The organism is Clostridium lapidicellarium (genome assembly GCF_041224415.1).
Classification (GTDB): domain Bacteria; phylum Bacillota; class Clostridia; order Clostridiales; family Clostridiaceae; genus Clostridium_B; species Clostridium_B lapidicellarium.
Window position 1 is genome coordinate 1 of the sequence record NZ_JBGFFE010000006.1, and the last position, 115343, is coordinate 115343.

At 33.1% G+C, this 115343-nt stretch carries 116 protein-coding genes, 15 tRNA genes and 1 other annotated feature (1 of these 132 running past the window's edge); of the genes, 27 read left to right on the forward strand and 104 right to left on the reverse strand.

The features are described from left to right. Positions 1-54 precede the first annotated feature (54 nt). The 38 genes from murD to purR form a co-directional block, all read right to left on the reverse strand. Positions 55-1431: a UDP-N-acetylmuramoyl-L-alanine--D-glutamate ligase gene (murD, locus tag AB8S09_RS05820; RefSeq protein WP_369868673.1), complete on the reverse strand. Its 1377-nt coding sequence runs from the start codon at positions 1429-1431 to the stop codon at positions 55-57. A gap of 466 nt (positions 1432-1897) precedes the next feature. Next, the gene (locus tag AB8S09_RS05825) at positions 1898-3289 is read right to left on the reverse strand and encodes a glycine--tRNA ligase (protein ID WP_369868674.1); all 1392 of its coding nucleotides are present in this window, start codon (positions 3287-3289) and stop codon (positions 1898-1900) included. A gap of 312 nt (positions 3290-3601) precedes the next feature. Further along, positions 3602-3676: transfer RNA gene (locus AB8S09_RS05830), tRNA-Asn, on the reverse strand. 88 nt (positions 3677-3764) lie between these two features. After that, complete coding sequence (gene lysS, locus AB8S09_RS05835) at positions 3765-5273, reverse strand: lysine--tRNA ligase (RefSeq protein WP_369868675.1); 1509 nt, start codon at positions 5271-5273, stop codon at positions 3765-3767. Positions 5274-5289: 16 nt separating this feature from the next. Next, complete coding sequence (greA, locus tag AB8S09_RS05840) at positions 5290-5769, reverse strand: transcription elongation factor GreA (protein ID WP_294182933.1); 480 nt, start codon at positions 5767-5769, stop codon at positions 5290-5292. A gap of 129 nt (positions 5770-5898) precedes the next feature. Then, positions 5899-6690, reverse strand: coding sequence for a hypothetical protein (locus AB8S09_RS05845; protein ID WP_369868676.1), 792 nt, complete (start codon positions 6688-6690; stop codon positions 5899-5901). Positions 6691-6783: 93 nt separating this feature from the next. Next, a complete protein-coding gene (dusB, locus tag AB8S09_RS05850) occupies positions 6784-7746 on the reverse strand; it encodes a tRNA dihydrouridine synthase DusB (protein ID WP_294182929.1) in 963 nt (320 codons plus the stop codon). Then, a complete protein-coding gene (locus AB8S09_RS05855) occupies positions 7746-8534 on the reverse strand; it encodes a type III pantothenate kinase (RefSeq protein ID WP_294182928.1) in 789 nt (262 codons plus the stop codon). Before AB8S09_RS05855 ends, dusB begins: the two co-directional genes overlap by 1 nt. Before the next feature lie 171 nt (positions 8535-8705). Further along, entirely contained in the window at positions 8706-9089 is a 384-nt protein-coding gene (locus tag AB8S09_RS05860) for a thioesterase family protein (RefSeq protein WP_294182926.1), read from the reverse strand. Positions 9090-9230: 141 nt separating this feature from the next. Continuing rightward, complete coding sequence (ftsH, locus tag AB8S09_RS05865; RefSeq protein WP_369868677.1) at positions 9231-11033, reverse strand: ATP-dependent zinc metalloprotease FtsH; 1803 nt, start codon at positions 11031-11033, stop codon at positions 9231-9233. Between the two features lie 82 nt (positions 11034-11115). Next, positions 11116-11661 (reverse strand): hypoxanthine phosphoribosyltransferase, encoded by a 546-nt coding sequence (hpt, locus tag AB8S09_RS05870; RefSeq protein WP_294182922.1) that lies wholly within the window; start codon positions 11659-11661, stop codon positions 11116-11118. Positions 11662-11665: 4 nt separating this feature from the next. Continuing rightward, on the reverse strand, positions 11666-13054 hold the full coding sequence (tilS, locus tag AB8S09_RS05875; protein ID WP_294182920.1) for a tRNA lysidine(34) synthetase TilS: 1389 nt from the start codon (positions 13052-13054) through the stop codon (positions 11666-11668). 178 nt (positions 13055-13232) lie between these two features. Then, positions 13233-15620, reverse strand: a complete 2388-nt coding sequence (gene spoIIE, locus AB8S09_RS05880; RefSeq protein WP_294182918.1) for a stage II sporulation protein E — start codon at positions 15618-15620, stop codon at positions 13233-13235. 304 nt (positions 15621-15924) lie between these two features. Then, positions 15925-16001 (reverse strand) — tRNA-Met (locus tag AB8S09_RS05885). 14 nt (positions 16002-16015) lie between these two features. Continuing rightward, positions 16016-16091: transfer RNA gene (locus tag AB8S09_RS05890), tRNA-Met, on the reverse strand. Positions 16092-16148: 57 nt separating this feature from the next. Then, positions 16149-16224: transfer RNA gene (locus AB8S09_RS05895), tRNA-Met, on the reverse strand. A gap of 57 nt (positions 16225-16281) precedes the next feature. Beyond that, positions 16282-16357 (reverse strand) — tRNA-Met (locus AB8S09_RS05900). Positions 16358-16414: 57 nt separating this feature from the next. Then, positions 16415-16490 (reverse strand) — tRNA-Met (locus tag AB8S09_RS05905). A 9-nt stretch (positions 16491-16499) separates the two neighbouring features. Then, a tRNA-Leu gene (locus AB8S09_RS05910) sits at positions 16500-16588 on the reverse strand. 132 nt (positions 16589-16720) lie between these two features. Further along, the gene (locus AB8S09_RS05915; protein WP_294182916.1) at positions 16721-17131 is read right to left on the reverse strand and encodes a S1 domain-containing RNA-binding protein; all 411 of its coding nucleotides are present in this window, start codon (positions 17129-17131) and stop codon (positions 16721-16723) included. 165 nt (positions 17132-17296) lie between these two features. Continuing rightward, positions 17297-17569 carry an FtsB family cell division protein gene (locus AB8S09_RS05920; RefSeq protein WP_294182914.1) on the reverse strand — a complete coding sequence of 91 codons (273 nt, stop codon included), beginning with the start codon at positions 17567-17569 and terminating at the stop codon, positions 17297-17299. Between the two features lie 104 nt (positions 17570-17673). After that, positions 17674-18078 (reverse strand): spore cortex biosynthesis protein YabQ, encoded by a 405-nt coding sequence (yabQ, locus tag AB8S09_RS05925; RefSeq protein WP_369868678.1) that lies wholly within the window; start codon positions 18076-18078, stop codon positions 17674-17676. A gap of 22 nt (positions 18079-18100) precedes the next feature. Continuing rightward, complete coding sequence (gene yabP / locus AB8S09_RS05930; RefSeq protein WP_294182910.1) at positions 18101-18391, reverse strand: sporulation protein YabP; 291 nt, start codon at positions 18389-18391, stop codon at positions 18101-18103. Between the two features lie 57 nt (positions 18392-18448). After that, entirely contained in the window at positions 18449-18709 is a 261-nt protein-coding gene (locus AB8S09_RS05935) for an RNA-binding S4 domain-containing protein (RefSeq protein ID WP_294182909.1), read from the reverse strand. Positions 18710-18772: 63 nt separating this feature from the next. After that, on the reverse strand, positions 18773-19048 hold the full coding sequence (gene hbs / locus AB8S09_RS05940) for a non-specific DNA-binding protein Hbs (protein WP_294182907.1): 276 nt from the start codon (positions 19046-19048) through the stop codon (positions 18773-18775). 263 nt (positions 19049-19311) lie between these two features. Continuing rightward, positions 19312-20757 (reverse strand): bifunctional methyltransferase/pyrophosphohydrolase YabN, encoded by a 1446-nt coding sequence (gene yabN, locus AB8S09_RS05945; protein ID WP_369868679.1) that lies wholly within the window; start codon positions 20755-20757, stop codon positions 19312-19314. 13 nt (positions 20758-20770) lie between these two features. Further along, positions 20771-22303 (reverse strand): putative polysaccharide biosynthesis protein, encoded by a 1533-nt coding sequence (locus AB8S09_RS05950; protein WP_294182905.1) that lies wholly within the window; start codon positions 22301-22303, stop codon positions 20771-20773. 158 nt (positions 22304-22461) lie between these two features. Next, complete coding sequence (gene spoVT / locus AB8S09_RS05955; RefSeq protein ID WP_294182901.1) at positions 22462-23010, reverse strand: stage V sporulation protein T; 549 nt, start codon at positions 23008-23010, stop codon at positions 22462-22464. Positions 23011-23173: 163 nt separating this feature from the next. After that, the gene (locus tag AB8S09_RS05960; RefSeq protein ID WP_369868680.1) at positions 23174-24199 is read right to left on the reverse strand and encodes a peptidylprolyl isomerase; all 1026 of its coding nucleotides are present in this window, start codon (positions 24197-24199) and stop codon (positions 23174-23176) included. Positions 24200-24280: 81 nt separating this feature from the next. Further along, a complete protein-coding gene (mfd, locus tag AB8S09_RS05965; RefSeq protein WP_369868681.1) occupies positions 24281-27802 on the reverse strand; it encodes a transcription-repair coupling factor in 3522 nt (1173 codons plus the stop codon). A 138-nt stretch (positions 27803-27940) separates the two neighbouring features. Beyond that, a complete protein-coding gene (gene pth / locus AB8S09_RS05970) occupies positions 27941-28504 on the reverse strand; it encodes an aminoacyl-tRNA hydrolase (RefSeq protein ID WP_294182894.1) in 564 nt (187 codons plus the stop codon). Between the two features lie 34 nt (positions 28505-28538). Next, positions 28539-29714, reverse strand: a complete 1176-nt coding sequence (locus AB8S09_RS05975) for a S1C family serine protease (RefSeq protein ID WP_294182892.1) — start codon at positions 29712-29714, stop codon at positions 28539-28541. A gap of 84 nt (positions 29715-29798) precedes the next feature. Beyond that, the gene (locus tag AB8S09_RS05980) at positions 29799-31214 is read right to left on the reverse strand and encodes a sensor histidine kinase (RefSeq protein WP_294182891.1); all 1416 of its coding nucleotides are present in this window, start codon (positions 31212-31214) and stop codon (positions 29799-29801) included. A 1-nt stretch (position 31215) separates the two neighbouring features. Further along, the gene (locus AB8S09_RS05985; protein WP_294182946.1) at positions 31216-31902 is read right to left on the reverse strand and encodes a response regulator transcription factor; all 687 of its coding nucleotides are present in this window, start codon (positions 31900-31902) and stop codon (positions 31216-31218) included. Positions 31903-32054: 152 nt separating this feature from the next. Further along, on the reverse strand, positions 32055-33014 hold the full coding sequence (locus tag AB8S09_RS05990) for a ribose-phosphate diphosphokinase (protein ID WP_294182890.1): 960 nt from the start codon (positions 33012-33014) through the stop codon (positions 32055-32057). Between the two features lie 21 nt (positions 33015-33035). Beyond that, complete coding sequence (glmU, locus tag AB8S09_RS05995) at positions 33036-34406, reverse strand: bifunctional UDP-N-acetylglucosamine diphosphorylase/glucosamine-1-phosphate N-acetyltransferase GlmU (protein ID WP_369868682.1); 1371 nt, start codon at positions 34404-34406, stop codon at positions 33036-33038. 207 nt (positions 34407-34613) lie between these two features. Continuing rightward, entirely contained in the window at positions 34614-34904 is a 291-nt protein-coding gene (spoVG, locus tag AB8S09_RS06000; protein ID WP_294182885.1) for a septation regulator SpoVG, read from the reverse strand. Positions 34905-35005: 101 nt separating this feature from the next. Next, the gene (gene purR, locus AB8S09_RS06005; protein ID WP_294182883.1) at positions 35006-35821 is read right to left on the reverse strand and encodes a pur operon repressor; all 816 of its coding nucleotides are present in this window, start codon (positions 35819-35821) and stop codon (positions 35006-35008) included. 207 nt (positions 35822-36028) lie between these two features. Between purR and murC the strand changes: the two genes are divergently transcribed. The 6 genes from murC (at position 36029) to AB8S09_RS06035 (ending at position 40553) form a co-directional block, all read left to right on the forward strand. Continuing rightward, positions 36029-37399: a UDP-N-acetylmuramate--L-alanine ligase gene (murC, locus tag AB8S09_RS06010; protein WP_294182881.1), complete on the forward strand. Its 1371-nt coding sequence runs from the start codon at positions 36029-36031 to the stop codon at positions 37397-37399. 61 nt (positions 37400-37460) lie between these two features. Continuing rightward, positions 37461-37793, forward strand: coding sequence for a hypothetical protein (locus tag AB8S09_RS06015; RefSeq protein WP_294182879.1), 333 nt, complete (start codon positions 37461-37463; stop codon positions 37791-37793). Positions 37794-37853: 60 nt separating this feature from the next. Next, a tRNA-Pro gene (locus tag AB8S09_RS06020) sits at positions 37854-37929 on the forward strand. A gap of 128 nt (positions 37930-38057) precedes the next feature. Beyond that, positions 38058-39404 carry a [Fe-Fe] hydrogenase large subunit C-terminal domain-containing protein gene (locus AB8S09_RS06025; protein WP_369868683.1) on the forward strand — a complete coding sequence of 449 codons (1347 nt, stop codon included), beginning with the start codon at positions 38058-38060 and terminating at the stop codon, positions 39402-39404. Positions 39405-39437: 33 nt separating this feature from the next. Next, positions 39438-40091, forward strand: coding sequence for an HAD family hydrolase (locus AB8S09_RS06030; RefSeq protein WP_294182874.1), 654 nt, complete (start codon positions 39438-39440; stop codon positions 40089-40091). A gap of 60 nt (positions 40092-40151) precedes the next feature. Then, a complete protein-coding gene (locus AB8S09_RS06035; protein ID WP_294182871.1) occupies positions 40152-40553 on the forward strand; it encodes a hypothetical protein in 402 nt (133 codons plus the stop codon). 87 nt (positions 40554-40640) lie between these two features. On the opposite strand, the gene mnmL is transcribed toward AB8S09_RS06035, so the two are convergent. After that, positions 40641-41558 carry a tRNA modification radical SAM protein MnmL/YtqA gene (gene mnmL / locus AB8S09_RS06040; RefSeq protein WP_369868708.1) on the reverse strand — a complete coding sequence of 306 codons (918 nt, stop codon included), beginning with the start codon at positions 41556-41558 and terminating at the stop codon, positions 40641-40643. A 59-nt stretch (positions 41559-41617) separates the two neighbouring features. Next, entirely contained in the window at positions 41618-42778 is a 1161-nt protein-coding gene (locus tag AB8S09_RS06045; protein ID WP_369868709.1) for a hypothetical protein, read from the reverse strand. Between the two features lie 109 nt (positions 42779-42887). On the opposite strand from AB8S09_RS06045, the gene AB8S09_RS06050 reads away from it, so the two are divergent. Continuing rightward, positions 42888-43964, forward strand: a complete 1077-nt coding sequence (locus AB8S09_RS06050; RefSeq protein ID WP_369868684.1) for a YkvI family membrane protein — start codon at positions 42888-42890, stop codon at positions 43962-43964. A 75-nt stretch (positions 43965-44039) separates the two neighbouring features. Then, positions 44040-44939, forward strand: a complete 900-nt coding sequence (locus tag AB8S09_RS06055) for a radical SAM protein (RefSeq protein WP_369868685.1) — start codon at positions 44040-44042, stop codon at positions 44937-44939. Here the strand turns inward: AB8S09_RS06055 and AB8S09_RS06060 are convergent. From AB8S09_RS06060 to murI, 4 genes are all read right to left on the reverse strand, one after another. After that, entirely contained in the window at positions 44936-46735 is a 1800-nt protein-coding gene (locus AB8S09_RS06060) for a heme NO-binding domain-containing protein (RefSeq protein WP_369868686.1), read from the reverse strand. The genes AB8S09_RS06055 and AB8S09_RS06060 overlap by 4 nt on opposite strands. A gap of 46 nt (positions 46736-46781) precedes the next feature. Beyond that, positions 46782-47450: a S24 family peptidase gene (locus tag AB8S09_RS06065; RefSeq protein WP_369868687.1), complete on the reverse strand. Its 669-nt coding sequence runs from the start codon at positions 47448-47450 to the stop codon at positions 46782-46784. A gap of 73 nt (positions 47451-47523) precedes the next feature. Further along, a complete protein-coding gene (locus AB8S09_RS06070) occupies positions 47524-47925 on the reverse strand; it encodes a DUF3783 domain-containing protein (RefSeq protein ID WP_369868688.1) in 402 nt (133 codons plus the stop codon). Between the two features lie 40 nt (positions 47926-47965). Beyond that, on the reverse strand, positions 47966-48754 hold the full coding sequence (murI, locus tag AB8S09_RS06075; protein ID WP_294182858.1) for a glutamate racemase: 789 nt from the start codon (positions 48752-48754) through the stop codon (positions 47966-47968). A gap of 251 nt (positions 48755-49005) precedes the next feature. Between murI and AB8S09_RS06080 the strand changes: the two genes are divergently transcribed. After that, on the forward strand, positions 49006-50904 hold the full coding sequence (locus AB8S09_RS06080) for a glutamine synthetase (RefSeq protein WP_369868689.1): 1899 nt from the start codon (positions 49006-49008) through the stop codon (positions 50902-50904). Between the two features lie 79 nt (positions 50905-50983). Here the strand turns inward: AB8S09_RS06080 and AB8S09_RS06085 are convergent, their stop codons facing one another. Further along, entirely contained in the window at positions 50984-51532 is a 549-nt protein-coding gene (locus AB8S09_RS06085; protein WP_294182854.1) for a 2'-5' RNA ligase family protein, read from the reverse strand. A 175-nt stretch (positions 51533-51707) separates the two neighbouring features. On the opposite strand from AB8S09_RS06085, the gene AB8S09_RS06090 reads away from it, so the two are divergent. The 12 genes from AB8S09_RS06090 to AB8S09_RS06145 all read left to right on the forward strand — a co-directional run bounded on the left by AB8S09_RS06090 (position 51708) and on the right by AB8S09_RS06145 (position 63329). Continuing rightward, on the forward strand, positions 51708-51872 hold the full coding sequence (locus tag AB8S09_RS06090; RefSeq protein WP_294182851.1) for a DUF1540 domain-containing protein: 165 nt from the start codon (positions 51708-51710) through the stop codon (positions 51870-51872). 267 nt (positions 51873-52139) lie between these two features. Next, complete coding sequence (gene murA / locus AB8S09_RS06095) at positions 52140-53402, forward strand: UDP-N-acetylglucosamine 1-carboxyvinyltransferase (protein ID WP_369868690.1); 1263 nt, start codon at positions 52140-52142, stop codon at positions 53400-53402. Positions 53403-53424: 22 nt separating this feature from the next. Beyond that, the gene (locus AB8S09_RS06100) at positions 53425-54213 is read left to right on the forward strand and encodes an MBL fold metallo-hydrolase (protein ID WP_369868691.1); all 789 of its coding nucleotides are present in this window, start codon (positions 53425-53427) and stop codon (positions 54211-54213) included. Positions 54214-54232: 19 nt separating this feature from the next. Continuing rightward, positions 54233-54799: a GerMN domain-containing protein gene (locus tag AB8S09_RS06105; protein WP_294182845.1), complete on the forward strand. Its 567-nt coding sequence runs from the start codon at positions 54233-54235 to the stop codon at positions 54797-54799. A 60-nt stretch (positions 54800-54859) separates the two neighbouring features. Then, entirely contained in the window at positions 54860-55363 is a 504-nt protein-coding gene (locus tag AB8S09_RS06110; RefSeq protein ID WP_294182843.1) for an SEC-C metal-binding domain-containing protein, read from the forward strand. Positions 55364-55506: 143 nt separating this feature from the next. After that, positions 55507-57336, forward strand: coding sequence for a DUF4434 domain-containing protein (locus tag AB8S09_RS06115; RefSeq protein ID WP_369868692.1), 1830 nt, complete (start codon positions 55507-55509; stop codon positions 57334-57336). A 68-nt stretch (positions 57337-57404) separates the two neighbouring features. Next, positions 57405-57650, forward strand: a binding site (T-box leader). Between the two features lie 66 nt (positions 57651-57716). Beyond that, positions 57717-59108, forward strand: a complete 1392-nt coding sequence (gene asnS / locus AB8S09_RS06120) for an asparagine--tRNA ligase (protein WP_294182839.1) — start codon at positions 57717-57719, stop codon at positions 59106-59108. A 292-nt stretch (positions 59109-59400) separates the two neighbouring features. Next, positions 59401-59883, forward strand: a complete 483-nt coding sequence (locus AB8S09_RS06125) for a dUTP diphosphatase (protein WP_294182837.1) — start codon at positions 59401-59403, stop codon at positions 59881-59883. Between the two features lie 123 nt (positions 59884-60006). After that, positions 60007-60438 (forward strand): DMT family transporter, encoded by a 432-nt coding sequence (locus AB8S09_RS06130; RefSeq protein WP_369868693.1) that lies wholly within the window; start codon positions 60007-60009, stop codon positions 60436-60438. Between the two features lie 107 nt (positions 60439-60545). Beyond that, positions 60546-61445: a selenium metabolism-associated LysR family transcriptional regulator gene (locus AB8S09_RS06135; protein ID WP_369868694.1), complete on the forward strand. Its 900-nt coding sequence runs from the start codon at positions 60546-60548 to the stop codon at positions 61443-61445. 65 nt (positions 61446-61510) lie between these two features. Next, entirely contained in the window at positions 61511-62710 is a 1200-nt protein-coding gene (locus AB8S09_RS06140; RefSeq protein WP_294182831.1) for a S8 family serine peptidase, read from the forward strand. Positions 62711-62798: 88 nt separating this feature from the next. After that, a complete protein-coding gene (locus AB8S09_RS06145) occupies positions 62799-63329 on the forward strand; it encodes a ferritin (protein WP_294182830.1) in 531 nt (176 codons plus the stop codon). A gap of 82 nt (positions 63330-63411) precedes the next feature. Here AB8S09_RS06145 and AB8S09_RS06150 read toward each other — a convergent pair whose 3' ends face one another. The 14 genes from AB8S09_RS06150 to AB8S09_RS06215 all read right to left on the reverse strand — a co-directional run bounded on the left by AB8S09_RS06150 (position 63412) and on the right by AB8S09_RS06215 (position 75271). Next, positions 63412-64359, reverse strand: coding sequence for a phosphoglycerate dehydrogenase (locus tag AB8S09_RS06150; protein WP_294182828.1), 948 nt, complete (start codon positions 64357-64359; stop codon positions 63412-63414). A gap of 31 nt (positions 64360-64390) precedes the next feature. Beyond that, a complete protein-coding gene (locus AB8S09_RS06155; protein ID WP_369868710.1) occupies positions 64391-65212 on the reverse strand; it encodes an acetyl-CoA carboxylase carboxyltransferase subunit alpha in 822 nt (273 codons plus the stop codon). Between the two features lie 81 nt (positions 65213-65293). Beyond that, a complete protein-coding gene (gene accD, locus AB8S09_RS06160) occupies positions 65294-66169 on the reverse strand; it encodes an acetyl-CoA carboxylase, carboxyltransferase subunit beta (RefSeq protein ID WP_294182824.1) in 876 nt (291 codons plus the stop codon). A gap of 32 nt (positions 66170-66201) precedes the next feature. Continuing rightward, complete coding sequence (locus AB8S09_RS06165) at positions 66202-67551, reverse strand: acetyl-CoA carboxylase biotin carboxylase subunit (protein ID WP_294182822.1); 1350 nt, start codon at positions 67549-67551, stop codon at positions 66202-66204. A gap of 24 nt (positions 67552-67575) precedes the next feature. Continuing rightward, complete coding sequence (gene fabZ, locus AB8S09_RS06170) at positions 67576-68031, reverse strand: 3-hydroxyacyl-ACP dehydratase FabZ (RefSeq protein WP_294182820.1); 456 nt, start codon at positions 68029-68031, stop codon at positions 67576-67578. Between the two features lie 48 nt (positions 68032-68079). Then, positions 68080-68547 carry an acetyl-CoA carboxylase biotin carboxyl carrier protein gene (accB, locus tag AB8S09_RS06175; RefSeq protein ID WP_294182818.1) on the reverse strand — a complete coding sequence of 156 codons (468 nt, stop codon included), beginning with the start codon at positions 68545-68547 and terminating at the stop codon, positions 68080-68082. Between the two features lie 2 nt (positions 68548-68549). Next, positions 68550-69788 (reverse strand): beta-ketoacyl-ACP synthase II, encoded by a 1239-nt coding sequence (gene fabF, locus AB8S09_RS06180; protein ID WP_294182816.1) that lies wholly within the window; start codon positions 69786-69788, stop codon positions 68550-68552. A gap of 24 nt (positions 69789-69812) precedes the next feature. After that, positions 69813-70553: a 3-oxoacyl-[acyl-carrier-protein] reductase gene (gene fabG / locus AB8S09_RS06185; protein WP_294182941.1), complete on the reverse strand. Its 741-nt coding sequence runs from the start codon at positions 70551-70553 to the stop codon at positions 69813-69815. A 16-nt stretch (positions 70554-70569) separates the two neighbouring features. Then, on the reverse strand, positions 70570-71508 hold the full coding sequence (gene fabD / locus AB8S09_RS06190) for an ACP S-malonyltransferase (RefSeq protein WP_294182814.1): 939 nt from the start codon (positions 71506-71508) through the stop codon (positions 70570-70572). A gap of 7 nt (positions 71509-71515) precedes the next feature. Further along, the gene (gene fabK / locus AB8S09_RS06195; protein WP_294182812.1) at positions 71516-72457 is read right to left on the reverse strand and encodes an enoyl-[acyl-carrier-protein] reductase FabK; all 942 of its coding nucleotides are present in this window, start codon (positions 72455-72457) and stop codon (positions 71516-71518) included. A gap of 5 nt (positions 72458-72462) precedes the next feature. Beyond that, on the reverse strand, positions 72463-72696 hold the full coding sequence (locus tag AB8S09_RS06200) for an acyl carrier protein (RefSeq protein WP_294182810.1): 234 nt from the start codon (positions 72694-72696) through the stop codon (positions 72463-72465). 26 nt (positions 72697-72722) lie between these two features. Beyond that, positions 72723-73700: a beta-ketoacyl-ACP synthase III gene (locus tag AB8S09_RS06205; RefSeq protein WP_294182808.1), complete on the reverse strand. Its 978-nt coding sequence runs from the start codon at positions 73698-73700 to the stop codon at positions 72723-72725. Next, entirely contained in the window at positions 73693-74169 is a 477-nt protein-coding gene (locus tag AB8S09_RS06210; protein WP_294182806.1) for a MarR family winged helix-turn-helix transcriptional regulator, read from the reverse strand. The genes AB8S09_RS06205 and AB8S09_RS06210 overlap by 8 nt, the downstream gene beginning before the upstream one ends. A 4-nt stretch (positions 74170-74173) precedes the next feature. After that, complete coding sequence (locus tag AB8S09_RS06215; RefSeq protein ID WP_369868695.1) at positions 74174-75271, reverse strand: NAD(P)H-dependent flavin oxidoreductase; 1098 nt, start codon at positions 75269-75271, stop codon at positions 74174-74176. A 328-nt stretch (positions 75272-75599) separates the two neighbouring features. Here AB8S09_RS06215 and AB8S09_RS06220 point away from each other — a divergent pair, with 328 nt between their 5' ends. Both AB8S09_RS06220 and AB8S09_RS06225 read left to right on the forward strand, forming a co-directional pair. Continuing rightward, positions 75600-76598 (forward strand): DnaD domain protein, encoded by a 999-nt coding sequence (locus AB8S09_RS06220; RefSeq protein WP_294182802.1) that lies wholly within the window; start codon positions 75600-75602, stop codon positions 76596-76598. Then, positions 76591-77577 carry an ATP-binding protein gene (locus AB8S09_RS06225; RefSeq protein ID WP_294182798.1) on the forward strand — a complete coding sequence of 329 codons (987 nt, stop codon included), beginning with the start codon at positions 76591-76593 and terminating at the stop codon, positions 77575-77577. Before AB8S09_RS06220 ends, AB8S09_RS06225 begins: the two co-directional genes overlap by 8 nt. Before the next feature lie 35 nt (positions 77578-77612). Here the strand turns inward: AB8S09_RS06225 and AB8S09_RS06230 are convergent. From AB8S09_RS06230 to AB8S09_RS06265, 8 genes are all read right to left on the reverse strand, one after another. Beyond that, positions 77613-77688, reverse strand: a tRNA-Thr gene (locus AB8S09_RS06230). A gap of 5 nt (positions 77689-77693) precedes the next feature. After that, a tRNA-Asp gene (locus AB8S09_RS06235) sits at positions 77694-77770 on the reverse strand. 37 nt (positions 77771-77807) lie between these two features. After that, positions 77808-77883, reverse strand: a tRNA-Val gene (locus AB8S09_RS06240). A gap of 27 nt (positions 77884-77910) precedes the next feature. Beyond that, positions 77911-77985, reverse strand: a tRNA-Glu gene (locus tag AB8S09_RS06245). A 105-nt stretch (positions 77986-78090) separates the two neighbouring features. Continuing rightward, positions 78091-78167: transfer RNA gene (locus AB8S09_RS06250), tRNA-Asp, on the reverse strand. A gap of 16 nt (positions 78168-78183) precedes the next feature. Next, the gene (locus AB8S09_RS06255) at positions 78184-78309 is read right to left on the reverse strand and encodes a hypothetical protein (protein ID WP_294182796.1); all 126 of its coding nucleotides are present in this window, start codon (positions 78307-78309) and stop codon (positions 78184-78186) included. Positions 78310-78311: 2 nt separating this feature from the next. Beyond that, positions 78312-78386, reverse strand: a tRNA-Glu gene (locus tag AB8S09_RS06260). A gap of 226 nt (positions 78387-78612) precedes the next feature. Beyond that, the gene (locus AB8S09_RS06265; RefSeq protein WP_294182791.1) at positions 78613-79005 is read right to left on the reverse strand and encodes a CoA-binding protein; all 393 of its coding nucleotides are present in this window, start codon (positions 79003-79005) and stop codon (positions 78613-78615) included. Positions 79006-79181: 176 nt separating this feature from the next. On the opposite strand from AB8S09_RS06265, the gene AB8S09_RS06270 reads away from it, so the two are divergent. Then, a complete protein-coding gene (locus tag AB8S09_RS06270) occupies positions 79182-80411 on the forward strand; it encodes a BaiN/RdsA family NAD(P)/FAD-dependent oxidoreductase (RefSeq protein ID WP_294184464.1) in 1230 nt (409 codons plus the stop codon). A 23-nt stretch (positions 80412-80434) separates the two neighbouring features. Here AB8S09_RS06270 and AB8S09_RS06275 read toward each other — a convergent pair whose 3' ends face one another. From AB8S09_RS06275 to AB8S09_RS06285, 3 genes are all read right to left on the reverse strand, one after another. Next, positions 80435-81193: an acyl-[acyl-carrier-protein] thioesterase gene (locus AB8S09_RS06275; RefSeq protein WP_294184462.1), complete on the reverse strand. Its 759-nt coding sequence runs from the start codon at positions 81191-81193 to the stop codon at positions 80435-80437. Positions 81194-81330: 137 nt separating this feature from the next. After that, the gene (locus AB8S09_RS06280; RefSeq protein WP_294184460.1) at positions 81331-82617 is read right to left on the reverse strand and encodes an adenylosuccinate synthase; all 1287 of its coding nucleotides are present in this window, start codon (positions 82615-82617) and stop codon (positions 81331-81333) included. A 37-nt stretch (positions 82618-82654) separates the two neighbouring features. Further along, complete coding sequence (locus tag AB8S09_RS06285) at positions 82655-84061, reverse strand: NAD(P)/FAD-dependent oxidoreductase (RefSeq protein WP_294184458.1); 1407 nt, start codon at positions 84059-84061, stop codon at positions 82655-82657. 172 nt (positions 84062-84233) lie between these two features. Between AB8S09_RS06285 and AB8S09_RS06290 the strand changes: the two genes are divergently transcribed. After that, complete coding sequence (locus AB8S09_RS06290) at positions 84234-84524, forward strand: hypothetical protein (protein WP_294184456.1); 291 nt, start codon at positions 84234-84236, stop codon at positions 84522-84524. An 89-nt stretch (positions 84525-84613) separates the two neighbouring features. On the opposite strand, the gene AB8S09_RS06295 is transcribed toward AB8S09_RS06290, so the two are convergent. The 22 genes from AB8S09_RS06295 to AB8S09_RS06400 all read right to left on the reverse strand — a co-directional run bounded on the left by AB8S09_RS06295 (position 84614) and on the right by AB8S09_RS06400 (position 104056). Further along, positions 84614-85594 carry a 2-hydroxyacid dehydrogenase gene (locus AB8S09_RS06295; RefSeq protein WP_294184454.1) on the reverse strand — a complete coding sequence of 327 codons (981 nt, stop codon included), beginning with the start codon at positions 85592-85594 and terminating at the stop codon, positions 84614-84616. A gap of 154 nt (positions 85595-85748) precedes the next feature. After that, positions 85749-86852 (reverse strand): ABC transporter ATP-binding protein, encoded by a 1104-nt coding sequence (locus AB8S09_RS06300; RefSeq protein ID WP_294184453.1) that lies wholly within the window; start codon positions 86850-86852, stop codon positions 85749-85751. A 27-nt stretch (positions 86853-86879) separates the two neighbouring features. Further along, on the reverse strand, positions 86880-87602 hold the full coding sequence (locus AB8S09_RS06305) for a glycerophosphodiester phosphodiesterase (RefSeq protein WP_294184451.1): 723 nt from the start codon (positions 87600-87602) through the stop codon (positions 86880-86882). A 32-nt stretch (positions 87603-87634) separates the two neighbouring features. Then, positions 87635-88987 carry an ABC transporter substrate-binding protein gene (locus tag AB8S09_RS06310; protein ID WP_294184482.1) on the reverse strand — a complete coding sequence of 451 codons (1353 nt, stop codon included), beginning with the start codon at positions 88985-88987 and terminating at the stop codon, positions 87635-87637. A gap of 50 nt (positions 88988-89037) precedes the next feature. Further along, the gene (locus tag AB8S09_RS06315) at positions 89038-89859 is read right to left on the reverse strand and encodes a carbohydrate ABC transporter permease (protein WP_294184447.1); all 822 of its coding nucleotides are present in this window, start codon (positions 89857-89859) and stop codon (positions 89038-89040) included. Between the two features lie 17 nt (positions 89860-89876). Further along, a complete protein-coding gene (locus AB8S09_RS06320; RefSeq protein ID WP_294184446.1) occupies positions 89877-90791 on the reverse strand; it encodes a carbohydrate ABC transporter permease in 915 nt (304 codons plus the stop codon). Positions 90792-90842: 51 nt separating this feature from the next. Next, positions 90843-91418, reverse strand: a complete 576-nt coding sequence (locus AB8S09_RS06325) for a phosphatase PAP2 family protein (protein WP_294184444.1) — start codon at positions 91416-91418, stop codon at positions 90843-90845. Between the two features lie 391 nt (positions 91419-91809). After that, positions 91810-92445, reverse strand: coding sequence for a ribonuclease H1 domain-containing protein (locus AB8S09_RS06330; RefSeq protein ID WP_294184443.1), 636 nt, complete (start codon positions 92443-92445; stop codon positions 91810-91812). Positions 92446-92805: 360 nt separating this feature from the next. Continuing rightward, positions 92806-93696: a cell wall-binding repeat-containing protein gene (locus AB8S09_RS06335; RefSeq protein WP_369868697.1), complete on the reverse strand. Its 891-nt coding sequence runs from the start codon at positions 93694-93696 to the stop codon at positions 92806-92808. Between the two features lie 346 nt (positions 93697-94042). After that, positions 94043-94118 (reverse strand) — tRNA-Thr (locus AB8S09_RS06340). 148 nt (positions 94119-94266) lie between these two features. Further along, complete coding sequence (locus AB8S09_RS06345) at positions 94267-95601, reverse strand: replicative DNA helicase (protein WP_294184440.1); 1335 nt, start codon at positions 95599-95601, stop codon at positions 94267-94269. Between the two features lie 58 nt (positions 95602-95659). Next, complete coding sequence (gene lonC, locus AB8S09_RS06350) at positions 95660-97558, reverse strand: Lon family ATP-dependent protease (protein ID WP_294184439.1); 1899 nt, start codon at positions 97556-97558, stop codon at positions 95660-95662. Between the two features lie 12 nt (positions 97559-97570). After that, positions 97571-98014 carry a 50S ribosomal protein L9 gene (gene rplI, locus AB8S09_RS06355; protein ID WP_294184437.1) on the reverse strand — a complete coding sequence of 148 codons (444 nt, stop codon included), beginning with the start codon at positions 98012-98014 and terminating at the stop codon, positions 97571-97573. Continuing rightward, positions 98015-100003, reverse strand: a complete 1989-nt coding sequence (locus AB8S09_RS06360) for a DHH family phosphoesterase (protein ID WP_369868698.1) — start codon at positions 100001-100003, stop codon at positions 98015-98017. Between the two features lie 16 nt (positions 100004-100019). After that, entirely contained in the window at positions 100020-101009 is a 990-nt protein-coding gene (locus tag AB8S09_RS06365; RefSeq protein WP_294184433.1) for a YybS family protein, read from the reverse strand. An 11-nt stretch (positions 101010-101020) separates the two neighbouring features. After that, a complete protein-coding gene (locus AB8S09_RS06370; protein ID WP_294184431.1) occupies positions 101021-101338 on the reverse strand; it encodes a MazG-like family protein in 318 nt (105 codons plus the stop codon). Positions 101339-101542: 204 nt separating this feature from the next. After that, on the reverse strand, positions 101543-101797 hold the full coding sequence (gene rpsR, locus AB8S09_RS06375; protein WP_294184429.1) for a 30S ribosomal protein S18: 255 nt from the start codon (positions 101795-101797) through the stop codon (positions 101543-101545). A gap of 21 nt (positions 101798-101818) precedes the next feature. After that, complete coding sequence (locus tag AB8S09_RS06380) at positions 101819-102271, reverse strand: single-stranded DNA-binding protein (RefSeq protein WP_294184427.1); 453 nt, start codon at positions 102269-102271, stop codon at positions 101819-101821. Between the two features lie 12 nt (positions 102272-102283). Further along, the gene (rpsF, locus tag AB8S09_RS06385; RefSeq protein ID WP_294184425.1) at positions 102284-102571 is read right to left on the reverse strand and encodes a 30S ribosomal protein S6; all 288 of its coding nucleotides are present in this window, start codon (positions 102569-102571) and stop codon (positions 102284-102286) included. Between the two features lie 99 nt (positions 102572-102670). After that, the gene (locus AB8S09_RS06390; protein WP_369868699.1) at positions 102671-102901 is read right to left on the reverse strand and encodes a DUF951 domain-containing protein; all 231 of its coding nucleotides are present in this window, start codon (positions 102899-102901) and stop codon (positions 102671-102673) included. 3 nt (positions 102902-102904) lie between these two features. After that, positions 102905-103795 (reverse strand): mechanosensitive ion channel family protein, encoded by an 891-nt coding sequence (locus AB8S09_RS06395; RefSeq protein WP_369868700.1) that lies wholly within the window; start codon positions 103793-103795, stop codon positions 102905-102907. A gap of 3 nt (positions 103796-103798) precedes the next feature. Further along, positions 103799-104056, reverse strand: coding sequence for a putative Se/S carrier protein (locus AB8S09_RS06400; protein ID WP_294184936.1), 258 nt, complete (start codon positions 104054-104056; stop codon positions 103799-103801). A gap of 234 nt (positions 104057-104290) precedes the next feature. On the opposite strand from AB8S09_RS06400, the gene ytvI reads away from it, so the two are divergent. Beyond that, positions 104291-105346 carry a sporulation integral membrane protein YtvI gene (gene ytvI, locus AB8S09_RS06405; RefSeq protein ID WP_369868701.1) on the forward strand — a complete coding sequence of 352 codons (1056 nt, stop codon included), beginning with the start codon at positions 104291-104293 and terminating at the stop codon, positions 105344-105346. Positions 105347-105423: 77 nt separating this feature from the next. Then, complete coding sequence (yyaC, locus tag AB8S09_RS06410) at positions 105424-106011, forward strand: spore protease YyaC (RefSeq protein ID WP_294184940.1); 588 nt, start codon at positions 105424-105426, stop codon at positions 106009-106011. A gap of 4 nt (positions 106012-106015) precedes the next feature. Here the strand turns inward: yyaC and AB8S09_RS06415 are convergent, their stop codons facing one another. The 12 genes from AB8S09_RS06415 to rnpA all read right to left on the reverse strand — a co-directional run. Beyond that, a complete protein-coding gene (locus AB8S09_RS06415) occupies positions 106016-106246 on the reverse strand; it encodes a YkuS family protein (RefSeq protein WP_294184942.1) in 231 nt (76 codons plus the stop codon). A gap of 59 nt (positions 106247-106305) precedes the next feature. Next, entirely contained in the window at positions 106306-106809 is a 504-nt protein-coding gene (locus tag AB8S09_RS06420) for a DUF4446 family protein (RefSeq protein WP_294184944.1), read from the reverse strand. A 53-nt stretch (positions 106810-106862) separates the two neighbouring features. Beyond that, the gene (locus AB8S09_RS06425) at positions 106863-107723 is read right to left on the reverse strand and encodes a ParB/RepB/Spo0J family partition protein (protein WP_369868702.1); all 861 of its coding nucleotides are present in this window, start codon (positions 107721-107723) and stop codon (positions 106863-106865) included. Between the two features lie 7 nt (positions 107724-107730). Then, positions 107731-108498: a ParA family protein gene (locus AB8S09_RS06430; protein WP_294184975.1), complete on the reverse strand. Its 768-nt coding sequence runs from the start codon at positions 108496-108498 to the stop codon at positions 107731-107733. A gap of 166 nt (positions 108499-108664) precedes the next feature. Next, positions 108665-109459 (reverse strand): nucleoid occlusion protein, encoded by a 795-nt coding sequence (gene noc / locus AB8S09_RS06435; protein ID WP_294184947.1) that lies wholly within the window; start codon positions 109457-109459, stop codon positions 108665-108667. A gap of 99 nt (positions 109460-109558) precedes the next feature. Then, positions 109559-110272, reverse strand: a complete 714-nt coding sequence (rsmG, locus tag AB8S09_RS06440; protein WP_369868703.1) for a 16S rRNA (guanine(527)-N(7))-methyltransferase RsmG — start codon at positions 110270-110272, stop codon at positions 109559-109561. Positions 110273-110308: 36 nt separating this feature from the next. After that, positions 110309-112195, reverse strand: a complete 1887-nt coding sequence (gene mnmG, locus AB8S09_RS06445) for a tRNA uridine-5-carboxymethylaminomethyl(34) synthesis enzyme MnmG (RefSeq protein ID WP_369868704.1) — start codon at positions 112193-112195, stop codon at positions 110309-110311. Between the two features lie 10 nt (positions 112196-112205). Continuing rightward, on the reverse strand, positions 112206-113585 hold the full coding sequence (gene mnmE, locus AB8S09_RS06450; protein ID WP_294184977.1) for a tRNA uridine-5-carboxymethylaminomethyl(34) synthesis GTPase MnmE: 1380 nt from the start codon (positions 113583-113585) through the stop codon (positions 112206-112208). Between the two features lie 84 nt (positions 113586-113669). Further along, entirely contained in the window at positions 113670-114296 is a 627-nt protein-coding gene (gene jag / locus AB8S09_RS06455; RefSeq protein ID WP_369868705.1) for an RNA-binding cell elongation regulator Jag/EloR, read from the reverse strand. 16 nt (positions 114297-114312) lie between these two features. After that, positions 114313-114975, reverse strand: coding sequence for a membrane protein insertase YidC (gene yidC / locus AB8S09_RS06460; protein WP_294184955.1), 663 nt, complete (start codon positions 114973-114975; stop codon positions 114313-114315). A gap of 20 nt (positions 114976-114995) precedes the next feature. Further along, positions 114996-115205, reverse strand: a complete 210-nt coding sequence (gene yidD, locus AB8S09_RS06465; RefSeq protein WP_294184956.1) for a membrane protein insertion efficiency factor YidD — start codon at positions 115203-115205, stop codon at positions 114996-114998. Then, on the reverse strand, positions 115202-115343 hold the 3' portion of the coding sequence (rnpA, locus tag AB8S09_RS06470; protein ID WP_294184958.1) for a ribonuclease P protein component. It continues 191 nt past the right edge of the window; 142 of the gene's 333 nt are visible here — the last part of the coding sequence; its start codon lies beyond the right edge, outside the window; its stop codon occupies positions 115202-115204. The genes yidD and rnpA overlap by 4 nt, the downstream gene beginning before the upstream one ends.

A 115343-nucleotide genomic window follows, 5' to 3' on the forward strand; every position in this document is an offset into this window, starting at 1 on the left:
TCTTGCATCACGATACCCCAGGCAAAGTTGCACTATAAAACTATATCTGTTCACTTAAAGTTCACTCACTATTTTTTTAAAGTTTCTACCTCTGACTTCGAAGTTTGGAAACATATCAAAGCTAGCACAAGCCGGAGAAAGAGTAATAATATCTCCTTTGTCCGCCAATTGTCTTGCCCTTTCAACCGCCTCGCGTAAAGAATCAACCATTGTTATTGGTACCTCTACTCCTTTTTCATCTTTCAACTTGTCAAAAGCCCCTTTTATTTTATACTTTGTGTCTCCCATAAGTATCAAAGCTTTTATCTTCTTATACCCTTCTTCCGCCAAAACATCAAATGGTATCTTTTTATCATATCCACCTGCTATCAATATGACAGGTTTTTCAAAGGCCCTGAGTCCAGCTAACGTTCTTGTAGGGCTTGAAGCAATGGAATCATTGTAATATTTTACTCCGTCTACAGTTTTGACAAATTCACATCTATGTTCCACACCCTGAAAATCAAGAGCTACTTTTCTCATATCTTCAACATCTACGTAGTCTTCCACTGCACAAAAAGCCGCTAAAAAATTTTCGACATTATGCATGCCCCTGATTCTAACTTCCCCTATTTTGCATACCTCATCATCATCTATATATAAATTATTATTCTTCAAATATCCACCTTTATTCAAAATCCTTTTGCTGCTAAACTGCCTAACACTCCCTGGAGCTTCTGATACCATGGAATTCACTATATCATTCTCCCTATTTAATACGAGCAAGGAATTTTTATCCTGGTACCTAAATATATTTTTCTTTGCATTTATATACTCCTTCATATCCTTATGAATGTCCAGATGATTTGGGCTAATATTTGTGATAACTGCAATTTCAGGTGATACATCCATGGTCATCAACTGAAAACTTGAAAGTTCCAACACAACTTTATCCTCATTTTTCATTTTATCTATTTGTGGAAACAGAGGGGTACCTATATTGCCTCCAACCCATGTTTTATATCCATGATTTCTTAAAATATTATAGATAATAGTTGTAGTTGTAGTCTTGCCGTCGCTCCCGGTTACACCATACACCTCGGCAGGACAGTATTTAATAAATTCCTCCATCTCAGAGGTTATATATGCACCCTCCTGTTTAGCTTTTGCAAGATACGGATTATCTATTCTCATAGAAGGAGTTTTGAATATTACTTGAAAATCATTTAAATTATGAAGGTAATCTTCACCCAATACAAGTTTTACATTCTTTTTCCTGAATTCTTCTGCTATCTCCCCTAATTGACTTTCATTTTTCTTATCAAAAGCAGTGACTTTAGCACCCAAACTCAATAAAAAATCAATCAAAGGTCTGTTGCTCACACCTATACCTACTACAGCTGTCTTTTTATCCTTTATAAATCTTCTAAACTCTTCAAAGTTCTTTTTCATAAAATTACCTCCACATCAAGACTGTTACAACAATTTAATTTATATTTTGATTATATAATAACATAACATATTATAAAATAATATACCTTAATTTAAACAAGCCTAGAACAGTGTCATAGATTATAAAATGGCTATCATATCAGCAGTATCAACTGCTTAGAAGAAATTTGTCGATTATAGTCTAAATTGTGAGAAAATATTTAATTTAACAACTTTATTGTTGACTATTGAAAATTATCATATCACTATGTTATACTATGATTGTGCCGTAAGGAAACATTAATATAATTCCCCAAGTTTTAATTAAACATATAACATATCCCCATGATTAAACCCTAATTTGCCGAATAACTTTTGTTATTCGGTAAATTTTTTATTCAAATTTATCCACGGCTACCTGCCCCAATACTGCCGGCTTCTACAAGTGGCAGATAAGGGCAGCTGCGCCCCTGGATACGGTATACAATCAAAATTTTATTTTTTCCTCAATAAATCCCTTTAGCTCTTCTATCTTGACTCTAATTTGTTTCATTGTATCTCTATCTCTTATAGTAACCGTATTATCCTTTATAGTGTCAAAATCTATGGTTATACAATAGGGAGTCCCAATTTCATCTTCTCTTCTATATCTTTTACCTATACTTCCTGTTTCATCATAATCCACATTAAAATCTTTCTTTAGCATATTATAAACTTCAAGAGATTTTTCTGATAACTTTTTGCTGAGACAAAGTACTGCTGCTTTATATGGTGCTATTGCAGGGTGAAAATGTAATACTGTTCTTACATCTCCCCCTTCCAGCTCTTCTTCATCATAGGCATCAGTTAAAAAAGCAAGTACTGCCCTGTCTGCCCCTACGGAAGGTTCTATACAGTAAGGCACATATCTTTCTTTAGTTATAGGATCCATATAAGTCATGTCTTTTCCCGAATGATTCTGATGCTGTGTCAGATCATAGTCCGTTCTATCCGCTATTCCCCAAAGTTCTCCCCATCCAAAAGGAAATAAATATTCAATATCTGAAGTAGCACTGCTGTAATGGGAAAGCTCTTCCTTACCATGGTCTCTAAATCTTATATTTTCCTCTTTTATACCAAGATTCAGTAAAAATTTCCAGCAATAATCCTTCCAATAACGGTGCCATTTTAAATCACTTCCAGGTTTACAGAAAAATTCAAGTTCCATCTGTTCAAATTCTCTAGTTCTAAAAATAAAATTACCCGGAGTTATTTCATTCCTAAAAGCTTTGCCTATCTGGGCTATACCAAAGGGAATTTTTTTTCTGGATGTTCTCTGAACATTTCTGAAATTTACGAATATGCCCTGGGCCGTCTCGGGTCTCAAATATATTTCCGATTTTGAGCCTTCCGTAACTCCCTGAAATGTTTTAAACATAAGATTAAATTGCCTTATATCAGTAAAATTCTTTTTCCCGCAATTAGGACAAACCACATCATTGTCTTCTATATATTTTTCCAGTTTTTCATTGCTCCATCCATCTGCACTGGCTTTTTCTACTCCCTTTGAAGTCATATCCTGTTCTACCAATTTATCTGCTCTAAATCTAGATTTACATTCTTTACAATCCATAAGAGGATCAGTAAAATTTCCCACATGTCCTGAAGCTACCCAAACTTCACTGTTCATAAGTATTGCACAATCTAAACCCACATTGTGTTCATCCTCATAGACAAATTTTTCCCACCATGCCTTTTTCACATTATTTTTGAGCTCAACTCCAATAGGGCCGTAATCCCAAGTATTTGCAAGTCCTCCATATATATCTGATCCAGGATAAACAAATCCTCTATTCTTAGCCAAAGCCACTATTTTATCCATAGTCTTTTCAAAAGCCATACTACAATTTCTCCTTTCCAAATTAAATTATTGTAATACAAATATATTTTAAGGTATAAAAAAAGAGCTCTTTACAAAGGGACGAATTAATTCCGCGGTTCCACCCTATTTAGCACAAGCTCATCTTTCACATCTCCAGCTCAAAAGCTCCCATGGTAAAAATTTCGTTGTTTGCACCTGCCACAACTTCTCTTTAGAAATTCACAATACCATTTTTCTTCATCATAGCTATCCTATTAAATTTTAAGTTACCCACATCTGCATATACATAGTAGGATTTATAAACACCAATCTGGTTAAAATTAAACAAAATGGCTCCGTGGAGAGGGCTCGAACCTCCAACCCTTCGGTTAACAGCCGAATGCTCAACCATTGAGCTACCACGGAACAATTTACATATATCATTATATCATGTAATTTCAAAAATGCAATAGGAGGATTTTCAGCTAATCCTCCTAAAATATAAATCTATTTATCACTGCTGATTTGGCTTCATAGTCGGGAAAAGTATCACATCTCTTATAGAATAGGAATCTGTCAGAATCATTATAAGTCTATCTATTCCCACTCCCAGTCCTCCAGTTGGAGGCATTCCTATTTCAAGTGCATTTATAAAATCCTCGTCCATCATATATGCTTCATCATCGCCCAATTCTCTTTCCTTTAATTGCTGCAAAAATCTCTCTTTCTGCACTATAGGATCATTCAGTTCTGAATAAGCGTTGCAGATCTCCCTTCCAAATACAAAGCCCTCAAACCTTTCAGTAAATTTATCATTTCCCCTCTTTTTTTTAGTCAAAGGAGATATTTCCACTGGATAATCCATGACAAAGGTAGGTTGAATAAATTTTTCCTCACAAAATTCTTCAAACAGGGCATTCAATATGTCTCCCTTTGTACAATTTTTTAATTCTTTTTTTAACTTAATATCCTTATCGCTGGCAATTTTCCTAGCTTCATCATCATCTTTTATTTCACTAAAATCTATTTTTGCAAACTTTTTAACTGCATCTACCATAGTAATTCTATTCCAAGGCGGCTTAAAATCTATTTCAGTACCCTGATACATAACCTTGGTACTTCCCAGTACCTTTTCACAAATATAAGCTACCATATTTTCAGTCAGCGACATCATATCATTGTAGTCCACAAAAGCCTCATATAATTCCATAGATGTATATTCCGGATTATGCCTTATATCCATGCCTTCGTTTCTAAAACATTTCCCTATTTCATATACTTTTTCAAACCCTCCAACTATCAATCTCTTTAAATATAGTTCAGTTGCAATTCTCAAATACATATCTATATCCAATGTATTGTGATGAGTTATAAAAGGCTTTGCAGCCGCTCCTCCAGCTATAGATGAAAGTATAGGGGTCTCAACTTCTATAAAATTTCTGTCATCCAAGAATTGCCTCATGGCCTTTATTATAGCTGTTCTCTTCAGGAAAGTGTCCCTAACTCCCTGATTTATTATCAAATCCACATATCTCTCTCTATATTTCAGATCCGGATCTTTCAGTCCATGCCATTTTTCTGGAAGAGGCTTAAGAGATTTAGATATAAGTTGAAAATTTATAATACGAATTGTTATTTCCTCAGTTCTGGTTTTAAATACCCTGCCTGTTATAGATAAGATATCTCCTATATCATAAGATTTATATTCTTTAAGTTTATCTTCTCCTACATCATCTATTTTTATATATAACTGAATTTTTCCATATCTGTCATATAAATCTGAAAACCCAGCTTTGCCGTGAACTCTCTTTGACATCAGCCTTCCCGCCACAGTTACACTTTTTCCTTCCAGAGTTTCATAGTTATCCCTTACATCTTTTGAAGTATGAGTCCTTTCCACTTTATAAACTTCAAAGGGATCCTTCCCCTGTTTTCTTAAGGATTCTAATTTTTCCAGCCTTTCCTTCATCAATTTGTTGGCATTTTTTTCCATATTATGTATATCTTTTTCCTCATTTGTCATGAATAATACCCTCCAATTATCTTCTCACGCTCAGTATTTTATATTTACTGATACCATCCGGTATTTGTATTTCAAGTATATCGCCTACTTTTTTACCAACTAATCCTTTACCTACGGGTGATTCATTCGATATTTTATTATTAGCAGGATCGGCTTCGGCAGATCCTACAATCAAATATTCAACTTCTTCATCAAATTCATAATCTTTTACCCTTACAATAGAACCTATACTGACTACATCCGGTGGTACTTCATCCTCATCTATTATAGTAGCATTTTTTAGCATATTTTCAAGTTGAACTATTCTTCCCTCTACAAATGCTTGTTCATTTTTAGCACTATCATATTCTGAATTTTCACTCAAATCCCCAAATGAAAGAGCTGTTTTAATTTTCTCAGTGATCTCCCTTCTCTTAACCGTCTTTAAATTCTCTAGTTCCTGCTCAAGTTTAATCACTCCCTCATAGGTCATTACATATTTTTTTGGCATGCTCATTCCGTTCTCCCCTTTAATAATTTATATAAAATTCTAACATATCCCAAATATTATTATCCATCCCAATTATCATTTAGGTAATTATAAAACAGCAGTATTGTCTTGTCAATAAATAAATTATACCTGTCTTTACAAAGTCAACTCATCTCTATCAAACTTTATTTTATTTAAAAATATGCCATTGGAACACAGTGCCTTCTCCACATTTTTTTCACCCAGTTGACAGAGTATAGACCCTAGGAGTTCAAAGGGCATATTATCATATTCAAAATCCCAGGGTATCTTATATTCAATATCATTAACCATAATATCACTTTTAAGGCAGGGTCTATAACTGTTGTCTAAGTACCATATATATGCTTTATTTCCTACATTGATTTTCTCAGAAGTTATAATAAAATCCGCATTTCCAAAAGAAAAATCTAAATCTGAAGTAACTATGGGCGTTACTCCATAATTTGCTGTAATGTACTGTCTTATTTTATTTATTTTTACAATATTTTTAGAAAGTAGAACTATGAATTTAGCCTCTTTAGCTAAAAAACATATAGTGTCAAACAAAATAGGTTCTGAAGCATCATAAACAACCATACAGCTGTGCCTTATACTTTTCTTTCTATTTCTAAGTATTATCTTTGAACTCATCACAATACTAAAAGCCATCAATTCTCTTTGAAATCTATTGTAAAGATTATAATCCAAATATCTATAAATTTTAGGCGCCAGCTGTATATCTTCTATTTTAGATATTTTCTGAGCTCTCAAAATATTATTTCTATAAGAATCGGCATTGATATTAAGTGGAAATTTTACAACTTCAATTTTAATTCCAAGCTCTTTTATGAAAAGTTTTTTCTTAATTCTTATTTTGAATCTATCTTTTATTTTTCCCAAAAAGCTATTGTCATTATAAAACATCATTTTATCAGATTTGGCATATAAAATGGATTTCAAACTTACCGCCTTTTTCTGAATTACTTATGATAATATTCTATTCTGCTGCCAAATCAAAAATTACAGCAGGCATTTATATTCATCCAAAATTTCAAATACTCTTTCACTACATTTTTCATAATTTATTTTATCTTTTATTTCCTTGCTGTTTTTCAACCCTTTTATATACCAAGCTACATGCTTCCTCATTTCCTTCACTGCTCTCTCTTCACCATTGAAATGGATTGATTTTTTATAGTGTCTTATACACATATTCACTTTATCTACAGGTGTAGGATATTCTACAGGACAGTTATTCTCATACTGAAATATCTGTTTAAATATCCACGGGTTTCCCATAGATCCTCTTCCGATCATTATCCCATCGCACTGCGTTTTGCTAAAAATTTCAACTGCATCTTCCACTGTAAATATATCCCCGTTACCTATAACTGGAATCTTAACTGCCTTCTTTACCCTTTCTATTATGTCCCAATTAGCCTTTCCGCTATACATCTGAACACTAGTTCTGCCATGGACAGTTATTCCGTCTGCTCCAGACTGTTCCATAAGTTTTGCAAAATCTACCGCGTTTACATTATTACTGTCAAATCCGATTCTCATTTTCACGGTAACAGGTTTTAAGGAAGCTTTTTTCACTTCCCTTACTATTTGTGACGCAAGTACTGGGTTTTTCATGAGGGCAGATCCGTCTCCATTTTTTACAATCTTAGGAGCCGGGCATCCCATATTTATATCAACAAGGAGAACTTTTTTATTGTTGTTAAAAAAATCACATGCTTTAGCCATTATAAGAGGATCACTGCCAAATATCTGAACTCCTACAGCCTTCTCTCTTGGAGAAGTCAAAAGCATATCCTGAGTTTTTTTACTTCCGTAGAACAAGGCTTTGGCACTTATCATTTCTGTATAGGCAAATCCACACTTCATCTCACTGCACAACTCTCTGAATGCCCTATCCGTAACGCCTGCCATTGGAGCCAAAAATACATTATTTCTAAATTCCAATCCTCCTATTTTCATCAGGACACCGGCTTCTTATTCTTATCATAAATTACTCTAAGACCTGTCAATGTAAGTATGGAATCAATTATATCTATAGATCCAGAACCTTCCTTTATAAGTTTGGCAAGACCACCAGTAGCTATTACAAATGGCTCTTCTTCCCCTAAATCCATCATTTCTTTTTTCATTCTTTTTACTATGTAATCCACTTGACCAATATATCCATAGACCAAACCTGCCTGTATACTGGATACAGTGTTTTTACATATAACTCCAGGCGGTTTTACAATTTCCACTCTTGGAAGTTTAGCTGCCTTTTCGAATAAAGCATCAGAAGATATTTTTATACCTGGACATATAGTTCCTCCCAGGTAATCCCCTCTAGCTGTAACCGCACAAAATGTCGTAGCTGTTCCAAAATCTATGATAATTACAGATCTTTTGTATATCTCATGAGCAGCAACTGCATTTACTATTCTATCTGCCCCCACTTCTCTTGGATTATCATATCTTATATTTATTCCAGTTTTTACTCCCGGACCAACTATAATAGGAATAACTTGAAAATATTTTATTACCATATGTTCTAATGAATACATTATATTGGGAACTACAGAAGATATAATAGAGCCTTTTATATCAGAAGGATTCAATTTGCTTTGTAAGAATAACTCCATTACCTGAATTCCATATTCATCAGCCGTCCTTTTATCATCTGTGGATAATCTCCATACTGAAATGAGATCGTCGGCATCATATATTCCCAATACAATATTAGTGTTACCCACATCCAAAACTAAAATCACTCGAAAACACCATCTTTCTAAATAAAATTAGTAGATCATTTTATTCATAATATACATAATTCTAGAGCAGCTTTAAAAACTGCTCTAGAATTACATCAATGCTTACCTAAAATTATAACTTAATTGTATCAATAAAATCATATTTGTCAAGATCAAACAGCATAAGGCATTTTATTGTACTTTTTTCATAAAATTCTCGCTGTTTACTATATATCTAACATGGGATCCCTCTCCAATCTTACCCTTGTCGTCCCAAGTCTCAACTTTAAAAGCTAACTTTTTTCTATCAATTTTTTGAAGAACTGCCTCACATTTTACCTTTGCACCTACTGGCGACGGTTTAAGGTGCTTTATGTTTATTTCTATTCCCACTGTAGTGTATCCTGAAGGCAAATGAAGATCCACACAGCTTTTACACGTATTTTCAATCAGGGCTATCATAGCTGGTGTAGCAAATACATTCAAATCGCCAGAACCCATTTTTTTTGCTGTATCGTTTTCGGTTACCTGTATTTTCTTAGTAGAGGTAACACCCTCTTTTAGATTAAATTCCACTATAATCATCCCATTTCATATAAAATATACAAATTTATTATATCACTGTTGTTCAAGTTTTAAAATACATCATTTTCAACTTGTAGCCAAAGAAAAGGACTATTACATAAATTTGTGTAGTAGCCCTTTCATATCACTAAATCAAGCCTGAGCAAAAACTTCTTCAAACTCATCAGCTTCAAGTTTCTCTTTTTCCAGAAGCTTCTCAGCCACAGCCCTCAGTCTATTCATATTTTGCGAAAGAAGCTTCTCAGCCTTATTATAACCTTCATCTATCAGTTTTCTTATTTCCTTATCTATCTCGAAAGCCACTTCTTCGCTATAATTTTTTCCCTTTCCTAAATCTCTTCCTAAAAACACTTCATCATGGCCTGAGCCAAAAGCAATAGGTCCAAGATCACTCATTCCATAATCCATTACCATTTTCCTAGCTATAGTCGTAGCCCTTTCAATGTCATTTTTAGCCCCAGTACTTATATCACCAATTACTAGCTTTTCAGCAACTCTTCCCCCCAGAAGGCCTATAATCTCATCTTCTAGTTTTGATTTTGACATATAGACACTGTCTTTTTCGGGAAGATGCATGGTATATCCACCAGCCATTCCTCTGGGTACTATACTTATTTGATGAACTGGATCCGAATTAGGTAAAAGCTTCATGACCACTGCATGACCTGCTTCATGATATGCAGTAAGTCTCCTGTCTTCTTCATCAATAACCCTACTTTTTTTCTCAGGTCCCGCTATTACTCTGGTCACTGCTTCTTCCAGATCATCCATCCCAATTATAGTCTTATTTTTTCTGACCGCTAAAAGGGCGGACTCATTCATGAGGTTTTCCAAATCAGCACCAGTAAACCCCGGTGTACGCTTTGCCAGGACATCCAATTTCACTTCATCGGACAAATGCTTGTTTCTGGAATGGACCTTCAATATTGCTTCTCTTCCCTTTACATCCGGTGCACCTACCAGTATTCGCCTATCAAATCTACCCGGTCTCAAAAGAGCAGGATCCAATATGTCAGGTCTATTTGTAGCGGCTATCATTATTATACCCTCATTAGCTCCAAATCCATCCATTTCAACAAGAAGCTGATTTAGGGTTTGCTCTCTTTCATCATGTCCGCCGCCAAGTCCAGCTCCCCTCTGTCTGCCAACTGCATCTATTTCGTCTATAAATACTATACAAGGTGAATTCTTCTTTGCCTGCTCAAACAAATCTCTTACTCGTGAAGCACCTACACCTACAAACATCTCTACAAAATCAGAACCAGATATACTGAAAAACGGTACTCCTGCCTCCCCAGATATAGCCTTAGCCAACAATGTTTTTCCTGTTCCTGGAGGGCCTACCAGCAGTACTCCTTTAGGTATTCTAGCTCCCATTTCTATATATTTCTTAGGCTGCTTAAGAAAATCCACTATCTCTGCCAATTCTTCTTTTTCTTCATCTGCTCCTGCCACATCTGCAAAAGTTACCTTCTGTTTGTCCGGCGATGCCATCTTAGCCCTGCTTTTCCCAAAATTCATAACACTCCGGTTCCCTCCACCTCCTTGCGATTGCTGCATGAACATGAACCAAAATGCTACAAGCATAAGTATCACAAGAACTGTAGGCAAATATTGAACCCACATGGGCATCGTAGATGGTTTAACATACATCTCCTGAACTTCACCGTCTCTAGGATGCTGTCCTATAAACTGGAACAATCTTTCAGATGGAACTACAGTCTCATAAGGTGTTCCATTTTTTAAGCTGCCCTGAACTGTCATTTTATCTTCTCTAAGCTGAAAACTTTTTATATCGTTGTTCAACCAATCTTTTTGAAAATCATTAAAAGTAATAGATACTGAATTATTATCGGTTCTCAATAACAATAATGCAGCAAGAATTACCAATATAAAAACTATAACCCAGGCCGTTGCGCTTGAAAATTTTTTCATTAAAGGCCCCCCTCTCTTTCCAGTTTAATACCGTAAAATTGTATCATAAGTAATATCTCTTTACAATAATTTTTAATTCTATCTATTTATAAACTTCCTCCTTTAATATACCAATATATGGAAAATTTCTATATTTTTCTGCATAGTCTAATCCATATCCCACTAAAAAGTAATCGGGGACTTCAAATCCTATATATTTGGCTTTGACATTGACTTTTCTTCTTACAGCCTTATTTAAGAGAGAAGCTATTTCTATACTTTTAGCCTTTCTACCCTTTAAATAATCAATTAAATATGATAAAGTCGTACCTGAATCTATGATGTCTTCAACTATCAACACATATTTATTTTCTATTTCATAATCCAAATCCTTTAAAATCCTAACAACACCTGAACTTTCAGTAGAACTTCCATAGCTAGAAACTGCCATAAAATCCATGGTGCATGGAATGGTTATTTCTCGCAGTAAGTCTGCCATAAACGGAACTGAACCTTTCAATATACCTACTAGCATTAGATCTTTGCCATCATAATCTCTGCTCACTTTTTTCCCTATTTCCCTGACTTTTTGTCTTATTGTCTTTTCATCAAGTAAAACCTCTTTGATATCATCACTTATATTGCTCATAATATTATAGTTCCCCACTTTCAAATTCTATAGCTAAAATAATTTTACTATTTCTATCGACTTTAAAAAGTTCACTTATTCTATAACCAACTACCCATCCAACTTTATCCCCGAAACATATCAGTGGGACATTATCTCTTTCTTCCCTAGGTATTTTTAAATCTATAAAAAGGTTTTTTAGTTTTTTATTTCCTGTCATCCCAAGTGGTATTATTCTATCCCCCTTTTTTCTATTCCTCAATATTATATCTCCCTGTATCTTATCATAGTCAAAATACTGAATAAATTTATTTTGGCCACTGTGTAAATAACTCCTTTTATTAGTTAAATTCAAATAAATCTTTGAGTTAACATCTGAAATACAATTACATCCAATTTTCAATTTATATTGTTTGAGACAGGACATACTTGTTTTTATACTGTTTTTCCTTATTATCATATTTCCATAGCTGTTAACTGCCAAAATATTATTGGGAAGCATTAGTTCCTTACCTGTATGATGTTTTTGAATTTTAATTACATTAAAAATATGAATTCTTTCAAAATCCTTTAAACTCCCAGCTACACTTCTTAATGAAAACCTAATTATCCTTGTCAATATAGCCTTTTGTTCTAAAAATGCCTCCTTAGATATTATAACCTTTTCGGGCTTTATATCACAATATTTTTTGAATTTTTCCCTTGAAATATATTCTAGATAATCATTATCAATCTTTATCGTATCCGAAAATCTATTTAATACCTCAATTATATTTTCATTAAAATTTTTACGTATATAGGGTATAAGTTCTAATCTTATTTTATTTCTGGAAAACACATTTTGAAAATTAGTCTTATCAATCCTAGGTTGGAGGCCATTTTTATCACAATATCTTTCAATTTCAGCTCTTGTAGTATGTATCAACGGCCTTACAAACACATCATCTCTTACAGGTCTTATTCCAGTAAGTCCATCCAGTCCAGTTCCTCTTATAACCCTCATTAAAATAGTTTCCGCCTGATCATTGGCATTATGGGCTATAGCTATTTTCTGGGCTCCAAGTTCGCTTTTAAGTTTTTTAAAAAACTTATATCTTTCTTCTCTTCCCGCACTTTCACAAGATATGTTCTTTTCTCTGGCCACATTATTTATATCTATTTTTAAGCTTCTAAAACCAATTCCCAAATTTCTACAAAAATTTCTTACATATGATTCATCTTCATCAGCTTCACTGCCTCTAAGACAATGATTTACATGAGCTGCAACCAGTGCTATATTTAATTTTTTGTGCAAGACATACAATATATGTAAAAGGCATATAGAATCTGGTCCCCCCGATACAGCTACTATCACTTTATCATTTTCATCAAACATTTTATTTTCCTTTATAGTCTTCAACACAGATTCTATCAAGACAAGCACTTCCTACATCTAAAAATCTAAATTATATAATATATTATTATATTATACCATAAATAAAATATCTTTTGTCTTTAAATAATTATACTACTTATTTAGGCTGTTGATTCACCATAGATCATCAACAGCCCAATTTCCTATTATTAGATTAGGAATTTTATTATGTTTTTTATCAATAAAGGCTATATACTTTCTCGACTACTACTGTCATGTCATCCTTCACTTTTCCCCCGGATATTTCTTTAGCTTTGTCAATTATAACCTGGCACATTTCCTTCGGATCCGTACAATCCAATTTTCTTAAGAATTCCACCATCCATTGAAAGTTGCCCGTAGAACCGCTATCGCAGTCAAGCACTCCATCACTTACCATAACTATAAAATCTCCGTTTATTATTCTTTTATCGGTTATGTCTATATCTGGTTTATCCAATATCCCAATGGGAAGAGTCTTGGATCTTATAACTATAATATCATCTCCTCTTTTTATAAAACTAGCTGCTGCACCCATTTTTATGAAATTTATTTCTCCCTCATACAGATCTATGCTGCTCAAGTCCAGAGTGGAAAACTTCTCGTCTTCATTAAATTTAATTCCCATGATAGAATTTATGGTATTGATTGCCGTCATCTTTTTAAATCCCGAACCGGTAAATTTTTTTATAAGCTCAACAGTAGCACTGCTTTCTTGATCTGCCTGGGGTCCAGATCCCATTCCATCACTTATTATTGTCATATATGTCCCATCTGACAATTCACCAAAGCTATAGTTGTCCCCATTATATTTTTCTCCATCCTTACAATTTCCGCTTACGCAGGCAGATATGTGATATTTGGGCATTTCTTTAAAAATTATACTGCAGGTACCTACAGAATAATCTATATTGCACTCACTGTTGCTCACACACATCAATTTACCTGAAACATTATTTATAAGCGGCAATACATCTTTCACACACTGCTGCTTTCCACCACAAGCTTCCATAGAGAGATTTACAATCAAGTGGTCCCTTTCGTCATTAAAACAAAATACATCCATGTAATGGATATTTCCCTTGTTTAAAATTCTGCGAATATCATTTTCAACTTTAGAATTAAACTTTATATTAGAATGAAAATCCTCCGCTATTTCTGACACTGTATCACCCATATTTTTTATTTGGGAGGCCAGAAGTTCCCTGCATTCCCCCAATCTTACCCTCCACATTTCATCTATAATGTAATTATTTACAATTTCCTCAGTATTTTTCATTAAAAAAGTCCTCTGAATGCATTTTCTCTGAATTTCTTCCGGTATATATTTTTTATTTTCCTGAAAGTTCTGTATCAATTCTGCAAATGCATTATAGGTATAAAAAGTCTCTCTTCTCCAGCACATGGACTTCATGTCACAGCTTGTACAAACTCTATCGGCTAAGTTTTCTATAAGAGCGCTGCTTTTATTTTTCATCGCCAATTTATCGTTTTCAGCCAATTTAGCTAAAACAGATGACATATTACCAAGTACACTGGAAAAATTATTTAATTTCTTGGTAAAAATAGCTTTGATCTTATCTGCATAATTTTCTTTTAAATGCCTTTGCTTTTCCTGGCAATCCAGTTCCAATTCCAATTTTTTATATATTTTTTTAGGTATGGATAGAAATACAATACAACTTATGATTACTTCTACAATTTTAAACTCGGCACCTATATTAGAATACATTTTTAATACAGCAAAAGTAACAATATAAGCTGAAGCGCTAAACAATTTACCCGTCTCCCTAAATACACCCGATATTAGGCCGCATAATCCATAAACTGCAATATAAATTATAACATTATTGGAAGTAACTCCTATAATAGCTCCCATTGCCACTCCTGCCGCAGCACCTGAAGTGCTTCCCTTTACATAACCTAATATGAGGATAAAACTTAAAGCTATTGTATTCCTAAGAGATATTCCGCCTATACTGCTTCCCCAAGTTCCGGCTATAATCAAAGATATGGTTATAGCCATACTAATTATTTCTTCGCTGCTGTACAGATGTCGAGTTTTTGATTTTTTAAAACATATTATAGAGTAATTGATAATATAATATAATGAGAAAACACACGTAACTTCAAAAACAGAATTAAGAGCAGCTACTCCAGCAGTTAACTTAACTACAAGAAACTTATAAAAAAGAAATTCTAAAAATGTAGCTGAAAACAGAAAAACAAGTTTTTTGTTTCTATCAACGCCCTTTAGAATATAATTTAAAAAGGCTAATGTAACAATTATCGTGCAATACATTGGTAAATATTTTACATTTCCATATATAGATATGTACCCGAGAAACGTGCCGGTGGCAGCCATCAGTGAAGGCACCTGTTTTTCACATACCGCTATGGATATGAAAAATGCTATCCCAAAAGGTGCCATAAGATTTACCATCATAACCCTTCCCACCAAGAAACCTGCTAAAAAGTAAAATGCCAATTCAATAATGGAATCCAAATTTTTAAATTTGCTTTTTTTCCTTTCACAACCTATCTTTTTTGTCCGTTGATAAGGAAAAACCTCCGCTCTATATTGCAAAAATATCACCTCACTATATAAAATCACTTTCTTTATTATAGCAGTCTCTTATGGAAATAAATGTCAGAAGGTGAGGTGTATTCATATTTTTTTTAAGACATTAATTTCTATGTTTTTTTTATAATCTTTATTTTAGACAATTACGTTAAAAAAATTCTATTTCACACTTTTTATCCACATATAATATTCAATATTTATCCACAGTGTTCATAATTTTACCTGCAGGCTAAAATACACAAAGTTCTATGTAGAACTCTGTGTACAAATCATAAGGGACCTGCTAAATTTAGCAAGTCCCCGGTTTTGGTAGCGGAAATAGGATTTGAACCTATGACACTTCGGGTATGAACCGAATGCTCTCGCCAACTGAGCTATTCCGCCATATTATATAATTTTGGTTGCGGGGAAAGGATTTGAACCTCCGACCTTCGGGTTATGAGCCCGACGAGCTACCAGCTGCTCCACCCCGCGACACTATGTACCACTTCTGCTTAACTTATAATAACTAACCGTATACTTCATTTAATTTGGTTGCGGGGAAAGGATTTGAACCTCTGACCTTCGGGTTATGAGCCCGACGAGCTACCAGCTGCTCCACCCCGCGACACTATGTACCACTTCTGCTTAACTTATAATAACTAACCGTATACTTCATTTAATTTGGTTGCGGGGAAAGGATTTGAACCTCTGACCTTCGGGTTATGAGCCCGACGAGCTACCAGCTGCTCCACCCCGCGACACTATGTACCACTTCTGCTTAACTTATAATAACTAACCGTATACTTCATTTAATTTGGTTGCGGGGAAAGGATTTGAACCTCTGACCTTCGGGTTATGAGCCCGACGAGCTACCAGCTGCTCCACCCCGCGACAATACACTGGTGCTGAAGACCGGAATCGAACCGGTACGGGTTTTAAAGCCCGCAGGATTTTAAGTCCTGTGCGTCTGCCTGTTCCGCCACTCCAGCAGTAATTAATGACCTATCGATTGACAACATAAGTTATTATATATGATAAATAGAATATTGTCAACAATTTTTAAAGCCTAACTTTTTTATTAAATAAAGGAGATCTTTTACAGACCTCCTTATATTATATGATCAATAATTAGACGATCTCTTATAACCTTTTCCCTTCGAATCCTGGTGCTTCTTTATATCTTGAAATCTCTCCTCACTATCCTTTAAAAACTTAGACAATCTATCTTCAAAAGTACCTTGATTCTGCTTGTTGCTTTCCTTTTGCCAATCTATTTCTAATGGTCTCAAGCTTTTCTTATTGTGTGACGCCTGTTTTATTGATAAACTCATTTTGCCATTGTCATCAATAGAAATTATCTTGACTTTCACTTTATCCTTTTCCTTTAAATAGTCCCTTATATTTTTAACATAATTATCTGATACTTCAGATATATGGACTAAACCAGTTTTACCCTCAACTTCTACAAAGGCTCCAAAGCTAGTAATATTAACTACTGTTCCCTCTAGTATGTTTCCTGCCTTCAAGGTCATATTAAAAAGACTCCTCCTTAAAAATAATACTTATATATATTAACATTTTATTCTTCTGACTTTACTCAATCAAAGTAGGATTTCCTGGATTTTCCCCTGAAAATTCTTCCTGCTACACAATTACTTATCCTCCATCATACTGCAGATACAATTTACAATCAATCATCATTTATTTACATTTATTACAGGAGTTTCACCTTCTTTAATAAGACCTAGTTTTTCTCTAGCCAATTTCTCTATATATACGTCAGATGCAGACATTTTAACTTCATCCTGTAATTTTTGATTTCTAACCTTTAATTTTTGCTCTTCAGATTTCGTTTCAGATATTTGTTTTTTTATATTCTGCATGGTAATTTGCTGACTTACAAATATATAACCTATGTATAAAACCAACAATAAAAGGAATATATTTTTCCATTTGATTTTTATTTTCAATAACAATCACCAGTTTCTTTAATTAAAAACTTTTCTTCAAAATCATTCTAAATAGTATTATAATTATATTGTAATTTGATTTTTAATTTTCTTCAAGTTAATTCTTATAATTTTTTTTTATTTTTTTTCTTAACAATATAATCGGCATATTGGAAAAAATATATAAGTACATTTAAAATCACTCTAAATACCCTCCCAATTATTTTAAATAATTTTCTATAAAAGCTAATAAGTACAGGACTAAAAATCTTTAAATATAAATATATCCCAACTATCAGCAAAATGTAAACATACATTCTCAGATAAGCATAATTGGTATACATTAAAAATATAAATACAACTATAGCCGTAAACAGCCAAAATAAAGTATCTTCTATAAACACTATTATTTTATTTAAACCGGTCAATCCCCTTATCAATCTATAAAAATCAAATAACACTCCTGTTATTATTCCTGCCATAATACTGCACAATATAATTCTGAGCTGATCACTTATTGATATAATCATAATAGCCCTTTCCAGTTAAAAACTACTTAAACATTTTTGACAACAAATGATGCTTTTTTTTCTTAGGCTCATTGTTTATATAAATGCAGGAGTTTATAGTACCTATTATACTAACATCACCATTTTGTACATCTAATTTATTCATCTTTAAATTCTTACCCTTGATATTGAGAATTCCAAGATTAGTATTTAAAGATATCTGATCTTCATTAAAACTTATAACTTCAATAATACCGGTCAGTATTAATTTTTTTCTATTTTCAAGACTCAGCAGGCTTTTTTTGTCTTCCAGCTTTATTTCTTTTTTCTCCATAAAACATCCCCTCCACCTATAATAAATATATGTGATGGGAATAATTTATATTACTTTCTATTTTACATCTTTTGTATCCGTAATTATCTCATACATTTTCTGGGCATCTTCTTTTTTGGTATGATTTTTAATATCTAAAATTTTTGCTTTAAGAGAACTATTGGCATATTTAATCTGTATTATATCTCCGCCTTTAACCTCGGTACTCGGTTTTGCTGTTTTACCATTTATGATAACCCTTCCGCCCTCACATGCTTCCTTCGCTGCAGTTCTTCTCTTTATTATTCTGGACACCTTAAGATATTTATCTAATCTCATGTAAATTCTCCTTCTTAAAACAGAAAACCCAGATTTTCATCCAGGTTTACTGAAAAAATATGTTTATTTATTTACTCTATCCTTAAATTCTTTACCAGCTTTAAATACAGGAACCGTTGATTCTGGTATATTTATTTCTTCTTTGGTTCTAGGATTTCTTCCAATTCTAGCAGCTCTTTTCCTCACTTCAAATGTTCCAAATCCAACTAATTGAACCTTTTCTCCTTTTTCAAGTGTTTCTTCCACACTTTCTATAAATCCCTTTAAAGCTGCCTCTGCATCTTTTTTAGTTAACTTTGACTTTTCTGCTATACCAGTAATTAATTCTGATTTATTCACCTTTTTTACCTCCTCTTATTTTCATAGACATATGTGCAAGACTATGCAAATATCTTTATAAATTTAATCTCAATTAAATTTAATCAAGATCTTATAGAAAGCAATAAATACTCATATATTGTACAAAAACATTCAGCTATTGATTATGTTATGTATATTGCATTTTAAATTATTTATCACTTACTATATTTAATTATAGTACATATTAGCCATATTCTGCACTAATTTATAAACTCCTTCTTTTTGCATATAAAAACTAAAATTTATTTGCTTTTAGATTTTTCCCAAAGTCTATTCATTTCATCCAATGTCATATCCTTCATATCTAAACCTCGGTCAATAGCATTTTTTTCTATATATGCAAAACGCTTTATAAATTTCTCTATACTATAATTTAATGCAAACTCAGGGTCAATGTCAAGGAATCTAGCAACATTTACGCATGCAAATATTAAATCCCCCATTTCTTCTACTATTTTTACCTTTTCTTCACTTTTATATACATTTTTTACTTCATAATACTCTTCTAAAACTTTATCCAGAGCGCCTTCAACTTTCTCCCAGTTAAACCCCACATCTGAAGCTTTTTTCTGAACTTTTACCGCTCTCATAAGAGCCGGCAAAGCTTTGGCCACATGCCTAAGTTCATCTGTGTATGTACTCAAACCCTGCTCCTTCTTTTTTATTACATTCCACTCCGCAAGTACCTGCTCCTTATTGTCCAAGCTTTTACAGCCAAATACATGTGGATGCCTGTTTATCATTTTGCGGCACACACCATCGATAACGTCGCCTATATCAAAAAATCCCTCCTCCTCTCCTATCTGACAATGAAACACTACTTGAAATAACACATCACCAAGCTCTTCTACCAAGTTTTCATAGTCTTCCTTGTTTACAGCTTCCATCACTTCATAGCTTTCTTCTACAAGATATTTTTTCAGGCTGTCGTGGCTTTGTTCTCTATCCCATGGACACCCTGTACTGCTTCTCAATTTCTTCATTATATTTAGTAAATCCCTTAAATCATATTTAGTTTCAATATGCCCGGGAACATAAATTGATGTCAGGTGATCTATATCATTCTGTCTATCTAATTCATACAATTTTATCTTTCTTATAGATTCACTGTCCCTAATTCCTGCAGATCTTATAAAATATATTTCGGCATTATCTCCATAATACTTTAACAGAGTCAATTTAACCTGAGATGCAATCAGTCTATCATACACCTGGGTTATTATCATCCCTGTCCTTTTATCCAATACTTGATTCTCTATGTCAAAGGCATCCACTATTTTGAGTCCTTTGCTAGCGTCTACATTCAGTCTTTCTAAAATGACATCTATAAAACTAACCGCCGGTATTATTTCTATATTCAAAGATTCTTTCCTGCATGATTCTATCAATAATTCGACTGATTTTTCCGCTACTAAGGGATGACCTGGTACTCCATAGGCTATTTGTCTGAATTTTTTCCCCTTTTGCACCAGATCCCGGGCAATAGACTTATACACGTCTTCAAACTTTTCCTTATCTTCATACATATAATCATAAGTATGAAATTTTATACCCGATTCTTTTAAATATTTTACCGTAGGATGTTTTTCCGTTCTCAGATAAACCTCATCTGAATTTTTAAGTATGCTTACAGCACCCAAAGTAAGGGATTCCACAGACCCTGGACCTAGGCCAATTACTTTAATCATTTGTAAGCCCTCCTTATCTCTTGAATATCTTATTTTTTATATAACTGTATTTAAATATTTTAAATATAATTACAAGTGGAATATATATTATAAATCCCGAAATTATAGCTAAAAAACAAGCTATCCTACTGCTTACTGTATAATTATAGACACACATATAGATAATTACAACAGCTATTATCATAAAAATAGAGGCAAAAGCAGGTTTAATCACAATTTCAGAGTAATTTACAGTTATTTTTAATTTCTTAACAAGAAATACTATATTTAAAACACAGGTTACAAAATAGCCTGCTATACTCCCACAAACAGCCCCATAAATATTTACATATGGAATTGCTACCAAAAACAGAGTCAGAACCACTTTGACAATACAGCCTAAAGACAGGTTGAATACAGGTCTAATGTAATAGCCTACCCCCTGTAATATGGCGGTAGATGTCTGTACCAATATTATAAAAGGTACTGACAGTGCTGAATATTGAAGTATGCTGGAACCGGCGGACTGGCCTGGAAATATCAAATTCAAAATTGGATAAGCCAATGTATAAAGTCCAAGCATAGAAGGAAGGGCAATCACCATAGAAAGCTTAAAAGACAAATCCACTTTGTTAATAACATCTAGTCTTCTATTCAATACATGCGATTCTGCAATTATAGGCATTAGGGAAGCACATAATGCAGCTGATATGGTGAGAGGTATATTTATCAACACAAATGCCTTTCCCGTAAGTTGTCCATATAATATCGCTGCATCCTTATATGTAAAACCTGCCTCCAACAATTTTTGAGGTACCAGTGCCGAATCTATAAGACTCATTATACTGCTTACAGCAGCTCCCAGGGACACTGGAATCGCTATATACAGCAGTTTGCTCAATATATCCCTGTTATCTCTCACCTTAACATTTATTTCTCTTCTTACAGGTATATATTTTATTATTAAATATATACCTCCAAATAATCCTCCTGCAGCTGCCCCCAGAGCTGCCCCTCCCGCAGAATACTCTATACCTTTAGGTAATAGCAGATATGCAAGCCCTACTCCAACTATCACCCTTCCTATCTGTTCTACAATTTGGGATACAGCAGTGTAATTCATATTTTGAAGCCCCTGAAAAAAACCTCTAAATGCGCTCATTATAGATATGAACATAGGTGCAAAGGCTATAGCGACCAATGAATAATAGGATTTTCTATCCCATTTTAAAAAATGTATAATCGGATTTGAAAATATAAGAAGAACAGCCGTAAAACCCGTCCCCAAAATAAACATCAAAAGCAGAGACTTTCTCAGTACCTGGATAATACCCTCATAATCCCCAATGGCATTTCTTTCCGATACCATTTTGGAAACTGCTACAGGTATACCTGACGCAGCTGCAACAAAGAACATATAAAGGGGAAAAGACATTTGATAATACCCTACTCCCTCATCTCCTACTAACATCTGAAGCGGCCATCTAAAAAATAATCCTAAAAATTTAGATATTATACCTGCGGATCCTAATATAACTGTTCCTTTTATAAGTGACTGTTTTTTCATAAAAATACCTCCAAATTGCCATAGCTGCAAATAATTCTTTCCCATGTTTATAAGTATTTAAAATTTGAAAGTATTATTACTTGAAGTGAATATTTTTTATATTACAGTCAATAATGATTTAATGAATAAATAAAAATGGCAGCAATTGCTGCCATTTCCTACTGTTCCATTTGCTTCCCAAGGAATGAAGATGCCGTTTCAGCCAATTTGACTTCTACATTTCCAAATTTAGCCTCTTCTTTAGATGCTATTACCACAGCTCCAATGGCATCTCCACCCGATATTATCGGACATATCACTTGAGCGGAATATTTCCCCTCAATATCCTCATCATCATATATTGGTATGATTCCTTTTCCCTCAGAAGCTAAAACTGTCTTCCTGTCATCTATTGACTTTTCAAGTTCTGAACTTATCTTTTTATCCACATATTCTTTCTTGGAAGCTCCACTTATAGATACCACACTGTCCTTATCACATATCATAATTATATGTCCTATGGTCTGCTGCAGTGATTCAGTATATCCTTTAGAAACATCACTGAGTTCACCAATAGGTGAATATTTTTTTAGTATAACACCTCCCTCTCTATCCGTAAATATTTCTAGAGGATCGCCCTCCCTTATTCTAAGTGTTCTTCTTATCTCTTTAGGTATGACAACTCTTCCCAAGTCGTCTATACGCCTGACAATTCCTGTTGCTTTCATGTTTAGAATTCCTCCTCAAAAATAATAATATATAACTTGTATTAATATTATTTTTCTAAATATGAAATTTTATACACAATTGTTATTTAAATTATAAAATTAAAGAGAATTATGGTATCAATTATCATAATTCTCTCAATTACACCTGTACATAAAGACATCACTACATGATATTCTTATCTTTTTTAGTTATATTTGCAGCTTTCTTCCATTCTTGAACTTTCTGAGAAACCAATTTGGTTTTCTGATTATCCTCCAATTGTTTCTTTATCTGATCTTTGACTTTGCTAAGGGGTTTAACGGGATATTCCTGTTTATCTATGCATTTTATTATGTGATATCCAAAACTACTTTTTACAGGGCCTGATATTGCTCCTTTTTTCAATGCCTTTGCTCCTGCCATAAATTGAGCATCATACTGGGAATCATCATAACTTATAGTTCCCAAATCCCCTCCCTTACTTTTAGTATTTGTATCTTCCGAAACTTCTTTTGCAACTTTCGCAAAATCTTCTCCTTTATCCAATCTTGCTTTCACCTTTTCAGCTTCATCTTTAGTTTTTACAAGTATATGTGCCAAATGCATCTTATCAGTCTGTTCAGTAAATTTATCCTGATTTGCCTTATAATAATCCTCTATTTGTTTATCTGTTACTTTTACATTCTTTGTAAGGCTGTCGCTTACTTTTTGTTCTATTTGCTGTGCTTTGAGCTGTGATAAATACATATCTTTAAATGAACTTTCAGTAAAGCCCTGAGCTTTTAGTGCTGCATCAAACTGTTCGGTGTTATTTCCAAATTGCTGTTTTTTTATCTGGGCAATCTGGCTATTCATCTCTGATTTAAGTTTATTTTCATCTGGTAGAAGCTTTAATTCTTTAGCTTTTTGTTCAATTACCTTCATTGTAATCATACTGTCAAGTATTTGTCCCTTTTGATTTTTTATAACACTTACAGCTTCATCATTCTTTGCATAATCTTCTCCGTACTGCTGTTTGGCTTGACTTATCAACTGCATTGTATTTGGATTTTTATCTAAATCACCTCTTGTGATCTTTTCTCCATTGACCACCGCCACAGTACTATTAGCTATTGCCTCTGGTGTTTTCTCTATCATATTACAACCAGCAATTGAAAATGTAAATACAATTATGCATGCAGTGGTTACTAACTTTTTTATATTTTTCACAATCATTCCCCCACTCTTTTTTTATGTTAAAACACAGATTTATTTTAACATAAAAGCATTTTTACTACAAAGCTATTAAAGCTATTTGTGTTCATATATCTGCAACATATACTCAACAATCTCTTTGATATCATTTAGAATGTTTTCTCTTTTTACATCTTTTAATCTATATCCAAAACCAGGCTTTTTATTCATTTTCAATACTATTTTCCTGGAATATTTTTTTAAGAGGCCTTTCATTACATTTTGATCCACTCTGTCTTTACTTTCAAATGTAAAAGCAACTTCTCCCTTTGCCTCTTTTATTTCCTCTATCCCAAGCACCTTTCCCATACTTCTTATATAGGCAATATCCATGAGATTTTGCAGTGAAGTTGGTATACTGGAGAATCTGTCTTCCAGTTCTTCTTTCACATCTAAAACATCTTCATAGGAATTTATAGCTGCTATTTTTTTATACACTTCTATTTTTTGGACTTCATTTTTTATGTAGTTGTCAGGTATATATGCATCCACTTTTAATTCCACAGTAGTTTCCACCGGCTCCTTATGGATTTCACCTTTTATAAGCTTTACAGTATCTTCAAGCATCCTGCAATAGAGGTCATACCCTATTGCAGCCATATGGCCATGCTGTGATGACCCCATCATGTTACCTGCGCCCCTTATTTCCAAATCTTTTAAAGCTATTTTAAATCCAGATCCCAATTCAGTAAATTCTTTAATGGCTTTAAGCCTCTTTTCTGCAACTTCCGTAAGAACTTTGTCCTTTCTATAAGTTAAATAACAATAGGCTATTCTATTAGTTCTTCCAACTCTTCCCCTTAATTGATAAAGTTGTGACAATCCCATCTTATCTGCATCATAAATTATCATAGTATTTACATTTTGTATATCCATGCCGGTTTCTATAATAGTAGTAGTCACAAGAACATCATATTTACCGTCCATAAAATCCATTATTATATTTTCAAGTTCTCTTTCCTGCATTTGGCCGTGGGCTATTGCTATTTTAGCTTCCGGAACCAGTTTCGATATATAAGAAGCAATTTCCTTTATATTTTCAACTCTATTATATACAAAGTAAATTTGCCCATTTCTGTTTATTTCTCTCAATATAGCATCTCTAATCAGCTGATCGTTATATTCTACCACATAAGTCTGTATAGGATACCTCTCTTCTGGAGGGGTTTCTATGACACTTATGTCTCTAACTCCGACAAGAGACATATGGAGAGTTCGCGGTATAGGAGTAGCACTTAAAGTTAATACATCTACATTTTTTCTAATTTTTTTAATTTTTTCTTTATGGCTTACACCAAACCTTTGCTCCTCATCTATTATGAGAAGTCCAAGATCTTTAAACTGAATATCCTTTTGCAATATCCTATGGGTACCAATTAATACATCCACGTCACCCACCTTCACTGCTTTTACGGTAATTTTTTGTTGGGCACGAGTTTTAAATCTACTTATCATATCTATTTTTACAGGAAAATCAGAAAATCTTTTAACAAAATTATTATAGTGCTGCTGTGCCAATATAGTAGTAGGAACCAGAAAAGCAACTTGCTTCCCATCCATCACAGCCTTAAAGGCTGCCCTTACAGCGACTTCAGTTTTGCCATATCCCACATCTCCACAGAGCAGCCTATCCATAACCTTGTCTGACTCCATATCTCTCTTTATGTCCTGAATGGTCGACAGTTGATCTGGCGTTTCTTCATAGGGGAATTCATCTTCAAACTGCTTCTGCCATACAGTGTCTTTTGAATATTTATATCCCTTCAAAGTGGATCTAATGGCATATAATTTCACCAGATCTTCTGCTATCTGTTCTATGGATTTCTTCGCCTTTTTTTTGGCCTTTGCCCATTCCGCACTTCCCAGTTTATTTATTTTAGGAGTCTTCCCCTCGGAACCTATATATTTCTGTACCATATCAAGTTGTTCCACCGGCACATACAATTTATCATTGGATTCATATACAAGTTCCAAGTAATCCTTTTTATGTCCTTGAAAATCCAGCTGTTTTATACCTTTGTAGACACCAATACCATGGTTAACATGAACTACAAAATCTCCCGGTTTTAACTCGGTAAAGCTTTTAATTTTGCCTGCCCCTCTTTTGGGAATTTTTTTTGCAGTTTTTCTTCTGGCCTCTCCAAAAACTTCTTTACTTGAAATTACACTCAGCTTGAGTCGCGGATACTCGAACCCCTTCAATTGGCTTCCAAAAGTTATAATTATTTCTCCAGGTTTAATTTCACGTACCACATCCCTATAACTGCTATCTATATCTCTATCCCTCAAAGTATCCACTAACCTTTTCCCTCTGGGTCTAGTACCAGACAATATCAATATCTTAAACCCCTTTGATTTTTTATCCCTTATATCTTCAATGAGAAGATCTATCTGACCGTGATAATCATTAAGGGTTATCTGTGAAAAATCTATCACCGACCTGGGCAGGAATGTCTTCACAGATTTAGCAATGGGATCTAATATAATACTTTTCCTTTCTTTTAATTCTTCCACTAGTTGAGATTTGCTAATGAGCATCCTATTTTGTTTAAGAAGCACATTTCCTCTCTGTAAAAAGCTCTTGTAATTCTCTTCGAATTCAAAATATACACTGTCTAATTTTCCCTCACATCTCTGTACATCGTCCAGAATTACAAAATAATCCTTTACATAATCAAGAAAAGTTGATAACTTACTATAAAAGTAGGGTAAAAAAGTATCAATAGTCTCAAAATTCCAGCTTTGCTCAAGAGTTTCCAGATTTTTACCGGTTATTTCCTTTATCCTCTTAACAGCTTCATTTTCCTTTAGTTTCCCTAATTTTTCTGTTACTACTTTTAAGTCCTCTTTTATACTTTTTTCGCCTGCTTTAATTTTATTTTTATCCAGTATAATTTCCCTAGCTGGAAAAATCTCTATACTATTTACTTTTTCAATACTTCTTTGAGATTCCAGATTGAAGTTTCTGATAGACTCCACTTCATCGCCAAATAGTTCTAATCTATATGCTTCTTCTGAAATAGGGGAATAAATGTCCATTATTCCCCCCCTTATGGAAAATTGACCTTTCCCATCTACAATATCGCTTCTTTCATATCCGCATTGAATTAATTTTTCTGCAATGCCCTCCAAATCCAAAGTATCTCCTACAGATATTTTAAAAATATATTTTTTATATAATTCCAGGGGAATATATACTGAACTCAACGATTCTACACAAACTATTATAATTTTTTTACCCCGCTTTAATATCTGTCTGATTACCTTCAATCTTTCCCATCTCAAATCTCCAGATATGGCTTCAATATTATAAAATACTACCTCCTTAGTCGGAAAGTAATATACCTGGGGAATATAAAAAGATAAATCTTCATACAATTTTCTGGCTTCCACATCACTGTGGGTAACAATTAAAACCGGGCTATCCAAAGCTTCAAATACTCCATATATCAAATAACTCCTGGCAGATTCTGAAAGCCCATATACTCCTACCGGAAACCTACCTTTAAATATTTCATTCATAATATTTTTAAACTTATCGCTTTCCCTAATGGGTTTCATAAGCCCTTCTAATCTCATTCTAACAACCACCCTATAAATTTATTCACCTACTCAAGTTTCAATTTCAAACATTTTTAATCAAACGCACAATAACCGTTAACCTCTTTATACTAAAGAGACTATACGGTTTTTTACCAAGCTATTTTATTATGCCAATTATAAAGCCAGCCCATTGAATCTATTCATGGCCTCTTCTGCACCATTTCTCAAAATACATTCTACTGCCTCGCGGCCCATATCCAAAACTTTTTTTATATGAATTTTATCATTTTTAGAAAATTTACCCAGAACATAGGGTATAAGTTCTCCTTCCGGCCGGCCTATACCTATTTTTATTCTTGTAAATTCATCCGTAGATAAATTAAATATTATATTTTTTACTCCGTTATGACCTCCAGCACTTCCATGAATCCTTATTCTAAGTCTTCCAATCGGGATATCTATATCATCATGTATTACTATTATATTATTACTTTCTATCTTATAAAAATTTACAACTTCCGCTACACTTTCGCCGCTTAAATTCATATAAGTACTCGGTTTTAACAATAACACCTCATTGTTTTCTATGACACCCTCTCCATAAGTTCCCCTAAATCCTTCCTTATTCAAGCTAATCCCATATTTTTTACTCAATAATTCTATACAATCAAATCCTATATTATGCCGTGTATGTTCATACCTAATCCCTACATTTCCCAAACCAACTATCAAAAACATCAGCTTACTCCAATCTTAATATTAATAATCCATCTTATCGAATTTGAGATAAGGTTATATATGCTTCTATAATCCTCCCATTCCTCCAGATTTTGCCTTTGACTTTTTCTCCCACTCTATGCTGCTGCAATATATCTTCCATATCCGACATATTGTTCACCTTACTTCCATCTAATTCTATCAATATATCCGTAGGCTTTATACCCGCCTCTGAAGCGCCGCTATTTTTTTCCACCTGCTGAATATATATTCCCTGAATCTTATTATCCTGGGATATTACACTTTCTCCACTTATACCTAATTCTGGCCTTGAAATCTGACCATTCTTTATGAGTGATTTTATTATATTCTTAGCTTCATTTATAGTTATAGCAAAGCCAACTCCATCTACATTGGAATCAGCACTTAACTTTAAACTGTTTATTCCTATAACATCACCCTGAATATCACAAAGGGGTCCTCCACTATTCCCCGGACTCATAGCAGCATCTGTCTGAATAACTTTGTACACGACTCCATTATACTCTATCTTTCTATTTAATGCACTTATTATACCCGCAGTAACCGAACCGGGAAATTCTTCTCCCAGTGAATTTCCTATGGCGATGGCAATATCTCCAACTTTTATTTTAGAAGAATCTCCCAGCCTAGCTATCGGAAGATTCTTCGCATTCACCTTTATCACAGCTAAATCAGATCTTTCATCCACACCAGCTACCGATGCATCAAGCACTTTCCCGCTTGACAATTTAACCATAACCTTATCTGCTCCCTGTATTACATGATAATTTGTAACTATATATCCATTTGAATCCACTATGATCCCGGAACCGCTGTTTAAATCCTGCAGTCCAAAATAATTTTCCGCCTTGTTGCTTATACCTACTACTGCAGGGCTAACAGCTTCTGCCGCTTCGGTTATGGAATTCTCCGATGTATTTTCCGTTCTTGCATTATTTGCCTTTTCTTTGGGTTCAACCAATATTTGATCATTATTAGGTGTATAAATTTTAGTAACTTCTCTTCTACTGCTTATATAAGCTCCAGATAATCCTCCAGAAACAGCAGCTATTAGGATAAAACAAAATACTTTTCCTGCCTTTACCATATTTGATCTTCTCTTGCTACTTATAAATTTTATCTTTGCCTTACCGGATTCTACTTTTTTCCATGAAGTATCTTTTACATTATCATATCTGTTATTATCCATTAAATACACCTCATAATATCTAAAAATCTAGAGTCATTATAATAAAAAAATTTTACACAAATATGAACAAAATAAAATAATTTGTTAAATTCTTTTTAAAGTAAAGGTAAACATAACTCCATTGGGTTTTTTATTCTCAACCCATATATCCTCACCCAGCTGCGTGAGAATACTTCTTACAATCGGGAGTCCAAGTCCCGTGCTTATTTTTGAAGTCCTGGATTTATCACTTTTATAAAATCTATCCCACATATGTTTCATATCATACTCTGATATGCTAGAGCCATTATTGTATATGGATACAAACACTTTTTCACCCTTTATTTTGGTAAAAATCTTTATATTACCCTCATCATTTACATATTTAACGGCATTATCAATTAAATTCGTAACTACTTGAGTTATTTTATCTTTGTCTGCCGCCACATAGAGTTTATCGTTTTCCAAAAGCACATCCACTTTCAACTTTTTCTCATTTATTCTGGTTTCAAATTTTATAACACACAATCTTATGACTTCATTTATGTCCACCTTTTCTACTCTAAGTTTTATCTGTCCTGAATCAATAGCTGACAAATCCAGGAGATCATTTACGAGCCTAGTAAGTCTCTGTATTTCAGAATAAGTTACAGATAGATAATAATTTTGCTTCTCCGGAGGAATAACCCCATCGATCATTCCTCCAATAAAACCCTTTATAGATGTTATAGGAGACCTTATCTCATGTGATACATTGGATATAAACTCTCTCCTATTTTTTTCCACTTGTTCCAGAGAATCTGCCATACTGTTAAAAGATTTTGCCAGTTCTCCGATTTCATCTTTTGAATTAATATCAACTCTTTTTTCAACTTCACCTCTGGAAATTTTATCCGCTACATAATTGATTCGTTCAAGGGGTTTTATTATTATTCTCTGAGATAAATAATAAATTACAATACAGCATATCACAATTGCAAATACTGCCGATACCCATATGATCTTATACACCCATTTCAAAGGTCCCTTCAACTCATTTATAGATGTATGCATCATTATGGCACCTTTAAAAACATTATTTGAAAAAATTGGTATTTCAAAAGTATGCACGGGATTTGCAAATATTTGTGAATATTTTTCGGTTTTATCTACTGTCTTATTTTGTCTAAGTTCTTTTAAATCACTAGTAACTATTTGTTTTGAAGTAGCTATCAAATTTTTGTGTTCACTTTTCGATACGGAGTATACATAGCCATAATTATCTACAAGCCATATATCTGCCGATAGATAATTCCCTATATAAGTTAAAGTTTCATTTATCTCATCTGCCGTTAAATTACCGTTTAAATACTGAATTGCCTTATACTTTATAAACTGGGACTCTTTTAGTAATTCACTTTCTCTCTGTTTAAAATAATATCCCTCAAACCAATATGATAAAAAAGCTGCTGTCATTACAAAACTCACCATGATAATTGCAATAAACGCAATCATAAGTTTTGAAAATAACCCCTTTTTCATCTTATTTCACCTCAAACTTATATCCTACGCCCCATACTGTCTCTATCTGCCAGTTAGGTCCTCCCTGAAGTTTTTCCCTGAGCCTCTTAATATGAACATCCACTGTCCTAGAGTCTCCTGGATAATCATATCCCCAAACTTCACACAGCAACTGCTCTCTGGTAAATACCCTGTTCTTGTTATTTGCCAAATAATACAACAATTCAAATTCCTTGGGAGGCATTTTTACTTCTTTATTTTTATACACAACCGTATATGAATTTATATCAACAGTCAAATCTTCAAATTTCAACACTTCTTTACTGTCATTATCTACAGTGTATCTTCTAAGTACGGCTTTAATCCTGGCCAGCATCTCCTTGGCCTCAAAAGGCTTTACTATATAATCATCAGCTCCCAGTTCAAGTCCCAAAACTTTATCAAAAGTCTCTCCCTTTGCAGTAAGCATTATTACAGGAGTCTCAGATTCTTTTCGTATCCATTTAAGTACATCTATACCGTCTATATTGGGCAGCATTATATCCAATAATACCAGATCCGGCTTATACTTTAAAAATAATGTTTCCGCCGTTTTCCCATCATTTGCAATCTGCGTTTTATAGCCTGCATTCTCCAAATACATTTTTATTACTTCACATATATTTTCATCATCATCTACAATTAGAATCTTACCTATTGATCCCTCCATCATTTTCCTCCTAACCAATCTTTATTTATCCACAGTATTTATAGTATTAATTATAAACTATATTTCCAAATTTATCATATTAATTGAGATATGAAATAAATTGCACTTTAACATAAGAGCATGTAGAAAAAACTTCTACATGCTCCTTCATATCAATCTTCAAAGAGTTTGCTAACCGACACATCTTCATATATCCTTCTTATAGCTTCTGCAAAAACCGAAGCTATGGATAATATTTTAAACTTATCCAGCATTTTTTCCTTAGGAAGATTTATTGTATTTAACATCACAAGTTCCTTTATAACCGAATTCTTTAATCTTTCTATGGCCGGTCCTGACAATACGGCATGAGTGCAGCATGCATATACATCCTTTGCACCTCTATTTACAAGGGCTTGAGCCCCATTTGTTATAGTTCCAGCTGTATCTATCATGTCATCTACCAATATTGCAATTTTACCTTCAACATCCCCGATTATATTCATTACCTCCGATACATTAGCTTTCGGTCTTCTCTTATCGATAATGGCTATGGGAGCATGAAGTTTATCTGCAAATTTTCTAGCTCTTGTAACACTTCCAAGATCCGGAGATACTACAACTATATCTTTTCTATCTTTAAATCCCTTCTGGATAAAATATTTTGCTAGTATAGGAGCTCCCAAAAGGTGATCTAAAGGTATATTAAAGTAACCTTGAATCTGTGCTGCATGGAGATCCATAGTAAGTACCCTGTCCGCTCCTGCAGCAGTCAATAAATCTGCAACAAGTTTTGCGGTAATTGGATCTCTCGCCTTAGCTTTCCTATCCTGCCTAGCATAACCATAATAAGGCATTACCGCAGTTATTCTTCCTGCCGATGCCCTTTTAAATGCATCGATCATTATAAGCAATTCCATCAGATTGTCATTTACAGGATTGTTTGTAGACTGAACTATAAATACATCCATACCCCTTACAGTTTCATTGATATCTACAGATATTTCTCCATCACTAAAAGTTGAAACCTTCGCATTTCCAACTGTAGTCCCCAGAATAGTGGCTATGTCCTTAGCCAGCCCAGGATGAGAATTTCCTGCAAAGATTTTGATATTTTTACCATGGGTTATCATTATGTAAAGCCCTCCTAAAATTTATTTCCCTAATCCTTTTTTATATACCCAACCTTCTTTATTTACCTGTCTTGCTCTGGCTATGGCAAGTGATCCTTCTGGAACTTCATCTGTTATAGTGGAACCAGCTGCTATATAAGTATTGTCATTCACTTTCACCGGTGAAACCAAATTTGTATTGCATCCTATAAATGAATTATTACCAACTAAAGTTTTATTTTTCACTTTGCCATCATAATTTACTACAACAGTTCCACATCCAAAATTACACCCGCTTCCAACTTCAGCATCACCTATATATGTCAAGTGGGCTACTTTAGTCCTATCGCCAATCGTAGATTTTTTTATCTCTACAAAATCACCTATTTTAACTGATCTACCTATAACACTTTCAGGTCTTATATAGGCAAAGGGACCTACAGTAACATTTTTTCCTACACTGCTGCTTAATATTACCGAGCTCTGCACAATCACATTGTCATCTATCGTGCTGTCTTTTATGCGGGAATTAGGGTATAATACACAATTTTCTCCTATAACAGTATTTCCCTCAATTACATTTCCGGGATATATTGTAGTATCTCTTCCTATTTTGACATTCAGTCCTATGTAAGTGGTATTTGGGTCAATAATCGTAATTCCATTTTTCATATGCATATTATTTACTCTATTTCTCATAACTCTCTCGGCTTTTGAAAGCTGCAACCTTGAATTGACCCCCATAACTTCTTCAAAATTTACCGGAAGAGCTCCTATTCTCTCTCCCTTGTTTTTCAATATCTCTATTACATCAGTCAGGTAATACTCACCTTGAACATTATTATTATGTAATTTATCCAGGTTTTCAACAAGACTTTCTATATCAAAACAATACATTCCCGAATTTATTTCATTAATTTTCAATTCTTCAGCTGAACAATCCTTGTGTTCAACTATTTTGAGCACCTCTCCATTTTTTTTCCTTACAATTCTTCCATATCCTGTGGGATCATCTACCTCGGCTGTCAATACAGTGGCCTTGTATTTTCCCTTGTTATGAAAATTTAGCATGTTCTTTATGGCATCTTCCTCTATTAAAGGTGAATCCCCTGTAAATATAACTACTGTACCCTCTTTACCCTTTAAAAAATCACCGGCACATAGAACTGCATGCCCTGTACCTAATTGTCCATCTTGTAAAGAATAGGTCACATCTCTGCTTTTTGTAGCTTCCTTTACTTGTTCTGCTCCCTTGCCAATTACCACATCTATATCTTCTATCTGTGCTTTTTTCGCAGAATCAATAACTATGTTCACCATTTCTCTTCCACAAACTTTATGTAAAACCTTGGGAATAGAGGATTTCATTCTTTTTCCCTCACCAGCTGCTAATATTACGGCACAATTATACATTTTAACACCTCTTTATGGTATACATACTATTAAAACATCCTATAATATTATATTTTATATGAAATTTATTTGCAACCTTACAAATTATCTGGATTATTATTCCAATAGAATTGAAAAATGACAAGCCTATTAATACATTTTTAAATCCAGTTGAAAGTAGAAAAATAAACGGGAAAATAATAAAAAGGAGTAGAACACTCCCCTTTATTATTCCTCCGTCTTTCGTTCGGTAGCAATTTCCTCACTTTTAACTTTTTCATACTCCTCAAGAATTGCTTTTTGTATTTTCTCTCTGGTTTGAGTATTTATTGGATGAGCAATGTCTTTAAATTCCCCATCTGGAGTTTTTCTGCTTGGCATTGCTATAAAAAGACCGTTCTGCCCCTCTATAACCTTTATATCGTGAACTACGAATTCGTTATCGAAGGTTACTGAAACAATAGCTTTCATCTTACCCTCGGCAGTAATTTTTCTTACTCTAACGTCAGTAATTTGCATATAAATCCACCTCCAAGATGCTTATGTATATACTATTCTCTATATCTTATTTTTTTCCTCCTTATTTTGTTAAAAACTAATAAAATTTTTTGAAAACTTTACTAACTAAACATTTTTGAAGGAGTCAATAAGGCATCTCCATTTTCATTAATACCCTCAAAATCAACTATTGATACATAATTCTGTACTAATTTTTTAGGAATTCCAACATTATCTATTAGAAAACCTATGCCCAGAAGTTCGCTCTCAAATTCTTTCAAAAGGTCAATTATGCCCATGGCAGTTCCGCCTGCCTTCATAAAGTCATCTATGAATATACATTTGCTTCCATTTTTTAATGCTTTTTTAGATAATGACATGTTCTGGATTTTACCTGTAGAACCTGACACATAATTGATAGTTATAGTGGATCCCTCTGTGAACTTTGTCTCTCTTCTCGCCACTACAAGTTGAACTCCCATCATCTTAGCAACTTCATAGGCAAGCGGTATTCCTTTTGTTTCAACTGTAACTACACAATCAATATTCTTTTCTATAAAAATAGATGCTAAAATCATTCCTGCCATATGTATTATATTGGGATTGAACATCACATCTGTCATATATAAAAAATTGCCTGGTATTATTCTTTCTCTATTTTTTAAAATAATACATAATTTTTCGGCAAACTTTTTAGTTTTTTCAGGGGATATACCACCTATATACTTAATCCCTCCTGCTGCTCCTGATATGGTATCTATCCTTCCCATATGAAGCCTGCTCAGGGTATCTCTGATAACAACTATGTCCTCGCTTACCGTGGATTTTGCTGTATTAAACATTTCAGTAAAATTATTTAATCCTATTATTTTATTGGGATTTTCAAGCAATATTTTTGTTATTGCCGCTATTCTATTGTTTCTACTAAATTTTTGCATCTCCATCACCCATCTATACAGCTTTACGAATAATATCCTAATATTTTATTCTATCATTCATATTGTATTCTAAAATCTATAGTTAATCAATACTTATTTATTATAACAGAATGATAATATTTCACACGGAAGTACAATTTTATTGTGTTTTTAGTTAACTTTTGTATATAATTATTGATAGATTAGTTAATAGAGGAGTGATTTAAATTGTCGTTTGATTTTATAAAAAATAAAAAGGTACATTTCATAGGCATAGGCGGAATAAGCATGAGTGGTTTAGCTGAAATTCTACTTAAAAAAAATTTTGAGGTATCCGGTTCCGATGTTAAAGTTTCTCCTGCAACAGATAAACTTAAATCGATGGGTGCTAAAATATATATAGGCCAAACTGCCGAAAATATAACACTGGATATAGATTTGGTAGTATACACCGCTGCTATATCCAAAGACAATGAAGAACTCTTAAAGGCAAAAGACTTAAAAATTCCCTTGATGTCCAGAGCTGAATTCTTAGGAAATATAATGAAAGGCCATAAATACAACGTAGCAGTATCCGGAGCCCATGGTAAAACCACCACTACTTCTATGCTGTCTTCCATAACACTAAAGGCAAATTTGGATCCCACAATATTGGTAGGCGGAAATTTGGATATCATAAACGGAAATGTCAGGACAGGAGACAGTCCGTACTTTATTACAGAAGCTTGTGAATACAAGGGATCCTTTTTAAAATTTTTCCCGTTTATAGGTGTAATTTTAAATATAGATGCCGAACACCTTGACTATTATAAAAATATAGAAAATGTACAAAATGCTTTTTTGAAATTTGCCAAATTGATCCCCAAAAATGGCTATCTGGTATGTTACAGTGATGATAATAGAATAAATAACATAATGCCCGATGTAGACTGCAATATAATAACCTACGGCATAAACAGCGGTAGAATTACCGCCAAAGATATACATTTTGACGAAGTTGGATGTGCTTGTTTCAAAGTATATAAAGATAATAAAATTATACTTTCTTTACATTTAGCTGTCCCGGGCAAACACAATATATTAAATGCACTTGCCAGCATAGCCGTCTCCTTAATTTTAAATATATCAACTGAAAACATTAAATCCGCCTTAGAAAGTTTCAAAGGTACTCACAGAAGATTTGAAATAAAAAGTAAGAAAAACGGAATAACTGTGGTAGACGATTACGCACACCATCCTACCGAAATAAGAGCTACCTTAAATACGGCTCAAAATTATCCACATAAAAGAATAATTTGCGTTTTTCAACCCCACACATTTTCAAGAACTATCAATCTTTATAAAGAATTTACCTCCGCTTTCGACAATGTGGATGAATTGATACTTACAGACATATTCCCTGCGAGGGAAAAAGATACTGGAAAAGTAAGTTCAGCCATGTTAGCCAGGGACATTTCAAAGCGAGGAGTAAAATGCAGTTATATTAAAAGCTTCAATTCAATAGTAGAATATTTGAAAAGAGATTTAAAGGACGGAGACCTATTTTTAACTATAGGTGCAGGTGATGTTTACAAAATAGGAGAAATGTATCTGCAATAATTTAGTGTAAAATGCCTCCAATAAGGTAATACTATAGTCAAAGTTATTGGAGGTGTTTCATTTGAAAAACTTTTTAATATCTGCATCCGTCGACATATTTTTAATTTTATTGTCCTATTTTCTGTTTGTAAAAATAATCAGCGGACCTACAAGACACAAGCTATACGAAAAATTTTTTAGATCTTTCGCCAGATTTATAATTTACCTGTTTTTTATAACCTTGCTCATAACAGGTCTAAGTGCATTCATCTTATATAGAACTTCTTATATAGCTTATATAAATATAATATCTCCTGCCCTAGTATCCGTATTAGTAGGATTTTTAATGTCAACAGTTCCTACAAAAGGTGAAGGCGATAATTCCAATATAACTACGAAATCAAACGATTTCTAAATTTAAATAAAATTTTTACTGTGACGTTCATATAATATATGCTATAATATATTATATGAACGGGGTGTAGCGCAGATGGTAGCGCGCTTGCTTCGGGAGCAAGAGGTCGCAGGTTCAAATCCTGTCACTCCGACCATTTATAAAAGCAATTTGTATATTGTGCAAAGTTAAAACCCCAGCTTACCTTTAAGCTAGGGTTTACTTACATAAAAAACAATTTTTTGATTTATCAACAAACCAATTATACAAGGAGTTGTACCATTAATGAAAAGTCAATATAAAGATCTATTTAAATCCCTAATAGAATCTTATTATAAGGGAAACTTTGAAGATAAAATAAAATTTATTTTGTCAAAAAACAAAATCAGCAAACAGGAGTTGTGCAAAATCATATCTTCATTATGCGGTACAAATATAAATTATAGCCCTGACTTCATAGAAGATTTAAAAAAATCAATAATCTCCTATAAACCAGATGGAAAAATAGTCAACAAAGTAAAACATTGTTCAATGGAATGTGCAGATAAAGATGGTAAAACACTGTGCCAAAAATCCTGTCCATTTGACGCCATATTGGTGGATACCAATAAAAATACTACTTATATAGACAAAGATAAATGCATTGACTGCGGTTTTTGCGTAGAAGCCTGCCCTACAGGAGGAATAATGGATAAAGTTCAATTTTTGCCGTTGGCCAATCTATTAAAAAGTGGTTCTCCGGTAATAGCAATTGTAGCTCCGGCTATAATAGGTCAATTCGGGAAAGATGTGACTTTAGGGAAACTTAGAAGTGCTTTTAAAAAATTAGGATTTGCAGATATGATCGAAGTGGCATTCTTTGCAGATATGTTAACTTTAAAAGAAGCTGTAGAATTCAATAATTACGTAAAAAATGAAAAAGATTTTATGATAACTTCCTGCTGTTGTCCTATGTGGGTAGGCATGTTAAAGAAAATTTACAATAATCTTATAAAATATGTATCACCTTCTGTTTCACCTATGGCTGCAGGGGGAAGAGTGCTTAAAAAATTAAATCCAAATTGTAAAGTGGTATTTATAGGTCCCTGCATCGCCAAAAAATCTGAAGCCAGGGAAAAAGATATAACTAAAGATATAGATTTTGTATTAACTTTCTCAGAAATAAAGGACATATTTGATACCCTCGATATACATCCAAGTGAACTCAAGGAGGAACTTTCTCCGGAATATGCTTCCAGAGGCGGAAGATTATATGCCCGTACCGGTGGTGTATCAATTGCAGTAAGTGAAGCCGTAAAGAGAATCTTCCCTGAAAAATATAAATTATTCAGGGCAGTAAAAGCAAATGGGGTAAGAGAATGCAAATCCATACTTTCCAAAGCTCAAAATGGAGAAATAAAAGCCAATTTCATTGAAGGCATGGGGTGTATCGGTGGATGTGTAGGAGGACCTAAAGCAATAATTCCAAAAGAAGAAGGCAAAAAACAGGTAAACAGATTTGCCGGGAATTCCAAAATAAAGGTTTCCATTGACAGTAATTGTATGAACGAAATTCTGGCTAAAATCAATATAAATTCTGTAGATGATTTCAAAAACAAAAATAAAATAAAACTATTGGAGAGGTTTTTTTAATATTTGCAGATCATAATGGGAGGGAAAATGGTTATGTTTAAAAATATTCAGGGGGCTATTTTCGACATGGATGGAACCTTAGTGGATTCCATGTGGCTGTGGGAAGATATCGATAAAAAATATCTCAATAAAAAAAATATATCATTTACAGTAGAATTGAAAAATACTCTTCAGAATATGACCCTCGATGAAGCTGCAAGATATCTCAAAAACAGTTTCAATTTAACTGAGAGTATACCTGAAATACAAAAAGAATGGTACAACATGCTCCTTGATGAGTATTCCAACAATATTTCTTTAAAACCGGGTGCCAAAGATTTTCTACATCTTTTAAAAAGGGAAAAAATAAAAATGGCCCTTGCTACCAGCAATTATAAAAAAATAGCAGAAATAAGTCTAAAGAAAAATAAAATATACAATCTGTTTGACTCCATAGTAACCACAAAAGATGTAAAAAAAGGAAAGTCATTTCCAGACATATATCTTATGGCTGCTGACAAATTGTGTTTAAATCCAAAATGCTGTGCTGTATTTGAGGACACGCTGTCTGCCATCAAGGTGGCCAAATCTACAGGTATGACCGTAGTAGGTGTATATGATACATATTCACAACTTCAGTGGGAGAAGATAAAAGCTTGTGCAGATACAACCATATTTAAATACTCGGATTTAATTAAAGCAATATAGTTTTCATTTTTGAGTACTGAATTGAATATACTAATATTAAAATAATAAACATGGAGAAATATGATGTTAGCTTTTTTATTCACAGTACTTGTAATTGCCGCCTCTGTGATTCTATATAATTTTCAAAATAAAATTTCATCACAGAGAAGACAGATATTGTCTTTAAAATATGAAAATGACAATTTAAAATCAAAAATATCAAAGGAGATTCCCAAAAAAATAAATGTCAGATACATTACCCCATCCCAAGTAAATGCACTAGTTGCTGTAAAAAGCAATATGTATTTGGCTCCTATTTCAAGTTCCAGTATAATAAATATTTTGGAAAAGAATACTTTATTAAGGGTTCATGACGGCATTGAAATTATGGACGAGTTCTGGTATGAAGTTTCTATCATAGACAGTTCCAGAATAAATTCTAAAGGATGGATAAAATCCAATTGTATAAAAATAAATTCATGAAATTCTGGCAGTCTGTAGCTGGCAAATAATTTTTAGGTTCAAATGGAGCCGTCGTTTTTCTCCATATGAGCCTTTAAGATCTAAATTTTAGAAATATATACCCTGATATATTTTTTTCTCTTTCATTCTTCTATCAATTTCATTTAAGATCTCCCATTTCTTCAAGCTCCATTTGGGCCCTATAAGTAAATCCCTGGGAGCATCACCTGTAAGCCTATGAATTACTACATTAGGCGGTATATTGCACAGTGTCCAGCACACCATATCTATGTATTCATCTTCTGTCATGAACTTCAGCTTTCCATCATTGTACAACCTAACAAGAGGAGTGTTTTTCATCAAATGAAGCAAATGAATTTTTATTCCCTGTATATTCTGGTGCGAAATATATTTTACCGTATTCATCATATCAGCTTTGTTTTCACCAGGTAGACCCATTATTATGTGTACTACAACATCAACTCCTATTTTTCTAAGTGAAACTACTGCCTTCTCAAAAGTTTTTAATTTATATCCTCTATTTATTACTTCCGCAGTATGATCATTCGAAGTCTGAAGACCAAGCTCCACCCAGGTATAAATTTTTTTATTAAATTTTTGCAGCAGATCCAGGACTTCCCGGCCGAGACAATCCGGTCTCGTAGCTATAGCCAGTGCCACTACACCATTTTGATTTACAGCTTCATCATATTTTTCTTTAAGTACCATTACCGGGGCATAGGTATTGGTATATGCCTGAAAATATGCTATATACTTTCCACTTTTCCATTTCCTGCTCATCATCTGCTTTATACTCTCAAACTGATCTTTTATTGACATATTCCTATTTCCTGCAAAATCTCCCGAACCTTTATTGCTGCAAAATATACACCCTTCCCTGCTTATGCTTCCATCTCTATTTGGGCAAGAGAATCCCCCATTTAAAGATATCTTAAAAACTTTGCATCCAAACTTTTTCCTCAAATAATAATTTAGACTGTAATATGCTTTGTCACCCCACTGCATTTTCAAATCCTGTCCTTCCTAAAAATACAAATATTAAAATCATTCCAAATGAAATTATATCATATTTTTACGGCTTTAAAATTTCTCAAATCCAATTCCCATTCCCCAATTATTTTAGGAAGTTCCTCATTATTATTGTTCTTGGACACAACATCAAAACTTAATATTCCTTCATCAAAAGAAGAAAAAATCACATTTACTTTGTTAAGAGGAAATTCTTTTTCAAATTTATAACTTATCATATCCCCGGAATCCGTTTTATACACCCGTATACAATTTCCTATAGTATCACTGCTGTATTGAACTGCAATAAATTTTTCATCTGGAGAGAAAGTCAAAAATTCAACTTTGGAATCTTTTAAAACATCGAGATCAGTTATGTCTTTACCTATGGGTTTATTTTCCTCTTTCTGATCATTTTGCTGATCTCCACCTGAATTACCCTGCTCTGACGAGCCCCCTCCCTGTTCATCTGAATCCTGAGATTGGGTTTGCATGCTCTCATTTATTCTAATTATTCCTATATAGGAGTCCTTGGAATAAGTTACCACAGCCATACGATCACCATCATAGGAAAAATTTATAATACCAAAATTACTTTTGGGAACGGGAACCTTATACACATTTGCCTTATCATCTTTGCTAAATACATAATTGGGCATACTTCGAATATCTGTTACTATATTTATACTCACGTCATTTTTATTTCTCATCTTTAACTTATTCTTTTCCACAAATGCCTCTCTGTCCGTTACATTGTTGGTTTCATCAATTTTGTAGTCATTGCCTTCTTTTATCACCTTTATAGAATACTCGTCTAAAGCAGCAAATGGCTTACTCAAGTCAGCTCTTGCAACCTTCATTTTTAAAATTCCGGACTTTCCAACTTCACTGCTGTCAGTCAAATTATACCCTAAAATTCGTAAATTTCTACCTGTCATATTCGGTTCATTTTTCAAAAGATCTTTGGAATATAATTTTTTAGCATTTTCCATATCATTCTTCATAAGATATTTCATATAGTTATCTGCTGTGTTGGCTGCAGATTTCATATCAAAATTATTGCTTGCATTTTTTGTATTATTTCCCCTGTTCAAACCACAACCTGATATCGATATTATGATACAGAAAAAAACTATAAGGAAACTCATCTGATGAAATAAAAACTTTTTTTTCATGTGCTTTCTACCACATCCAGTTGTATTGCAGCAGAAATTCACCCCTTTCAAAATGTATTCATCCTTCTTTATAAATTATATTTTCCCCTTAAATAAAATTTTAATTTATAATTCATTATTTTCATATCACATTTATATAATTATATTAGCAATGATTTATTCTAGGAGGTATACTTCTTTGAAGAAAAGAATATTTTTGATTTTCCAGATATCTGCCGTTTTCATAGGTACGGTAGTCGGTGCAGGGTTGGCATCAGGACAAGAAATAAGCCAATTTTTCACCCAATACGGCTATAAAAGTTTTTTGGGTATATTAATCTGCTGTATTGTATACATAACAATGTCTATTATAATAATTAATTTAAGTATAAAATATAAGTTGAATTCCTATGACGGGCTTATACTTTTAGTAAGCCCCGGCTTTTTAGGTCTAGTGACAAATTTTCTAACCACCTTTTTTTTGATTGGAAGTTCTTCAATAATATTGGCAGGAAGTGGAGCTCTAATTCACCAGTACTTTGGCATATCAAGATGGATAGGCATATTTTTTATGGCATTTATATCCGCAGTTGTCCTATTCAGAGAAACTAAAGGTCTCATAGAAATAAATTCAATAATAGTACCTTCTCTCATAATTGTGATACTGACTTTGTTTTTGTTATATCTGATCTTTTACAGAGACATAGATCTGTCCCTCATAAAAAATATACCCTACCGCAAAAATAACTGGCTTTTATCTTCATTAGTATATTCAGGTTTTAATATACTCTGCTGCAGTGGTGTACTTGTACCCTTAAGTCTTTCCATCAATAGGAAAAAAAGCCTCATAGCCGGGGCCATCATAGGATCTTTGGGACTTACTTTTCTGGCTTTTATAATAAATTTTCTACTAATTTTAAATATACCCTATATATTCAAATATGAAATCCCGCTGCTTTATATTGCCAATAGATTTGGTAAGTTATTTCAAACAATGCTTCTCTTTATAATCTGGCTTGAAATGTTTTCCACAGAAGTATCTGATATATACAGCGTAAGTAAGAATTTTCAGGAAATATTTAATATATCATATAATAAATCAGTAATTTTAATCATTTTAATTGCAATTCCCATATCCCAAGTTGGCTTTATAAATCTAATTTCCTTTTTATATCCGGCTTTTGGTGTAGTTAGTTTTATATTTATATTACAATGCATAATTTTCTATATAAAAGATTGCCGTAAATAAATTTCACAAGTTTCTTTACAAAGCGGAAAATATATTTTAACATATTATTATATCGAATACGAAAGAAGTGTTATCATGCTGGATACCCTTAAAAATTGTAAACTCTGTCCTAGAAATTGTAATGCAAATAGGTTACAAGGACATACTGGTTTTTGCAGTGCCGGTACAGACGTAAAAATAGCCAAAGTTTCTCTTCACAAATGGGAAGAACCATGTATTTCAGGAAATAGAGGATCTGGTACCATATTTTTTTGTCACTGCAATTTAAAATGTGTTTTCTGTCAAAATTACAGCATAAGTGCTGGAAATGTAGGTAAAGAAATATCTATAGAAAGGCTCAGCGATATATTCCTAGAGCAGCAGAACAGAGGTGCACACAATATAAATCTAGTTACTCCCACCCATTACATACCTCAGATAATTCAAGCTCTTGACATAGCTAAGTCAAAAGGGCTTGCTCTGCCCATACTTTTCAATACAAACAGCTATCAAACCACAGAAGCGCTAAAAATTTTAAAGGGATATGTAGATGTCTATCTTCCTGATTTAAAATACTTCAGCGACAAATATGCAGTGAGATACTCCAATGCACCTGACTATTTTGCTTTTGCTTCAAAGGCTATAATGGAAATGTACAGCCAGGTGGGTAATCCGGTATTCAACAGAGATGGACTCATAGTAAAGGGAGTGATAATACGACATCTTATGCTTCCCGGGTTACTTTTTGATTCCAAAAAAATAATAGACTATATTTACAATACCTATGGAAATTCAGTATATATAAGCATAATGAACCAATACACCCCTATGTATCATGCTTACAAATTTCCGGAAATAAATAAGCCGTTAAATCCCGGACATTATGACTCACTTATAAATTACTGTATTTCTCTCGGTATAAAAAATGCATTTATTCAGGAAAATGGTACCTGCTCCAGGAATTTCGTACCTGATTTCAATCTACAAGGCGTCTAAATTTTATATCTATCCAATTCTGATTTAAAGGATTCTGTTATCTTTTTAAATTGACCTATATTACTCATAAGTTTTTTAATCTCATTGGTATAATTGGACACGCTGGCACTAACTTCCTCAGAAGATGCAGAGTTTTCTTCTGCAATTGCTGCCAGGGATTCCATGCTACTGTATATTCCAGATATAGAATCCGATTCTTCAGTTAATTTATTTATAGTTTTTATCATGGAAGAAGATACTTTCTCAATAGAATTTGTAGCCTCATAACTTATATTTCTGGCATTTTCAAGTTTGTCACTTCCTAAACGCAGGACGTCAAACTGTTTTTCTATACTTTTTACCAAGTTTTCTATATCCTCTACAAATTTAACCAGATTGGAATTTATATCTTCTACGGCATTTTGGGATTGCTCCGCCAGGTTTCTCACTTCCTCGGCCACTACTGCAAATCCCTTGCCCTGCTGACCGGCACGGGCAGCTTCAATAGAGGCATTTAAGGCAAGTAAATTAGTCTGTTCCGAAATTCCTGAAACTATGGAAACTATACCAGTTATGTCCTTTGCTTTTGTCTGTAGCTCAGTTCCCTTATCTCTAACTTTTTTAAAACTTTTCAAAGTACCCAGTATATTTTTGCTAGTACTATCCACATTTTTATAACTATTACCTATCTTACCCATGGATTTTTCAAGTTCCAGTTTATTACCATTTTCATTCTTTACTATAGTTTTTAGATTTTCAATATTGTCATTTAAAACAGACACCACTTTTTCCGTACTCTCCGCTTGATTTACTGCACAATTAGCTACCTGTTCCACCACATCAGATATTTCACCCGAAGTACTGTTCATTGAATTGGATATTTTATTTATATTTGATACGAAAGTGTTCATCTCATCCGTTACACCCTTAAATCCCACAAAGTCTGACTTAATTGTCTTTTTGTGCTGTTTCAGAAGAGCATATATATCTTCGAAGAAATCATTTGTCTCTATATCTCCTTCTTCTATATAACTATTTTTATTGATTCTATTTACAGTGTCCATTATAGTAAGTCTTGGTTCCATAAGAATGGATCCAGATATGTAAGACCCCAGAAAAGCTATCAATGAAATTATTATGGCCTTTGGTAGATTATTTAATCCCAGCATTGGAATAGCTGCTGCCAGACATAATATAAAACTAAATATACCGATTTTCATCCCAATATTTTTTATAAACCCAAAGGAAAGAAATTTATTGAATTTATAGCTTTTTTTATAATAGATATCTTTCTCAAAAGTAAATTTAAACTTTACAGAATCAGCTGTCTGTTCAATCTTTTCTATACCAAGCTTTTCCCCAAAGAATTTAGCACTCCCCTCTATCAAACCCATAAGATAATCAAACATAGCCCTTTTAGATTTATATTCAAATACTGCCGTCCTTGCTGACGTGGGATTTATCACCACAAGAGGCGGTTTTGCTCCTGGAAATTTTTTTGTCATAACTATATGTACATCAAACATTGATCTAAAAAATGAATACAAGTTTTCATGTTTAAAGAAAGCTGGATAATCTTTATAAAAAGCATTTATATTATCAAGTCCTATTTTCTTCCACAGTATTTCCACATCTTCCTTATTATCCTTCGCTATGATCTCAATTATCTTTTTTATATCTTTATCTTTTACATTTTCAATTGGTGAAAATATTTTAGATGCTCCCCATCCAATCTTATCCATAGCAGTATCTACAGTTTTATCTCCATAAAGCTTTCTACACGTCCTCATCCATGTGGCAACTACAGTACCTTTCATCTTTTATCCTCCTCTTAGGTAATCATTATCTATATAAAAGACTAGCCTACAAAATGATCTCCAATTTATCCAATTTCACAATTACCTTCAGATCTTTAATCTTCATGCTTTCTGTTCTTACAGTATTATTACCGCTTATAAGAAGCACTTTACTGCTATCCAATTTTTTTATCTGCCTTACTTCCCTGCTTCCTTTGTACTCTACTAGGTATATGGAATTGTCGTCAATTTCCCCTGTAATATGTGCAAAAGCTAAATCCCCTTTCCGTATTCTAAAGCCCTCCATATCATCACTTTCAACTTTCAAATACAAAACTTTATCCTGTGCATATCCTTCTATTTTATTGTCAATCAAGGGAAGCTGTCTATACCCAATGGGTTTATCCATCCTATATTTATATACGGGTACTTTTTTCAAAACAGATCCAAAGGCTTCATTCCAAATATCCTTAACTTTCTCCTTCTTATTAGGTATCGAAGAAAATTCCTTTTCCTTTACATCATATACCTGTTCATCAAATGACATAGTTAAATCGTTCATATCCTTACCCAGAATTTTAGAGATTCTATCTATTATACTTTGATTTGCTATTTTTTTCCCAATCTCCACTTCATTTATAAATCCCTCAGAAACCCCAATTTTCTTGGCAAGTTTTTTTTGACTAATTCCCGCTTGAATCCTCGCAGATTTTATTTTTTCTCCTATCCTACTCATTTTTTTCCCTCCTGCCGCTGTAGGTTATACGCATCACTTTATTAACACCTATAACAATCAACTTAAAACTGCATCAGTTAAAGTCCCTATTATTTTTCTTGAACCATGCCCTTTCTTGAAGAAGATGACTCAACAGATATTTAAAGTTCCAATTCCTGGAAGTCTTGGTTATTACAGCTAAAATAGGCATATTGTCCATCTTAACTTTCAACTCCTTCATGACTCCGCTCATCTGTTTATCTGTGAGACAGTTAAACAATATCACCTTCTCATCTAAAGAATATGACTTGTCCTGCTCTTCCAACTGTCCCCCCAAACTTCCCTCAAGTATGTCTTTTATTTTTAATCCCATCATATTATCCTTTATGATTTTAAAATCATGGATATTGAATTCTTTGCCTATATTTTTTATAATCTTATCACCATTTTTATCAAATCCATATAAAAGTATGGTTTTATTATTTTGTAGAGACATAATTAAACCTCCATTTCAAATTATAAATCAAATAAATAATCTAACTGATCTTCTCCCTTAAAAGTCTATAACTCAATTTTATTATATCCTGACTATTCATAGAATTAAATATTTTTACACTTCCCAATCTGCCTGTATTTTTGTTTACAATATCGTATTTAACCAATTGTCTTTTAAGTTGCTGTACAGTACCTTTGCTGCCATCTATTATAGGCGTATCGTCACCTACTATCTTGGATATACTTTCTTTTATAAAAGGATAGTGGGTACACCCCAGCACCACAGCTGCTATTCCCTGTTCCTTCAATGGGATAAGTTTTACTTTTAGATAATCCTCTATTTTTTTACCTCTTATTATTCCCTGTTCAATAAGTTCCACCAATCCAGGACAGGGAAGTGGTTTTATTGTTGAATTTTTATTATACTTCTTCATAAGATCATTGAATTTTTCTTCTGCCAGTGTCATATTAGTTGCCATTATAACTATTTTTCCCTTTCTGCTGAATTCCACAGCTGGTTTCAAAGCTGGCTCTATGCCTATTACCGGCATATATTTACTATATTTTTCCCTTAAATCTATTATAGCTGCACTGGTTGCAGTATTACAAGCAATAACCAGTGCTTTTATATCCTTTTTTAACAAGAATTCCACAGCATTAAGTGTAAGCTCCCTTACATTTTCTACAGTTCTAGTACCATAAGGTGCCCTCTTTGAATCACCAAAATACACAAAGTTTTCATTTGATAAAATTTTAACAGCCTCTCTTAAAACACTTATACCACCTATTCCAGAATCGAAAAAACCAATTGGCCTGTCTTCTGATTCCATTCTATCACCTCATTAATTACAATAAATAATATTTTGCCATTTATATTATATATTATAGATTTAAAGTATACAAATATTAAAATATGTGTATAAATATACAATATTTATATATTGGCAATATTGCAATTTCAAGCTTAAATACCTTCAAAATATGTTGACATATACAGATATTAATTATAAAATCATAGGTATATAAAATTTACAGTAATCAGAGTATTAAAATACTCTCGTAGTTCACAGGAGGGAACAATATGTTAAAAGATCTGATCTATGTATTACCTGAAAAAATGCACTCGGAAGAAAATTTAAAAAAAATATTAACTTCTCATCCAGAAATAAAATTTGTATCCCTAATCGGTATAGACCTTTCTGGAAATGATACAGACGAAAAAATCCCCATCAAAATCCTTCTCAAGGATATAGGCGCTTTCTTAAAAGGCGCAATTCAAACTGACGGCTCATCTGTAGTACTCCCTGGAATTGCCAGCTTAAATAACGCAAAAGTGGATATGGTATGCGATTTAGATGTAAACTGGTACGTAGAATACAACAATGACAACAAAGATACCGAAACCGGAAAACCTATTGGAACTTTGAGAATTCCCTGTTTTCTATATCATGAAAATAAAGCTGTAGACTCAAGGTACACGCTGAAAAACTGTATACAACATTTCAAAACAAATCTTTTAAACTTATTCAAAGAATATCCACAATCCCTAACTCCCTTTAATATAAAATATGAAGATATAGATGGCATAGTTGCAACATGCGCTACAGAATTGGAATTTTGGGTAAAAACACCTAACGATCAAGCTGAGATCGAGGAGCTTTCTACATCCCAGGTACTCCAAGAGCAATATTGGACTAGAACAAAAGGTGTAGTAAGAACAGCTTTGGAACAGACCATTCTCGCCATGGAATTATATGGTTTAGAACCAGAAATGGGACACAAGGAAGTAGGCGGTGTAAAGGCTAAAATTGATCAATCAGGAAATTTCAATCACATAATGGAACAGCTGGAAATAGATTGGAAATATTCCACTGCTCTACAATGTGCCGATAATGAGCTCCTGGTAAAAAGCATAGTTAAAGAAACTTTTAGAAATAACGGTCTTGAAGTTACTTTCCTTGCTAAACCCGTAGATGGGGTAGCCGGCAGCGGTGAACACACTCACGTAGGGTTGGCCTTGAAACTAAAAAATAATAAAATGATAAATTTATTTTCTTCAACTAAAGACAGTTTCTTAAGTGTATTCGGATATTCTTCCGTAATGGGAATACTCAAAAATTATGAAGTAATTAACCCCTTTGTTTCCTCTACAACAGATGCACTTAGAAGGTTAAAACCGGGATTTGAAGCTCCTGTTTGTATTGTAACTTCCATAGGACACTCCGTTGATATACCTTCAAGAAATAGAACGGTACTCATAGGTGCAATAAGAGATTTGAAGAATCCTATGGCCACACGATTTGAACTGAGGTCACCAAATCCACGCACTAACACTTACCTTACTTTAACCGCACTTTATATGGCCATGATGGATGGTATAATATATGCCTTAAAAAATAATAAAACTGAAGATGAACTTTTATCTGAGCTCTCTAAGAAACCCGGTGAAGATGCAGATTACCTGGAAAAAGATAGAGCATATAGAAGTGAAGAAAATATCTTCGAGGATTTTACCGATGAAGAAAGGGAAAAATTCTTTGGCAAGGCTCCTGCCACTGTGTATGACAATCTTTCCGCTATTGACAAATACCCTGAAAAAAAAGCTGTACTAATTAAAGATAATGTATTAAATGATAAATTGATAAATAGTTTTAAACTAGGTGCTATAAAAAGGTGGTTGATAGAGATAAATCATAGAATCATAAATGAATTCTGCGATGAAATAAGAGGCTATAAAATGCTTCATTCCATAGATAAAGCCCTTGATTTAGATGTAGCTAACTGGATGAAGATAGAAGATCTAAGACACTATCTGATGAAAGATTCCTATTCTAAAAAAAGTTTATTTTCTAGAATAAGAATTGCATCTAAAAACAAAAATTATGAAGAAGTTTCCAAACTTCAAATAGAAGCAGAGGAAAAAATGTCCCAATTGAGGCATCTGTATTCAACTTATAAGAAAAACTTGCTGGACATTTAAATATATTAAAAAGGAGTGCTGTAAAACTATTTCAAAAAATAGTTTTACAGCACTCCTTTTTAATATATAAGCAAATATTCTAGAAATCTCTCAACTGAAAGCTTTTTATAAGCATATCCCTTTTATTATTTATAGGCTTCCACAATGCTATTCTATCAATTCGTGCCATTTTATAAACATTTTTTTCCTTCAAACTTTCACAGGCAGCCGAGTATTCTTTAGAACTCCATTCCCTGATGGCATAATTGGTATTGGCAAGGGAAATATGAAGATCCCATTTACTTATATCTCTTCTAACATTAAACTTGTACATTCTCAACCTCTCATTTATCTGTCTAGCCAATCTCACGATATAACCTTTACTCTCAACTTTCAAGTTTACAGATTTATAAGGAGGTTCAAAACAAATGGCCCCATTTATTTCCACCTTAAATTTTTTATACGGTTTTAATATCCCTGCAACAATTTTGCTGAGCTTATCTATATCAGGATTTTCCACAACTTCGAGAGTTATATGTAAAACTGGCATATTTTTATACAGCCTATATTTTCTGCATATATTTCTTTGTATACGTTCAATATATGAATAAGAATCCTTATCGAACAAAGCCACCAAGTAGTACTTCATTATTCTCTCAATCCCCCAAAATAATATTATTATGTAAATGTACATTTTACAACATTATATCATAGAATCATAAACTTCATAATGTCAAAAATTTCAATAATTTTTCAGTATATAAAACACTCAATGGTGAAAAAATATTATTGTTCTAAAATTTATAAAAAAGAGGTGCTTTATTATGAATACCAATCACAACAACAGCATTGGATGTATAGTTAATGAATGCAAATTTCATGCAAAAGATACCAATTATTGTACACTTGACAAAATACGTGTTACAAAACACGAATCAATGGCTAAAGATGTTCAGTGTACTGATTGTGGAAGTTTCATGAAAGAATAGCTTCCTTGAGATATTTGTCCATTTAAAATAACTAATAGTATTACACATAAAAATCCAGTTTTAAGAACAATAAAACTGGATTTTTATTTAATTTTTAAAAATAATTATTTGAAACCCACGTCCTTGTTTTATATTTTAAAATTTTATGTTAAAATAGCATAGAGTTATGATATAATAAATTTTGTGTAATATGTGTAATATGAATTAAATTTTGAGATTTTCTAAACTTTATATAAATACAAATTTGTGATAAGGATGGATATATGAATGGATAAATTGGTAATTAATGGTGGTAATTCCCTTTCTGGTTCTATAGAAATTAATGGTGCAAAAAATGCTGCTGTTGCAATATTACCGGCTTCGATAATGGCAAGCAGCGGCGTATCTTCAATTGATAATATACCCGACATAGAAGATGTACATTGCATAGAAAGAATTCTAAAAAGTTTGGGTTGTAAAATAAAATCAGGTAAAAATTCAGTAGTAATAGATAGTACTACTATAAACAGTATAGAAGCAAACACAGATGATGTCCGAAAAATGAGGGCTTCCTATTACCTTATAGGCGCTCTGCTGGGAAGATTCAAAGAGGCTAAAGTAGAGCTGCCAGGCGGATGTCCCATAGGAGTCAGACCAATAGATCAACATATAAAAGGATTTGAAGCTTTGGGTGCTAAAGTGGAAATCAAACATGGATGTGTATTAGTAAAAGCTGACAAATTACTTGGAACTAATATATTCTTCGATGTAGTAAGCGTAGGTGCCACTATAAATGTAATGTTAGCCGCTACCCTTGCCGAAGGTGTAACTGTTTTAGAAAATGTAGCAAAAGAACCTCATGTAGTGGACGTAGCAAACTTCTTAAACAGCATGGGGGCAAATATAAAGGGTGCCGGAACAGAAGCAATAAGGATCGTAGGTGTAAAAAAATTAAAGGGATGCTCTTACAGTGTCATCCCAGATCAGATAGAAGCAGGTACATATATGATTGCCGCTGCAGCCTGCGGTGGTGAAGTAGTAGTTCAAAATATCATACCCAAACATCTGGAGTCAATATCGGCAAAACTTATAGAAATGGGTGCCCAGGTAATAGAAGATGGTGATTCCATCACTATAAAGTCCCATGAAAGATTAAAGGGGGTAAATGTCAAGACCCAACCCTATCCTGGCTTTCCTACAGATGTACAACAGCCTCTCAGCGCACTTTTAACCATAGCTAAAGGTAGAAGTATTATAAACGAAAGCATATGGGAAAGCAGATTCAAGCATGTAGATGAGCTAAAAAAAATGGGTGCTCATATCAAGGTAGAAGGCAGAACTGCAATTATAGACGGGGTCAATAAATTAAGTGGTGCTGTAGTAAAAGCCACAGATCTGAGAGCTGGTGCTGCTATGGTTATAGCCGGCCTCATTGCGGAGGGAACTACTGAAGTTTTAAATATTGAACATATTGACAGAGGATATCCAAATATAGAAGACAAATTTAGTGCATTAGGTGCTGATATAAAAAGAGTATCTTATTCAAAATAATATTTTAGGGGAGACTTTTAACATGATTTTTTGTTCTTTATACAGCGGCAGCAGTGGAAATAGCATATTTTTGGCGTCTCACCATACTAAAATCTTAGTAGATGCAGGTCTTTCCGGAAAAAGTATAGAAAAAGGTCTTACAAGAATTGGTTATAAAGCTAATGAAATAGATGCAATATTAGTTACTCACGAACATATTGATCATATTAAGGGAGTGGGAGTCCTATCCAGAAAATACAATATACCCATATATGCAAATTTTCTTACATGGAAGGCCATGATGAAATCCATCGGCAAGATAAAAGAAAATAATATTAGGGTGATTACTAAAAATACCATAAATATAAATGATATGGATATAACAGGTTTTTCTATATCCCATGATGCTGTTGATCCCTATGGATATGCCATTGATTGTCATAATAAAAGGGCCTGTATAGCAACAGATTTAGGATTTATTCCAGAGGAAACCAAATCCATACTCAAAAATTCTGACGTGATACTTTTAGAGAGCAATCATGATGTAGAAATGCTAAAGTTCGGTCCCTACCCTTATGAATTAAAGAGAAGAATTCTAGGCAAAAAGGGTCATTTATCCAACGATGACTGTGGAAAAGCTATATTGGATATCTTAAATAGCAGTAAATTCAAAAGGATTGTCCTAGGACATTTAAGCAAGATAAACAACTATCCTGAGCTAGCTTACCAAACTGTAGCAGCCACTTTAAGCAGTGCTGGCGTAAAATTAAATGTAGATGTGAATGTATCTACTGCAAAACGTAATGAACCCAGTAATTTTATAAATTTTTAGTAAAAGGGTGGTAAAATACATGGGAAGGTTTTTTAGCATTTTATTGTGCTTTTCAATCGTATTTTTTAGCTTGACAACAACTGCCTGTGAAAAAAAAGATAATCTAAGTATTAACAATAAACAGAAAGAAAAAAATATAGCTCTCTCAAACGAGAAAGAAAATTTAATGGATTTGGATATTTATTTTAATTCTTCAAGTAATCCCGATACTGTTAAAATGACAAAAGAAAGTAGAGTTATAAAAGAAGATGAATTATTAGCAGAAACAATAGTAAATGAATTGATAAAGGGTCCTTCTGTAAACAGTAAATTAACTCCCATACTTCCTCGAAACAGCAGGATTATGAGTATATCCATAAAAGACAACATTGCTTATTTGAATTTAAGTAAGGAAGCCAATGTCAAAATGACTTCTACAGAAGAAGAAGCTTGTTTAAAAAGTATAGTTTTTTCTCTTGAACAACTTCCGACCATAAAAAAAGTTAAAATTCTTATAGATAATAAAGATTCTAATATCTGGGGAAACAATTTTAATTTATCCAAGCCACTCGATAGAAATAACATTGAAGAATTTAAAAAACGTTAATTTATTATTTTTGATTTTGAAAGGAGGTTTCTGCTGTTAACTAATACAGCAAAATAACATATGAGTTTATATAAAGAATGGACAAATACTGTAGTAGATTTTGTAAAAACGAAGGGTGAAAAAGCCTTCTGGAAGGAATACGGTTCCATTGAAAAAGACATCTATACGCAAATTTTATCAGAACACATTACTAAAATAAATGGAACAATAGAAAATTTAGCTGAAAATTTTAAAATATCACCAGTCCTCTTCACAGGATTTTTAGACGGAATAAATCAAAGCATAAAAAAGCCCTTGGATTTAGAAGATTTAGAAAGGAATTCAACCGTTGATGCAGAAATTGATTTTGAAAGACTATATTACAATATGTTAGATGCAAAGGCAAGTTACTTATATAAACTTCCTCAGTGGAATTCTATATTCTCAAAGGAAAAGAGAAAAAATATCCATAAAAAATGGGCTTCCTCTAAAACAATAGTTAATAAAACCAAAATTGGAAGAAATGATCCCTGCCCCTGTGGAAGCGGTAAAAAATACAAACAATGTTGTGGAAAAAATAATTAATAAAAATAAGGTTATTATTTTATTATAAGGGAGTAAACTTTTCTAGTTCTTTAAAGTTTACTCCCTTATAATTTATATGTTATTATCTAAATACAAGATATATTTACTTATCTCTAAATAAAGAAAGGAAAATTTATATCACTATGATGAACAAAAGAAATTTCTCTATAACCCTGATCATATTAATTCTTGTTTTTGTATTTATTTACTTTAAAAGTCCTCTTAGGGCTAACAAAAATTATCCTATAGTAACAGGAACTTTCATACAGCTGGACATGACACAAAACTGGAATAATGATAAATGGAAAAATGAATTGAACTATCTTAAGAACAACAAAATGAAGTATATAATATTGACAAACGCCTCCCAAACCAAAGGCAGCACCACCGATACATACTACAAAAGCAGTATCTCTGGATATAAAAAAATATATGGAAATATAGATCCCATAGAATTATGCTTGAAAAATGCAGAAAATTTAAATATGAAAGTCTTCATAGGACCTAATTTTAATGCTGAATGGTGGCAGATACCTGCAGACAATTATTCCTGGCTCAATTCGCAGATAGAAAGGTCGAACGTTATAGCTGATGAATTATATAAAAAATATCATTCCAAATATCCAAGAGCCTTTTATGGATGGTATTTTCCCTATGAAATCGACAATGCCAAATACACTAAAACAAGTCAATTTAAAAATTTGGCCAATGCAATCAACATTCACTTAAATTACCTTAATTCCAAAAAAGAACGTCTTCCTATATTACTATCACCTTTTATAAATTCATCAGCAGGTACAGCCAAGCAATATTCTTCAAATTGGCAGTATTTATTTTCAAAAACCAATTTCAAAAAAGGAGATATATTTTGTCCTCAAGATTCTGTAGGAAGTGGTCGATTAAATTTAAACGAGGTTAATTCATGGTACACTGCTCTGAGAAAATCAATCTCTAAAAAACCCGGCATGTTATTTTGGGCAAATGCTGAAAATTTTGATTATATAAATAATTCCAGTGTTCCTCTAGATCGATTTTTAAAACAGCTCACATTGGAAAGTCCCTGTGTGGACAATATAATATGCTTTTCGTACAGCCATTACTACAGCCCCAACAACATAGACAAAGGATTTAATCAGGCGTATTCTTATTATGTAAAAAGTGGAAAACTACCTAAAGAAAAATTGGATACTCCACAGAATTTAAGTGTAGCAGCTGTAGAAAAAAATAAATTTAAAATAACCTGGTCTTCTCCCAAGAATACAAAAAACTTATGCGGCTATGAAGTATATCGAAACAATACCTTAATTTCAAGAATTGTACTTCAGAGAAAATATGGTGGAAATCCAAAAGAGTTCTCCAAAACCATAACAGATGTCCCACCACTAAATGAAAATACAAGATCTTACACTTATACAATAAAATCTCTGGGATTTTCAGGAAATGCCTCGAAACCGTCAAATGCTGTCACAGTAAGTGTTGATGTTATAAAAAAGCTTCCAAATTTAATTTCAAAAAATTGTAAATACACTCTTATACCCTCACCTCACGAAAAATACAGCGATATGAATCTTACAAAATTGACAGACGGTAAATATTCCCATGTAAACTCCGTAAAAAACAGTGCCTTTGTAGGGTGGTACAATGAGCCTATAGACATAAATATAGATTTAGGCAAAATAGAACCAGTACAGCAATTTAAAGTTGATTATCTCAGAGAACCTATTCCCTGGGCAGAGCTTCCTGAAAAAGCTTCCATAGGCATATCCGAGGATGGAGTAAATTTTACACCCATAGGATTGTTGAGAATACCTTCCATACCCTTTTCGGACAGGAATGGTTCAAAATATCCCATATATTTTACCTTAGACAAACCTTTAAATGCCAGATATATAAAACTTACTTCAGTCACCAAACCAAACTGCTACACTTTCATAGATGAGTTTGAAGTAAGAAATTTGTATTATAATCATTGACAACATACTTTTTAAATATTATAATCATAAAATAAAGATTCATGATATCAAATTATTTAAACTCATAATACAATACTATGAAGAGAAGAGTAAATATAGAATCCATTTAAAGCGAGTTGGTTATGGTGAAAGTCCAGCATGGATCTATATTGAAGAACATCTCGGAGTTTCTAACCAAAATCTTTTAAGAAAGTAGGCTTAGAGGCAGTCAACACCTTAAAGTGAAAGATAACAATATACCTGTTATCTTAAAGTTGGCCATATTTTTTGGCAAATTGGGTGGCACCGCGAACAAAAAGTCTTTCGTCCCTTTGAGGATGAAAGACTTTTTTTATTTCAAAACTTAAATTTAAAATATAAAACTAAACAAGGAGGATAACATGAAAACAACATTAGTAAAATCTCTATACAGAGAAAGCACAAAATTTTCAGGTAAAACCATTCAAATTTCAGGATGGATCAGAACCATAAGAGATTCAAAAACATTCGGATTCATAGAATTGAATGACGGATCATTTTTTAAAAATATTCAAATAGTTTTTGACAGCAAACTTGAAAACTTCAAGCAAATTGCAAAACTAGCTATTAATTCAACACTTCTAGTAGAGGGTGTATTCGTTCTTACTCCAGAAGCAAAACAGCCTTTTGAACTTAGGGCAAGTAAAATAGTTCTGGAAGGTAACTCCGATTCGGATTATCCGCTTCAGAAGAAAAGACATACTTTTGAATATTTAAGAACTATAGCTCACCTAAGGCCAAGAAGCAATACTTTTTCTGCAGTATTCAGAGTTCGTTCCATAGCGGCTTATGCTGTACATAAATTTTTTCAAGAAAGAGACTTTGTATATGCAAATACACCTATAATAACAGCAAGCGACTGTGAAGGTGCAGGCGAGATGTTTAAGATAACTGCACTTGATTTAAATAACATACCCAAAAAAGAAGACGGGACAGCAGACTTCTCCAAGGACTTTTTCGGCAAGGAAACATACCTGACTGTGAGCGGCCAGCTGTCTGCTGAAGCTATGGCTCTGGCTTTTAGAAATGTATATACCTTTGGTCCCACTTTCAGAGCCGAAGATTCAAATACAGCAAGACACGCCGCTGAATTTTGGATGATAGAACCGGAAATGGCCTTTGCCGAACTAAAGGACTACATGGATGTAGCTGAGGATTTAGTTAAATATATAATAAAATATGTACTTGAGAATGCTCCCGAAGAGATGGCATTCTTTAATTCCTTTATAGATAAAAACCTATTTGACAGATTAAATAATGTAGTTAATTCACATTTTGATAGGATAACCTATACAAAAGCCATAGATATTCTCAAAAAAAGCGGTCAAAAATTTCAGTATCCTGTAGAGTGGGGAATTGATCTTCAAACGGAACATGAAAGATATTTGACTGAAAAAGTATTTAAAAAACCTATATTCGTGACCGATTATCCAAAGGAAATAAAAGCTTTCTATATGAGACAAAATGAGGATGGGAAAACAGTAGCCGCTGCCGATTTATTAGTTCCAGGGGTTGGTGAAATAATTGGAGGAAGCCAAAGAGAAGAGAGATATGACATACTTGAAAAAAGAATAGAAGAACTCGGACTTAATGAAAAAGATTATTGGTGGTACTTGGAACTTAGAAAGTACGGTGAGACAAAGCATTCTGGCTTTGGATTAGGATTTGAAAGAATGATTATGTATCTAACTGGTATACCAAATATAAGAGATGTAATTCCATTCCCTAGGACTACTGGTTCTGCTGATTTTTAGAATAATAATCAAGTGAACATTTAAAACTTGGAGTTCAAATATGGTTAGTTTACAGTTAAAACTGGAAATTGCCTCTATTTGAACTCTTTTATTAACTTAAACGAGCTCCATGATCCAAATTCAGCCATCAAACTTCAAAAAATTTTTTGAAATTTTTGCTGTAACCGGTTGCACATTGTTTCAATATCTATCAAATTTAGTTAAAATATAATTAAGCGAAAAAAAGTACTTATCTAAAATTTTTTTTAGCATTTATAATCATAATAATAAATTATAGAAAGGGAGCCTATTTATGAATCTCACAAAATTATTTGAATTACAAGAAAATTTGGATCAGAGAATTAAAAAAAACATATCCGGTGATAAAAATTCTTTAATTTCAAAAAAAATTCTTGCACTTCAAGTAAAAATGGCTGAGTTAGCTAATGAAACCCGATGTTTTAATTTTTGGAGTAATGACAAAACCATAAATAGAAATCTAATTCTAAAAAGCTATATAAATTCCCTGTGCTTTATGTTAACTTTAGGTGTCGAGAAAGGATTCACAGATATTGAAATAAAAATAAAATCCAGTGAATATGATATGACGTCCCAATTTTTGAACTTATATATTGATATAAATGATTTTGTAATATCTTCTTCTAAAGACCACTACATAACTTTATTTGAAGATTTTATAAGTCTGGGAAACAAATTAGGATTTTCACCAAAAGAGATAGAAGAAGCTTATTATTACAATAATTCCGTTATAGCAAATAAATCCAGCTGCAATTAGCTTTCAGTATTCTCAAGATTTATTATCTTGAGAATATTTTTTATTTCTTCCACATTTTATAAATGAAACCGCTAAATATATAAATATATTATGGTTAAACTAAATTGCGGAGGGTGATAATTTATGCTTGGAATACTGTATTCAATAGTAGCTGGAATAAGTATGAGCGTTCAAGGTGTATTTAACACCAGGCTCAGTGAAAAGATAGGCCTTTGGGCTACAAATACACTGGTGCAGGGCAGCGGATTTGTAATAACATTAGCAGTAGTATTGTTATCCGGCAGGGAAAATTGGAACAATATAGGCAGCTGTAAAAAATTATATTTTTTAGGAGGTGCACTTGGAGTAATTATAACTTTTACCGTTATGCAGGGAATTAAATCTCTAGGTACAACCTATTCTATTTCAATAATTCTCGTATCTCAACTGTTGGCAGCAGCTTTAATTGACTTCTTGGGTCTATTTGATTCCGCAAAAATGAATTTTGCTTTCAATAAAGTAGCCGGAATAATAATAATGATCATAGGTATATTAGTATTAAAATGGAAGAACTGATAGATACTTTAAATTTATTAGACTAATTTTAAAAGTAACTATATAATTAATTAAGAAGCTTTAATCGATTAAAATTAAAACAGTTTTTCTTAGGGGGATGCTCAAAAATGGATTTTAAACAAATAGAAGCCTTTATAAATGTAGCCAAATTTAAAAGCTTTTCAAAAGCTGCGAACTCCATATTTTTATCACAGCCAGCTATCAGTTCTCATATTTCTATTCTTGAAAAAGAGCTAAAAGTACAACTTTTTGACAGGACTTCAAAGGAAGTGATATTGACTCCCGCAGGTGAGTCCTTTTTAAAGTTTGCCATAGAAATTCTAAACACACGGGATAAAGCCATAAATACTTTGGTAAATTTTAATAAAAATATAAACGGCAATCTCAGGCTAGCCGCAAGCACGACACCCTGCAATGCCATAGTACCTTCTTTAATAAAAAATTTTCACAGCAAATATTCTGAGGTGACTTTCGATGTTGTAGAGTTAAGTTCTGCCCAAATAATAAAAAGCATAATAAAATTTGACTGTGAAATTGGTTTCGTAGGAGAACCTGTAAATGATGAAAAAATTAAAAGTTACAAATTGACCAATGACGAACTAGTTATCATATCGCATCCTTCATTTAATATCCCCGACATCATAGATATAGCTTCACTTTTCCAATATAATTTTATACTGCGGGAGAAAGGTTCCGCCACCAGAAAAACCTTTGAAGACATCCTTCAAGAAAACGGATACAATATTTCTAACATAAATTCTTATTTTGAAGTAAACAGTCTGGATACACTTGTTCAATTTGTAAAAAATGGACTAGGTATAGCCGTGGTTTCAAATCAAGTATTCAGAGACTATATATCCTGGGGGATTATAAAAGAAAGCAGGTTGAAAAATATATCTCTAGGCAGGGCAATATATTTGATTTTGAGTTCTAAAAGGACACTTACTCCAACGGCAAAAGCCTTTTTTGATATGTGTAAAAAAACTTTTAACTTTAATATAAAATAACATTAAATACACATATATTATAATAATTATTATAATATAATATAAGTAATTTTAAGGGGAATATCATGTTTTCCATTAAAAATAAATTGGAATTTAATTTAAAAACATCATTAGCTAAAAACTTATACAAGAATTATAGAGTAATAATAGAATATACTGCACTTCCGAAGACAATAGAAAAAAAAATTAAAACATATAGAGGAAAATTAATTTACACTATACCGGCTATAAATTGCATAAGTGCCATTTTAACACCAAATGCCATAAGCAGACTAATAGAATTGCCCCAGGTAATTCATATAGGAGCTGACTGTTTTGCTCTATTATGTGCCAATAAAAGCATATTTACCTCAAACTCTATAGCACCCGGTGGAAAATATCGTCTTACTGGAAAAGGTATATGTATAGGTGTCGTGGACTCAGGTGTCTACCCCCATCCTGATCTTTTAAATCCCAAAAATAAGATCAGGAAATTCACAGATCTAATAAAAAAATATAAATATCCATACGACGACAATGGGCACGGAACTTTTATAAGTGGAATTATATGCGGAAGCGGCAATGAATCCAATGGAATATATAAGGGCATTGCCGAAAACAGCAGTATTTATTCCATAAAAGCTTTTAATTCACTTGGAAGGGGATTGGCATCAGATATCTTATTTGCCATTCAAATCCTACTAGATGAAAGTAAAGATAAAAACATAAAAATAATCTGCCTTCCCTTTGAGCTATGCGAGAATAACTATTTTATATTATCCCTGTTTGAAAAATTTTTTCAAATAGCAGCGGAAATGAATATAGCTATTGTAGTACCCTCAGGAAACTGCGGTAATTTTCAGGGAAGTATGAGAGGTATAGCTATCTTAAATAACTGTATAACTGTTTCTGGAATAGATACAAGTTCCAGGATTGTAAAACCTTATATTTACTCCTCCTGCGGACCTGTAAGCAAAATTGAAAAACCTGATTTGGCTGCTGCCTGTGTAAATATATGTTCTATAAATTCCAACATGGAATATATATCAGAAAGGGACGGGATGAAAATATACCCCAAGCCTTTGGAAGACCCATATACCAACTATACAGGCACTTCCTGCGCGGCAGCTTATATAAGCGGTATATGTGCCCTCTTGTATGAAAATAATCCCGAACTTACATTTAATGATCTCATATCACTTCTTAAAATATCCTGTGAACTTTTAAACATTCCCAAACGGTGCCAAGGTGCCGGTATAATAAATATAGATAAACTGCTCCCGTAATTTTGTACATTTGAACATTCAGTTATTATATGTTATCATATAATATATACTATTGTATAATAATAATTTAATCTAGGAGGCATTATTTATGTTAAGCAAAAGATTAGAAAAAGCTATAAACGATCAGATAAACTTTGAATACTATTCTGCCAATATCTATCTAGCCATGGAGGCATATTTTGCAAAACAAAATTTAAACGGATTTGTTAACTTTTTTAAGGTTCAAATACAGGAAGAAAATTTCCACGCGTCAAAATTCTTTGACTACCTAAATCAAGTAGGTGCCAACATAACAATAAAGGGATTCCCTGATCCAAAAAATGATTACAAATCACCTCTTGAAGTCTTTGAAGCTGCTTTAAAGCATGAACAAATAGTAACTTCAAGAATCAACAATTTAATGTCCATAGCTAATGAAGATAAGGATTTTGCTTCAATAGCTTTGCTACAGTGGTTTGTAAATGAACAGGTGGAGGAAGAAGATACATTTAACAATGCCATCCAGACATTAAAAAGGATAGGTGACAATCCAGCTGCACTTTATCTATATGATCAGGAACTTTCATCTAGAACTTTCGTACCGCCTACAAATACGCCATCTGCAGGTCAGAATCAATAAATATTTTCAACTATTAAAGATAAACTGCAGAGAATTAATTCATTATTCTCTGCAGTTTATCTTAATTTTAAATTACAAATACTTAATATCCTTTATATATATTCACTATATTATTAAGCTTGTTTCCCGATACATATCTTTTTAAATTATCATACATCATATCAAATCTTCTAGCGTCAACTTTTTCAGATATCCAAGAATTATGAGGTGTTATTATCACATTTTCAAATTCCCAAAGGGGACTTTCCACATCCAAAGGTTCCTTTTCCACCACATCTAGGGCAGCACCCGCTATCTTGCCATTTTTCACATTTTCTATAAAAGCTCCTTCGTCCATTATTGAACCTCTTGCTGTATTTACCACATAGACTCCGTTTTTCATAGCTTCAAAAGCAGTATTATCTATTAAATGCCATGTTTTTTTAGTATATGGAATAGTTATAACAACTATATCGCACAGTTTCAACATGTCATTCATATTTTCTGTAGAAAAGCATCTATTAAAATAGGGAACTTCCCTGCCTCTGGTATTCAGCCCCAAGATTTTCACACCAAATCCCGTAAGTCTCCTGGCAGCTTCTGTAGCTATACTTCCGGTACCAATAAACCCAACAGTTCTTCCGTACAGTTCAAGTATACCGGTATCCATTTTCCATAGCTTTTCCTGCTGATTTTTATAGAGTTTTTTGCTGTGTTTTAGCATTTCAAGTATTTTCAACATTATCCATTCACCCATAGGTATGCTGTATCCACCTTTATTGTTGGTGATCAATATATTATTTTTTCTAACTACATCCATGGGAAGCTGATCTATACCAACACTAAACAATTGTATCCATTTCAATTTTTTCATATTATTTATATCTAAAGTATCAAATGGATCATAACAGAGCAGTACTTCCGTATCTTTCATATTTTCAGTATAATGAGCTCCTTTTTCCCGCACAATGTTTACGTCATACCCTAATTTTCTTATATTATCAATATTTTTATCACCGAAATTACGAGTACACAATAATTTTATTCCCATGAAATCCACCTCTACTATAAAATATACTGATTTAATTTTTCTCCAGGAATTTTCCCATAAATCTAAATCTATTATATCTTTCTTCCAATAATTCTCCTCTTGAACGTTTCCTAAGTATGCCTACCTTCTCTATAAGTTCATCTTTTATAACCCTGGACATTTTCTTTACATCTTTTTGGGCACCACCTGCAGGTTCCTTTAATACTTTATCTATTATACCATATTTCTTTAAATCTTGTGCTGTGAGTTTCATGACTTCAGCCGCCTCTTTAGCTTTAGACGCATCTCTCCAGAGTATACCTGCAAATCCTTCCGGCGATAAAACAGAATATATGGAATTTTCAAGCATCCATACTGAATCAGCCACCGCAAGGGCGAGAGCACCTCCACTTCCCCCCTCCCCTATTATCAAAGATATAATAGGTACTTTAAAATTAAACATCTCCATTAAGTTTCTTGCTATTGCCTCTCCCTGACCTCTTTCTTCCGCATCCATTCCGCAAAAAGCTCCAGGAGTATCTACAAAGCATATAATAGCCCTGTCAAATTTATCCGCCTGTTTCATAAGCCTCAAGCTTTTCCTGTATCCTTCAGGTTTTGGCATACCAAAATTTCTCTTTATATTTTCCTTAGTGTTGTTTCCCTTTTGCTGGGCCACTACAGTTACAGGTTCACCGTCCAGCAGTGCAATACCTCCTACTACCGAAGGATCATCTCCAAAATACCTATCGCCGTGGAACTCTATAAAAGAATCAAATATATTCCTTATATAATCCAATGAAGTAGGCCTCTCTATCATTCTGGCCAAACTTACCTTTTTCCAGGCTCCTTTACTGTCAAGTTTTTTATTCAGTATTTTTTGAACCTTTCCCAATTTCTCCACATAAAAAACTTCCTTTCACTTAGAAAATTCGTCCATAAAAATTTCAAAATATTATCGGTTTCTGCTGTGAATCGATAATATTTTTCCTAAAGTGCTCTTCAAAATTTTTCTCGGGACTATTTTATCTACAAATCCATGTTCCAATAAAAACTCCGATCTTTGAAATCCAGGGGGAAGCTTTTGTTTTATTGTCTGCTCTATCACTCTCTTTCCTGCAAATCCTACAAGTGCATCAGGCTCAGCTAAAATTATATCGCCAAGCATGGCAAAACTGGCTGTGACTCCTCCCGTAGTCGGATCTGTAAGTACAGATATATAGAGAAGCCCTTTTTCATTCAACCTAGAAATGGCTCCACTTATTTTAGCCATTTGCATAAGCGAAAAAATACCTTCCTGCATTCTTGCCCCTCCGGAGGCTGTAAAAATAATCAATGGGAGTTCCAATTTTATAGCTTTTTCCACAGCCCGGGTTATTTTTTCCCCTACTACAGAACCCATACTCCCCATCATAAAATTACTGTCCATGACACATATTATCGAGGGTTCTTTAAATATAGTGCCCCGGCCAGTTATCACGGCATCTGCCATATCAGCTTTTTTTTGAATCTTTTTAATCTTATCTTCATATCCTTTAAAACCTATTGGATTATCCGAAGCCATATCCTTGTCGAACTCACAAAAACTTCCCCTGTCAACTGTGAACTTAATTCTCTCTCTTGCACTTATTCTAAAACAATGATTGCAGTACTGACATACGCCATAATTATTCTCCAAATCTTTTTTATACAATATTCTTCCGCAATTGCTGCACTTTACCCACGCACCGCTGGGTATACTCGGTTTTTTACTTGAATCATAATTTATATCATTTAAAGCCCTTTGACTTACTGTAATGTATTTTGTCTTTTTAAATAGCTTATCCAGCAAAATCTATCACCTCGCTTATCAGATCAACCTGGTCACCCAATTTTCTTAAAATTATTTTCTATAAATTTCGTATCATAGGTTCCTTTCATGAATTCTTCACTATTTACAATTTGAAATTGAAAATCTATATTTGTATGAACCCCTTCTACAATGAATTCCCCTAAAGCTCTCTTCATCTTGCATATAGCTTCTTCTCTATTTCTACCATATACTATAAGTTTTGCTATCATAGAATCATAATAGGGTGGGATATTATAACCTGAATAAACTGCACTGTCAACCCTCACATTAAAACCGCCCGGCATATACAGATCCTCTATTTTCCCCGGCGAAGGCATAAAACCTTTTTTTACATCTTCCGCATTTATTCTGCATTCTATAGAATGTCCATGGATTTTCACATCATCCTGGCAAAAATCAAGTTTTTCTCCTGCTGCAATTTTTATCTGCTCCTTTACTAGATCTATTCCCGTTACCATTTCAGTTATGCCATGTTCTACCTGTATACGCGTATTCATTTCCATAAAATAATAATTATTATTTTTATCCAAAAGGAACTCCACTGTACCTGCATTACTATAATTTACTGCTTTAGCAGCTTTCACAGCAGTTTTCCCCATGGATTTTCTGAGATTTTCATCAACCACTTTACTGGGGGCTTCTTCCAGTACTTTCTGGTTCCTCCGCTGCATTGAACAATCTCTTTCACCCAGATAGACTGTATTCCCAAAATTATCTGCAAGTATTTGAATTTCTATATGTTTGGGACTTTCTATGAATTTTTCCAAATAAACAGTATCATCACCAAAAGCCTCTCTTGCTTCTAATTTAGCATTTTCATAATTCTTTACAAGCTGATCCTCTCTATACACAACACGTATACCTCTTCCACCGCCTCCTGCCGAAGCTTTTATCATAACAGGATATCCTATACTTCTGGCTATTTTCATAAGTTCCCCATCTGAAGTTACGGCTCCTTTTGATCCGGGTACAGTGGGTATACCGCTTTTATTCATTATATCTCTTGCATTGGATTTATTGCCCATACTTTCAATGCACTCGGGAGAAGGACCTATAAAAGTTATATTGCATTCCCTGCATATGCTGGCAAACTTACTGTTTTCAGATAGAAATCCGAACCCAGGATGAATAGCCTGGGCGCCAGACAAAACAGTTGCACTTATTATATTATGTATATTTAAATAACTTTCTTTAGGTGAGGCAGGCCCTATACAAATGGCTTCATCTGCCAGTTGTGTATGAAGAGCTTTCCTGTCAGCTTCAGAATATACAGCCACAGTTTCAATTCCCATTTCCCTGCAGGCTCTAATTATTCTAACTGCTATTTCCCCTCTATTTGCAATTAAAATCTTATTAAACATTTTCTAAAACTCAACTCCCGACAATTAATTTTTGTCTTCTACCATAAAAATCAATTCAGCTTCTGCAGCTTTTTTATCTCCAACATACGCTTCCGCCTTTCCAACTCCTGCAGGTCCTTTAATCTTTATAATTTCCACCACCAATTTAAGTGTGTCCCCAGGTATTACCTTCCTTCTGAATCTCGCCTTTTTTATTCCACCAAAGAAGGCTATTTTATTTTTAAATTCCCTCTGGCTCAATATGGCTACAGCACCAGCTTGAGCCAGAGCTTCTATTATAAGCACCCCGGGCATTACAGGTTCTTCTGGAAAATGTCCTGAAAAAAAATACTCATTTCCACTAACATTCTTATAAGCTACAACTTTTTTTCCTGGTTCCATATAAGTAACCTTGTCTACCAGTAAAAATGGATACCTATGCGGAATAATCTGTTTTATCTCCTTTAAGCCAAAATTTACATTAAATTTATCCTCATCCATATATTTTCCTCCTCTGGGAAGATCAATTTCTCAAGATTACAATTATCTTTAATTATCAGTCCTTATCTTAAAAAGCGGCTGCCCGTACTCCACCATTTGCTCATTTTTAACCAAAATTTCCGATACTTCTCCGTCTACTTCACTCTGGATTTCATTCATAAGCTTCATAGCCTCTATTATACACAGTACATCACCTTTCTTGACTTTAGAACCCACACTGACAAATGAAGGTTTGTCGGGATTAGATGAACTATAAAAGGTACCTACGACAGGCGATGTGACAATCTTAACATTCCTGGCATCATTTTTCTTTTCCACTTTATCTGGTTCAAGCCTACTCACATTTCTCCCATCTTCTTTTCCATATCCCTTTTCATATCTCTCCAGTACAGTTTTGCCTTCGCTCTTCTTTTCTTTCTTCATCACTATGGATATATCCTCCCAGTTAACTTCCAAATAAGCAAGTTTTGAATTATCCATAACTTTTATCATATTTTCAATTACCCCAAAATCCATAATTACTCACTCCACTTTTTTAATAAAATAACTGCATTATGACCTCCAAAACCCAGAGAATTCGACATAGCATATTTCACTTCCCGGCTTCTGCCTTTATTAGGTATATAATCAAGATCACATTCTTCATCTTTTTCTCTATAACCTATAGTAGGTGGAACATAATTATCTACAATGGATTTAACACATACTATAGCCTCTATTGCTCCTGCAGCACCTAAAAGATGTCCTGTCATGGATTTTGTAGAACTTACGGGAATTTTCTTTGCAAAATCTCCAAATACATTTTTTATAGCTTTTGTTTCAGATTTATCGTTGCTTATAGTTCCTGTACCATGGGCATTTATATACGAAACCTCTTTTTTATCTATTCCCGCTTCGTCTATAGCTATCTGCATAGCTCTTGCTGCTCCCTCACCTTCCGGATCCACAGCCGTTATATGATAGGCATCACAAGTGGAACCATATCCAACTATTTGAGAATATATATGGGCATTTCTCTTTCTTGCATGCTCTAGGGATTCCAATATAAGAATACCCGAGCCTTCCCCCATAACAAACCCACCTCTTTCTCTGTCAAACGGAATAGAAGCCCTTTTTGGATCTTTGCTTCTGCTAAGTGCAGTCAATGATATAAATCCAGCTATGGAAAGCGGTGTTATGCAAGCTTCTGCTCCTCCTGCAATCATTATGTCAGCTCTTCCATCTTCGATCATTTTATAAGCCTCACCAATGGCATTGGTACCTGTAGCACATGCAGATACTACCGTCATGCAAATACCTTTAGCTCCAAATTTTATAGCTATATTACCTGCAGCCATGTTTCCTATGATCATAGGTATAAAAAGAGGTCTTATTCTATTGGGACCTTTTTCCATAAGGGTACTGTGTTCCTTCTCTATCGTACTTATACCGCCGATACCTGAACCTACCACTACTCCCAGTCTGGATTTATCTACGGCATCCAAATCAAGCCCAGAATCTTTTATTGCCTCTTCTGTGGAAACCAGGGCAAATTGTGAAAATCTGTCGAGCCTTCTAGCCTCTCTTCTCCCTAAGATCTCATTTGCATCAAAATCTTTTACTTCAGCCGCCAATTTCGATTTAAAATTTTCCGTATCAAAAGCCGTAATAAAATCTATTCCACAGACTCCATTTTTTATGTTGTTCCAAAAAGTTTTGACGTTATTTCCCAAGGGTGTGACTGCTCCCAATCCTGTAATTACAACTTTTCTTTTCATAAATCTCACCTAACCTTTAAAAATTTACATTACCATTCCGCCATCTATTTTTATTACCTGTCCAGTTATATAATCCGAATCATGTGATGCCAAAAAAGATACTGCATTTGCGACATCGTAAACAGTTCCAAACCTTTTCAGGGGTATAGTATGCAATATATTTTCCTTCACCTTGTCTGATAAGTTCGCTGTCATATCCGTCTTTATAAAACCCGGTGCCACTGCATTTACATTTATTCCCCTCGATGCCAATTCTCTGGCCGTAGATTTGGTAATTCCTATTATTCCGGCCTTTGCGGCAGAATAATTTACCTGACCTGCATTACCAGCTATACCCGACACTGAAGATATATTTATTATTTTACCACTTCTTTGTCTGAGCATGACAGGACTTACATGTCTGATACAATTAAACGTACCTTTTAAATTTACTTCTATTACTTTGTCAAAGTCACTTTCTTTCATCCTCAAAATCAACCCATCTCGTGTTATTCCCGCATTATTTACCAGAACATCTATTCTTCCAAAAGTATCTACAGTCTTCTTTATAATACTTTTTGCTTCTTCAAATATGCTTACGTCCCCCTGGATAGCAGCTGCTCTGCCGCCTCCATTTTCAATTTCATCCACAAGTTCTCTTACCTTAGATGAACTACTTCTATAATTAACAGCTATGTCAAATCCATCTTTCGCTAATCTAAGTGCAATAGCCCTCCCGATACCCTTTGCTCCTCCTGTAATTACAGCTACATTCCCACCACTCATATCCATCTTGTTCCTCCTATCTGTTCTTTAGCACTTCCACTGTATTTTTCAAAGAATCAACATCCTGAACATTTAATAAAGTGGCTTTTCTATCTATTCTCTTTACAAATCCGCTTAATACTTTCCCAGGACCTATTTCTACAAAAGTGTCAGCCCCTGCTTCAAGCATGGTATTTATACATTTTTCAAAAAGTACTGTACTCATGACTTGTTTTTTCAACAGTGCTTTTATATCCCGGGAACTTTTAATAATTTCTCCCGTTACATTGGTAACTACCGGAATCGAAAATTCTTTTATTTTTATTTTCTTCAATTCCAACTCCAGCTTTTCAGCTGCTGGTTTTAACATGGATGTATGGAAAGGCGCACTTACTGAAAGTTTAATTGCCCTTCTGGCACCTTTTTCCTTCAAGATCTTACAAGCAGTTTCAACTGCCTTCACTTCTCCCCCGATTACTATTTGTCCCGGACAATTTACATTAGAAGGCTCAACTACACCCGAAGTTTTACAAGCTTCACAAACATTTTTCACCGTTATATAATCCAGCCCTATGATAGCAGCCATAGTTCCAACACCTTCAGGCACTGCTTCCTGCATATATCTGCCTCTTTTTTTCACCAAAGCAACAGCTTCCTTAAACTCCATAGCACCACTGCACACGAGTGCAGAATATTCTCCCAAGCTCAAACCTGCTGTAATATCGGCCTTGATGCCAAAGCTCTCAAGCGCCCTCAATGCGGCTATACTGGTAGTCAAGATTGCCGGCTGAGTATTTTCCGTCTTATTCAATTCTTCCTGTGGACCTTCAAAGCACATTCTGCTTATAGGAAATCCCAATGAGTTGTCCGCATCTTCAAATACTTTCTCACATATATCCATATTCTCAGAAAGATCTTTTCCCATACCTGCAAATTGAGCTCCTTGACCCGAAAATAAAAAAGCTATTTTCCCCATAATTAATTTACCTCCAAATATTTTTTATATTTTCAATATCATTAGCTGCCTGTTTAAGTGTTTCTTCTATTATTTCACTGCAGCTTTGTTCTTTAGTTACAAGGCCTGCTATCTGCCCTGCCATAATAGAGCCATTATCTACATCACCTTCTTGAGCTGCTCTTGATAAAGCTCCTTTCCCCAGCTTTTCATATTGTTCCATGGAAGCCCCTTCCTTTTCTAAAAGCTGAAACTTTCTCACCAATTTATTTCTAATAACTCTCACAGGGTGTCCTGTAGCCCTTGCTGTAACCTGGGTATCTATATCTTTGGCTTTCAAGATCTTGTCTTTATATCTTCTATGTACTGTACATTCTTTGGCCACCAAAAATTTTGTTCCCATTTGAATTCCCTGAGCACCAAGCATAAAAGCTGCAGCCATTCCCCTTCCATCTCCAATACCTCCTGCTGCAACTACCGGTATATTTACAGCATCAACTACCTGAGGAACTAATGCCATAGTAGTCAGTTCACCAATATGGCCCCCCGATTCACATCCCTCTGCTACAACAGCATCTACCCCTTCTCTTTCCATTCTTTTGGCCAAGGCAACAGATGCCACTACCGGTACAACCTTTATATTATTTTTTTTCCACATATCTATATATTTCCCCGGGCTTCCTGCTCCTGTAGTTACAACTTTGACATTTTCCTCACAAACCATCTTAGCTACTTCTTCCGCCGATTCTGATAAAAGCATTATATTTACAGCAAAAGGCTTATCGGTAAGTTTTTTTGTCTTTCTGATTTCATTTCTTACCCAACTTAAAGGTGCATTTCCCGTAATAGTACCAAGGCCTCCTGCATTGGAAACCGCAGCAGCAAGTGAACTATCTGCAATCCAAGCCATTCCCCCTTGAATAATTGGATACTTTATTCCAATTATATTGGAAAATAAAGAATTAATCATATATATTAGTCCTCCTGTTTTTTAATTTTATCCTTCGTAACATTTATTAAATCTTCTATAGTTTTTATCTCATCCGCATCTTCTATTTCAATTTGAAATTCTTCTTCAACTTCAATTATTATTTGAAATAAATCCAACGAATCCATGCCCAAATCTTCAAAAGAAGTTTTTATACCTATGTTTTTTTGTTTTAATTCAAGCTGATCTATTATTATTTTTTTTATTTTTTCAGTTATCATTGCTTCCCTCCAAAACTCTATACGGATTATAATACCTCAATTATAATTCCCCCATAAGTTAATCCTCCCCCGAAACCTATGATAAGAATCTTATCCCCGCTTTTCACAAGATTTTTTTTATATATTTCATCCAAAGCTATTCCAATACTAGCAGCAGATGTATTGCCGTAAATATCCAGGTTGGTATAGAATTTATCAGGATTTATCCCTAATTTCTTGGCAACAAATTCTATTATCCTGTAGTTAGCCTGATGCGGAATTATGTATTTAATTTCTTTCAAACTATATCCCGATTCAACAACCATCTCCTTTACCAGTTTAACTAAAATTTTTACCGCAAACTTGAATATTTCCTTTCCATTCATACTAACCGTACCCTTATTCAAAGATACTTTAGTTTTGGACAAGAAATTATTCACCGGCACTGCAGGGCAGACCAGAGCATCTCCCTTACTGCCATCTGAACCTGTACTTATGGAAATTATACCCTCTTTATCTCCCTTTTGCAAAATAACGGCTGAAGCTCCATCCCCAAATAGGATACAAGTATTTCTATCCTGCCAATCAGTTACCTTTGAAAGAGTTTCAGCTCCTATTACAAGTGCAGTACTGAATCTTCCTGTCCTTATAAACTGAGCAGCAATATCTATTCCATATACAAACCCAGAACAGGCTGCAGATATATCAAAGCAAGTAGCATTGACGGCCTTTATATTTTTCTGCACTATACAAGCCGTTGACGGTATAAAATCATCTGGAGTGGATGTAGCCAGCACTATAAGTTGAATATCATTTACATCTATTTTTGCACTTTTTATAGCATCTACTGCGGCCTTTGTGGCCATATCCGAAGTATTCTCTTCTTTTGATATTCTCCTTTCTCTTATTCCCGTCCTGCTTACTATCCATTCATCGTCAGTACTTACCATATGGCTCAGTTCGTCATTATCTACAACTTTAGAAGGTACATAGCTTCCTGTACCTATAATTTCAACTTTATTCATTGTTTTCTCCTTTTAAACCAGTTTCAAGGTTGTATTTTGCTTTAAAAAATTTATTTAGTTTTTCCAGCGATTTAACTAAAGTTTTTTCCTCTTGCTTTGTTAAACCACTTATAGTTTCTTTAACCATATCAGAATGAAATTTTTGATGCACCCTAAAAGCCAGTTTTCCTTTCTTTGTTAATTTTATAAATACGATTCTTCTATCCTGTTCACTGCGTTCTCTTACAACGTATTCTTTTCTTACCAGATGATTTATAGCCGTGGTCAATGTACTAAGGGTTATATCCAACTGAGAAGCCACTTCTGTCATAGTTCTCGGCTTATACATACCTATAGCCTCTATCGTATGTATTTCTGTAATGGATAGATCTTTAAATATGGAATATTGAAGAGATTTTTGTTCTATTTCTAAAATATCATTGAAAAGATCTACCAACAATTCATTTATGACATTTATACCCTTATTCATAAAATCACCACTTTAATAAATTTGTCATCTTATCATTTGTATATAAGCTCTCCGCCTCTGTAACAAGCTCTTTCATAAGCTCCTTAACTTTAACTATCTTATCTATTTTATAAGCGTTGCTGCCAACAAAAACAAGTCCTTCCTCTGTTTTACCTTCAACAGAATTGATTAAAGCTTCAGATATACAATAGGGAGTTTTGTCAGGATCACACTTTTTTAAACAATTATAACATTTACTTGGTACAATTCTATTTTTCTCAACTTTCTGTATGAATTTATTATTTATTGCCCTTCCAGGAAGACCTACAGGACTTTTTATTATTTTTATATCTTCTTTTTTTGAATTTACATATGCCCTTTTAAAATTTATATGTGCATCGCATTCTTCTGTAGCCACAAAACGAGTTCCCATCTGGACTCCTTCTGCCCCCAATTTTAAAAATTTCACAATATCCCGTCCTGTATAGATGCCACCTGCAGCTATTACAGGAATATTTTTTTTACATCCGAATGAGTTTACAACTTCAATAACATCATGTACTATATTCTCCAAACATTCCTTTCCCCTTTGAAGTTGTTCCAGGTGAAATCCCAAATGTCCCCCTGCTTTCGGCCCTTCCACTACAATTGCATCCGGCGCTCTATTATATCTCCTAATCCAGCTTTTCATTATAAGGGAAGCCGCTTTTCCTGAAGAAACTATAGGTGCCAACTTAACATCACTCCCTAAAACAAGTTTTGGAAGCCTAAGTGGAAGTCCTGCACCTGATATAATTATATCGGCCTTTTCTTCTACAGAAGTTTTTACCATGCTGTCATAGTCACTTATGGCCACCATGATATTTACTCCAATTATACCTTCAGGACATAACTCCCTAGCTTTTCTTATCTGCTTTCTCAAGGCTCTGATATTCGCCTCTTTAGTATTCACTTCAAAATCTGGCTCCTTATACCCTATTTGCACTGTGGAAATTATTCCAATACCGCCTTCCCTTGCCACTGCCTGTGCAAGTTTATATCCGGAAACGCCCACGCCCATACCACCTTGAATAATGGGTACAGGAGCCTTTAAATTTCCTATAATTAATGGAGGTAATTCCATTTAACTCTCCCCTTTAAAATTTTTGATTATCAAATATTTTGACAATCAAAGTATATATTAAAAAATTAAAACTGTCCATAGCTTTTCATAATAAAGTTAATATTTTTTCCTATTTATGTATAAATTATCTTATGATCTTGATTTCAGGCATAATCACACTACCCCCATTTCAAATTCATATACATATTTATAAAAATCCACACTATTTTTAACACACAGTAATTTCCACAATAGCTATCCATTTCATTGTTATATTTTTTTATTTTGATATAATATTTTAGTAGAGCAGCTTTTTTAAAATGGATTTTATAAAAGGCAGGTAAAAAATATGAGTACTTTTGTATTTAAAACTGATGAAACAAACTACACACCTGTAAGCAACGTCTTTATAGACAAATTCATGCCTAAAGCCCGTGGGGAATTTGTCAAGGTGTATATTCTTGGGCTAAAATACTGTAAATCCGGCGAACTAGGTGTAAGTTCACAAGTTATGGCAAGCGCTCTTCATCTTTTGGAAACAGATGTATTGAATGCTTGGAACTATTGGAATGACGAAAATGTCATCAAAATGATACCAGCTGACAACATGGGAAATTACAACATAGATTTTTTAGATTTGACAGATAAAGAAACTGAAAAGAAAAATAACATAAATTTATTAGAAGAACTGAGTAAAGATTCCATTAAAGATATGCTTGAAGACATAGAAAAATCCATGGGCAGACCTTTGTCTTCAGATGAAATGACCATGTATATAAGTTGGATAAATGATTTTAATTTTTCTCCTGAAGTTATACTTATTCTAGTACAATATTGTACGGCAAAGGGTAAAACAAACACCAGATATATAGAAAAAACTGCTTTATCCTGGTTTGATGCAAAAATAAAAAATGTAGACGACGCACAGAATTTCATAAAAAAACGTGAAGACAGGTGGTCTAAAATAAGAAAAATTTTAAATTATCTAGGTATAAAAGATGGGGAAGTAATGAAACCAGAGGAGGATTTGCTTTCAAAATGGACTGAAACCTATAATTTCCCCTTAGAGGTAATATATAAGGCTTGCAATATATGTTTTGAGAGAATAAATAAAGCTGATTTCAAATATATTGACGGAATACTAAGCAGTTGGAATAAAAATAAAATCAGAACTTTAGATGACATTAAAAAAAAGGATGTAAAAAAAGTACCTCATAATAATTTTAAAAATAATACCAGAAATACAAGAAATAAAAATTCTCAAAGTACTTTCAATAATTTCAAACAGAGAAATTACAATTTTGATGATCTAGAAAAAAAATTACTAGGGTGGGATAAAAATGATTAAAAGCTGCCATTCCAAAATAATGAAAATATATGAAAGAACAAGAGAAGAGGATGAAAGAGCATTAAATAACCGGAAAAAAGAAATTGGGAAAAAAATCCCTGAAGTAATTGATATACAGAGATCCATAGGAAAATTGAGTTTGGAATTATCAATCAACATATTAAACAATATTAAAAATAAAGATAAATATTTAAAAGAACTAAAAGAAAAAATCACAGATCTGAAGATCAAAGGATCTGAATTATTGGCAATTAATAATTACCCTGTAGACTATCTCGAAATGCATTATCAATGTCCGAAATGCAAGGACACCGGATTTATAGGTCACAAAAAATGCAGCTGTTATAAACAGAAACTTATAAAATTGTATTATAATAATTCTGATTTAACAAATATATTGAGTAAAAATAATTTCGACAATTTTAATTTTCAGCTATATTCTCCATTAAAAGGCAAAGAAAACCCAACCAGTCCGAGAAAAAATATAGAGAGAATAGCCTCTATATCCTGGAATTATATAGAAAATTTCTCTTCCTCCGATGAAAATCTTCTGTTCTATGGGAATCCAGGTACAGGTAAAACCTTCCTCTCGAACTGTATATCGAAGGAACTTCTAGATAGAGGATACTTAGTAGTTTACAGAACTTCAGAAGCTTTAATAGAAGATCTGAGAACCATAAGATTTAAAAATGACGGTGAACTAGAAGATTTTCTTTTGAATTGTGATTTACTTATAATAGACGATTTAGGTTCCGAGCAGATAACAGACTTTTCCAAAACTGAGCTGTTTAATATCTTAAACAGAAAATTGTTAAAGCAAAAAAAAATGCTCATATCAACTAATTGTGATCTGGAAGAACTTTTAAAATCCTATTCAGAAAGAATTTCTTCAAGGCTGCTGGGAGAGTTTACCCTATGTAAATTTTTTGGGGAGGATATAAGAATAAAACAAAACATACAGAATAAAAATATAAAATAAGGTCTTTACAGCCTAAATGCTGTAAAGACCTTATTTGGTGCTGGCAGTAAGCTTCGAACTCACGACCTACTGATTACAAGTCAGTTGCTCTACCAACTGAGCTATGCCAGCACATATGGCGACTCAGAAGGGTATCGAACCCTCGACCTCCGGCGTGACAGGCCGGCACTCTAACCAGCTGAGCTACTGAGCCATAGATAAATTTACTGTTAGTTTTTAAAAACACCATGTGGTGGGCACAACAGGGCTCGAACCTGTGACCCCCTGCTTGTAAGGCAGATGCTCTCCCAGCTGAGCTATGCGCCCCTGCATTTCTACAATTGACCATTATTATGGTGACCCCTAGCAGACTTGAACTGCTGTTACCACCGTGAAAGGGTGGTGTCTTAACCACTTGACCAAGGGGCCTTTACTTTTTACAGTTTTTTAATCTAAATGAGTAAACCTCCCTTTTTGAGTAGACTTCCCATTTAAATTATTGCTATTTACTTTACAAATATATATTTGCATACATGGCGACTCAGAAGGGTATCGAACCCTCGACCTCCGGCGTGACAGGCCGGCACTCTAACCAGCTGAGCTACTGAGCCACAGATAAATTTACTGTTAGTTTTTAAAAGCATCATATAGTGGGCACAATAGGTTCAAATCTCTGACTCTCTGCTGCAGAGCTTCAGGAAAATTTTCCCCTACCGAGCTTATACAAACCCTTGTACCACTATAATTGGCCACTATGGTGACCCCTAGCAGACTTGAACTGCTGTTACCACCGTGAAAGGGTGGTGTCTTAACCACTTGACCAAGGGGCCTCAACCATTCTCTCATGTTACATCTTGCGACCTGACATAGTCTATAATACAAAATATTTTTTAAAGTGTCAACACCTTTTTATCATATTATCGAATTCATTTCTTTATATTATCTCTAAAATCCTTATACACCAACACTTTAAGAGTATTCCTAGGTTTTTAAATTAATTAAACAAATTCTTACCTATTACAGCACAATTTATCAAATCTCAATAATTATCTGAATTCAAACTATACTTTGATTACCATATCTTTTGGATAATTCTACAAGTGCACATCCACAAATGACGTCCATTCCATTATCGTTACAGAAATCCAATATCTCCCTGCTCTCAGCTCCGGGCTGTACTAACACTTTATCCACCCCTGCAACTCTTGCTGCCTTAACTATATCAATTCCTCTGCCGGGGTTTATACACAAATCCAGCACATGGACATTGGAAAGAGTCTTTTTCATATATTCAAAGTCACTTTCAGTAATATTTTTAGGATTTATTCCAACAACATTAAATCCTGAATTTTTCAAAGAATTCAATATCTTGAACGCATATTTACCTTCTGTAGAAACATTCCCGGCTACTGCCCAATTTTTATAATAGAGAAAATTAGAAGCTTTCATATTTACACATTCCTTTCCATAAAATAATTTGATTTTTAACATTATTATAAACAATTTTCACAAACATATATACTTTTTATTATAATTAACAATTTATATTATTAAACTATGTTAAAAATATTATAAATAAGCTAAAATATAAAATAGGCTGGAAATTAAGAAGGAGGTAATATAAGTTGTTTCATGATATAATTGTAATCGGTGCAGGTGCCTCTGGCCTTATGGCTTCAATCACGGCAAAAGATTGTGGAAAAGATGTAGGAATAGTAGAATCCAAAAATAGAATGGGTAATAAAATTCTATCTACAGGAAATGGCAGATGCAATATAACAAATAGAAATATAAAATTTAACAAATATCACAGTAAAAACCCTGATTTTTTTAAAAATATTTTAAATAAATTTTCAAACAAGGATACAATTTCATTTTTCAACTCCCTAGGTCTTCCCCTTATAACTCTGGAAGATGGAAAAATGTACCCTCTTTCCCTTCAAGCTTCTTCCGTACTGGATATATTAAAAATGGCAATTGAAGATAGAAATATACCACTTTATTTGAATTCCAAAACCAATAACATAATTCGAGACGGAGAGCATTTTAAGATCTTTTGTCAGGATAAAATTTACAAATGTAATAAAATCATACTATGTACCGGCGGTAAATCTGCTCCTCACACTGGCTCTGATGGTTCGGGTTTTAATATATGCAAGAAATTAGGTCACAGTATAGTAACTCCACTTCCTGCTTTAGTACAATTAAAGCTAAAATACAATCATTTAAAGGCTCTATCTGGGGTAAAGTTCAATGGATATGTGGATATACTCGTAGATAATGAAGCAAAACAGAGGGAATATGGTGAAATTCTTTTTACAAATTATGGCATATCAGGTCTTCCAATATTGGAAGTAAGTCGTATGGCTTCCTGCAGTTTAATGAGGAAAAAATCTGTGAAAATTAGAATTGATATGCTTCCAGGCTTCAAAAAGGAAATGCTTCCAGAACTTTTGGAGAACCACTGGGGAACTTTCTATTATAGAAGTGTATATGATTCATTTATAGGAATAATAAATAAAAAAATCATACCAATACTTTTAAAAGAAGCTTCAATAGAAAATATTAATAAATCCTGCTGCGAGCTAAACTGGAATGAGAAAAAAAATATATACAATCTATTGAAATCCTGGGAATTTAAAGTATATGGCACCAATTCCTTTGAGAACTCGCAGGTTACCTGTGGCGGCGTAAATACCCATGAAGTAAATTGCACCACACTTGAATCTAAAAAAATTAAAAATTTATACTTTGCCGGCGAAATATTAGATGTAGATGGGGACTGCGGCGGTTTCAACCTACAATGGGCATGGAGTTCAGGTTTTACAGCAGGCAAAAGTGCTGCTGAAACATAATTTATCCATATTTCCTTCACCTTTTATTTTTCTTCAATACCCCAAATGGCTTCTATTACAGACAATTCCTTCCCTTTTTCATCAACAATCTTATGAAGGGATATGTATCCTTCTTCATCTTGTTTTTTTAATTCAGTGAATATTTTTATTTTTTCACCATATAATGCCTCTTTCTCATAAGTTATATTTATATGTTTTATAGTATATTTTAGTATTATATCTAAAGGTATAGTCTCCAAAATCCAATCTATATATTTTACATTATTCACATGCCTATTAGTATCTATATCACTGTATCTGACATTAAAACTTTTTTCTATGCTGAATTTTTCAGGTAATTTCACCTTTTTAATGAATAACGGTTTATTATCTTTTTTAGTCAATCCAAAGATCTTATACATATCTTCGCCTATGCGTAATATTCTCCTCTTGTTAGTATCTATTAAAAGCCATATGGAGTTGGCTCTTGCTATTATATTATCCTTCTCATCAAAGGCTTCAAAAGTTCTGTAACCATAAAACTTTCTAAAAGAGTAGGCATTAGTTCTAACTTTAATTTTTTGACCATATTTTGGATAACGGTTTATATCTATGTTCCATTTATACAGTACCCAGGCCATTCCCTTTTCCTTTGAATAAGTCAAACTACCTCCCACATTTTCAAAATGTCTGGTAGCTATATCTCCAAAATAATTTACAAGGCCGGTTATAAGCAATTTTTCATTATAATCTATTTCATAATAATTTACCTCATATTCTTTTTCAGCTGCAGATCTATTCATTATTTCCCTTCCCTTCAATAAAAATTATATTATAATATATAATTATAATATAATTTTTATCCTTTTCATAGAATAAAATATCATCTTTAAATAAGTCCTATCATAAAACTCATTTAAAGATGATATGAATTCATTATTTAAATATGATTTATCTCTATTGTCTGATCTCTTCCCGGTCCTACAGAAACTATAGATATTTTAGTATCCGTAAATTCTTCTATCCTGCTTAAATATTTTTTGGCATTCTCCGGCAATTCATCATAAGTTCTGGCATTTTCTATACTTTTATCCCACCCGCGAAATTCTTCATATACAGGTTTGCACCTAGCCAGATCATTTAAACTTGCAGGTATATGATCTATAATTTTTCCGTCAATTTTGTATCCGGTACAAATTTTTACCTTTTCAAGACCAGCCAAGGTATCTATCTTAGTAATTGCAAAGCTCGTGAGTCCCGAGAGTCTGCTGCTGGTTTTAAGTATAACAAGATCCAGCCATCCGCATCTTCTGGCCCTGCCTGTGGTAACTCCATATTCATGACCTCTTTCTCTAATCCAGTTCCCTGTTTTATCAAAAAGTTCTGTAGGAAAAGGACCTTTCCCAACTCGTGTAGTATAAGCCTTCGCCACACCTACAGCACCCTTTATCATAGTAGGTCCAATTCCAGATCCCGTGCAAACTCCTCCTGCAATAGTACTGGAAGATGTCACATAAGGGTAAGTCCCATAATCTACATCCAGCAGAGTCCCCTGTGCCCCCTCAAACAATACCTTTCTGTTATTTTTTATATTTTTATAGATTACAACTGAAGTATCCTTTACATAAGGTAACAGCGCTTTTCCATAATTGACATATTCATCATATATTGAATCAAAATCCAGGGGATTTTCTCCATAGACTTTAGTTATTATATCATTTTTTACTTTCAAATTTTCTTGGAGCTTTTCCTTAAATACTCCTTCTTTTATAAGATCACATACCCTTATACCGCTTCTCTCCATTTTATCAGTATAACAGGGTCCAATTCCCTTTCCCGTAGTCCCGATATCTTTTTTACCTCTGGATCTTTCTTTAATCCCGTCCAGAACTTTATGGTAAGGCATGACAATTTGTGCTCTGTCACTGACAACCAATTTCTCAGGTGAAATATCAACATGCAATTTTTTCAAATAATTTATTTCCTCAAACAGAGCTTTTGGGTCAAGTACTACTCCATTTCCAATTATATTGATTTTGTTTTTATAAAGTATCCCAGATGGTACAAGATGAAGCTTATACTGGTTATCTCCCACTTCAACTGTATGTCCTGCATTGCTGCCGCCTTGAAATCTAACAACAATATCTGAATTTTTAGCAAGGTAATCTGTCACCTTACCCTTGCCTTCATCACCCCATTGGGCTCCTAAAACAATAAATGCTGACATAAGATTTTTCTCCCCTTTTTATATAGATTAATATTTATTACTGTTTTCCAATTATATCTCTGGCCACCACTACTCCTGTTGCCGAAGCCTGCATAAGGCCTCTCGTAATTCCGGCGCCATCTCCTATTGCATACAAATTTTTTACAGGAGTTTCAAACTTATTACTGGTTTCAAATTTACTTGAATAAAATTTCACTTCTACACCATAGAGCAATGTGTTCTTGCTGTAAAGTCCCGGTGCAACATTGTTAAAAGCTTTTAACGCCTCAACTATAGAAGTTAAATATCTCTGAGGAAGAACAAAACTTAAATCTCCAGGAACTGCAGATTTCAAAGTTGGGATGGTAGTTGACTTTTTAAGTCTTGAATCATCCGTTCGTCTTCCGTTCAGTAGATCTCCCAATCTCTGGACCATTATCCCTCCACCTGTAAGCATATTCCCAAGTTTCGCAATATACTTGCCATAAGTTATGGGCTGATTAAAAGGTTCTGTAAAAGATGTGGAGACCAGCATGGCAAAATTAGTATTTTCTGTCTTAAGATCTTGTTCTTCATAACTGTGCCCATTTACCACGGCTATAGTGCCGTCATAATGTTCTTCCGATACCACTCCTCCCGGATTCATACAAAAAGTTCTAACCTTATTATCAAAGGTATCTGAATAATATACAAGTTTTGCTTCATATAGATCTTTTGTCAGATGATCCATTATAGAATTGGGGACTTCCACTCTTACTCCTATATCTACGGCATTATTTGTAGTTTTCAAATTCAATTTTTTAGATTGACCTGCAAACCATTCCGCACCGCCCCTGCCCGGAGCTGCCACTACATAATCTGCCGAGATGTTCTTTTCTCCACTTTTATTTTTAACAGTTACTCCTATAACTCTATTGCCATCAGATAATATATCTTTTACCGTGGTAAGTTCACTAAATTCTATATTTTTATTATCCAAAAGATGATAATACATCTTTTTCAATACATCATAGGCCAATTCTGTTCCCAAATGTCTAACCGGACATTCTATGAGTCTTATATTATACTTACTAGCTTCATATTTTATTTTATCTATTTTTTCACTATTTAACCCATATACAGTCTTATTAGCTCCAAATTTCAAGTATATATCATCACAATATTTTATTAATTTTTTGCATTCATTTTCTGAAAAATATTCTAAAATTCTTCCGCCAACCTCTGGACTCAGGGAAAGTTTTCCATCAGAAAAAGCTCCAGCACCTGACCAACCAGAAGTAATAGCACAGGGATTACAATTTATACATTTCCCAGTTGTTCTTGCAGGGCATTTCCTATCTTCTATATTTCTACCTTTATCAATTATCAATACGCTTATACCTTTGTTAAGCTTGGTAATTTCCAATGCAGTAAATATTCCTGCAGGACCGGCACCAATTATTATAACATTATATTTTTCTTTCAAGTAGCATCCCTCCTTCAACATGGTATCAAAATTAAATGTTTCAGTCAATAAAAAATACGAATATTTTTTACAAATTTTAAAATAAAATTCGTAATTTCACATCAAAATTTCATTAACAATTTCAATTTTGTATTCATAGTATATATTATAATAAATCTCATGGAGGTATTTAATGAACAACGACAATAAAGACATCAATGAAGAATCTATGGAAGATTATGACACTAGAAATACTTACCCCTATTACTGCCCCCTATACAATTGTCCTTATGCTCCATCTATGATGGACCAATATGATGATGAGAGCACAGAGGATCCCACCGAGCTCGATTCAGCATATAGACACCATGGTAAAAAGAGACGCAGAAGAAGACGCAGGCGCAGACGTTCATATTATCCTGGCTTTGGTCCAGTAATATTTCCAATCATATTCCCCTTTGATTTTGATGATTGGGACTATTAAACCATGTGATTCTTTCTATACCATTTAAATAGGAAATGCTTTGAATTGCCGCAAGCAATTCAAAGCACTTTTTGATATTTTACCAGAATTTATACTAAATCTTTCAATTCAGGTACCACATTGGGTACAGTACTGCCAAGCACTGCTTTTACTAAATTCTCTGCAGCAAGCATTGCCATATTAAAACGAGTTTTAGATGTAGCAGAGCCAACGTGGGGCAAAGTTATAACATTAGTCATTTTTAAGAGAGGATTTTTAAAATTTATCGGCTCTGTATCATAAACATCCAATCCTGCAGCAAGTATCTTCCGGCTGCTCAAAGCATCTATCAATGCCTTTTCATTAATTGTTTTTCCACGAGAAGTGTTTATAAAAATGGCAGATCTTTTCATCATTCCAAATTCTCTATAGTCAATCATATGATAAGTCTTTCTATTATAAGGAACCATTACAGAAATGAAATCAGAATTCCTAAGCAAACAGTCAAAATCTGCATACCTAACCCCCAATTTATCTTCAACATCCAGCCTTCTATTTCTGTTATAATATAAAACATCCATATCAAATCCAAACTTTGCTTTTCTGGCAACACATTCACCTATTCTGCCCATACCGATTATTCCCAGGGTAGAATGATTGACATCCGTTCCAAAAAGCTCACTTCCTATATCTTTATTCCATTTTCCTTCCTTTACATAGGAATCCAATTCAGTAACTCTTCTAGCTGTAGACAAAATAAGAGCTATGACAAGATCTGATACAGTCTCATTCAAGACAAAAGGAGTATTGGTCCCTATAACCTTTCTTTTTCTCATGGCATTTAAATCAAAATTATCATAACCTACAGAAATATCACTTACAACTTTAAGTTTAGGTGATTGTTCCAAAATTCTATCATTGATTTGAGTTCCTGAGATTAAAAGTCCATCCATATCTTTCAGATTTTTGACAAGTTCTTCTTCGGATATATCTTCCTCAAAGTTCCATTTCTCATAGTCACAATATTTAGCAATAAATTCTTCCACTTTTTTTGGAACAGATCTTGCTATAAATACTCTAGGTCTATCCATAATTATCCTCCCATTTATATAATGAAATATCTCCTAAATATATTTTACTACAATATTAAATGCTTTACATGAATTTTTTTACAGCCATCAACAATAAAAAAACCACGGCAAATCTCAATAATCACCGTGGTATACATCAAATATAAAAAATACGTTATAAAATTGCCAATTGTGTATCTGCATCAAAAACATGAATTTTATTCAAATCCAAAGCCAATTTTATTTTATCTCCTGACTTGACATCCACTATTCCTTCTATTCTGGATATAAGGTTAAAATCACCTTTAGACAAGTAAATATAGCTTTCCGCACCCATGAGTTCAGTTAAATCCACATTAAATTCAACCAGACGTTCATTCCCGGAATTTTTACCAGGTATATTTATGTTTTCAGGTCTTATTCCAATTATAATATTTTTATCTGCATATCCCTTTTTCTCCAGTGCTTTTGATATATTATCACTTAAAATCAATTGTTCCCCGTCAAACAAAGCAATCAACCTTCCTCCTGCATATTTTAACCTGGAATTTATGAAATTCATCTGGGGACTTCCAATAAATCCTGCTACAAACACATTCTTGGGATGGTTGTATATTTCCTGCGGAGTATCTACCTGCTGTATAATTCCATCTCTTATAACCACAATTCTTGTACCCAGGGTCATTGCCTCCATCTGGTCGTGGGTTACATATATAAATGTAGTCTGCAATTTTTTATGAAGTTGGGATATTTCCGTCCTCATCTGCACCCTCAACTTAGCATCTAGATTTGACAGAGGCTCATCCATTAAAAATACCTTGGGATTTCTAACTATGGCCCTTCCCATAGCCACCCTCTGTCTTTGCCCTCCCGACAATTCTTTAGGCTTTCTTTTAAGTAAGTCATATATATCCAGTGTTTTGGCCGCATTTTTTACTTTTTCATCTATTTGAGATTTCTCCACTTTCCTCATCTTGAGTCCAAATGCCATATTATCATATACATTCATATGAGGATACAATGCGTAATTTTGAAAAACCATAGCAATATCCCTATCTTTAGGAGTCACTTCATTCACAAGTTGATTATCTACATAAAGTTCTCCACTAGTTATATTTTCAAGTCCTGCAATCATTCTAAGGACAGTAGACTTTCCACAACCAGAAGGTCCTACAAATACTATAAACTCCTTATCCTTTATTTCCAAATTAAAATTCTTGATAGTATCAACACCGCCCGAATAAGTTTTATATACATGTCGCAGGGATAAATTTGCCATTTTCACTGTACTCCTTTCTCCTAAATATCATTTATCAGTTAATTTTTCGATTACATCTTTAAGTAAATTGGGATAATTTGTTATGATACCATCTACTCCTAAGTCTATAAGCTTTTTCATATAACTTTTTTCATTTACCGTATAGACGTTTATAAGTATGCCGTTTCTCTTAATGTCGTTGATGGTAGCTTTATCCATAACAAGGGAAAAAAGAGGATGGAGCGCATCGGCTCCGATTCTCTTTGCATACTCCCCTGGATTATGAATAGGAGATCCGTACAATAATCCTGTTTTTATACTGCTGTCATATTTTTTTACTTTCTGCATAGAATTATGGTTGAAGGATGATACTATTACATTTTTTTTCAAACCATATTCATATATCTTGTCTATTGTGGATCTTTCCAAATTCTCATAGGGAATAACATCATTTTTAAGTTCAAGATTTAAGAGTAAATTTTTGTCTTTCATATAGTCCATCAATTCGTCCAAACTTGGAATTTTTTCTCCATGACCCGCATTAAATTCAGTAAGTTCCCTATAAGTATAATCTTTTATAAATCCACTCCCATCCGTAGTTCTGTCTATAGTCTCATCATGACAGATAACTATGACGCCGTCCTTTGTGATGTGAAGATCAGTCTCTATTCCATCCGATCCTATTTCTACAGCTTTTTTAAAAGCCTCCATAGTATTTTCAGGGTACATTCCACTAAATCCTCTATGAGCAATATTTAAAGTTCTAATCATCTTTTACTGTGCTCTCCTTTTATTTTTACACATTATTTCTTGTTATTTTGATTATATTTTTCTATAGCCGAATTTATACTATCTGCTGAATTCTTTACAGCCTGTTCCGAAGATTGTTTGCCCTGCAGCATCTGTTCTATATTAGTTTCAACAGTCTGTCTTGCCTCAGGGAATACAGACATAAGTGCACCTCTAGCCGTCTTAGGAGAATTATGAAGCTGGTCTATTGCTGTCTGAAACTGAGGTTTTTTCTGTAAATTATCTTTCATTGTCTGTACACTATAAGCTTTTTTGGTGACAGGGAAATATCCCGTCTGACTAGCCCAGTAAGCCTGCTGTTCCGGTGATACCATATACTTTATAAATTCCCAGGTCGCTTTTTCTTTTGCGGTATCTTTACTGTCAAGTGCCCACAATGAAGCCCCTCCAATTGATACACCGCCATCTTTTACTCCGTCAAAGGAAGGCAAGGCTGCAGTTCCCACTTCAAATCTTCCTCCGATACCATTTAATACAGCCGACAGATCTGCTGTAGATTCAATATACATAGCTGTCTTACCCGCTATAAATGCATTTTCCGTATCATCCTCATTTCTTCCAAAATTAGCCGCATTGCCTGATTTAACTAGTTTCTGCCATTCATTTAGTACTTTTATACCTGATCCATTTTTATCGAATTCAACAGCTGTTGGAGCTTTTTCTCTACCATTGCCGTTATTTGCATAATTTTGCCCTTGTTTAACTATAAATTGTTCAAAGAACCATCCATATATAGCCATTGCAAAACCATACTGAGTAACTTTACCTGAACCATCTTTCTTAGTAAGTTTTTCCGCCGCACTTTCTAATTCAGAAAATGTTTTAGGTGGATTATCCGGATTTAACCCTGCGGCTTTAAAAGCATCTTTATTATAATAAAGTATAGGTGTCGATGAATTAAACGGCATGGAATATAACTTATTGTTAACCGTATAATATCCTACTATATTGGGTTCCAAATTTGACACATCATATTTCTCACTGTCTATAAAATCCTGCATTGGTTTTACCCATCCACTGTCTATCATAAATCTAGTACCTATATCATAGGTCTGCATGACATCAGGTCCATTTTTCGCCCTTTCGGCACTCTTGAGTTTATTTATAGCATCATCATATTTGCCTTGGTACTGTGCATTCACTTTAATATTCTTATGAGAACTGTTGAAGTCATTTACCATTTTGGTAAGCGCCTGTCCATTTTTACCCGACATGGAATGCCAGAATGTTATCTGTACGGTTTTCCCAGATCCAGACGACTGACTTGTACTGCTGCTTCCACACCCGGTAAAAACGCCTCCTATCATAAGTGAAGCCAGAAGTAAACTTATAAATCTTCTTTTCATCATTTTTCTCCTCTCAAAACTATAATTATTATTTTATATAAATTTTACAATTACCCTTTTACTGCACCAGAAGTCATACCTTCTATAAGCTGTTTCTGACCAAATATAAAGATTATAATTGAAGGTAAAAGCACCATTACAATACCTGCCATTATAAGCCCAAAAGATTGATTTTCGGAAAATTGCAGCATGCTTATTCCTATCTGCACGGTTCTGGTGCTGTCCTTACTAGTAACAAGCAGCGGCCATAAATACTGATTCCATGTAACCAAGAAGGTATATACACCAAGAGAACCTACAATAGGCCTTGACATAGGAAAAACTATTCTGGTAAAAAACTTAAAACTGTTGCAGCCATCTATCTTAGCAGCCTCATAGAGTTCCTTAGGAAGAGTGAGATAATACTGCCTCATCATAAATACTCCCATTGCAGCACTTAAATACGGAATTACAAGTGCTTTATAACTGTCCAGCCATCCGAAAGAGCCTACAGTCAAATAATTTGATATCATAATGGACTCTGCCGGTATCATCATAGTAGCTATTACAATTACAAACAGAATTTTTTTCCCCCTGAAATTAAAGAATGAAAAAGAAAAAGCTGCCAAACACGACGTTATAATTACACCTGCAGTAACTCCTAAAGATACTACAAAACTATTGATTATAAATTTTATTATAGGTGCTGCATTTAAAGCATCTAAATAATTTTTTAAATATAATTCTTTAGGTATCAATTTAGGCGGATACGAAAATATCTGATCCGGAGGCATAAAGCTAATAGCAAGGGCATACAAAATAGGAGCTATAGTTATAATTCCCAGCACTATATTTACTATATAAAGAATTATTTTGCCTATGTTTTTTTTCATATTCTGACACTCCCTTTTTATTTATAGAAGACTTTTTTATCTTCATATCTAAATTGAAGCAATGTTATAAAAAACATCAATAAAAACAAAATTATGGATTCAGCACTAGCTGCACCAAACCTGCTGTTAAAAAATGCATTTCTGTAAATTGAATACACAATTACATTAGTGGCCTCGGCAGGTCCTCCTAAAGTCATTATGTTTATCTGTCCAAAAGTTTGAAATCCATTTATTATGTTTATGATGAGTACAAAAAAAAGAGTTGGCGAAAGACATGGCAATATTACATTCTTTAATTTTTGGAAATAATTTGCGCCGTCTATGGATGCACTTTCTACTAATTCCTTCGGTATATTCTGGAGACCGGAAATTATAAAAATAAAATTTATACATGCATTTAACCATATGCCCACTATGGATACAGCAATAAATCCCCAGAACGGGCTTGTAAGCCATCCTATATTCTTTTTCAAGATAAAATTTACAAGACCTATACTTGGATTAAACAAAAGCATCCATATTATTGCAGCGGAGGCAGAAGATACTGCCATAGGCAGGGCATACATTGTACTGAAAATTCCCTTGAATTTCAACCTATTGTTACATAATAATGCCAGTACAAGTCCAATGAGTATAGCTGGAATTGTAGTTACAACCACGTATTTAAAAGTCACAACCACGCTATTTATAAAAGAGGGATCCTTAAATAAATCAACATAATTAGAAAGTCCGGCAAAAGAACTAGGTTCTCCCTGGGCATTTGTATTAAATAAACTCAAATATATGGTTTTAAAAAACGGGAAATAGGTAAATCCTAAAAATATTATTATACACGGAATAATATATAGGTAAGGCTCTAAAACATCTATGATTTTTTTATTTTCAGCTGCCTTATCTTGAACCAAAGAAACTTGCTTCGACGCTTTTTCCATCTGATTACCTCCACTAATTTTACTTACAGATATTATAATATCCCACCAATATTAATGTAGATTTATATTGGTGTTAAAAATATTTAACATATTAGTTTGGAAATAATCACAGTTAAAAAATAAAATCATCAGTTTAGCACACAGAAGCCCAAATACTGCCCCTGATATTATATCCGTAGGATAATGGACACAAAGATACAATCTTGAAAATGCTATTAAAGATGCTATTAATAAAAATATCATTTTATATTCACTGAACTGAGCCGATAAAACACCCGCCACTGCAAAAGAAGAAAAGGTATGGCCTGATGGAAAAGAATAAGAAATGGGTTTCGAAATTAAAAGTTGAACATTATTTTTACAATTGCAGGGTCTTACCCTTCTAACTACATGTTTAACTATTCCTTCTCCAAATATAGTACTTACAATCAAAGTCATCAACACCGCAATTCCCGTTAATTTATAACCTCTATAAAATATCAAGTACAAAGCTATTGCAATCCAAAGTGTACCTCCATTTCCCAAAGCTGTAATAAATGTCATGATTTTATCCATGATTGGTCTGCGCATATTATCCTGCACAAATTCCAAAATAAAATCATCAAACTTCTTTATCAAAAGTACCACCTTCTACATTGGTTTTTATTATTCCAACTTTATTCTATATGCTCAATATTACTAAAAGATTAATAATACATTAAAAACTCTTAATAATTTATGATTTTAACTAGAAAAATAGGGCGTCGTAAACAACCAACGCCTTATTTATACAGTATACTTTAAAGGGAAAAGTACTACAATATTATAGTGACTTATGGAGGTTGCACTTAAATTTACCGTGCCCTGCAACCGCAGACACCTCTTGGTAATTACCATTAATTTCTTAATACTTTTCTATGTTCAAATACATCATTTTCATTTTCTCTAAGATATTTCCTTAGGACACTTTCTATTATATATGGTATTTGTTACGCCTTAATGTCATAATTATAAACTATTTGTAAACAATAAAAAGTATCTATTTGGCTTTTTTTATCTTTTGATTGCCATTTAATGCACTTTTAGCAATAGCATCCACTTCTTCATTAAATTTATCACCGGAATGAGCCTGCACTTTTTCAAAAGATATATGTATTTTATTTTTATACCTCGACATAAATTCAATATACTTTTTTACAGTATTATTTTTTGCCTTCCATTCTCCTGTAACCCATTTTGAAATGCCCCGATAATCATGCCTTATTATAGCTTTTTTATATCCGCTGTCACTTAAAAACTTAATAACATGCATGGCACCCTGCAATTCTCCTGCCACATTTCTTATCTTCAGTGCATCTGCCTCATTACCATACCCTGAATTCCTAATTTCATCACCATTGGGCATTAATATAATATATCCAAAGGAATACCTTTTTACAGCATCCGAATAACTTCCATCAATATATGCAATTGGTGTATTAAGTTTAATAGCTGTGTTTTTATGTACATCCCCTATATCTTTATTATCCATATATGCTCTGGCATCTTCTATATTTCCAAATGACTTGTATTCAGCATCACTGTATCCGTTAATACTGTGCTGGCACTCAACCCAATTTTCAAAAATTCCAGTACTGTACCCTTTTTTTACCGCATAATATTTTTTCTTAGACATTTTTATAATTCCTTTCTCCGGTGAACATCAATTTTACCCGAACACTGCCATTGCTAAGAATCACTTGATCAAGAATAATTTACATTAAATAATATCCATATACTTTATTTTCTATATTAATTATTATATTCCTGCTAATTTCTGTGAAAAATATAATTCTGCCAACAAAAGTGCCAACACATAAGAACATATAATATTAATAATTTTTAATAATCAATTCGTTATATTTATAATCTTTATTCTTATACTATCCAACAAGATTATGATTTCTCTGAACTTTATCTATATTAAAATTCCTATACAAATTTCTAATAAAATCGCAGTCATTCTCCTATTTTTGTCTATATATTTTATATATAATCATTTGTAAAATATCATAAATAAATCATTAATTCTTTCTTCAATATCCTGTGAAACAATACCTGTTCCGCCGATTAGCTGTAAATCGGTATTTGTTGTAGCATTATCTTTAATATATTTTATAGCATTGGAAGTTGCTGTAGAATTGTCACTATCGACTAATACAAGTGGTGCTGAATACTTCCCAGCTACAGCTGAAGCTACCAGTGCATCCGCAAACATATCATCCGAATTTGCTGGGCTGGCATTTGCAATATACATTTTATTATCAGATTTCAAATCATTTTTGAAATAATTCAATACTTTCAGGTTAGTATCAAATCTGGTTGATCCACCACTTACCCTTGAATTTCCCCTAAGAGCGTCATAAGTATAATCATTTATTACATTCTTAGTTCCCACAATTGTTGCATCTGAATTATTTTCTCTTATAAAATCAATTACCGGTTGAGTTGCAGACTGGTCGTTGCTTACCAGTAACAATATCTGTCCTTTCGCAGCTGCTACTGGTGCTACTGAAATGGCATCCGAGAACCCTTCCCCTCCTACAACCATTACATTACTGGGGTCAACTCCCAATTTAACCAGTTCATCAGCTACCTTAGCATTTGTCTCGTATCTTGTAGTTCCACCTAATTCTGCCAGAGTATAATTATCTTTAAGATCATTTCTTATGTTTTGAGAAATTGAAGCCATTCCACCAATAATATATACGTTCTTAGATTTCAATGTATCAAGTGCCTTCTTAGCATCTGGGCTCAGTGTGTCAGGTGTAGTCAAAAGTATTGCTGCACCCAATTTCTTGGCTAATGCTGAAGCACTGACTGCATCTGCATATTGTTCTCCAGATATTAACACTACATCATCACTCCCATCAGGCCAATTTGTCATTGCAACCTGTGCGGCTGTTGCATACTATTAGCACCACCTACTCTGGTTATCCTCCCTTGAGCTGCTTTAACTGATCCACCTGATAAAGCTGTAGTTAGAATCAAAGACATAAATGTAATCCCAATAATTGTTTTTATTCCTTTCTTGTATATATAGCAAACATCATCTCCCCATTAAAATCTTTTAAATTAATTATATACCTATCTATCAGAATATATTTTATAATCAGGTAAATTTATGTAAAAAAATCACTCACTCATTTACCATACTTTAAGTAGTAAACAAGTGAGTGATTTTCGCATTTCAATATTTCAAAATGCCTGCAAATTCTTCATATATCCTCTTTTGGTGCTCCCAGCAGGAGTCGAACCTGTGACCTACTGATTACGAATCAGTTGCTCTACCTACTGAGCTATAGGAGCAAAAACACAATACTATTTTAATACAAATCACAACTATAATCAAATACAATTTACTTTATTGCAATATTATTTCTACAAATATTGCTGAAACAATCAAGTGAATTCCAGTTCTAGATGAAATTCACTTGATCAAATAAGTTTTATTAAATCATTCCTGATGAATCACATCGAGATTTCCAAACTTGCTGAATTGACCCATCCATGCCAGTTTTATTGTACCTGTAGGGCCATTTCTCTGTTTGGCAATAATACATTCTGCTATATTTTTGTCCTCCGTTTCTTTATTGTAGTATTCATCTCTATATAAAAACATAACTATATCTGCATCTTGTTCTATAGAACCGGATTCTCTCAAATCGGAAAGCATAGGCCTATGATCTGTCCTCGCCTCCGGAGCACGCGACAATTGAGATACGGCAATAACAGGGCACTGCATTTCTTTGGCAAGTGCCTTTATGGATCTTGATATCTCCGATACTTCCTGCTGTCTATTTTCCGAACTTTTTCCTCCGCTCATGAGTTGAAGATAATCCACGATTATAATATCTATACCCTCTTCCATTTTGAGCCTTCTGCATTTGGATCTCATTTCCATAATCGATATTCCTGCCGTATCATCTATAAAGATTTTCGAAGCAGCTAATGGTCCTGAAGCTCTGGCAATATTTTCCCAGTCCTTATCTTCCAGGTTTCCGGTTCTAAGCTTTAACATATCTATATGAGCTTCTGAACACAACAATTTATATGCCAATTGTTCCTTTGACATTTCAAGGGAAAATACGGCCACCTTTTTCCCCTCCCTTAAAGCTGCATATTCTGCTATATTAAGTGCAAAAGTCGTTTTACCCATGGAAGGTCTTGCTGCCACTAAAACCATATCCCCCTTTTGAAATCCAGAAGTCTTTGCATCTAATTCTCTGAATCCTGAAGCTATCCCTGTAGTTTCTCCCTTATTGTTAAATAATCTTTCTATTTCCAAAAATCCTCTTTCAAGTACTACATTCATGGGTTCAAAATCTGATGCTTTCATATCCCTCGATAGATCAAATATGGACTTTTCAGCCATATCGATGTTTTTTTCTACATCATTTTGATTATTATAGCATTCCTCAATTATTTTTGTAGAGGCTCTGATAAGTTTTCTGAGGGTGGATTTATCTTTTATAATTTTTATATAAGATTGTAAATTTGCTGTAGACACGACAGAGCCGCTCAATTCACTTATATAAGTTACTCCGCCGGCAGCTTCAAGTTTGGATTTTGATTTTAAATCCTCAGTCAACGTTATAATATCTACGGCAACATCTTTCTTGTACAGATCAAGTATGGATTCAAATATAACTTTATGAGAATCTTTATAAAAATCTTCAGCTTTTAAAACCTGCATTGATTCAACTATAGCGTTTTTATCAATAAGCATTGAACCAATTATACTCTGCTCGGCCTCTATATTATGAGGTATATTTCTAAAAGGTACATCCATGGGAACTTCACTCCTAAGGTTTTCAATAGTCAACAAAATTTACTAAGATTTATAATACCTACTTAAAGACCATATCCATAAGTTCTTCAACATTGGATATAGAGCGTATTTCAACATCCTCTACACTATTAGATAGATCTCTTAAATTTTCTTCAGGTATCAACACGGTCTTTATTCCCTTTCTCTTTGCCCCATAAATTTTTTCAAAAATACCGCCTACGGGTTTAATGTTACCTCTTAAAGAAATTTCCCCCGTTACAGCTATATCCTGTCTTAAAGGTTTATTTAAAAGGGCACTTATTATACATACCGTAATAGCAGCTCCTGCTGAAGGTCCGTCTATTTTCCCTCCTCCTATTACATTCACATGGATATCATAATCGCCTATATCTTTATCAGTAATCTTTCTTATAACTGAAGCTGCATTAAACACCGAATCTTTAGCCATGCTGCCTGCCGTATCATTGAATCTTACAACTCCCTTTCCACTCTCCTTGGCTTTAAACACTACTGACTCTATTTCTACAGTAGAGCCAATATAGCCCAATACACCTAGTCCATAAATATGTCCTACTTCATATTTTCTTTTTGGAATAGTTTCCTCAAATGGTACAAGTCTACTTATGGATATGATCCTCTGCAAATCTTTAACTGAAATATAGACCCTATCTCCTAAATTGTCAATTTTATTGCTATAAAGTGCGTACCCATAAGCATCGGATAATATGTTAACGGCTTTTCTTCCCTCTATAGTATATTTACTTATTAGTTGGGATACTCCATCTTCAATTTCTATATGAAGTCTTTCAGCTGCATTTTCCACTATTTTTTGTATACTTCTAGTAGAAAGCGGTTCAAAATAAACTTCCGTACACCTGGATCTAAGAGCAGGATTTATTTCACTTGGATCCCGTGTAGTAGCCCCTATAAGTAAAAAATTTGCCGGAGCCCCTTTTTTAAATAAATATCTTATATATTTCGGGATATTTTCATCATCAGGATCATAATATGAAGATGAAAACTGAACTCTTTTATCTTCCAGTACTTTTAGAAGTTTGTTCTGAAGCATTTCATCCAGCTCACCTATCTCATCAATAAAAAGTACTCCTCCATGTGCTTCTGTAACAAGTCCCAATTTCGGTTCCGGTATTCCAGTCTCTGCTAAATCCCTCTTTGTTCCCTGATAAATAGGATCATGCACAGAACCCAGAAGAGGATCTGTAATTTCTCTCGGGTCCCATCTCAATGTGCTTCCATCTACTTCTACAAATTTGGCATCACTGCCAAATGGAGTGAATTTAAGTTTTTTAGCTTCTTCAAGTGCAATTCTGGCAGCTGTAGTTTTACCCACTCCTGGAGGTCCGTATAAAATTATATGCTGCGGATACGGTGATGCAATTTTTGAAATCATCGATTTTATAGCCCTTTCCTGGCCTACAATCTCTTTAAAATTTTCAGGCCTCAAAAGTTCCTGTATATTTTTCCCGAAAGTTTTGGAATCCATTATTTCAAGCTCCGCATATTTTTTTAAAGTTTTTGCATTTTCACAGCCCTTTTGCTTTTTTATAATATTAAGTCTTATATCATCCATATATTTATCTTGGCGTTCTATAAGATTTTTTTCCACTTCTTTTTCAATACTATTTTTAACATATCTCTCCGCCAAAATTTCTGCAATCCAATTATTAGTATTCTCTAAAGCATTCTGTGCCTCTGATTCATCAGGTATAATTTCCAGGCCTTTTCCATCGCTCACTATTTTATTTAAGGCATATAGTCTTTCCAATACATTTTTACTATTCACATAGTTTTCAAGTTTATATTTTGTTATTCTAGATTTTATAGTACCCTTATCCATCATTTTCTTTAATAAATTGTTCAAAACATTTACTTGAGAATCCAACGGTACAGAATTATTAGATTTTTTATTTAATCCATCTACAAATTGCAGCTTCACAAATTTTCCTCCTTACTTTTCATCAATGACAACTTTTATTTTGGTAGATATTTCAGGATACAATTTAATCTCGACATAATATATGCCAAGCTGTCTTATATTGTTTACCAATATTTTTTTCTTATCTACATTTACATTGAATTTCCTTTTGAGTTCATCCGAGATATCTTTACCCGTTATCGAACCAAACAGTCTTCCATTTTCCCCTGATTTTACATCAAGTTTTATTTCTTTTCCCCTTAAGTTTTCTGCAAGCTTCTGTGCCTTTTCTATTTCTGAAATTTTTTGTTTTCTTTCTGCTTCTTTTCTATTATTCCATATATGAAGATTTACATCATTTGCCTCCTCAGCAAATCCTCTAGGTATTAAATAATTTCTAGCGTATCCATCTGAAGTTTTTACCACTTCCCCCTTTTTACCTAAGGATTTTACATTTTTCAGTAATATAACTTTCATTTAATCTTCACTCTCCTCAAAGTATTTTTTTATAACAATTTTTAATTTTTCCAGTGCCTCATCCACAGTCACATTTTTTAGCTTTGCCCCAGCCATAGTCATATGCCCCCCGCCTCCCAAAGCTTCAAGTATAAGCTGTACATTTATATCGCCCAAGGATCTTCCACTTATATAAACTTCATCTCTTATTTTAACAAAAACAAAGGAGGCTTGAATACCAGTAATATTTAGCAGTTCATCTGCCGCTTTGGCAGCTAGCAATATATTTCCCATTTTTTCAGGACATACTGCTATGGCAATGTTATTACATATTTTCGCCGACTTTATAATCTCGGCTTTTTTTAGATAAGTGCTTAAATCATTTGAAAAAAATTTTTTCACATCTATAGTATCTGCTCCCAATCTTCTTAAAAAGGATGCAGCTTCAAAAGTCCTTACACCAGTTTTAAAATAAAAATTTTTCGTATCAACACATATCCCTGCGAGTAGGGCTTCTGCTTCTATAGTTTTTATTTTAGGGTTTTCCACCATATAAGGTATCATCTCGGTAATAAGTTCAGAAGTAGAGGAAGCATAGGGTTCAATATAATTTAAAATAGAATCTTCAATAAAATCCGGTGGTTTCCTGTGATGGTCAATTACAGCCTTTCTATTAAATTTTTTTACTAAATCCATATTTTGTACATATCCTTCACTGTAAACATCCACTATTATAAGAAGACTATTCCCATTTATCTTATCCTTACAATTCTGACTATGTAAAAAAACATCTTGATACTCTTTTTCTTTTTTTATTTCACAAAGTATAGGCCTTATACTTTCATTGACATTGTCCAATACTATGAAACATTTCTTACCCAATTGAGCTATCACACTATGAAGTCCTACTGAAGAACCTAGACAATCTATGTCAGGATTGACATGACCCATTATAAACACATTACTGCTATCTTTTATTATATCTACAAGTGCCTGTGCTATTACCCTAGCTTTCACTTTAGTCCTTTTTTCAACTTCTTTAGTCTTACCACCGTAAAATAATAATTTATCCCCAGTCTTTACTACTGCTTGATCCCCACCTCTTCCGAGTGCCAGCTCTTTAGCTGATACCGCATACTTTTCATTTTCCTGCGGGTTCTCTCCACCTCTTCCAACACCAATACTGAGCGTCACGGAAAGTTTATTTCCCATGTTTATTTCTCTGACGTTGTCAAGTATTTCAAATTTATTTTTCATTTCATTTTCTATATATTTATTCTGAACACAAAATACATATTTGTTCGACTCATATTTTCTCACCATGGATTTCAAACGCTGGGCATACATATTTATGGTTCTTTCTATTTCAGCTATTATAAGAGGTCTATCATCTTCCTCCATGGTTTTTATTACATCGTCAAAATTATCCACTTCCATAAGCATTACTGTCTCTTTATTTGCATTTATAGAAGTCATAATATTATACGAATTCGTTACATCATAAAAATACAATATCATAACTCTATCTTTAAAATCTTCAGAAGTTGCCACTATGTTAGAATATATATCATAGTGTTTATCATTGATTTTTATGTACCTAAATATATTTTCCTTCCCATTTGCAGCTTGTTTTACATTAAAGTCTCCAGCTATATTTTTAATATTCTGGCCCAATATGTCTTTACCCTTCAATATAAGCGAAAAGTTTTGATTATACCAAAGGACATCACCGGTCATCTTTATTATAACAAGAGGAAATGGCAATTTTACGATAGTACTTCTGGTAGCCATATCAAGTTTTGAGGAAAAATCCTCTATAAACTTTTTCCACTTGTTTTTCCTTGATCTTGTATTTTTTATATTGTAAATTATAAGAAATATATATAAACAAACAGCTATAATACCTATAATCTTTTTATCTTCATATAATATTAACATTAAAATAAGTACTGCAATTATTATCATATATACCTTATTATTACTTGTAAAGTAATTATACTTATTATCCATTAAAATAAACCCCCAGTTATTTTTTTCCTGATTTTCTATAAGGGTCAAGTTTTCTAAAATCAAATATCATATCTATAAATCCTGCTAGAACATAAAATAATGATAAGCTGGATAAAGCTGTTAATATTATAATGACAGCAATAATTTTTTTAGATATTTTAAATTTTTTCAATAAATAATATGTCAATAATGCTATTCCATCTATAAAAAAAATAAGTTCCAAAATGATCTTAGAAGAGGCAACCAGATATTGTCCTGCCGCCATATTTCTTCTATTAAATAATATGCCGATGACAAGTATCAGTCCGACTAATGTTCCCACTCTGGTATTCATATACCATTGGCCCAAAGGCTTACTTTCATTCATCTGATATTTTAATTTTTTAAGTATGGATCTGGTTATAATATAATTCAAATAAGATAAGGTAAATGACATAATTATTATTACTGCAGGAATAAGTTTCATAATATACTCTGGTGTAAATATCTTGAGCATACTTTCCATAGAAGAAAGCTGATTACTTGATACACCGGCCTTCTCATACATATTTTTGCTTAAATCCATAGATTGCTTAAAATCCTCTACTATTTTATTGACAAATCCATATATTCCTCCTTTGCTTATAAACATTATATATACAGTAAAATAAAAGATTATTCCCACTGCCATTGCTATGGACAAAAATACCATAGTAGTGCTAAATTTCATTTTATTTTTTATGCAATACCCAAGAGTCATTCCTGTAAGTCCTGTCAGTATTATCAAAGATAATGCAAATATGGGATTATAAAATATTGACATCAGTATCCCACTTGCTATAACAGAAATCAAAGTGACCTTGTAATTCTGCTTAATATAAAGCAGAGTTATAGGTATTGGCAAAATGAAATTAGCAAATATAGAAAATACGGGTACATATACATTTATAAGCATCATAACTACTGTAATTGCCGTAGTCAAACTACCTTCAATAAGAGCCTTTGTATCATATGTACTTTTTTGCATTTTTACCTCCATTAATCCTTTTCTTTTAGATGATTATATAATTTAGTTAAATCCTTTCCCTGTAGTTCTATTTTGTCTTCTTCAATTATACCAATCTTTAATTTTTTTTTCATGGTTTCATCTACTGCCGTGTGTGAATATCCCAATCTTTCCGCAAGTAAATACAATATTATTATTGCCCCGGAAATGCAATCCAGCACAGATTCCTTTGCTACATTACTTCCTTTTGTAAGCAATTTAAAAAAATCACCTATTATACACAAAAGATCCGCTTTTAAACCCTCTACTATTTTAACATTATACATTATGTTAAAATTTTCTTTATCCATTTACTCCCTCTCCCATCATCCAATTTGATTTTGGATCCTTTATATACTTTTACATATAACAAAATCCTATTTTTATAATTCTAACTTATTCATAATAATATTATACATAAGTTAGAATATAATATTAAGTTAAAATGGCAATTTAAAGAATTATTATTTTCAATATAAAAAAAGTGAAGAATAAAAATTCCTCACCTCTAAGACTTATTCCGTTGTAAATGGTAGTAATGCTATATTTCTAGCTCTTTTTATAGCTTTAGTAAGCTCTCTTTGATGTTTTGCACAGTTTCCGGAAATCCTCCTTGGAAGAATTTTCCCTCTTTCTGTAACATACTTCCTCAACTTGTTTATATCTTTATAATCTATAGTTTCAGCTTTATCCATGCAAAAAGCACAAACTTTTCTTTTGGATCTCCTCATCTTTCCAGAATTTCTTCTTCCGCCTTCCCTATTGGCCATAAAATGAACACCTCCTTACCTTTAAAATGGGATATCTCCATCATCAACAGGTGTAATATCCTCTCCATAAACATCTTCATTAAAACCTTTGTTTTTATTTGAATTTTCCGCTGAATTTTCATTACTATTATTGCTATAGGAGCTTTTTGCAGTTTTATCTCCCCATTCAAGAAATTGAACTTCCTCTGCAATAACTTCAGTAACATATCTTCTAGTACCATCTTTAGCTTCATAATTTCTAGTCTGAATTCTACCACTGACACCTATAAGCTTTCCCTTACTCATATAGTTTGCTGTAGATTCAGCCTGTTTTCCCCATACAACAACCGGAATAAAATCTGCCTCTTTTTGTCCATCTCTAGAAAACCTTCTATCAACAGCTATAGTAAAGGTTGTAACCGCTTTACCCGTTCCAGGAGTAAATCTAAGTTCTGGATCTTTAGTCAATCTTCCAATTAAAACCACTTTATTCAATCAAAACACCACCTATTTTTCATCCTTCACTATTATGTGCCTTATAACTGTGTCTGTAATTCTAAATATTCTATCCAATTCTTTTGGCAATTTAGAATCGCTACTGAAATTTATCAAGGTATAATATCCTTCGTTAATTTTATCTATTTCATAAGCAAGTTTTCTCTTACCCCAGATATCAACGTTTTCTATTACTCCTCCACCCTTTTCTATTACATCCTTAAATTTATCAACATTTGATTTAAATGCCTCTTCATCTAAAGACGGATGTAATATAAATATAGTTTCGTATTTTTTCATTGATTCCACCTCCTCCCCTTGGACTAATGGCTGTAGAAATTAACAGCAGGGATTACAGATTACTATTGTATCACTGATTCTGTATAAGATCAATAAATTTCAATTAGTGCTGTGTGCCTTTTCACCGTCATCACTATTATCAGAATCCTGCCTGAGTATTTTTTTTACATTCCTTGTAAATTTACTCCTTGGAAGCATCACTATTCTTCCACAACCACAGCATTTAATTTTTATATCGGCTCCAAGCCTTATTATCTCCCATTTATTACTCCCGCAGGGATGGCTCTTTTTCATTTCCACTATATCACCTATATAAAAAACTTTTTTCATTTATTACCCTTCCTTCAATAATTTTATTGACAAACAAGGAGTTTTTATATTTTCTTTTTTAAACATTTCTCCAATCTGTTTCCTGAGTTTCATTTCCATATTCCATTGAGTCATTGGTCTGGTTTTTCCTGATATCCTGATTGTCACTTTATCATCCGCTATTTTTATTATGCCCTGGACAGCAGGTCCTTCTTTAACATCACTATTTTTTTCCTTGAATTCACTGCATAGATCAGATAATAATTTTATAACTCTATTTATATTTTCTTCATAGGATACATCCACATCTATAATAATTCCCACATTCCCCTTAGAATGATTGGTAACTTTAGTAATAAGTCCGTTCGGTATTATATGTAAATCTCCATTAAAATCTCTTATTTTAGTAATTCTTAGTTCTATGCTTTCCACTATACCGCTTTTATCATCTATGCTTACATAATCTCCAACTGAAAATTGATCCTCAAATAGTATAAAAAAACCATTGATAATATCTTTTATAATATTTTGTGCTCCAAAACCAACTGCAACTCCGCCTATTCCTGCAAAAGTCAATCCAGTAATACTTATCTTCGGTGATATCACCGAAATGATAGTAAATATTCCAAAAAAATACACTGAATACTTCAATACACTTTTTAAAATAGCTCCAATTGTTTTAGCTTTTTTATCATTTAACGATATTTTAAAATTCTTCTGCTTCGAAACATATCTCTTTATGATTATATTTCCTATTTTTATAATTAAATACATGGAGATCAATATTAATATTACTTTAAAAACCACTTCTGTAAAATTAAGAATACTTTCTTTATATATAGATAATTTTCCTATTTTAACAGCATCATCTTCTACAACGATTTTAAAAAAAGGAAAAACCTTATTGAATATCATATTTTACCTCCAAAGCTGCAATGGTATATATCCTCTATCACTTCTTTTATAAATATTTTTAACAATCAATTGTCCCTGCCTAACCAATTGTTTTATTTTTTCTACGTATATATCATCTACTTTTATACTTATTCCACAACTTTTCGTAATAACAGCAGGTGTAGGCATAACATTAACTTTTATGCCATTTTCCTTTAAAAGCTTTTCTCCATTTATAGCACCATGTGTATTCTTAAAAGTTATTATATAATATTCCTTCATAATTATCATAATACAGTCAAAATAAAACTGTAACCTCCTGTAAAATTTTACAATAATTATATACAACAATTATTTATTAGTTTATAATTGTGTATATAACTATTTTATATATTATTATAACAGAAATATCACCACAAGTTTATAAAATATATGGTATTTATTATTAACTTGTGATACAGTCACATTAATGCTGTTAACAATCAGGAAAAATAAAAGGGAGTTGTTATTACTACTGTGAAAGAACTAATGAACAAAATTGATAGAATCGTTTTATTTTTTGTCCTCTACACATTGATATTCTTAATATTCTTTAATACAATTGACTACACACTGCCTTTCGTATTAGCTTTAATATGTGCTTTAATACTAAAGAAACCAACTCTGCTTATTATCAGGAAACTTAAAATAAACAATGGAATTGCCTCTCTCATCACAACTACAATATTTTTTGCAGTAATACTGATTATATTATCCTTTGGAATAGTTGCCATAACTCAAGAGGCTATCCAATTGGGAAAGAATGTCCAATCATATATTTCCAGTAATTATAATAATTTATATGATTCTATATACAAGCTGCAAAAATACTATAATAATTTAGATCCTTACATAATAAACACTTTTGAAAAAAACTTTACAGGTTTCATCGATAAAGCTTCCAATTTAGCAGTAAGTTTTTCAGGTAAATTGGTGAGTTATCTTGTGAATTTAATAACTACCATACCCTATGTATTAATGGTGATACTTTTCACGCTGCTGACAACATATTTTTTTACAAAAGACATGACTTCTTCAAACATGAATATATCCAGGCTACTTCCAGACAGCAAGACAGTCAAATTATATAAAATATACAATGAAAGCAAAAAGATGATTGGAAATTACCTATTATCATACATGATAATTATCTCCATTACTTTTATAGAAACTCTGATAGTATTTTTAATATTTAAAATAAAATATGCACTGATTTTAAGTATTGTATGTGCCATAGCAGATATACTGCCTATCATAGGAATAGGAATCATATATATTCCTTTGGCACTTATTTACCTGATTACCACAAACAACTATGTTGTTTGCTTTGGATTAATAATTTCTTACTTAATAGTTTCAATTATAAGACAAATTATTGAACCTAAAATAGTTTCTTCTTCTCTAGGAATACATCCAGTAGCAGTATTAGCATCTTTATTTATTGGATTAAAGGTGAATGGACTTCTAGGTGTGATATTCTGTATATTTTTAGTTATCTTCTATAATATATTCAAAAAATTAGATATGCTGTAGAATTGTCAATTAAAATATTACTATTATACGTATAAAAAACCTCCTTATAGTAAAAAATATATTTAGGAGGTCCTTTTATGATTAAGAAAATGATAGTAGATCCGTCTTCCCCAAATTCAATATTTGATTTAAGAGATATCTTAAGCAATGAACTGCAAATTATCATGGAATCTGACAGAAATATAGTAATACTCTGCATAGGTACAGATAGATCAACAGGAGACAGTTTAGGACCTATAGTTGGAGATAAATTAAAATTTTTAATGAGAAGCAGAATTGAATTGTATGGTAATTTACAACATCCGGTACATGCAAAAAATATTGTAGAAACAATAGATAAAATAAATCTAAAATATAATAATCCCTTTGTCATAGCAATCGACGCGTCATTGGGTTCTATTCAAAATGTTGGCAAAATAATAATAGAATCAAAACCGCTTCACCCCGGATCCGCCATGAATAAATCCTTACCACAAGTAGGCGATTTAAGCATCACTGGAATTGTAAACATATGTGGGGCTATGGAATTCATGGTGTTACAAAACACTAGACTATTTACAGTAATACAACTTGCCAATACAATTTCCAGAGGACTATATTATTCAATATTAAAAACTGTACATTCAAAAAACTCAAATAATGCCTTAATAAATACAGAAATCTAAAAGCTCAAAATACCCTATCTCTAAGTATATATTCTAATTCATCTGCACTCTTTCGCCCCAGATCAATTATTAGAGTATCTTTATTCTTTATATGTAAATTTGCAAGTCCATTATCTTTCAATCTACAAACTATAGCATCACATTTCATATCTTTACTATCATTTATTATCATATATCCTCTTTTACGCAATTCATTTCCTATATAATTTAAATCACTGGGAACGTATATTTTCATATAAAAAACCTCCTTAAAAAGTAATTTTCCCTTAAGGAGTTTTTTTTATGTAAATAATTTTATATTCCCTTATTTATACATTCATTCAAAACCTGTTTTTCTTCTTGAGACAATTCATACCTAGACATACCACTATCTATAGGTTTTGCATAAGTAGTACTCTCATCTCTTCCATATATTCCAGTAATTATTACACCATCATTATTTGCATCCAATAATGCAATTGAAAAACTCAAGTCACTACCTACATCTTCAAAAGCCCTATAACGCACAATAGATATTTTTTGTATACAGCGCTTTATCTTTGAATTCAAATTATCATACATTTTTTTAACATTTTCAGATTCTTTTTGGGCATCATTTACTTTATCAAAATATTTTACAATAAGATCTTCTAGATTTTTACCACTTGAACCACGCACAAGTTTTTTATATTTTCTTTCCAATCTATTTAATGATTTAAATATTATGACATTCATAATCAATAATATTATTACTAATATAACTAATCCAATTACAATATACAATTGTAAATTATTCAACAAGTTACTGATATTTTGCATATTTTTCTCCCTTCATATTACAAAATGTTTCACGTGAAACATTAATATTTTTATTAAACTTCCAATATATCCAATATTCTCTGCAAATCTTCCTGAGAATAATATTCTATTTCTATTTTCCCCTTGTTCTTCTTATCAACCAATAAAACTTTAGTACCAAATAAATTTTCCAATTTTTCTCTTACATCTACATAATAAATATTTTCTTTTCTATCAGGTTTCTTCTTATTTCTCTTTACAGAATTTAAATTTTTAATTATCTTCTCTATATTCCTTACCGTCAAATTTTTATCTACTATTTCTCTGGCCAATTTATATTGCAATTCAGTATTTTCCACTCTTAGAAGAGACCTTCCATGTCCTTCACTAATAATACCATCCATGAGATATTTTTGAACTCTACTATCAAGGTTGAGAAGCCTCATACAATTTGAAATCGCAGTTCTGGATTTTCCTATTCTGCGGCTTAATTCATCTTGAGTAAGATTAAAATCATCAATCAATCTCTTATATGCTAAAGCTTCTTCTATTGGATTCAAATCCTGTCTTTGTATATTCTCTATAAGAGAAATTTCTAAAACTTCGCTGTCAGATAAATTCATTATAATTGCAGGTATTTTTTTAACACCAACGAGTTTGGCTGCTCTCCATCTTCTTTCACCTGCTACTATATTATATCTACTATCTGCAATTTTATTAAGTATAAGAGGTTGAATTATACCATGTTCTTTTATAGATTGAGAAAGTTGCTCTATTTTACTTTCATCAAAGTTTTTCCTGGGTTGAGCCCTGTTGGCTTTTATAAGATCAATATCAATGTAATGTATATCTTTTTGATCTTCCTTTTGATCTTCTAAAGCATTATCGGGTATTAACGCCCTCAGACCTTTCCCCAGTCCATATTTTTTACCCAAATTTTATTCACTCCTTTTGTCTGTTCAAAAACTCTTTAGTTAGCAGCTCATAGGCTTCCGCCCCTTTACATTTATCATCATAAAGCACTACAGGAAGTCCAAAGCTAGGAGCTTCTGCCAATCTTATATTCCTAGGTATAGTAGTTTTATATACCTTATCTTTAAAAAATTTCTTCACTTCTGAAATAACTTGAGTAGAAAGATTAGTCCTCATGTCACACATACTCATAATTACCCCTTCTATTTCCAAGCTCCTATTCAATGACTCTCTGACTAATTGTATTGTATTTATAAGTTGTCCAACTCCCTCTAATGCATAAAATTCACATTGAATAGGTATTATAACACTATGAGATGCCGTAAGCGCATTTATAGTTAACAATCCCAAAGATGGTGGACAATCTATAAATATAAAATCATATTTTTGTACTAAATTTTTTAATTTATTATCCAATATACTCTCTCTATTTTTTTTATCTATAAGTTCCACTTCAGCACCAGCCAATTCCATAGTAGAAGGAATTATAAAAAAATTATCTATTAGTTCACATTTTCTCACAACTTCATTTATATTGATTTCTGAATTCAGTACATCATATATTGAATTTTCTATATTTCTCTTGTCAATGCCCAACCCGCTAGTAGTATTCCCCTGAGGATCAATATCTATATCCAATATCTTATATCCCTGCATAGCCAAATATGCACTTAAATTAATACAAGTAGTGGTTTTCCCAACTCCACCTTTTTGATTAAATATCGATATAATTTTTATCCTGCTCACTCCCTTCAGCTTATTATTAACTTTATTTTTAATTATATATTTTTATTTAAAATAATAAAAGAGTTTTTGTACAAATTTAATCTAAAATAAATTAATTCAGAAGTAAAACAAGACATTTTTTAAAGATAAAAAAATAAAATGTTTCATGTGAAACATTTTATTTTTTAGGAATCGTAATTATTATTTGTATTTTATCATCAAGATCCTGAGAAGAATATCTTGCATTCAAACCATATTTATCAAATATCTGTTTAACTGTATTCATATAAACCCTTGGAGAAAATATTCCTTTTATTTTCTTCCTCTTACCCTTTTTTACCTTTCCAGTTTTTGTTTTATCATTTATTATTTTATCCAGTTCTCCGTTAATAAGCTCCTCTGTTTTCTTAACATTTAAACCTTTTTTAATAACTTCCTTTAATACTTTTTTTTGAAGATCTACTGTAGGAAGCTTTAAAAGTGCTCTTGCATGTCTTTCAGTTAAATCATTATCCAGTAATATTTTTCTAATTTCATCATCTAATTTAAGCAGTCTAATTTTATTGGCAATAGTCGATTGTTTTTTCCCTATAACCTCAGCTAATTTTTCTTGAGTATAAGAATGATCTTTAATCAAATTATAATATGCCTCTGCTTCTTCTAAAAAATTGAGATCCTCTCTTTGCAAATTTTCTAAAAGAGCTATGGCTGCAGATTCTTTATCACTTATATCAATTATTATTGCAGGCACTTCAGTCAGCCCTGCCTTTTTTGCAGCCTTAAGCCGCCTCTCTCCAGCTACCAATTCATATTTATTTTCACCTAATTTCCTTACCGATAAAGGTTGAATCACTCCGTGTACATTTATAGACTGGGCTAATTCCTCCAGGCTCTCTTCATCAAAATGCTTTCTTGGCTGATATACATTAGGTAAAATTAAATCTACAGGTATATAATTAACTCTTTTTTGCATATTTAACCATCCCTCTTACATTTCCTATTATTAACATTTCTTTATTCTTTTATAAAATCCTGCTATTTTATATAATTTTCGTACGACAAATTATTTCATTTATTTCAATGGTTTTTTAGCAACTGTTCCTGATCTTCTTGGATAGGTTTTAGGAGTTCTCTTGATTTTTTTTATTACAACTAAATTATGATTCAGCTCACAATTTTCTACATTGATTATACTTTCAATCTTACCACCTAAAATATCAATAGCTTTTTTACTTTCTTTCACTTCTTCATCCACCGCAGGACCTTTCATAGCTATAAAATAGCCTCCTACTTTTACATATGGAATACAAAATTCACTTAAAACCGTTAAATTTGCCACTGCCCTCGATACAGCAATATCATATTTTTCTCTATACTCTATTTTTCTAGAAAAATCTTCCGCCCTTCCATGTATACAAACTATCTTATTTAATTTAAGCTCTAATACAACTTGATTTAAAAAATTTATTCTCTTGTTTAAAGAATCCAAAAGAGTAATATTCTTTCTATCATCCATTATCTTAATAGGAATACCTGGAAATCCAGCTCCCGTTCCTATATCTATAATATCTAAAGCGTCTTTCATAGGCGAAAACTTAAATATCTCCATACAATCTACAAAATGTTTTTTGATAATATCCCTATCTTCTACTATAGCAGTAAGATTTATTTTATTATTCCATAACTTCAGCATATCTTTATATTTCATGAATCTATTATATTTATCTTCATCAAAACCCAATTTAATATCGTTACATGCTTCCATCATAATTTGAAAATAATTCATAACAATTCTCCAAATCAATCTTAATTAATATTATAATTATAAATTTTTTTCTCTAGCTCTTTTTTCCATATAAATTAATAATACAGAAATATCCGCCGGTGAAACTCCTGAAATTCTAGAAGCCTGGCCAACATTCATAGGTCTTATTTTGTTCAATTTCTGCATGGCTTCTATTCTCAACCCCTTGATTTTATCATATTCTATATATAAAGGTATAACTTTATTTTCAAGTTTTTTAAATTGAGCCACTTGTTCAAGCTGCTTACTTATGTATCCTTCATATTTTGAAATTATATTTACTTCTTCTTTAACATCTTCACTTAGTTCAGGCCTATTTACATCTAGAGCCCCCACATTAAAATAATTGAGTTCCGGCCTTTTGATCAATTCATATAAGCTAACGCTCTTTTTCAGCTCGGATGAATTCAATGAACTTAAAAAATCAATCACTTCTTTTTTCGGCGTTATTTGAATACTCTTTATTCTATTTAATTCTTTTTCTATATCATCTCTTCTCTTTAAATATTTTTTATATCTAGCCTCATCGACCAAACCTATTTTATACCCCATTTCCGTGAGTCTCAGATCTGCATTATCCTGTCTAAGCAATAATCTGTATTCAGCTCGAGATGTCATCATCCTATAAGGTTCTTCAGTTCCCTTCGTAACTAAATCATCAATTAAAACACCTATATAACCATCAGATCTTTTCAAAATAAGAGGTCTTTTCCCCTCAGATTTAAGGGCAGCATTAATACCTGCAATTATTCCCTGAGATGCTGCTTCTTCATATCCGGAACTTCCATTTAATTGTCCGGCTCCAAATAGACCTTCAATATTCTTAAATTCCAATGAAAGTTTTAATTGAAGTGGATTTATACAATCATATTCAATGGCATAACCTGTTCTTAAAAACTCTACATTCTCAAGTCCAACTATTGTCTTATACATGGCAATTTGTACATCCTCCGGCATAGAAGTAGAAGCGCCATCAACATACATTTCATTCGTATCTTCTCCTTCAGGCTCTATAAATATCTGATGCTGTTCTTTATCTGGGAACCTGACTACCTTATCTTCAATAGACGGACAATATCTCGGACCCACTGATTTTATTGTACCATTATAAAGTGGTGATCTATCTATATTATTTCTTATAATTTTTGATGTATTTTTTGTAGTATAAGTCAAATAACATGGAACTTGAGCTTTGTCTAAGTTTTCACTCATAAAAGAAAACGGTACTATTCTCTTATCCCCCGGCTGCTTTATCATCTTTGAAAAATCCACACTTCTCTTATTTATCCTAGCCGGAGTACCTGTTTTGAATCTTCTAAGCTCTATTCCCAAATCAAGCAAGCTCTGTGAAAGATCATTAGACGGCATAAATCCATTAGGGCCTGAACTATAGCTAACATCCCCTATAATAACTTTTCCCTTCAAATAAGTTCCTGTAGCCAAAACTACAGTTTTCGACCGAAAATACGCTCCATTTCTAGTAACTACTCCGCAAACCTTTTTATTTTTATCTGTCTTTATTTTTACTACCTCTACCTGTCTCAAATATAAATTAGGCTGCTTTTCAATTACTCTTTTCATTCTTCCAGAATAATTCCTCTTATCGGCCTGAGCTCTAAGGGAATGCACTGCAGGACCCTTGGATGTATTTAACATTCTCGACTGTATAAAAGTATGATCGATATTTACACCCATTTCACCCCCTAATGCATCTATTTCCCTTACTAAATGCCCCTTAGCTGTTCCTCCCACATTAGGATTACACGGCATAAATCCTATACTATCCAAATTCATAGTACACATTAAAGTTTTACATCCCATTCTAGCCGCAGCAAGGCCTGCCTCACATCCTGCATGACCTCCTCCCACAACTATTACATCATATTTATCCGAAAAATATTCCAAAATCCACTACCTACTTTCCTAAACAAAATTTTGAAAATATCTTATCAATTATATTTTCTTCCAGAGTATCTCCAGTTATTTTACCTAAATTAGTCCAAGCATTTCTCATATCTATAGAAGCTAAATCTATAGCCGGGGTATTTTTCAATACATCCAAGGCTTCCATGCAATTTTTCCTGGCTCTAATTAAGCACTCTTTATGTCTTACATTAGTTACAAATAAATCCTCAGATCTAACCTCACCTTTAAAAAACAATTTCTTAATACAATTTTTAACTTCATCTAATCCATTGCCCAATTTAATTGAAGTCTTTATCACAAATTTTGAATTTAGTTCGTGAATACTGTCTAAATCTATTTTATCACCTAGATCTATTTTATTTAACAAAATTATATATTTCTTATTATCTACATATTCTATTATTTTTCTATCTTCATCATCTAATTTCTTACTGGAATCCAACATTAATATAATTAAATCAGAATTATCTATTTTTTCCTTGGATTTTTCAACTCCAATTTTTTCAACCACATTATCAGTTTTTCTGATTCCAGCCGTATCACTTATTTTTACAGGTATTCCACCTATATTCATGTACTCTTCTATAACATCCCGCGTAGTACCTGGGACATCAGTAACTATGGCTCTGTTTTCCATAATCAATGAATTTAAAAGAGACGACTTTCCTACATTTGGTTTTCCAACAATTACTATATTCAACCCTTCTCTAACTATTTTTCCCTCTTCGGCAGTACCTAACAAAAAATCTATTCTATTCAATATTTTTTTTAACTCTGCAGAAGCCTTATCAGACGTTACTTCCTCTAAATCAGCTTCAGGGTAATCAACAGTAGCTTCAATTGATGCAATTATTTCTAAGAGATCTTCTCTCAATGAATTAATTTCTTTGGAAACTTTTCCCTTCGACTGTTGAACCGCAGCTTTCATAGATACTTCAGTCTTTGCATTGATTATGTCAGTCACTGCTTCAGCCTGACTTAAATCAATCCTTCCATTTAAAAATGCCCTTTTAGTAAATTCTCCTGGTTCAGCCATTCTGGCTCCAGCTTTAATAACTTCCTCAAGTACTTTTTTAGCTGCCAAAACCCCACCATGACAATTTATTTCAACTGTATTTTCAGTTGTATAACTTTTAGGTGCTTTCATGAAGCTTACTAGAACTTCATCCAACAATTCTCCTGTTTCCCTTTCCACTATAAAGCCATATCTCATTGAATAGGATTTTATATCTAACAGTCTTCTATTATTTTTTCCTTTAAATATTTTATTTACTATTTCAAGAGATCTTTCTCCTGAAACCCGCACAATAGATATTCCGCTTTCACCCAAAGCTGTAGCTATTGCCGCCATGGTATCAACTTTTTCCATCATTTCACTTCCCATTAATCTCAATTTAATAAACAGTCTTAAATATCATCTACAATTCTTCCGGGTATTTAAAAAAGAAAGCCTTTAGGCTTTCTTTAAATCTACTACAACTCTTCTAAAAGGCTCCTGACCTTCACTATAAGTATTTACATAAAGATCATTTTGAAGGGCAGAATGAATTACCCTTCTTTCATAAGGGTTCATTGGTTCCAATTTAACCACTCTCCCTGTCCTCTTAACCTTTTCAGCTACTTTCCTAGCAAGTCTTCTTAAAGTTTCCTCTCTCTTCGCTCTATAGTTCTCCGTATCTAAAATCACTCTTTTATATTCCATGTCATGATTTTTATTTATAACAAGACTCAAAAGATATTGAATTGCATCCAAAGTCTCTCCTCTATATCCTATAAGTATTCCCATATCTGAACCAGTTAAATATATCTTTATTACATTGTTTTCCTCTTTTATTTTTATTTCTGCATTTACTCTTATTTTTTCTAAAACATTCTTTAAAAATATCCTTGCTTCATTTATGTAATCCCTTTTTACTTTGACTCTTACCTTAGCCGGCCGTATCCCTATAAAATTTAAGAATCCCTTATTACCTTCATCTAATACTTCAACTTCAACTTTATCCCTTTCAACATTCAACTTCATTAATGCATTCTTCAGTGCTTCTTCAACAGTTTTCCCTGTAGTTTCTACAACATTCATGCCACATAGCCACCCCCTAGGCCTTACTATTTTTAGTTTTTTTACCCATTTCAATTTTTTTAATAACTACAGTTTGTGCTATTTGAATTAAATTACTAACAACCCAATACAATACTAATGCCGATTTAAATTTCATACTCATATATACCATGAATATAGCCATTCCTATATTCATCATTTTACTTTGCTTAGCTTGTTCACCAGTAGTAGGCATTACTATAATCCCCGATATATAAGTAGTTGCTCCCGATATAATGGCAAGAAGAAAATCAGTTTTAGCCAAATCTTTCATCCATAGAAAACTAACACCATTTATTCCTGTTAAATTATTAAAAACGTAGTAAAGAGCTAACAGAAGAGGCCACTGAATAAGAAGTGGGAGGCATCCACTAAAAGGACTTGCTCCTTTTTCCTTATATAATTTCATCATTTCCTCTTGTGCTCTCTGTGGATTTTTTTTATACTTTTCCTGCAGCTTTTTAATCTCCGGTTGAATTTCATTCATTACAAAAGAAGATCGCAATTGTTTTATCCCCAAGGGAAGTATTATGAGTCTAATTATTATAGTCATCAAAATTATTGCTATACCATAGGAAACATTGGGATTAGGTATAAACGAAATTACAAAACTATGTAAGAAATTAAAAAATCGAACAAAAGCATCATTTAAATATTGCAAAATATTAAACCTCCTGAAATTTATTTAACCGGATCATATCCACCTTTACAAAATGGATTACATCTCAATATTCTTTTTATAGACATAAACCCACCTTTTATAATACCATATTTTTGCAATGCTTCCAATGCATATTGTGAACAAGTAGGATAAAATCTGCAACATGGCCTTTTTAGAGGTGATATATATTTTCTATACAATTTAATTAATAAAATCAAAAATTTTTTCATTTCCACAAACCTGCTTTTTTAATTAAATTTTTTATAGAATTTCCTATTTCCATATAATTTCTACCTTTTGATAAATTTCTGGCTATAAATACTAAATCATAGCCTACTTTTATATTATCACTATTCAACCTATAAATC

Coding starts and splice junctions, on each gene's coding strand:
- yyaC (WP_294184940.1), top strand. CDS start 105,424: ATGATTAAGAAAATGATAGTAGATCCGTCTTCCCCAAATTCAATATTT.
- AB8S09_RS06225 (WP_294182798.1), top strand. CDS start 76,591: ATGATTAAAAGCTGCCATTCCAAAATAATGAAAATATATGAAAGAACA.
- fabK (WP_294182812.1), bottom strand. CDS start 72,457: ATGATTAATTCTTTATTTTCCAATATAATTGGAATAAAGTATCCAATT.
- AB8S09_RS06135 (WP_369868694.1), top strand. CDS start 60,546: ATGGATTTTAAACAAATAGAAGCCTTTATAAATGTAGCCAAATTTAAA.
- AB8S09_RS06335 (WP_369868697.1), bottom strand. CDS start 93,696: ATGACAAATTGGCCTGATGGGAGTGATGATGTAGTGTTAATATCTGGA.
- AB8S09_RS05915 (WP_294182916.1), bottom strand. CDS start 17,131: ATGACCTTGAAGGCAGGAAACATACTAGAGGGAACAGTAGTTAATATT.
- AB8S09_RS06320 (WP_294184446.1), bottom strand. CDS start 90,791: ATGGAAAAAGCGTCGAAGCAAGTTTCTTTGGTTCAAGATAAGGCAGCT.
- AB8S09_RS06265 (WP_294182791.1), bottom strand. CDS start 79,005: ATGAAAGCTTCTAATTTTCTCTATTATAAAAATTGGGCAGTAGCCGGG.
- yidD (WP_294184956.1), bottom strand. CDS start 115,205: ATGAAAAAATTTTTGATTTTATTAATTAAATTGTATAGAAAATATATA.
- AB8S09_RS06125 (WP_294182837.1), top strand. CDS start 59,401: ATGAATCTCACAAAATTATTTGAATTACAAGAAAATTTGGATCAGAGA.
- AB8S09_RS05975 (WP_294182892.1), bottom strand. CDS start 29,714: ATGGATAATAACAGATATGATAATGTAAAAGATACTTCATGGAAAAAA.
- AB8S09_RS06105 (WP_294182845.1), top strand. CDS start 54,233: ATGGGAAGGTTTTTTAGCATTTTATTGTGCTTTTCAATCGTATTTTTT.
- hpt (WP_294182922.1), bottom strand. CDS start 11,661: ATGAGCAATATAAGTGATGATATCAAAGAGGTTTTACTTGATGAAAAG.
- AB8S09_RS06055 (WP_369868685.1), top strand. CDS start 44,040: ATGCTGGATACCCTTAAAAATTGTAAACTCTGTCCTAGAAATTGTAAT.
- AB8S09_RS06090 (WP_294182851.1), top strand. CDS start 51,708: ATGAATACCAATCACAACAACAGCATTGGATGTATAGTTAATGAATGC.
- noc (WP_294184947.1), bottom strand. CDS start 109,459: ATGCAAAAAAGAGTTAATTATATACCTGTAGATTTAATTTTACCTAAT.
- AB8S09_RS06085 (WP_294182854.1), bottom strand. CDS start 51,532: ATGAAGTACTACTTGGTGGCTTTGTTCGATAAGGATTCTTATTCATAT.
- AB8S09_RS06065 (WP_369868687.1), bottom strand. CDS start 47,450: ATGAGTAGGATAGGAGAAAAAATAAAATCTGCGAGGATTCAAGCGGGA.
- mnmL (WP_369868708.1), bottom strand. CDS start 41,558: ATGCAGTGGGGTGACAAAGCATATTACAGTCTAAATTATTATTTGAGG.
- AB8S09_RS06220 (WP_294182802.1), top strand. CDS start 75,600: ATGAGTACTTTTGTATTTAAAACTGATGAAACAAACTACACACCTGTA.
- AB8S09_RS05935 (WP_294182909.1), bottom strand. CDS start 18,709: ATGAGATTAGATAAATATCTTAAGGTGTCCAGAATAATAAAGAGAAGA.
- AB8S09_RS06420 (WP_294184944.1), bottom strand. CDS start 106,809: ATGCAAAATATCAGTAACTTGTTGAATAATTTACAATTGTATATTGTA.
- AB8S09_RS06330 (WP_294184443.1), bottom strand. CDS start 92,445: ATGTCTAAGAAAAAATATTATGCGGTAAAAAAAGGGTACAGTACTGGA.
- AB8S09_RS05845 (WP_369868676.1), bottom strand. CDS start 6,690: ATGATGTTTTATAATGACAATAGCTTTTTGGGAAAAATAAAAGATAGA.
- asnS (WP_294182839.1), top strand. CDS start 57,717: ATGAAAACAACATTAGTAAAATCTCTATACAGAGAAAGCACAAAATTT.
- AB8S09_RS06030 (WP_294182874.1), top strand. CDS start 39,438: ATGTTTAAAAATATTCAGGGGGCTATTTTCGACATGGATGGAACCTTA.
- AB8S09_RS06150 (WP_294182828.1), bottom strand. CDS start 64,359: ATGGGAATAAAATTATTGTGTACTCGTAATTTCGGTGATAAAAATATT.
- glmU (WP_369868682.1), bottom strand. CDS start 34,406: ATGTATAATTGTGCCGTAATATTAGCAGCTGGTGAGGGAAAAAGAATG.
- AB8S09_RS06100 (WP_369868691.1), top strand. CDS start 53,425: ATGATTTTTTGTTCTTTATACAGCGGCAGCAGTGGAAATAGCATATTT.
- AB8S09_RS06345 (WP_294184440.1), bottom strand. CDS start 95,601: ATGGATGTACCTTTTAGAAATATACCTCATAATATAGAGGCCGAGCAG.
- AB8S09_RS06300 (WP_294184453.1), bottom strand. CDS start 86,852: ATGGCAAATTTATCCCTGCGACATGTATATAAAACTTATTCGGGCGGT.
- AB8S09_RS06130 (WP_369868693.1), top strand. CDS start 60,007: ATGCTTGGAATACTGTATTCAATAGTAGCTGGAATAAGTATGAGCGTT.
- AB8S09_RS06370 (WP_294184431.1), bottom strand. CDS start 101,338: ATGGATAAAGAAAATTTTAACATAATGTATAATGTTAAAATAGTAGAG.
- AB8S09_RS06400 (WP_294184936.1), bottom strand. CDS start 104,056: ATGAAGGAATATTATATAATAACTTTTAAGAATACACATGGTGCTATA.
- AB8S09_RS06050 (WP_369868684.1), top strand. CDS start 42,888: ATGATTTATTCTAGGAGGTATACTTCTTTGAAGAAAAGAATATTTTTG.
- AB8S09_RS06080 (WP_369868689.1), top strand. CDS start 49,006: ATGTTAAAAGATCTGATCTATGTATTACCTGAAAAAATGCACTCGGAA.
- AB8S09_RS06205 (WP_294182808.1), bottom strand. CDS start 73,700: ATGAATAAAGTTGAAATTATAGGTACAGGAAGCTATGTACCTTCTAAA.
- AB8S09_RS05825 (WP_369868674.1), bottom strand. CDS start 3,289: ATGGCTTTTGAAAAGACTATGGATAAAATAGTGGCTTTGGCTAAGAAT.
- purR (WP_294182883.1), bottom strand. CDS start 35,821: ATGCAAAAATTTAGTAGAAACAATAGAATAGCGGCAATAACAAAAATA.
- fabF (WP_294182816.1), bottom strand. CDS start 69,788: ATGAAAAGAAAAGTTGTAATTACAGGATTGGGAGCAGTCACACCCTTG.
- yabN (WP_369868679.1), bottom strand. CDS start 20,757: ATGATTAAAGTAATTGGCCTAGGTCCAGGGTCTGTGGAATCCCTTACT.
- AB8S09_RS06140 (WP_294182831.1), top strand. CDS start 61,511: ATGTTTTCCATTAAAAATAAATTGGAATTTAATTTAAAAACATCATTA.
- accB (WP_294182818.1), bottom strand. CDS start 68,547: ATGGATTTTGGGGTAATTGAAAATATGATAAAAGTTATGGATAATTCA.
- AB8S09_RS06415 (WP_294184942.1), bottom strand. CDS start 106,246: ATGAAAATATACGTTCCCAGTGATTTAAATTATATAGGAAATGAATTG.
- AB8S09_RS06280 (WP_294184460.1), bottom strand. CDS start 82,617: ATGTCAGCATTTATTGTTTTAGGAGCCCAATGGGGTGATGAAGGCAAG.
- mnmE (WP_294184977.1), bottom strand. CDS start 113,585: ATGGAAAAAGTTGATACCATGGCGGCAATAGCTACAGCTTTGGGTGAA.
- AB8S09_RS06365 (WP_294184433.1), bottom strand. CDS start 101,009: ATGCAAAAAAGTACATATGATACAAAGGCTCTTATTGAAGGTAGTTTG.
- fabZ (WP_294182820.1), bottom strand. CDS start 68,031: ATGGATGAGGATAAATTTAATGTAAATTTTGGCTTAAAGGAGATAAAA.
- AB8S09_RS06115 (WP_369868692.1), top strand. CDS start 55,507: ATGATGAACAAAAGAAATTTCTCTATAACCCTGATCATATTAATTCTT.
- AB8S09_RS06145 (WP_294182830.1), top strand. CDS start 62,799: ATGTTAAGCAAAAGATTAGAAAAAGCTATAAACGATCAGATAAACTTT.
- mfd (WP_369868681.1), bottom strand. CDS start 27,802: ATGAGATTAGAAGGGCTTATGAAACCCATTAGGGAAAGCGATAAGTTT.
- spoVG (WP_294182885.1), bottom strand. CDS start 34,904: ATGCAAATTACTGACGTTAGAGTAAGAAAAATTACTGCCGAGGGTAAG.
- rpsF (WP_294184425.1), bottom strand. CDS start 102,571: ATGAAAAAATACGAAACTATATTTATATTACATCCGTCTTTAGATGAA.
- AB8S09_RS06215 (WP_369868695.1), bottom strand. CDS start 75,271: ATGGAATTACCTCCATTAATTATAGGAAATTTAAAGGCTCCTGTACCC.
- lysS (WP_369868675.1), bottom strand. CDS start 5,273: ATGACAAATGAGGAAAAAGATATACATAATATGGAAAAAAATGCCAAC.
- AB8S09_RS06390 (WP_369868699.1), bottom strand. CDS start 102,901: ATGAAAAAAGTTTTTTATATAGGTGATATAGTGGAAATGAAAAAGAGC.
- AB8S09_RS06295 (WP_294184454.1), bottom strand. CDS start 85,594: ATGGATAGACCTAGAGTATTTATAGCAAGATCTGTTCCAAAAAAAGTG.
- AB8S09_RS05950 (WP_294182905.1), bottom strand. CDS start 22,303: ATGAAAAAACAGTCACTTATAAAAGGAACAGTTATATTAGGATCCGCA.
- AB8S09_RS06290 (WP_294184456.1), top strand. CDS start 84,234: ATGAACAACGACAATAAAGACATCAATGAAGAATCTATGGAAGATTAT.
- pth (WP_294182894.1), bottom strand. CDS start 28,504: ATGTTTTTGATAGTTGGTTTGGGAAATGTAGGGATTAGGTATGAACAT.
- ftsH (WP_369868677.1), bottom strand. CDS start 11,033: ATGAAAAAATTTTCAAGCGCAACGGCCTGGGTTATAGTTTTTATATTG.
- greA (WP_294182933.1), bottom strand. CDS start 5,769: ATGAGCATGCCAAAAAAATATGTAATGACCTATGAGGGAGTGATTAAA.
- AB8S09_RS06060 (WP_369868686.1), bottom strand. CDS start 46,735: ATGAAAGGTACTGTAGTTGCCACATGGATGAGGACGTGTAGAAAGCTT.
- AB8S09_RS06305 (WP_294184451.1), bottom strand. CDS start 87,602: ATGATTAGAACTTTAAATATTGCTCATAGAGGATTTAGTGGAATGTAC.
- AB8S09_RS06035 (WP_294182871.1), top strand. CDS start 40,152: ATGATGTTAGCTTTTTTATTCACAGTACTTGTAATTGCCGCCTCTGTG.
- yabP (WP_294182910.1), bottom strand. CDS start 18,391: ATGGAGAAAAAAGAAATAAAGCTGGAAGACAAAAAAAGCCTGCTGAGT.
- AB8S09_RS05990 (WP_294182890.1), bottom strand. CDS start 33,014: ATGATAACCCATGGTAAAAATATCAAAATCTTTGCAGGAAATTCTCAT.
- AB8S09_RS06025 (WP_369868683.1), top strand. CDS start 38,058: ATGAAAAGTCAATATAAAGATCTATTTAAATCCCTAATAGAATCTTAT.
- murA (WP_369868690.1), top strand. CDS start 52,140: ATGGATAAATTGGTAATTAATGGTGGTAATTCCCTTTCTGGTTCTATA.
- AB8S09_RS06165 (WP_294182822.1), bottom strand. CDS start 67,551: ATGTTTAATAAGATTTTAATTGCAAATAGAGGGGAAATAGCAGTTAGA.
- AB8S09_RS06315 (WP_294184447.1), bottom strand. CDS start 89,859: ATGAAAAAAAACATAGGCAAAATAATTCTTTATATAGTAAATATAGTG.
- murI (WP_294182858.1), bottom strand. CDS start 48,754: ATGGAATCAGAAGACAGGCCAATTGGTTTTTTCGATTCTGGAATAGGT.
- fabG (WP_294182941.1), bottom strand. CDS start 70,553: ATGAGTGGTGGGAATGTAGCTGTAATTACAGGAGGAGCAAAGGGTATC.
- spoVT (WP_294182901.1), bottom strand. CDS start 23,010: ATGAAAGCAACAGGAATTGTCAGGCGTATAGACGACTTGGGAAGAGTT.
- AB8S09_RS06310 (WP_294184482.1), bottom strand. CDS start 88,987: ATGAAAAGAAGATTTATAAGTTTACTTCTGGCTTCACTTATGATAGGA.
- AB8S09_RS06360 (WP_369868698.1), bottom strand. CDS start 100,003: ATGGATAATAAGTATAATTACTTTACAAGTAATAATAAGGTATATATG.
- fabD (WP_294182814.1), bottom strand. CDS start 71,508: ATGGGGAAAATAGCTTTTTTATTTTCGGGTCAAGGAGCTCAATTTGCA.
- jag (WP_369868705.1), bottom strand. CDS start 114,296: ATGAATGTTGTAGAAACTACAGGGAAAACTGTTGAAGAAGCACTGAAG.
- AB8S09_RS05980 (WP_294182891.1), bottom strand. CDS start 31,214: ATGAAAAAGGGGTTATTTTCAAAACTTATGATTGCGTTTATTGCAATT.
- AB8S09_RS05985 (WP_294182946.1), bottom strand. CDS start 31,902: ATGGAGGGATCAATAGGTAAGATTCTAATTGTAGATGATGATGAAAAT.
- AB8S09_RS06275 (WP_294184462.1), bottom strand. CDS start 81,193: ATGAATAGATCTGCAGCTGAAAAAGAATATGAGGTAAATTATTATGAA.
- AB8S09_RS06110 (WP_294182843.1), top strand. CDS start 54,860: ATGAGTTTATATAAAGAATGGACAAATACTGTAGTAGATTTTGTAAAA.
- rpsR (WP_294184429.1), bottom strand. CDS start 101,797: ATGGCCAATAGGGAAGGCGGAAGAAGAAATTCTGGAAAGATGAGGAGA.
- AB8S09_RS06395 (WP_369868700.1), bottom strand. CDS start 103,795: ATGATATTCAATAAGGTTTTTCCTTTTTTTAAAATCGTTGTAGAAGAT.
- murD (WP_369868673.1), bottom strand. CDS start 1,431: ATGAAAAAGAACTTTGAAGAGTTTAGAAGATTTATAAAGGATAAAAAG.
- yabQ (WP_369868678.1), bottom strand. CDS start 18,078: ATGATTATATCAATAAGTGATCAGCTCAGAATTATATTGTGCAGTATT.
- AB8S09_RS06070 (WP_369868688.1), bottom strand. CDS start 47,925: ATGTCTCTACAAAATAATAAAACCATACTTTTATATGGATTTGATAAA.
- rplI (WP_294184437.1), bottom strand. CDS start 98,014: ATGAAAGTTATATTACTGAAAAATGTAAAATCCTTAGGTAAAAAGGGG.
- rsmG (WP_369868703.1), bottom strand. CDS start 110,272: ATGAATTATTTTCAAATTATGATGGAAGCATGTAACGATATTAAATTG.
- AB8S09_RS06210 (WP_294182806.1), bottom strand. CDS start 74,169: ATGAATAAGGGTATAAATGTCATAAATGAATTGTTGGTAGATCTTTTC.
- AB8S09_RS06200 (WP_294182810.1), bottom strand. CDS start 72,696: ATGATAACTGAAAAAATAAAAAAAATAATAATAGATCAGCTTGAATTA.
- dusB (WP_294182929.1), bottom strand. CDS start 7,746: ATGAAAATAGGAGGATTGGAATTTAGAAATAATGTATTTTTGGCTCCA.